General features: G+C 60.2%; 110 protein-coding genes, 1 tRNA gene, 1 other RNA gene and 1 pseudogene (2 of these 113 cut by a window edge). 78 read left to right on the top strand and 35 right to left on the bottom strand.

Annotated features, from left to right (window positions below; all coding sequences use genetic code 11):
* The 3 genes from H043_RS0112830 to H043_RS0112820 form a co-directional block, all read left to right on the top strand.
* Positions 1–1,883, top strand: partial view of a LuxR C-terminal-related transcriptional regulator gene (locus H043_RS0112830; protein ID WP_027612197.1) — the 3' portion only. 850 nt of this gene lie to the left of the window's left edge; 1,883 of the gene's 2,733 nt are visible here — the last part of the coding sequence; its start codon lies beyond the left edge, outside the window; it ends in the stop codon at positions 1,881–1,883.
* Positions 1,884–1,946: 63 nt separating this feature from the next.
* Positions 1,947–2,591 carry an MBL fold metallo-hydrolase gene (locus tag H043_RS0112825; RefSeq protein ID WP_027612196.1) on the top strand — a complete coding sequence of 215 codons (645 nt, stop codon included), beginning with the start codon at positions 1,947–1,949 and terminating at the stop codon, positions 2,589–2,591.
* Between the two features lie 117 nt (positions 2,592–2,708).
* Positions 2,709–3,443 (top strand): OmpA family protein, encoded by a 735-nt coding sequence (locus tag H043_RS0112820; RefSeq protein WP_007961595.1) that lies wholly within the window; start codon positions 2,709–2,711, stop codon positions 3,441–3,443.
* A gap of 253 nt (positions 3,444–3,696) precedes the next feature.
* Here the strand turns inward: H043_RS0112820 and H043_RS0112815 are convergent, their stop codons facing one another.
* The gene (locus tag H043_RS0112815; RefSeq protein ID WP_027612195.1) at positions 3,697–4,131 is read right to left on the bottom strand and encodes a YhcB family protein; all 435 of its coding nucleotides are present in this window, start codon (positions 4,129–4,131) and stop codon (positions 3,697–3,699) included.
* A gap of 144 nt (positions 4,132–4,275) precedes the next feature.
* On the opposite strand from H043_RS0112815, the gene H043_RS0112810 reads away from it, so the two are divergent.
* The 3 genes from H043_RS0112810 to zapE all read left to right on the top strand — a co-directional run bounded on the left by H043_RS0112810 (position 4,276) and on the right by zapE (position 7,470).
* Entirely contained in the window at positions 4,276–4,905 is a 630-nt protein-coding gene (locus H043_RS0112810; protein ID WP_049827879.1) for an alpha/beta hydrolase, read from the top strand.
* 24 nt (positions 4,906–4,929) lie between these two features.
* On the top strand, positions 4,930–6,285 hold the full coding sequence (locus H043_RS0112805) for a tryptophan--tRNA ligase (protein WP_027612193.1): 1,356 nt from the start codon (positions 4,930–4,932) through the stop codon (positions 6,283–6,285).
* Between the two features lie 90 nt (positions 6,286–6,375).
* Positions 6,376–7,470, top strand: coding sequence for a cell division protein ZapE (gene zapE / locus H043_RS0112800; RefSeq protein ID WP_027612192.1), 1,095 nt, complete (start codon positions 6,376–6,378; stop codon positions 7,468–7,470).
* Positions 7,471–7,649: 179 nt separating this feature from the next.
* Here the strand turns inward: zapE and H043_RS0112795 are convergent, their stop codons facing one another.
* The gene (locus tag H043_RS0112795; protein ID WP_171061848.1) at positions 7,650–8,546 is read right to left on the bottom strand and encodes a GlxA family transcriptional regulator; all 897 of its coding nucleotides are present in this window, start codon (positions 8,544–8,546) and stop codon (positions 7,650–7,652) included.
* Between the two features lie 250 nt (positions 8,547–8,796).
* Between H043_RS0112795 and H043_RS0112790 the strand changes: the two genes are divergently transcribed.
* On the top strand, positions 8,797–9,933 hold the full coding sequence (locus H043_RS0112790; RefSeq protein ID WP_007961611.1) for an acyl-CoA dehydrogenase family protein: 1,137 nt from the start codon (positions 8,797–8,799) through the stop codon (positions 9,931–9,933).
* A gap of 100 nt (positions 9,934–10,033) precedes the next feature.
* Here the strand turns inward: H043_RS0112790 and H043_RS0112785 are convergent, their stop codons facing one another.
* Positions 10,034–11,074, bottom strand: coding sequence for an NADP(H)-dependent aldo-keto reductase (locus H043_RS0112785; RefSeq protein WP_027612191.1), 1,041 nt, complete (start codon positions 11,072–11,074; stop codon positions 10,034–10,036).
* 244 nt (positions 11,075–11,318) lie between these two features.
* Here H043_RS0112785 and rplM point away from each other — a divergent pair, with 244 nt between their 5' ends.
* The 7 genes from rplM (at position 11,319) to H043_RS0112750 (ending at position 16,205) form a co-directional block, all read left to right on the top strand.
* The gene (gene rplM / locus H043_RS0112780; protein WP_003228062.1) at positions 11,319–11,747 is read left to right on the top strand and encodes a 50S ribosomal protein L13; all 429 of its coding nucleotides are present in this window, start codon (positions 11,319–11,321) and stop codon (positions 11,745–11,747) included.
* Between the two features lie 14 nt (positions 11,748–11,761).
* A complete protein-coding gene (gene rpsI, locus H043_RS0112775) occupies positions 11,762–12,154 on the top strand; it encodes a 30S ribosomal protein S9 (protein WP_007961615.1) in 393 nt (130 codons plus the stop codon).
* Positions 12,155–12,424: 270 nt separating this feature from the next.
* Entirely contained in the window at positions 12,425–13,018 is a 594-nt protein-coding gene (gene petA, locus H043_RS0112770; protein ID WP_003228055.1) for a ubiquinol-cytochrome c reductase iron-sulfur subunit, read from the top strand.
* Positions 13,018–14,229 carry a cytochrome bc complex cytochrome b subunit gene (locus tag H043_RS0112765; RefSeq protein WP_027612190.1) on the top strand — a complete coding sequence of 404 codons (1,212 nt, stop codon included), beginning with the start codon at positions 13,018–13,020 and terminating at the stop codon, positions 14,227–14,229. Before petA ends, H043_RS0112765 begins: the two co-directional genes overlap by 1 nt.
* Entirely contained in the window at positions 14,229–15,011 is a 783-nt protein-coding gene (locus H043_RS0112760) for a cytochrome c1 (RefSeq protein ID WP_007917027.1), read from the top strand. The genes H043_RS0112765 and H043_RS0112760 overlap by 1 nt, the downstream gene beginning before the upstream one ends.
* Positions 15,012–15,157: 146 nt before the next feature.
* The gene (locus H043_RS0112755) at positions 15,158–15,775 is read left to right on the top strand and encodes a glutathione S-transferase N-terminal domain-containing protein (RefSeq protein WP_007961620.1); all 618 of its coding nucleotides are present in this window, start codon (positions 15,158–15,160) and stop codon (positions 15,773–15,775) included.
* 16 nt (positions 15,776–15,791) lie between these two features.
* On the top strand, positions 15,792–16,205 hold the full coding sequence (locus H043_RS0112750; RefSeq protein WP_027612189.1) for a ClpXP protease specificity-enhancing factor: 414 nt from the start codon (positions 15,792–15,794) through the stop codon (positions 16,203–16,205).
* A gap of 51 nt (positions 16,206–16,256) precedes the next feature.
* Here the strand turns inward: H043_RS0112750 and H043_RS0112745 are convergent, their stop codons facing one another.
* From H043_RS0112745 to H043_RS0112730, 4 genes are all read right to left on the bottom strand, one after another.
* Positions 16,257–16,835, bottom strand: coding sequence for a BON domain-containing protein (locus tag H043_RS0112745; protein ID WP_007961621.1), 579 nt, complete (start codon positions 16,833–16,835; stop codon positions 16,257–16,259).
* A complete protein-coding gene (locus H043_RS0112740; RefSeq protein WP_007961622.1) occupies positions 16,832–17,425 on the bottom strand; it encodes a phosphoheptose isomerase in 594 nt (197 codons plus the stop codon). The genes H043_RS0112745 and H043_RS0112740 overlap by 4 nt, the downstream gene beginning before the upstream one ends.
* A gap of 104 nt (positions 17,426–17,529) precedes the next feature.
* A complete protein-coding gene (locus tag H043_RS0112735; protein WP_027612188.1) occupies positions 17,530–17,892 on the bottom strand; it encodes a YraN family protein in 363 nt (120 codons plus the stop codon).
* Complete coding sequence (locus tag H043_RS0112730) at positions 17,892–19,703, bottom strand: penicillin-binding protein activator (protein ID WP_027612187.1); 1,812 nt, start codon at positions 19,701–19,703, stop codon at positions 17,892–17,894. The genes H043_RS0112735 and H043_RS0112730 overlap by 1 nt, the downstream gene beginning before the upstream one ends.
* Before the next feature lie 177 nt (positions 19,704–19,880).
* Here H043_RS0112730 and rsmI point away from each other — a divergent pair, with 177 nt between their 5' ends.
* The 18 genes from rsmI (at position 19,881) to lpxC (ending at position 39,433) form a co-directional block, all read left to right on the top strand.
* Positions 19,881–20,786, top strand: coding sequence for a 16S rRNA (cytidine(1402)-2'-O)-methyltransferase (rsmI, locus tag H043_RS0112725; RefSeq protein ID WP_081730231.1), 906 nt, complete (start codon positions 19,881–19,883; stop codon positions 20,784–20,786).
* Positions 20,787–20,859: 73 nt separating this feature from the next.
* Positions 20,860–21,213: RNase P RNA component class A (rnpB, locus tag H043_RS29115), an RNA gene on the top strand.
* Positions 21,214–21,614: 401 nt separating this feature from the next.
* On the top strand, positions 21,615–22,070 hold the full coding sequence (mraZ, locus tag H043_RS0112720) for a division/cell wall cluster transcriptional repressor MraZ (protein WP_003228026.1): 456 nt from the start codon (positions 21,615–21,617) through the stop codon (positions 22,068–22,070).
* 2 nt (positions 22,071–22,072) lie between these two features.
* Positions 22,073–23,014: a 16S rRNA (cytosine(1402)-N(4))-methyltransferase RsmH gene (gene rsmH, locus H043_RS0112715; RefSeq protein ID WP_097086287.1), complete on the top strand. Its 942-nt coding sequence runs from the start codon at positions 22,073–22,075 to the stop codon at positions 23,012–23,014.
* Positions 23,011–23,304, top strand: coding sequence for a cell division protein FtsL (gene ftsL, locus H043_RS0112710; protein WP_007961627.1), 294 nt, complete (start codon positions 23,011–23,013; stop codon positions 23,302–23,304). The genes rsmH and ftsL overlap by 4 nt, the downstream gene beginning before the upstream one ends.
* Positions 23,304–25,043 (top strand): penicillin-binding protein 2, encoded by a 1,740-nt coding sequence (locus tag H043_RS0112705; protein WP_177325626.1) that lies wholly within the window; start codon positions 23,304–23,306, stop codon positions 25,041–25,043. Before ftsL ends, H043_RS0112705 begins: the two co-directional genes overlap by 1 nt.
* Complete coding sequence (locus H043_RS0112700) at positions 25,043–26,506, top strand: UDP-N-acetylmuramoyl-L-alanyl-D-glutamate--2,6-diaminopimelate ligase (protein WP_027612183.1); 1,464 nt, start codon at positions 25,043–25,045, stop codon at positions 26,504–26,506. The genes H043_RS0112705 and H043_RS0112700 overlap by 1 nt, the downstream gene beginning before the upstream one ends.
* Positions 26,499–27,866, top strand: a complete 1,368-nt coding sequence (gene murF / locus H043_RS0112695; RefSeq protein ID WP_027612182.1) for a UDP-N-acetylmuramoyl-tripeptide--D-alanyl-D-alanine ligase — start codon at positions 26,499–26,501, stop codon at positions 27,864–27,866. The genes H043_RS0112700 and murF overlap by 8 nt, the downstream gene beginning before the upstream one ends.
* Complete coding sequence (gene mraY, locus H043_RS0112690; RefSeq protein ID WP_025109289.1) at positions 27,866–28,948, top strand: phospho-N-acetylmuramoyl-pentapeptide-transferase; 1,083 nt, start codon at positions 27,866–27,868, stop codon at positions 28,946–28,948. Before murF ends, mraY begins: the two co-directional genes overlap by 1 nt.
* Before the next feature lie 5 nt (positions 28,949–28,953).
* Entirely contained in the window at positions 28,954–30,300 is a 1,347-nt protein-coding gene (gene murD / locus H043_RS0112685; RefSeq protein ID WP_007961632.1) for a UDP-N-acetylmuramoyl-L-alanine--D-glutamate ligase, read from the top strand.
* Complete coding sequence (gene ftsW, locus H043_RS0112680; RefSeq protein WP_027612181.1) at positions 30,297–31,514, top strand: putative lipid II flippase FtsW; 1,218 nt, start codon at positions 30,297–30,299, stop codon at positions 31,512–31,514. Before murD ends, ftsW begins: the two co-directional genes overlap by 4 nt.
* Entirely contained in the window at positions 31,504–32,574 is a 1,071-nt protein-coding gene (murG, locus tag H043_RS0112675; protein ID WP_027612180.1) for an undecaprenyldiphospho-muramoylpentapeptide beta-N-acetylglucosaminyltransferase, read from the top strand. Before ftsW ends, murG begins: the two co-directional genes overlap by 11 nt.
* Positions 32,567–34,027, top strand: a complete 1,461-nt coding sequence (gene murC / locus H043_RS0112670; RefSeq protein ID WP_007961634.1) for a UDP-N-acetylmuramate--L-alanine ligase — start codon at positions 32,567–32,569, stop codon at positions 34,025–34,027. The genes murG and murC overlap by 8 nt, the downstream gene beginning before the upstream one ends.
* Positions 34,024–34,998, top strand: coding sequence for a D-alanine--D-alanine ligase (locus tag H043_RS0112665; protein WP_027612179.1), 975 nt, complete (start codon positions 34,024–34,026; stop codon positions 34,996–34,998). The genes murC and H043_RS0112665 overlap by 4 nt, the downstream gene beginning before the upstream one ends.
* 4 nt (positions 34,999–35,002) lie before the next feature.
* The gene (locus H043_RS0112660; RefSeq protein WP_007961636.1) at positions 35,003–35,869 is read left to right on the top strand and encodes a cell division protein FtsQ/DivIB; all 867 of its coding nucleotides are present in this window, start codon (positions 35,003–35,005) and stop codon (positions 35,867–35,869) included.
* 15 nt (positions 35,870–35,884) lie between these two features.
* Complete coding sequence (gene ftsA, locus H043_RS0112655; RefSeq protein WP_003228014.1) at positions 35,885–37,144, top strand: cell division protein FtsA; 1,260 nt, start codon at positions 35,885–35,887, stop codon at positions 37,142–37,144.
* Positions 37,145–37,212: 68 nt separating this feature from the next.
* On the top strand, positions 37,213–38,409 hold the full coding sequence (gene ftsZ / locus H043_RS0112650) for a cell division protein FtsZ (RefSeq protein ID WP_007961637.1): 1,197 nt from the start codon (positions 37,213–37,215) through the stop codon (positions 38,407–38,409).
* A gap of 112 nt (positions 38,410–38,521) precedes the next feature.
* Positions 38,522–39,433, top strand: a complete 912-nt coding sequence (lpxC, locus tag H043_RS0112645) for a UDP-3-O-acyl-N-acetylglucosamine deacetylase (RefSeq protein WP_007961638.1) — start codon at positions 38,522–38,524, stop codon at positions 39,431–39,433.
* A gap of 176 nt (positions 39,434–39,609) precedes the next feature.
* On the opposite strand, the gene H043_RS0112640 is transcribed toward lpxC, so the two are convergent.
* The 7 genes from H043_RS0112640 to H043_RS0112610 all read right to left on the bottom strand — a co-directional run bounded on the left by H043_RS0112640 (position 39,610) and on the right by H043_RS0112610 (position 49,649).
* The gene (locus H043_RS0112640; RefSeq protein WP_027612178.1) at positions 39,610–41,118 is read right to left on the bottom strand and encodes a sensor domain-containing diguanylate cyclase; all 1,509 of its coding nucleotides are present in this window, start codon (positions 41,116–41,118) and stop codon (positions 39,610–39,612) included.
* 210 nt (positions 41,119–41,328) lie between these two features.
* Entirely contained in the window at positions 41,329–42,645 is a 1,317-nt protein-coding gene (locus H043_RS0112635; protein ID WP_027612177.1) for an OprD family porin, read from the bottom strand.
* A gap of 197 nt (positions 42,646–42,842) precedes the next feature.
* The gene (locus tag H043_RS0112630; protein ID WP_027612176.1) at positions 42,843–43,064 is read right to left on the bottom strand and encodes a hypothetical protein; all 222 of its coding nucleotides are present in this window, start codon (positions 43,062–43,064) and stop codon (positions 42,843–42,845) included.
* A 288-nt stretch (positions 43,065–43,352) separates the two neighbouring features.
* Positions 43,353–44,717: a heavy metal sensor histidine kinase gene (locus tag H043_RS0112625; RefSeq protein WP_027612175.1), complete on the bottom strand. Its 1,365-nt coding sequence runs from the start codon at positions 44,715–44,717 to the stop codon at positions 43,353–43,355.
* Positions 44,707–45,384, bottom strand: a complete 678-nt coding sequence (locus tag H043_RS0112620) for a heavy metal response regulator transcription factor (RefSeq protein WP_007916978.1) — start codon at positions 45,382–45,384, stop codon at positions 44,707–44,709. The genes H043_RS0112625 and H043_RS0112620 overlap by 11 nt, the downstream gene beginning before the upstream one ends.
* 9 nt (positions 45,385–45,393) lie before the next feature.
* Positions 45,394–48,495 (bottom strand): multidrug efflux RND transporter permease subunit, encoded by a 3,102-nt coding sequence (locus tag H043_RS0112615; protein WP_027612174.1) that lies wholly within the window; start codon positions 48,493–48,495, stop codon positions 45,394–45,396.
* The gene (locus tag H043_RS0112610) at positions 48,492–49,649 is read right to left on the bottom strand and encodes an efflux RND transporter periplasmic adaptor subunit (RefSeq protein ID WP_027612173.1); all 1,158 of its coding nucleotides are present in this window, start codon (positions 49,647–49,649) and stop codon (positions 48,492–48,494) included. The genes H043_RS0112615 and H043_RS0112610 overlap by 4 nt, the downstream gene beginning before the upstream one ends.
* Before the next feature lie 971 nt (positions 49,650–50,620).
* Here H043_RS0112610 and H043_RS0112605 point away from each other — a divergent pair.
* The 3 genes from H043_RS0112605 (at position 50,621) to H043_RS0112595 (ending at position 53,266) form a co-directional block, all read left to right on the top strand.
* Positions 50,621–50,983 carry a DUF6124 family protein gene (locus H043_RS0112605; protein ID WP_027612172.1) on the top strand — a complete coding sequence of 121 codons (363 nt, stop codon included), beginning with the start codon at positions 50,621–50,623 and terminating at the stop codon, positions 50,981–50,983.
* Positions 50,984–51,290: 307 nt separating this feature from the next.
* Positions 51,291–51,530 (top strand): hypothetical protein, encoded by a 240-nt coding sequence (locus H043_RS0112600; RefSeq protein WP_027612171.1) that lies wholly within the window; start codon positions 51,291–51,293, stop codon positions 51,528–51,530.
* 149 nt (positions 51,531–51,679) lie between these two features.
* Positions 51,680–53,266, top strand: coding sequence for a PAS domain-containing methyl-accepting chemotaxis protein (locus H043_RS0112595; protein ID WP_027612170.1), 1,587 nt, complete (start codon positions 51,680–51,682; stop codon positions 53,264–53,266).
* A 114-nt stretch (positions 53,267–53,380) separates the two neighbouring features.
* Here H043_RS0112595 and H043_RS0112590 read toward each other — a convergent pair whose 3' ends face one another.
* From H043_RS0112590 to norR, 5 genes are all read right to left on the bottom strand, one after another.
* Positions 53,381–54,130, bottom strand: coding sequence for a YkgJ family cysteine cluster protein (locus H043_RS0112590; RefSeq protein ID WP_027612169.1), 750 nt, complete (start codon positions 54,128–54,130; stop codon positions 53,381–53,383).
* Positions 54,131–54,216: 86 nt separating this feature from the next.
* On the bottom strand, positions 54,217–54,540 hold the full coding sequence (locus tag H043_RS0112585; protein ID WP_027612168.1) for a hypothetical protein: 324 nt from the start codon (positions 54,538–54,540) through the stop codon (positions 54,217–54,219).
* 148 nt (positions 54,541–54,688) lie between these two features.
* Positions 54,689–55,147, bottom strand: a complete 459-nt coding sequence (locus tag H043_RS0112580) for a GNAT family N-acetyltransferase (protein ID WP_027612167.1) — start codon at positions 55,145–55,147, stop codon at positions 54,689–54,691.
* Positions 55,148–55,174: 27 nt separating this feature from the next.
* The gene (locus H043_RS0112575; RefSeq protein WP_027612166.1) at positions 55,175–56,077 is read right to left on the bottom strand and encodes a chemotaxis protein CheV; all 903 of its coding nucleotides are present in this window, start codon (positions 56,075–56,077) and stop codon (positions 55,175–55,177) included.
* 243 nt (positions 56,078–56,320) lie between these two features.
* Positions 56,321–57,874 (bottom strand): nitric oxide reductase transcriptional regulator NorR, encoded by a 1,554-nt coding sequence (gene norR, locus H043_RS0112570; protein WP_027612165.1) that lies wholly within the window; start codon positions 57,872–57,874, stop codon positions 56,321–56,323.
* A 162-nt stretch (positions 57,875–58,036) separates the two neighbouring features.
* On the opposite strand from norR, the gene hmpA reads away from it, so the two are divergent.
* From hmpA to H043_RS0112520, 9 genes are all read left to right on the top strand, one after another.
* On the top strand, positions 58,037–59,218 hold the full coding sequence (gene hmpA / locus H043_RS0112565) for an NO-inducible flavohemoprotein (protein WP_027612164.1): 1,182 nt from the start codon (positions 58,037–58,039) through the stop codon (positions 59,216–59,218).
* Between the two features lie 218 nt (positions 59,219–59,436).
* On the top strand, positions 59,437–59,997 hold the full coding sequence (locus H043_RS0112560) for an ester cyclase (RefSeq protein ID WP_027612163.1): 561 nt from the start codon (positions 59,437–59,439) through the stop codon (positions 59,995–59,997).
* A gap of 25 nt (positions 59,998–60,022) precedes the next feature.
* Positions 60,023–60,532, top strand: coding sequence for a disulfide bond formation protein B (locus H043_RS0112555; RefSeq protein ID WP_025109264.1), 510 nt, complete (start codon positions 60,023–60,025; stop codon positions 60,530–60,532).
* 825 nt (positions 60,533–61,357) lie between these two features.
* Complete coding sequence (gene cyoA, locus H043_RS0112545; RefSeq protein WP_027612162.1) at positions 61,358–62,299, top strand: ubiquinol oxidase subunit II; 942 nt, start codon at positions 61,358–61,360, stop codon at positions 62,297–62,299.
* A 3-nt stretch (positions 62,300–62,302) separates the two neighbouring features.
* Positions 62,303–64,330: a cytochrome o ubiquinol oxidase subunit I gene (gene cyoB / locus H043_RS0112540; RefSeq protein ID WP_007968380.1), complete on the top strand. Its 2,028-nt coding sequence runs from the start codon at positions 62,303–62,305 to the stop codon at positions 64,328–64,330.
* A gap of 3 nt (positions 64,331–64,333) precedes the next feature.
* Entirely contained in the window at positions 64,334–64,957 is a 624-nt protein-coding gene (gene cyoC / locus H043_RS0112535; RefSeq protein ID WP_003227982.1) for a cytochrome o ubiquinol oxidase subunit III, read from the top strand.
* Positions 64,957–65,292 carry a cytochrome o ubiquinol oxidase subunit IV gene (gene cyoD / locus H043_RS0112530; RefSeq protein WP_003227981.1) on the top strand — a complete coding sequence of 112 codons (336 nt, stop codon included), beginning with the start codon at positions 64,957–64,959 and terminating at the stop codon, positions 65,290–65,292. The genes cyoC and cyoD overlap by 1 nt, the downstream gene beginning before the upstream one ends.
* A 10-nt stretch (positions 65,293–65,302) precedes the next feature.
* Entirely contained in the window at positions 65,303–66,190 is an 888-nt protein-coding gene (gene cyoE, locus H043_RS0112525) for a heme o synthase (RefSeq protein WP_003227980.1), read from the top strand.
* 311 nt (positions 66,191–66,501) lie between these two features.
* Entirely contained in the window at positions 66,502–66,993 is a 492-nt protein-coding gene (locus H043_RS0112520; RefSeq protein WP_027612161.1) for a RidA family protein, read from the top strand.
* 67 nt (positions 66,994–67,060) lie between these two features.
* On the opposite strand, the gene H043_RS0112515 is transcribed toward H043_RS0112520, so the two are convergent.
* The 3 genes from H043_RS0112515 to H043_RS0112505 all read right to left on the bottom strand — a co-directional run bounded on the left by H043_RS0112515 (position 67,061) and on the right by H043_RS0112505 (position 70,109).
* A complete protein-coding gene (locus H043_RS0112515; protein ID WP_027612160.1) occupies positions 67,061–67,762 on the bottom strand; it encodes a hypothetical protein in 702 nt (233 codons plus the stop codon).
* A gap of 119 nt (positions 67,763–67,881) precedes the next feature.
* On the bottom strand, positions 67,882–69,402 hold the full coding sequence (locus H043_RS0112510; RefSeq protein ID WP_027612159.1) for a HAMP domain-containing sensor histidine kinase: 1,521 nt from the start codon (positions 69,400–69,402) through the stop codon (positions 67,882–67,884).
* A complete protein-coding gene (locus tag H043_RS0112505; RefSeq protein ID WP_027612158.1) occupies positions 69,399–70,109 on the bottom strand; it encodes a response regulator transcription factor in 711 nt (236 codons plus the stop codon). Before H043_RS0112505 ends, H043_RS0112510 begins: the two co-directional genes overlap by 4 nt.
* A gap of 151 nt (positions 70,110–70,260) precedes the next feature.
* Between H043_RS0112505 and msrB the strand changes: the two genes are divergently transcribed.
* Genes msrB through msrA form a run of 3 tightly spaced genes read left to right on the top strand, consistent with a single transcriptional unit; the run spans position 70,261 to position 73,318 of the window.
* Entirely contained in the window at positions 70,261–70,779 is a 519-nt protein-coding gene (msrB, locus tag H043_RS0112500) for a peptide-methionine (R)-S-oxide reductase MsrB (RefSeq protein ID WP_027612157.1), read from the top strand.
* Between the two features lie 43 nt (positions 70,780–70,822).
* Positions 70,823–72,598 (top strand): cytochrome c biogenesis protein DipZ, encoded by a 1,776-nt coding sequence (locus H043_RS0112495; RefSeq protein ID WP_027612156.1) that lies wholly within the window; start codon positions 70,823–70,825, stop codon positions 72,596–72,598.
* Between the two features lie 15 nt (positions 72,599–72,613).
* A complete protein-coding gene (gene msrA / locus H043_RS0112490) occupies positions 72,614–73,318 on the top strand; it encodes a peptide-methionine (S)-S-oxide reductase MsrA (RefSeq protein WP_027612155.1) in 705 nt (234 codons plus the stop codon).
* Between the two features lie 10 nt (positions 73,319–73,328).
* Here the strand turns inward: msrA and H043_RS29110 are convergent.
* Positions 73,329–73,732, bottom strand: a pseudogene (locus tag H043_RS29110) (GNAT family N-acetyltransferase).
* A 53-nt stretch (positions 73,733–73,785) separates the two neighbouring features.
* Positions 73,786–74,691 (bottom strand): LysR family transcriptional regulator, encoded by a 906-nt coding sequence (locus H043_RS0112480; RefSeq protein WP_027612153.1) that lies wholly within the window; start codon positions 74,689–74,691, stop codon positions 73,786–73,788.
* Positions 74,692–74,793: 102 nt separating this feature from the next.
* Here H043_RS0112480 and H043_RS0112475 point away from each other — a divergent pair, with 102 nt between their 5' ends.
* On the top strand, positions 74,794–75,966 hold the full coding sequence (locus H043_RS0112475) for an aspartate aminotransferase family protein (RefSeq protein WP_027612152.1): 1,173 nt from the start codon (positions 74,794–74,796) through the stop codon (positions 75,964–75,966).
* Between the two features lie 237 nt (positions 75,967–76,203).
* Here H043_RS0112475 and H043_RS0112470 read toward each other — a convergent pair whose 3' ends face one another.
* From H043_RS0112470 to H043_RS0112455, 4 genes are all read right to left on the bottom strand, one after another.
* Entirely contained in the window at positions 76,204–76,587 is a 384-nt protein-coding gene (locus H043_RS0112470) for a hypothetical protein (RefSeq protein ID WP_027612151.1), read from the bottom strand.
* A 32-nt stretch (positions 76,588–76,619) separates the two neighbouring features.
* Positions 76,620–78,539 (bottom strand): alkaline phosphatase D family protein, encoded by a 1,920-nt coding sequence (locus tag H043_RS0112465; RefSeq protein WP_027612150.1) that lies wholly within the window; start codon positions 78,537–78,539, stop codon positions 76,620–76,622.
* 72 nt (positions 78,540–78,611) lie between these two features.
* Positions 78,612–79,343 (bottom strand): hypothetical protein, encoded by a 732-nt coding sequence (locus H043_RS0112460; RefSeq protein WP_027612149.1) that lies wholly within the window; start codon positions 79,341–79,343, stop codon positions 78,612–78,614.
* Positions 79,344–79,453: 110 nt separating this feature from the next.
* The gene (locus tag H043_RS0112455) at positions 79,454–79,828 is read right to left on the bottom strand and encodes a hypothetical protein (protein ID WP_049827877.1); all 375 of its coding nucleotides are present in this window, start codon (positions 79,826–79,828) and stop codon (positions 79,454–79,456) included.
* A 119-nt stretch (positions 79,829–79,947) separates the two neighbouring features.
* Here H043_RS0112455 and H043_RS0112450 point away from each other — a divergent pair, with 119 nt between their 5' ends.
* A complete protein-coding gene (locus H043_RS0112450) occupies positions 79,948–80,697 on the top strand; it encodes a hypothetical protein (RefSeq protein ID WP_027612147.1) in 750 nt (249 codons plus the stop codon).
* Between the two features lie 25 nt (positions 80,698–80,722).
* Here H043_RS0112450 and H043_RS0112445 read toward each other — a convergent pair whose 3' ends face one another.
* Entirely contained in the window at positions 80,723–81,052 is a 330-nt protein-coding gene (locus H043_RS0112445) for a hypothetical protein (protein WP_027612146.1), read from the bottom strand.
* A gap of 264 nt (positions 81,053–81,316) precedes the next feature.
* Here H043_RS0112445 and H043_RS0112440 point away from each other — a divergent pair, with 264 nt between their 5' ends.
* Both H043_RS0112440 and H043_RS0112435 read left to right on the top strand, forming a co-directional pair.
* Complete coding sequence (locus H043_RS0112440) at positions 81,317–81,577, top strand: DUF6429 family protein (RefSeq protein ID WP_027612145.1); 261 nt, start codon at positions 81,317–81,319, stop codon at positions 81,575–81,577.
* Between the two features lie 67 nt (positions 81,578–81,644).
* Positions 81,645–82,001 (top strand): hypothetical protein, encoded by a 357-nt coding sequence (locus H043_RS0112435; RefSeq protein WP_027612144.1) that lies wholly within the window; start codon positions 81,645–81,647, stop codon positions 81,999–82,001.
* 166 nt (positions 82,002–82,167) lie between these two features.
* On the opposite strand, the gene H043_RS0112430 is transcribed toward H043_RS0112435, so the two are convergent.
* Positions 82,168–82,252: transfer RNA gene (locus H043_RS0112430), tRNA-Leu, on the bottom strand.
* 108 nt (positions 82,253–82,360) lie between these two features.
* Here H043_RS0112430 and queA point away from each other — a divergent pair.
* The 6 genes from queA to H043_RS0112400 all read left to right on the top strand — a co-directional run bounded on the left by queA (position 82,361) and on the right by H043_RS0112400 (position 88,464).
* The gene (gene queA, locus H043_RS0112425; protein ID WP_027612143.1) at positions 82,361–83,425 is read left to right on the top strand and encodes a tRNA preQ1(34) S-adenosylmethionine ribosyltransferase-isomerase QueA; all 1,065 of its coding nucleotides are present in this window, start codon (positions 82,361–82,363) and stop codon (positions 83,423–83,425) included.
* Between the two features lie 14 nt (positions 83,426–83,439).
* Entirely contained in the window at positions 83,440–84,555 is a 1,116-nt protein-coding gene (gene tgt / locus H043_RS0112420) for a tRNA guanosine(34) transglycosylase Tgt (RefSeq protein ID WP_177325625.1), read from the top strand.
* Between the two features lie 43 nt (positions 84,556–84,598).
* Positions 84,599–84,937 (top strand): preprotein translocase subunit YajC, encoded by a 339-nt coding sequence (yajC, locus tag H043_RS0112415; RefSeq protein WP_003227923.1) that lies wholly within the window; start codon positions 84,599–84,601, stop codon positions 84,935–84,937.
* 64 nt (positions 84,938–85,001) lie between these two features.
* Positions 85,002–86,870, top strand: a complete 1,869-nt coding sequence (secD, locus tag H043_RS0112410; RefSeq protein WP_027612141.1) for a protein translocase subunit SecD — start codon at positions 85,002–85,004, stop codon at positions 86,868–86,870.
* Positions 86,871–86,879: 9 nt separating this feature from the next.
* A complete protein-coding gene (gene secF, locus H043_RS0112405; protein WP_027612140.1) occupies positions 86,880–87,794 on the top strand; it encodes a protein translocase subunit SecF in 915 nt (304 codons plus the stop codon).
* A gap of 121 nt (positions 87,795–87,915) precedes the next feature.
* Positions 87,916–88,464: a glycine zipper 2TM domain-containing protein gene (locus H043_RS0112400; protein WP_027612139.1), complete on the top strand. Its 549-nt coding sequence runs from the start codon at positions 87,916–87,918 to the stop codon at positions 88,462–88,464.
* A gap of 248 nt (positions 88,465–88,712) precedes the next feature.
* Here the strand turns inward: H043_RS0112400 and suhB are convergent, their stop codons facing one another.
* On the bottom strand, positions 88,713–89,531 hold the full coding sequence (suhB, locus tag H043_RS0112395; RefSeq protein ID WP_003227916.1) for an inositol-phosphate phosphatase: 819 nt from the start codon (positions 89,529–89,531) through the stop codon (positions 88,713–88,715).
* A gap of 145 nt (positions 89,532–89,676) precedes the next feature.
* On the opposite strand from suhB, the gene trmJ reads away from it, so the two are divergent.
* From trmJ to H043_RS0112290, 21 genes are all read left to right on the top strand, one after another.
* Positions 89,677–90,447 carry a tRNA (cytosine(32)/uridine(32)-2'-O)-methyltransferase TrmJ gene (gene trmJ / locus H043_RS0112390; RefSeq protein WP_027612138.1) on the top strand — a complete coding sequence of 257 codons (771 nt, stop codon included), beginning with the start codon at positions 89,677–89,679 and terminating at the stop codon, positions 90,445–90,447.
* 3 nt (positions 90,448–90,450) lie between these two features.
* Positions 90,451–91,227 (top strand): serine O-acetyltransferase, encoded by a 777-nt coding sequence (gene cysE / locus H043_RS0112385; RefSeq protein WP_003227913.1) that lies wholly within the window; start codon positions 90,451–90,453, stop codon positions 91,225–91,227.
* Between the two features lie 239 nt (positions 91,228–91,466).
* A complete protein-coding gene (gene iscR / locus H043_RS0112380) occupies positions 91,467–91,958 on the top strand; it encodes a Fe-S cluster assembly transcriptional regulator IscR (RefSeq protein WP_027612137.1) in 492 nt (163 codons plus the stop codon).
* A 50-nt stretch (positions 91,959–92,008) separates the two neighbouring features.
* Complete coding sequence (locus H043_RS0112375; RefSeq protein ID WP_027612136.1) at positions 92,009–93,223, top strand: IscS subfamily cysteine desulfurase; 1,215 nt, start codon at positions 92,009–92,011, stop codon at positions 93,221–93,223.
* Positions 93,224–93,306: 83 nt separating this feature from the next.
* The gene (gene iscU, locus H043_RS0112370; RefSeq protein WP_003227907.1) at positions 93,307–93,693 is read left to right on the top strand and encodes a Fe-S cluster assembly scaffold IscU; all 387 of its coding nucleotides are present in this window, start codon (positions 93,307–93,309) and stop codon (positions 93,691–93,693) included.
* A 28-nt stretch (positions 93,694–93,721) separates the two neighbouring features.
* Positions 93,722–94,045 carry an iron-sulfur cluster assembly protein IscA gene (gene iscA, locus H043_RS0112365; RefSeq protein WP_003227904.1) on the top strand — a complete coding sequence of 108 codons (324 nt, stop codon included), beginning with the start codon at positions 93,722–93,724 and terminating at the stop codon, positions 94,043–94,045.
* A gap of 8 nt (positions 94,046–94,053) precedes the next feature.
* Positions 94,054–94,575 (top strand): co-chaperone HscB, encoded by a 522-nt coding sequence (gene hscB, locus H043_RS0112360; protein ID WP_008084660.1) that lies wholly within the window; start codon positions 94,054–94,056, stop codon positions 94,573–94,575.
* A 51-nt stretch (positions 94,576–94,626) separates the two neighbouring features.
* On the top strand, positions 94,627–96,492 hold the full coding sequence (gene hscA / locus H043_RS0112355; protein ID WP_003227899.1) for a Fe-S protein assembly chaperone HscA: 1,866 nt from the start codon (positions 94,627–94,629) through the stop codon (positions 96,490–96,492).
* Entirely contained in the window at positions 96,492–96,833 is a 342-nt protein-coding gene (gene fdx / locus H043_RS0112350) for an ISC system 2Fe-2S type ferredoxin (protein ID WP_003227897.1), read from the top strand. The genes hscA and fdx overlap by 1 nt, the downstream gene beginning before the upstream one ends.
* 14 nt (positions 96,834–96,847) lie before the next feature.
* Positions 96,848–97,048: a Fe-S cluster assembly protein IscX gene (iscX, locus tag H043_RS0112345; protein WP_003227895.1), complete on the top strand. Its 201-nt coding sequence runs from the start codon at positions 96,848–96,850 to the stop codon at positions 97,046–97,048.
* 87 nt (positions 97,049–97,135) lie between these two features.
* Entirely contained in the window at positions 97,136–97,561 is a 426-nt protein-coding gene (ndk, locus tag H043_RS0112340; protein ID WP_007964426.1) for a nucleoside-diphosphate kinase, read from the top strand.
* Between the two features lie 28 nt (positions 97,562–97,589).
* The gene (rlmN, locus tag H043_RS0112335) at positions 97,590–98,738 is read left to right on the top strand and encodes a 23S rRNA (adenine(2503)-C(2))-methyltransferase RlmN (protein WP_003227893.1); all 1,149 of its coding nucleotides are present in this window, start codon (positions 97,590–97,592) and stop codon (positions 98,736–98,738) included.
* A 12-nt stretch (positions 98,739–98,750) separates the two neighbouring features.
* Entirely contained in the window at positions 98,751–99,509 is a 759-nt protein-coding gene (gene pilW / locus H043_RS0112330; protein ID WP_007964430.1) for a type IV pilus biogenesis/stability protein PilW, read from the top strand.
* Positions 99,509–100,546, top strand: coding sequence for a RodZ family helix-turn-helix domain-containing protein (locus H043_RS0112325; protein ID WP_027612135.1), 1,038 nt, complete (start codon positions 99,509–99,511; stop codon positions 100,544–100,546). Before pilW ends, H043_RS0112325 begins: the two co-directional genes overlap by 1 nt.
* Before the next feature lie 3 nt (positions 100,547–100,549).
* Complete coding sequence (gene ispG, locus H043_RS0112320) at positions 100,550–101,659, top strand: flavodoxin-dependent (E)-4-hydroxy-3-methylbut-2-enyl-diphosphate synthase (RefSeq protein ID WP_007964434.1); 1,110 nt, start codon at positions 100,550–100,552, stop codon at positions 101,657–101,659.
* A 36-nt stretch (positions 101,660–101,695) separates the two neighbouring features.
* A complete protein-coding gene (hisS, locus tag H043_RS0112315; RefSeq protein WP_027612134.1) occupies positions 101,696–102,985 on the top strand; it encodes a histidine--tRNA ligase in 1,290 nt (429 codons plus the stop codon).
* A gap of 41 nt (positions 102,986–103,026) precedes the next feature.
* Positions 103,027–103,668 (top strand): tetratricopeptide repeat protein, encoded by a 642-nt coding sequence (locus H043_RS0112310; RefSeq protein ID WP_007964436.1) that lies wholly within the window; start codon positions 103,027–103,029, stop codon positions 103,666–103,668.
* Complete coding sequence (gene bamB / locus H043_RS0112305; protein WP_027612133.1) at positions 103,661–104,812, top strand: outer membrane protein assembly factor BamB; 1,152 nt, start codon at positions 103,661–103,663, stop codon at positions 104,810–104,812. Before H043_RS0112310 ends, bamB begins: the two co-directional genes overlap by 8 nt.
* A 212-nt stretch (positions 104,813–105,024) precedes the next feature.
* On the top strand, positions 105,025–106,497 hold the full coding sequence (der, locus tag H043_RS0112300) for a ribosome biogenesis GTPase Der (protein ID WP_027612132.1): 1,473 nt from the start codon (positions 105,025–105,027) through the stop codon (positions 106,495–106,497).
* A 230-nt stretch (positions 106,498–106,727) separates the two neighbouring features.
* On the top strand, positions 106,728–107,876 hold the full coding sequence (locus H043_RS0112295) for a pyridoxal phosphate-dependent aminotransferase (protein WP_027612131.1): 1,149 nt from the start codon (positions 106,728–106,730) through the stop codon (positions 107,874–107,876).
* Positions 107,864–108,655, top strand: coding sequence for an amidohydrolase (locus tag H043_RS0112290; RefSeq protein ID WP_027612130.1), 792 nt, complete (start codon positions 107,864–107,866; stop codon positions 108,653–108,655). Before H043_RS0112295 ends, H043_RS0112290 begins: the two co-directional genes overlap by 13 nt.
* A 177-nt stretch (positions 108,656–108,832) precedes the next feature.
* Here the strand turns inward: H043_RS0112290 and leuA are convergent, their stop codons facing one another.
* From leuA to H043_RS0112270, 4 genes are all read right to left on the bottom strand, one after another.
* On the bottom strand, positions 108,833–110,512 hold the full coding sequence (leuA, locus tag H043_RS0112285; protein WP_027612129.1) for a 2-isopropylmalate synthase: 1,680 nt from the start codon (positions 110,510–110,512) through the stop codon (positions 108,833–108,835).
* Between the two features lie 464 nt (positions 110,513–110,976).
* On the bottom strand, positions 110,977–111,801 hold the full coding sequence (locus H043_RS0112280; protein WP_027612128.1) for a peptidoglycan DD-metalloendopeptidase family protein: 825 nt from the start codon (positions 111,799–111,801) through the stop codon (positions 110,977–110,979).
* A gap of 3 nt (positions 111,802–111,804) precedes the next feature.
* The gene (gene xseA, locus H043_RS0112275; RefSeq protein ID WP_027612127.1) at positions 111,805–113,184 is read right to left on the bottom strand and encodes an exodeoxyribonuclease VII large subunit; all 1,380 of its coding nucleotides are present in this window, start codon (positions 113,182–113,184) and stop codon (positions 111,805–111,807) included.
* Positions 113,185–113,283: 99 nt separating this feature from the next.
* Positions 113,284–114,161 carry the 3' portion of a LysR family transcriptional regulator gene (locus tag H043_RS0112270; RefSeq protein ID WP_027612126.1) on the bottom strand. The gene runs 52 nt beyond the window's last position, so only the last 878 of its 930 coding nucleotides appear in the window; its start codon lies off the right edge, out of view; its stop codon occupies positions 113,284–113,286.

Below are 114,161 nucleotides of genomic sequence, written 5' to 3'. Positions count from 1 at the left end.
TGCCGGCCGAGGTGCAGGCGTTTCTCTACGACACCGCCCCTCAAGAGCGCTTTTGCAGCGAGCTGTGCGACGCGGTGCGCGAAGCCCACGACAGCGCCGAAATCCTGCGGTTTCTGTTGGCGCATCAGGTATTTCTGGTGCCGCTGGACGAACACGGTCACTGGTATCGCTATCACCATTTGTTTTCCGATCTGCTGCGCAGCCGTCCCGTGACCCAGACGCTGGTGCCGGCGGCGACCCTGCACCTGCGCGCCTGTCGCTGGTTCAATGCTCAAGGGCTGCTCGACGAAGCGGTGGAGCAGGCCTTGCGCGCCGGCCATCTGGATGTCGCAGCGAATCTGGTGCAGAACCTGTCCGAGGAACAACTGCTCGCCGAGCAGAACGTGGGCATGCTGCTGCGCTGGAAAATGGACTTGCCCGACAGCCTGCTGATCAGCACGCCACGCTTGATCGTGCTCTATAGCTGGGCGCTCGGGCTGGCCTGTCAGCTGGATGCCGCTGAAGAGCTGGCCAGTCATTTAAGTCGTTTCCTGCCTGCGCCTTCGGCTTCGGCGCAGAAGTCGATGCTCGCGCAATGGCTGGCGCTCAGCGGCATCATCGCCCGCGGGCGAGGGCATCGTGAGCTGACCCAGCGCTATTGCAGCGAAGCGCTGGAAAGCCTGCCGGTGAAACGTTACGGGCAACGCCTGATGTGCCTGTCGACCTTGTCCAATCTGGCGATTGCCGACGGTGACCTGTGGCGTGCGCGGGGCTTGAATCGAGAATCCCTCGAGCTGGCGCAGCGGGTCGGCAATCCGTTGTTCGAAGCCTTGGCGCATTACGACCGGGCGCGGGTCCTGCAATCGCGCGGGGAAATTCTGCGCGCCCTGGATGAGGTGCATCAGGGTCTTGATCGTCTGCGCGGGTTGTCGGCGCAACGTCTGTACGCGGTGCGTGCACGGCTGACGCTGTATGAAGGTTTTCTGCTGTCGATGCGCTTGCAACCGCAGCAGGCCCGGGCCCGATTGCTGAGCGGTCTGGCCGAAGCGCGGGCCTGCCGGGATATCAGCGTATTGATCGGTCACTGCGTGATCGCCCGTCTCGACGGCAGCGTCGGCGAGTTCGCCAAGGCCTTCGCCGAACTCGCTGAAGCCGAGCGTCTGATGCATATCTGGGATGTGCCGCCGATCTACTATCTGGCGATGATCACCCTGGTCAAATGCGAACTGTGGTTGGCGCAAGGCCGCACTGATCTGGCCGAAGCCTGGCTGGCGCGACTGGGCCAGACCTACACCGGCGAACGTGCAGCCGCACCACCGGAATTTCATCCACAGCTGCCGCTGCATGTGGAATTGCAACAAGCGTTGCTCGACGTGATCAAGGGCCAGCCGATGCTCGCCGAAGGGCGGTTGAATGTGTTGCTGGAAAACGGTCAGCAAACCGGGCGCCAGTTACTGTGTGTGATGGCGCTGGCGCAGAAAGTGAATTTGCTGCTGAGCAGTGGTCGCGAATCCGAGGCACGCAAAGCATTGAACCAGGCGCTGGAAGCGGCGGCGGGCGGCGTGATACAGCCATTTGACGCCTTGATCAAAGCGCATCCGGACTGGCTGCGCAGCCAGCTGCAAAACTCGCCAGCACTGGCAGGACAGCAGTTGCTGACGCATTTTCCGCTGGTGGTTGCCCGTCCTGTCATTGAATCTGGATCTGCCGAACAACTCAGCAGTCGCGAGCTGGCGGTGCTGCGTTTGATTGCCCAGGGCTGTTCCAATCAGGAAATCAGCGAGCAACTGTTCATCTCGCTGCATACGGTGAAAACCCATGCCAGCCATATCAACAGCAAGTTGGGGGTTGAGCGGCGTACCCAGGCGGTGGCCCGCGCCAAGGCGCTGGGGTTAATGATCTAGTCCCGCTAAAATCTTCGGCATCAGCGGTTTTCGCCGCCGTCGAATATTGATCAGGATTGCCCCATGACTGTTCCAGCGCCTGCGCTCATCCGCGAAACCTTCCCCGTCGGCCCGCTGCAGTGCAACTGCACGATCATCGGCGACCCGATCACTAAAAAAGCCATCGTCGTCGATCCGGGCGGCAACCCCGATCTGATCATGGCGCGCCTCGATGCCCATGGTCTGAAAGTGGTCAGTATCATCCACACCCACGCGCATCTCGATCATTTCCTCGCCTCCGGGCAGATGAAAGAAAAGACTGGCGCGACCCTGCACCTGCACAAGGAAGACCAGTTCCTGTGGGACAACCTCGAAATGCAATGCCAGATGTTCGGTGTGCCCTACACGCCGGTGCCGTCGCCGGATCGCTGGTTGAGCGACGATGAAGAACTGGCCTGCGGCTGCGGCGTGGCGCTGCATACGCCGGGACATACGCCCGGTTCCATGAGCTTTTGGTTTTCCGAGGCTAAGCTGTTGATTGCCGGCGACACGCTGTTTCGTCGCGGAGTAGGGCGCACGGATTTGTGGGGCGGCGATCAGGCGACCATCGTGCGATCGATCAAGCAGCGGCTGTACACCCTCGACGAAGACGCAATCGTGGTTGCCGGGCATGGTCCGGACACGCGTCTCGGGGATGAAATGCGGGAAAACCCGTTCGTGCGCGCCTAAACATTTTGTCATGAGTGTGCGGCGGAATTTTTCGGCATTGTCATGATCCAACGCCCGCACAGGTCTATTGCCTAGGGCCGCTGCCACACAGAATGCGAAAAAAACCAGGAGCTCTTCATGTTCACCACGCCTCGTTTGATTATTGTTGCTACCGCTGTGGCCATGTTGGCCGGCTGCGCCTCGCCCAACCCGTATGACAATCAGGGGCAGGCCGACGGTGGCTCGCAAGGCATGAGCAAAACCGCCAAGTACGGCGGTCTCGGTGCGCTGGCCGGCGCCTTGGCAGGTGCCGCCATCGACCACAACAACCGTGGCAAGGGTGCCTTGATCGGCGCGGCGGTCGTTGGTGCCTCGGCGGCCGGTTACGGTTACTACGCCGACCAGCAAGAGAAAAAGCTGCGCGCCAGCATGGCCAACACCGGGGTTGAAGTGCAGCGCCAGGGCGACCAGATCAAACTGATCATGCCAGGCAACATTACCTTCGCCACCGACTCGGCGAACATCGCGCCAAGCTTCTATCAGCCGCTGAACAATCTGGCGAACTCGCTGAAAGAGTTCAACCAGAACCAGATCGAAATCGTCGGCTACACCGACAGCACCGGCAGCCGCCAGCACAACATGGACCTGTCTCAGCGTCGTGCGCAGAGCGTGGCCACCTACCTGACCTCGCAAGGTGTCAGCGGTGCCAACCTCTCGGCCCGTGGCGCCGGCCCGGATAACCCGATTGCCAGCAACGGTGACGTCAATGGCCGCGCGCAGAACCGCCGCGTCGAGGTCAACCTGAAAGCGATTCCGGGTCAGCAGTATGGTGGTCAGCAGCAACAGCCGGGGACGGTTCAGCAGTATCCGTAAGTGAATGCTTGAGTGAAGAAATGCCCGGTCTTGTGACCGGGCATTTTTTTGGGTTGCCCGTGCTGGCCCTTTCGCGAGCAAGCCCGCTCCCACAGGGATGGGTGTTGTTCACAGAATCTGCGTTCACCACATGACCCTGTGGGAGCGGGCTTGCTCGCGAAGGGGCCGGACCAACACCCTCAAATCATCAGATACAAAAAAGCCCCCGGACAACCGAATTGTCCGGGGGCTTTTTGCTTGCAGCGAAGACTGATTACTTCTTCAAGCCATAATGCTCATCGAGCATGCCAGGCGAGTTTGGGGCTTTCGGTGCGTAGTCGCGTGGCGGCTCCTGATCGCGCGGCGGCGTCAGGCGTTCGCGCGGTGCCTGCGCGGCATCGGCGTGCAAAGCGGCGATCAGGCGTTGACGGGTCTGCTCGTCCAGGGCCAGGCGGTTGGCACCCTCGGCGAGATGATCCTGCACTTCCTGATAGCTCTGGGTCAGCTTCTTGACCAGCGTCGCGGTGCTGTTGAAGTGAGTGACCACCTCGTTTTGATAGCTGTCGAAACGCTCCTGGATATCATCCAGTTGACGCTGCGTGCGGCTCGGCGCGGCATTCGGTGCGACGCGAGCGATCAGGAATCCAATGGCGACACCCACAACCAGGGCAAGAGTCGGTAACAACCAAACTAAGAGCGAGTGTTCCACGAGTCCTTCCTCTATAAACGGCTTTGCTTTACGTTAACGGCTCGAACCTGCGCTGTATACCGCGATTCACTCGCAATAGATTGGCACAGACAATTTGCTAGACGAGTCGACCCGATTCGAGGTCACGGAGTTCCTTCCTTGCTGATGCGTGAAACCCCTGTAGTGATTGCCGGCCCCGTCGGCCAAATCGAAGCGCTGTACCTCGATAACGAGCAGCCAATCGGCATCGCGCTGATCTGCCATCCAAACCCGGTGCAGGGCGGCACCATGCTCAACAAGGTCGTCTCGACCCTGCAGCGCACTGCGCGCGACGCAGGTTTGATCACCTTGCGCTTCAACTATCGCGGCGTCGGTGCCAGCGAAGGCTCCCACGACATGGGCAGCGGTGAAGTCGACGACGCTCAGGCTGCCGCAGCATGGCTACTGGAAAAGCATCCGGAGCTGCCGCTGACCCTGTTCGGTTTCTCCTTCGGCGGATTTGTTGCAGCAAGTCTCGGCGGTCGTCTCGAAGCCCAAGGCGTGCAGCTCAAGCAGTTGTTTATGGTCGCGCCGGCAGTTATGCGCCTGGGCGATCAGGATCAACTGCCACAGCACGGCGAGCTGACCGTGATCCAGCCGGAAACCGACGAAGTGATCGATCCGCAGTTGGTCTACGACTGGTCGGAAAAACTCCAGCGCCCCCATGAGCTGCTGAAAGTGGCAGAATGCGGACACTTTTTTCATGGCAAGCTGACCGATCTCAAGGATCTGATCCTGCCGCGTCTCTCGAATTGATTGCAGTCTGACAAGCGATTACCCATGACGAACCGTACCCGTATCCTCACCGGCATCACCACCACCGGCACGCCGCACCTGGGCAACTACGCCGGCGCCATCCGCCCGGCGATCCTCGCCAGCCGCGACAGCAATGCCGATTCGTTCTACTTCCTGGCCGACTACCACGCCCTGATCAAATGCGATGACCCGCTGCGCATCCAGCGCTCGCGTCTGGAAATCGCCGCGACCTGGCTGGCCGGTGGCCTGGATGTCGACCGTGTGACCTTCTATCGCCAGTCCGACATCCCGGAAATCCCCGAGCTGACCTGGCTGCTGACCTGCGTCGCCGCCAAAGGCTTGCTCAACCGGGCGCACGCCTACAAGGCCTCGGTGGACAAGAACGTCGAAACCGGCGAGGACCCGGATTCTGGGATCACCATGGGCCTCTACAGCTACCCGGTGCTGATGGCGGCGGACATTCTGATGTTCAACGCGCACAAGGTGCCGGTCGGTCGCGACCAGATCCAGCACGTGGAAATGGCCCGCGACATCGGCCAGCGCTTCAACCACCTGTTCGGCCAGGGCAAGGAGTTCTTCACCATGCCCGAAGCGCTGATCGAGGAAAGCGTGGCGACCTTGCCCGGCCTCGACGGGCGCAAGATGTCGAAGAGTTACGACAACACCATCCCGCTGTTCTCCAGCGCCAAAGAGATGAAGGACGCGATCTCGCGGATCGTCACCGACTCCAAAGCGCCGGGCGAAGCCAAAGATCCGGACAACTCGCACCTGTTCACTCTGTTTCAGGCGTTCGCCACACCGGCGCAGGCGGACGAATTCCGCAGCGAACTGCTCGGCGGTCTGGGTTGGGGCGAGGCGAAGAATCGTCTGTTCCAGTTGCTCGACAATGAACTGGGCGAGTCCCGCGAGCGCTATCACCAGTTGATCGAGCGCCCGGCGGATCTGGAAGACATCCTGCAACACGGCGCGAAAAAGGCTCGTGCGGTGGCGACGCCGTTCCTCAACGAACTGCGTGAAGCGGTCGGCCTGCGTTCGTTCGTCAATCAGGTGCAAGTCGCGGCGACCACCAAAAAGAAAGCCGTGAAAGCTGCACGTTTCGTCAGCTTCCGTGAAGACGACGGCAGCTTCCGCTTCCGTCTGCTGGCGGCTGATGGCGAGCAACTATTGCTGTCGCGCAACTTCGCCGACGGCAAAACTGCAGGCCAAGTGACCAAACAACTGCAAGCCGGTCAGGCGCTGGACATTCGCAATCAAGACCTGAGCTTCAGCGTGTGGCTGGAAGGCGAGTGCGTTGGCGACAGCCCGGCGTTCGCCGATACTGCTGCGCGAGACGCGGCCATCGAGGCTCTGCGCGTTGCGCTGACCCCGGTTCAGGACTAATCCGCGGCGCGGCCCGACCAAGGGCTGATTGCCATTCCTACGGGCCGTCGCTACAGTGACGGCCCGTTTTTGTTGCCTTGCTAACGAATTATGACGCCCCTAGAACGATACCAAGCTGATCTGAAACGCCCGGACTTCTTCCATGACGCCGCGCAGGAAACTGCCGTGCGTCATCTGCAGCGCCTGTACGACGATCTGATCGCGGCCGAGCAGAATAAGCCGGGTTTGCTGGGCAAGCTGTTTGGCAAGAAGGATCAGACGCCGGTCAAGGGCCTGTACTTCTGGGGCGGTGTGGGTCGCGGCAAGACTTATCTGGTCGACACCTTTTTTGAAGCGCTGCCGTTCAAGGAAAAGACCCGCACCCACTTCCACCGCTTCATGAAGCGTGTGCACGAAGAGATGAAAACCCTCGGCGGCGAGAAAAACCCGCTGACCATCATCGCCAAGCGCTTTGCGGCCGAGTCGCGAGTGATCTGCTTCGATGAATTCTTCGTTTCGGACATCACCGACGCGATGATCCTCGGCACGCTGATGGAAGAGCTGTTCAAGAACGGCGTGACCCTGGTCGCGACCTCGAACATCGTTCCGGACGGCCTGTACAAGGACGGTCTGCAGCGCGCGCGCTTCCTGCCGGCCATCGCGCTGATCAAGCAGAACACCGAAATCGTCAACGTCGACAGCGGTGTCGACTACCGTCTGCGCCACCTCGAACAAGCGGAGCTGTTCCACTATCCGCTGGACGAAGCCGCCCATGAAAGCCTGCGCAAGAGCTTCAAGGCCCTGACGCCGGAATGCACGGCAGCGGTGGAAAACGATGTGCTGATCATCGAGAACCGCGAAATCCGCGCCCTGCGCACCTGCGACGACGTGGCCTGGTTCGACTTCCGCGAACTGTGCGACGGCCCGCGCAGCCAGAACGATTACATCGAACTGGGCAAGATCTTCCACGCCGTGCTGCTCAGCGGCGTCGAGCAGATGAGCGTCACCACCGACGACATCGCCCGGCGTTTCATCAACATGGTCGACGAGTTCTACGACCGTAACGTCAAGCTGATCATTTCTGCCGAAGTCGAGTTGAAAGAGCTGTACACCGGCGGACGCCTGACGTTCGAATTCCAGCGTACGCTCAGCCGTCTGCTGGAGATGCAATCGCACGAATTCCTGTCGCGGGCGCACAAGCCTTAAACAGATTCGGCAAAGAAAAAGGGCCTGCAATTGCAGGCCCTTTTTTGTGCGCTGAATTTCCCCTGTGGGAGCGAGCCTGCTCGCGAAAGCGGTGTGTCAGCCAACAATTTTGTTGAATGTGGAAACCGAATTCGCGAGCAGGCTCGCTCCCACAGGGGCATTACGCTGTTGTGGGAGAGCTACGCAGCCTGCTGAAACTGCTGCCGATACTGGTTCGGCGACAGCTCGGTGTGCTGGCGGAACAGCCGCGCAAAGAAGCTCGCATCGTCGTAGCCGACCTCATAACTGATGGTCTTGATGCTCTTGCGACTGCCGGACAGCAAGCCCTTGGCGGTCTCTATACGCAACCGTTGCAGGTAGTGCAGCGGCTTGTCGCCAGTGGCAGTCTGAAAGCGGCGCATGAAATTACGGATGCTCATGCCGTGCTCGCGGGCCACGTCTTCGAAGCGGAACTTGTCGGCGAAATGCTCTTCAAGCCAGTGCTGGATCTGCAGGATGATCACGTCCTGGTGGAGCTTCTGCCCGCCGAACCCGATGCGTCCCGGCGAATAGCTGCGCTGCACTTCATACAAAATGTCGCGGGCCACGGCTTGCGCCACGTTGGCGCCGCAGAAGCGTTCGATCAGGTAGATATAGAGATCGCAGGCCGAAGTGGTGCCGCCGGCGCAATACAGGTTGTCGGCGTCCGTCAGGTGCTTGTCCTGATTGAGGTACACCTTGGGGAAGCGCTCGGCGAAGGCATTAAAGAAACGCCAGTAGGTGGTCGCTTCCTTGCCGTTGAGCAATCCGGCTTCGGCCAGCCAGAACACCCCGGTGGCTTCGCCGCAGAGCACGGCGCCGCGGGCATGCTGTTCGCGCAGCCACGGCAGAATCTGTGGGTAACGACCACAAAGCGTTTCGAAGTCGTCCCAGAACGCCGGGAGGATGATGACGTCGGCGTTTTCCAGGCCGCCGTCCACCGGCATCATCACGTCACTGAAGCTGTTCACCGGTTTGCCGTCGGGGCTGACCAGGCGGGTTTCAAACGCCGGTGTCAGGCCGTGGCCCAATTGTTTGCCGTAACGCAGGCTGGCCAGATGGAAGAAATCCTTGGCCTGCATGAGAGTGGATGCGAAAACCCGGTCGATTGCCAGGATGCTGACGCGCCGCAAGGGCGTGGAGACTTGCTTGGACATAATTCAACTTTTGTTTTGTTTTTATAAGGGAAAGTGGTCACCAGACGGCTGGATCGTCTTATTTTTTGTCGGATGTGTCCAGTGTCCTGTGTCGGAGGTGAGGCTTAGTCTCTGAAGGTCATATTCCTCCAACAAGAATGAAAGGTGCCGCATGATCCCCAGAACCTTGTTCAGCTCCGAGCACGAATTGTTCCGCGACAGCGTACGAACCTTCCTCGAAAAAGAGGCTGTGCCGTTCCATGCGCAATGGGAGAAACAAGGCCACATCGACCGCAAACTGTGGAACAAAGCCGGGGAGGCGGGGATGCTCTGCTCACACCTGCCGGAAGAATACGGCGGCCTGGGCGCGGATTTTCTGTACAGCGCGGTGGTGATCGAAGAGGTCGGTCGCTTGGGTCTGACCGGTATCGGCTTTTCGCTGCATTCGGACATCGTCGCACCGTACATCCTGCATTACGGCAGCGAAGCGCTGAAGCAAAAATACCTGCCGAAACTGGTCTCGGGCGAGATGGTCAGTGCGATTGCCATGACCGAGCCGGGTGCCGGTTCCGACCTGCAAGGGGTCAAGACCACGGCGGTGCTGGATGGCGACGAGTACGTGATCAACGGCTCCAAGACTTTCATCACCAACGGCTTCCTCGCTGATTTGGTGATCGTCGTCGCCAAGACTGATCCGAAGGCCGGCGCCAAGGGCACCAGCCTGTTTGTGGTGGAAGCGAATACGCCGGGCTTCGAGAAGGGCAAACGCCTGGAGAAGGTCGGAATGAAGGCTCAGGACACGTCGGAATTGTTCTTCCAGGACGTGCGTGTTCCCAAGGAAAACCTGTTGGGTCAGGCCGGGGCAGGGTTTGCCTACCTGATGCAGGAATTGCCGCAGGAACGTCTCACGGTGGCGATCGGTGGTTTGGCCTCAGCCGAAGCTGCGCTGAAGTGGACGCTGGATTACACCCGTGATCGCAAAGCGTTCGGCAAGGCGATTGCCGACTTCCAGAACACCCGCTTCAAACTGGCGGAAATGGCTACCGAGATTCAGATCGGCCGAGTATTTGTCGACAAGTGCCTGGAGCTGCATCTGCAGGGCAAGCTCGACGTTCCGACAGCGGCGATGGCCAAATACTGGGGCACCGACCTGCAATGCAAGGTGCTCGACGAGTGCGTGCAGTTGCATGGCGGCTACGGCTTCATGTGGGAATACCCGGTGGCCCGGGCGTGGGCAGATGCGCGCGTGCAGCGCATCTATGCCGGCACCAATGAAATCATGAAGGAGATCATTGCGCGCTCGCTTTGATCTTCGCTGCATTGACGGGCCTCTTTGCGAGCAGGCTCGCTCCCACAGGGATCACCGTACCTGTGGGAGCGAGCCTGCTCGTGAAGCTTTTAGCGGTCGATCAAGGCGCCGGGTTCGGGTGATCCTTGTGAATCGCCTCGATTCCCGCCAGCACTTCATCGGAAAGTTTCAGATCAAAACTGGCAATGTTGCTGTCCAGTTGCTCAAGTGTCGTCGCGCCAATGATGTTGCTGGTGACGAACGGTTGCTGGGTGACGAACGCCAGCGCCATTTGCGCCGGATCCAGACCGTGTTCACGGGCCAATGCCACATAGCGGCTGCAGGCAGCTTCCGATTGCGCGTTGAAATAGCGGCTGAAGCGGCTGTAGAGGCTCAGGCGGCCTTTCGGTGGGCGCGCGCCACCTTCGTACTTGCCTGACAGGAAGCCGAACGCCAGCGGCGAGTAGGCGAGCAGGCCGCATTGTTCGCGGATGGCGATTTCCGCCAGGCCGATTTCGAAGCTGCGGTTGAGCAGGTTATACGGGTTCTGGATCGACACCGCACGCGGCCAGCCACGGGCTTCGGCCAAGGCTAGGAAACGCATGGTGCCCCACGGCGTCTCGTTGGACAGACCGATGTGGCGGATCTTGCCGGCCTTGACCTGCTCGTCGAGGGCTTCGAGGGTGTCTTCGAGCGGCGTCAGGTTGGCCTCGATCTTGTGCTTGTAGCCCAGCTGTCCGAAAAAGTTGGTGCTGCGCTCTGGCCAGTGCAATTGATAAAGGTCGATGTAATCGGTCTGCAGGCGCTCGAGGCTGGCATCCACCGCGGCGGTGATGTGCTGGCGATTGTGGCGCAGGTTCTTGTCGCGGATGTAGTCGATGGTGTTGCCGGGGCCGGCGATCTTGCTGGCTAGGATCCAGTCGGCGCGGTCGCCGCGACGCTTGAAGTAATTGCCGATGTAGCGCTCGGTGGTGGCGTAGGTGTCGGCTTTCGGCGGCACCGGGTACATCTCGGCGGTGTCGATGAAATTGATCCCGGCTTCCTTGGCCCGTTCGATCTGGGCGAAGGCTTCAGTTTCAGTGTTTTGCTCGCCCCAGGTCATGGTGCCGAGGCAGATTGCACTCACGTTCAGGTCGGTACGGCCTAGCTGGCGATAGTCCATCGGGTGCTCCTTGGGCAAAACAATCATAAAAGCAGGTTGAAAATTTTTTCGCAATCTGCATAATTGCCGACCTCTTTCTGCAGTGGAAGTGATGCGCCGCCGCCGAAGAATCTTGCCGTTGAACGGACGCGCCGACCCGAGCCCCCGAAAGCGTCTGTATCCGGCTGCCTTTGACTTGTCAAAGTACGCACTATTCAGTAAGATCCGCCGTCTTATTTACAGGCGGCCCCTGAGGCTATAAAGAATGAAAACTTTTACTGCTAAACCGGAAACAGTAAAGCGCGACTGGTTTGTCGTCGACGCTGCTGGTCAGACCCTGGGTCGTCTGGCCACCGAAATCGCGAGCCGTCTGCGTGGCAAGCACAAGCCTGAGTACACTCCTCACGTTGACACCGGCGACTACATCGTCGTAATCAACGCCGAGCAGATCCGTGTAACCGGCGCTAAAACCACTGACAAAATGTACTACTCCCACTCCGGTTTCCCGGGCGGCATCAAGTCGATCAACTTTGAAAAGCTGATCGCCAAAGCCCCTGAGCGCGTGATCGAGACCGCGGTTAAAGGCATGCTGCCTAAGAACCCGCTGGGTCGTGACATGTACCGTAAGCTGAAAGTCTATGCGGGCGCTGCACACCCTCATACTGCTCAGCAGCCCCAAGAACTGAAGATTTAACGGAATAGTTCATTATGTCGGCGACTCAAAATTACGGCACTGGCCGTCGCAAGACCGCAACCGCACGCGTTTTCCTGCGTCCGGGTACTGGTAACATCTCCATCAACAACCGCTCCCTGGACTCGTTCTTCGGCCGCGAAACTGCCCGCATGGTAGTTCGTCAGCCGCTGGAACTGACCGAGACTGTCGAGAAGTTCGACATCTACGTCACTGTCATCGGTGGTGGTGTAAGTGGTCAGGCTGGCGCAATCCGCCACGGCATCACTCGCGCTCTGATGGACTATGACGAAACCCTGCGTAGCGCTCTGCGCAAAGCAGGCTTCGTTACTCGCGACGCCCGTGAAGTTGAACGTAAGAAAGTTGGTCTGCGTAAAGCGCGTAAGCGCCCGCAGTACTCGAAGCGTTAATTCGTTTCCACGTTCAAAAAAGAACGCCCGATTCCTCACGGAACCGGGCGTTTTTTTATGCCTGCGATTTATCAAAAGAATTGCGCTGTGACAACTTGCCACATTCGTAGACCCCCTATACTGCAAGGCTTGAGGGTGTGAGCTCCGGGTAATTCCCTTGTCAGAATTGGGGCTTTTCATTACCATCTCGGCAAAATTTTTATAAGTAACATTGATTTATTTAGTAGATGCCTGATTTAACAGGCCACAAAGCTGATGGGAGAGGACTGAATGAGCAATGACGGCGTGAATGCAGGCCGGCGTCGCTTCTTGGTAGCAGCCACATCCGTGGTGGGTGCTGCAGGAGCGGTGGGGGCTGCGGTCCCGTTCGTGGGGTCATGGTTTCCCAGTGCCAAGGCGAAAGCCGCCGGTGCACCGGTGAAAGTGAATGTCAGCAAGATCGAGCCAGGACAGCAGATGATTGCCGAGTGGCGCGGCCAGCCGGTGTTCATTGTCCGCCGTACTGCGGAAATCCTGGGGAATCTCAAGAAGATCGAGGGCCAGCTCTCCGATCCGACTTCCAAAAACTCCACGCAACCCACCTATGTCGACCCTGAAGTGCGTTCGATCAAGCCGGAAATTCTTCTGCTGATCGGGATCTGCACGCACCTGGGTTGCTCACCAACCTTCCGTCCCGAAGTGGCGCCTGCAGATCTGGGTAAAGACTGGGTCGGTGGCTATTTCTGCCCTTGCCATGGCTCCCACTACGATCTGGCTGGCCGCGTCTACAAGTCGCAACCCGCGCCTTTGAACCTGCCAGTTCCCCCGCATTCCTATGAGACCGATGACCTGATTGTCATTGGCGTCGATACGGAGAAAGCGTGATGAGCAAGTTCATGGATTGGGTTGATGCGCGCTTCCCTGCGACCAAAATGTGGGAAGACCATCTCAGCAAGTATTACGCACCAAAAAACTTCAACTTCTTCTATTTCTTCGGCTCGCTGGCGCTGCTGGTGCTGGTCAATCAGATCGTCACCGGTGTCTGGCTGACGATGAGCTACACGCCGTCGGCAGAAGAGGCGTTCGCTTCCGTCGAATACATCATGCGCGATGTCGAGTACGGCTCGATCCTGCGTCTGCTGCACTCCACCGGCGCCTCGGCGTTCTTCATCGTGGTCTATCTGCACATGTTCCGTGGCCTGCTCTACGGTTCGTACCAGAAACCACGTGAACTGGTCTGGGTATTCGGCATGCTGATCTACCTGGCGCTGATGGCCGAGGCCTTCATGGGTTATCTGCTGCCTTGGGGTCAGATGTCCTACTGGGGTGCCCAGGTGATCATCTCGCTGTTCGGTGCGATTCCGGTGATCGGTAACGACCTGACCCAGTGGATTCGGGGTGACTACCTGATCTCCGGGATTACCCTGAACCGCTTCTTCGCCCTGCACGTCGTGGCGCTGCCGATCGTGATCCTTGGTCTGGTGGTGCTGCACATTCTGGCGCTGCACGAAGTCGGCTCGAACAACCCTGATGGCGTCGACATCAAGAAGCACAAAGACGAAAACGGTGTCCCACTGGATGGCATTGCCTTCCATCCGTACTACACCGTGAAAGACATCGTCGGCGTAGTGGTGTTCCTGTTCATCTTCTGCTTTATCGTGTTCTTCTTCCCGGAAATGGGCGGCTACTTCCTCGAAAAACCAAACTTCGAGCAAGCCAACCCGTTCAAGACGCCTGAGCACATTGCCCCGGTCTGGTACTTCACGCCGTTCTACGCGATCTTGCGTGCGATCCCGGACAAACTCATGGGCGTGATCGCCATGGGCGCCTCGATTGCCATGTTGTTCGTGCTGCCGTGGCTGGATCGCAGCCCGGTCAAATCGATGCGCTACAAGGGCTGGATGAGCAAAGCATGGCTGGTGGTGTTCTGCATTTCCTTCGTGATCCTCGGCATTCTGGGCGTACTCGCTCCGACGCCGGAGCGCACGCTGGTGTCGCAGATCTGCACCTTCCTGTACTTCGCCTACTTCATTCTGATGCCGTTCTACACCAGGCTCGAGAAGACCAAACCGGTTCCGGAAAGGGTGACTGGCTGATGAAAAAGTTATTTTTTGCTCTGATTTTTGCTGCTCTGCCCGTGCTGTCTTTCGCCGCCGAACACGGTGGTCCGGAGCTGGAAAAAGTCGACATCGATGTATCCGACAAGGCTGCCCTGCAAGATGGCGCGCGAACCTTCGCCAACTATTGCATGGGTTGCCACAGTGCCAAGTTCCAGCGTTACGAGCGGGTGGCCGATGACCTCGGCATTCCCCACGAAATGATGCTCGAGAAGCTGGTGTTCACTGGCGCCAAGATCGGCGACCACATGAACATCGGCATGCAGCCGGCGGACGCCAAGACCTGGTTCGGTGCTGCGCCGCCGGACCTGACTTTGGTGGCTCGCGTGCGTGGCACTGACTGGCTCTACGGTTACCTGCGCTCGTTCTACGAAGATCCGGCACGTCCTTGGGGCGTGAACAACAAGGTCTTCCCGAACGTCGGCATGCCTAACGTGCTGGTCGGCCTGCAAGGTCGCCAGGTGGTTGGCTGCAAGCAAGTGCAGATCGTCGAGGACGGCAAGAAGCAATACGATCCGCTGACCGGTACGCCGCTGACCCATGAAGCGTGCGATCAGTTGACCATCGTGCCGAAATCCGGTGCTCTGAACGAAGAGCAGTTCGATGAGAAGGTCAAGAATCTGGTAACCTTCCTGGCTTACTCGGCTAACCCGGTTAAGCTGCAACATCAGCGCATCGGTACTTACGTCTTGCTGTACCTGGCGTTCTTCTTTGTGTTCGCCTACCTGCTCAAGCGTGAATACTGGAAAGACGTGCACTGATACGCTTCAAGCATTGCTGTTAATCGCGCGCGCCCAAGGGTTCCTCCGATAACGCAAGGTCTGGTTCGCCAGACATTGCGGGAGGCGCCCTCTGGGCGCGCGCGTTTTTCCGGTTCCGATAATTTCAACAAGCGAGGAGGATCGCCATGGGCGTGACCAATCGGTTGGCCTGTTACTCCGACCCCGCCGACCACTATTCCCACCGAGTGCGCATCGTGCTTGCAGAGAAGGGTGTCAGCGCCGAAATCATTTACGTGGAAGCTGGTCGCCAGCCGCCTAAACTGATTGAGGTGAACCCTTACGGCAGTCTCCCGACGCTGGTCGATCGCGACCTGGCGTTGTGGGAGTCGACCGTGGTGATGGAATATCTGGATGAGCGTTACCCGCATCCGCCACTGATGCCGGTTTATCCGGTGGCGCGTGCCAACAGTCGTCTGCTGATTCACCGTATTCAGCGCGACTGGTGTGGTCTGGTGGATCTGATTCTTGATCCCAAGTCCAAGGAGGCCGCGCGTGTCGTGGCGCGTAAGGAATTGCGTGAAAGCCTGACGGGCGTGTCGCCGCTGTTTGCCGACAAGCCGTTTTTCCTCAGTGAGGAACAAAGTCTGGTGGATTGCTGCCTATTGCCAATACTCTGGCGTTTGCCGATTCTGGGTATTGAACTGCCGCGGCCGGCCAAGCCGCTGCTTGATTATATGGAGCGCCAGTTTGCGCGTGAGGCTTTCCAGGCGAGTCTGTCTGGCGTCGAACGCGATATGCGCTAAGGCTTAAGGAGCCGCTATGAACTCCAGTCGACCTTATCTGGTCCGCGCGCTCTACGAGTGGATTGTGGATAACGATTGCACCCCGCACATGCTGGTCAATTCCGAATACCCGGCAGTGCAGGTGCCGCAGGGCTTCGCCAGTGACGGGCAAATTGTCCTGAACATTTCGCCCAGCGCCGTGCGGCACTTGCACATGGACAACGACGTGGTGACCTTCGAGGGTCGCTTCGGTGGCGTTCCGCACAGTCTGTATGTGCCAATCAGCGCGATTCTGGGCATCTACGCCCGGGAGAACGGGCAGGGCATGGTGTTCGATCTCGAGTCGCCGATGGATGACGAAGACGATATCGAGCCGGATGACGACTTGCCGCCACCGGGCAGCGAGCCGCCGCGACCAAGCGGCCGGCCAAGCTTGAAAGTGGTGAAGTAATAAAAAAGGCGATCCGGATGGATCGCCTTTTTTGTATCTGCTCGTCGCGTATCAGTCGATGTATTCGAACAGCTTCACGATTTTCTGCACACCGGAAACGCTCTGCACCAGGTTGGTCGCCTGTTGGGCTTCCTGCTTGGTCAGCAGGCCCAGCAGATAGACGATACCGTTCTCGGTCACGACCTTGATGCGCGAGCCGGGAATGCTGGCATCGGTCAGCATCTGGGTCTTGATCTTGGTGGTCAGCCAGGCGTCGTTCTGGCGGGCGAGGAAGCTCGACGGCGCAATCACTTGCAGCTCGTTGTGCACCTTCTTCACGCGCTGGACGTTGGCGGCGGCCTGTTCAGCCTTGGCCTTGAGGTCTTCGCGCGGCGTCTGGCCGGCGAGCAGCACCACGCCGTTGAAGCTGGTGACGACGATATGCGAGTCCTTGTCCAGGCCTGGGTCGGCCTTGGCCACGTTGACGCCGACTTTGGTCTCGATCAGCGAGTCGTCGATTTTGCTGCCGAAGGTTCGGGTGCCGCGGTCGTCTTCAATCGGCGCTTCACGGCTGGCATTCACCACCGAGGTGCAGCCGCTGATGCCGAGGCACAGGGTCAAGGCCAGAAGGCCAAGGCGATTAGGGGTCATTCTTCACTCCCGAACAGTTGGCTGTCGATCAGATCGCAGAGGCAATGGATCGCCAGCAGATGGACTTCCTGAATACGTGCAGTGACATGGGCCGGCACGCGAATCTCGACATCTTCAGGCAGCAGCAGCGAAGCCATGCCGCCGCCATCGCGGCCAGTCAATGCTACGACAATCATTTCACGATCATGTGCGGCCTGGATCGCTTGAATAATGTTGGCCGAGTTACCGCTGGTCGAAATCGCCAGCAATACGTCGCCTGGTTGACCCAGTGCGCGGATCTGCTTGGAGAACACTTCGTTGTAGCTGTAGTCGTTGGCGATCGAGGTGATCGTCGAGCTGTCGGTGGTCAGGGCGATGGCTGGCAGGCTCGGGCGTTCGCGCTCGAAGCGGTTGAGCAGCTCCGAGGAGAAGTGCTGGGCGTCGCCGGCAGAGCCACCGTTGCCGCACGAAAGCATTTTGCCTTCGTTGAGCAGGGCGTTGACCATGATCTGGCTGGCTTGCTCGATGTGCGGTGCAAGTACGTCCATCGCCTGTTGCTTGGTGTCGATACTGGCCTGGAAAAGCTGGCGAATTCGGGATTGCATGTCCATCTGTGTGACCTTAAGTAGCGCGGCTGTTCGGCACGTGAATGTGCAGCCCGCAAAGCAAAGAGCAAAAATTGTCGGTGAAAGTGTCCGGGGTGGTGTGCAGAGAATCAACCATCGAACGCATTCTGCAACCAGTTCAACTGATCCGGGTGCCTGTCGATGGCCACCACGTCGAAGCGGCAAGGGGAATCGGCCCAGCGTGACTCACGCTGAAGAAAATACTGTGCGGCGAAAATCAGTTTCTGCCGTTTGCGCTCATCGATGCTAGCGAGCGCGCCACCCCATTGAGTGTTTTTTCTGTAGCGGACTTCGACGAATACTACTGTATCGCCATCAAGCATGACCAGATCAAGCTCGCCCCGTTTGCATGACCAGTTCTGCGCCAGCAGGCGCAGACCGTGGTGTTGCAGATGCTCGAGCGCCTGGCGTTCGGCATCCTTGCCGCTTTGCAGGTGGGAGCCGTCGGGCATCAGCGCGGGGTGTCCGGCAGGCGTTGAACCTGACCGTTGACGAACTGCGCCCATGGCAACTGACGCACCACGCGTTGGGTCTGGGTCATGCCCAGGCTGCCCGACTGACCTTCGATGCGGCTGTCCGGCAGCGCCTTCAACTGACCCAGGCGCGGTGCCAGACGGTAGGCATCGACGCCCATGGCGTACAGGCGGCCGAGGCTGCCGGCCGCTTGTGGCCATTGCGCGGTGACTTGCTGGCGTAGCGGGTCATTGGCTTCCAGCAACCACGGGGTTTCGCAGAAGCGCACACCGTTCATGTCGTTGTACTGGTTCACATCGCCGCTGGCGCTGTAGACGTGGGACGTTGCGTACACCGGAACATCGCCCGCGTACTGGAAGTTCAGGGTCGGCTTGATCTGCTGCGCCTGTTGCGGGGTGGCTGCGAGGAAGATGAACTCGATGTCCTGACGACGCGACGGCTGCGCGGCTACGTTGGTGCCAGCGGCGTTCTGCAGGCTCTTGGCGCGGGCTTCGCTCTGACGCAGCTGGAACATGTCGGCGATCTGCTGGGCCAGTTGCACCGGCTGATCGACACGTTCGGTGGCGACGATGCTGCCGCCATTGGCCTGCCAGTCCTGGCTGAACGCACGCAGTACGCGGTCGCCCCATTCGCCTTTCGGCACCATGATCGCCGCGCGATGCAGGCCGTCGGCGCGGGCACGACGCGAAACTTCGCGGGCTTCGTCTTCAGCCGCCAGGCCGAATTGGAACAGTTGCGCCGGACCTTGATCACCTTCGCTGTAGTTCAATGCGAGGGTGGTGATCGGCAGTTGCGGACGGGTGCTCAGTTGTTTGACCAGCGGTTTTTCCAGCGGGCCGACCACGAGTTGCACGCCGTCAGCCTGAGCCTTGCGGTAGAACTCGTCCATCGAAGTCAGCTTGGAGCTGTCGTAGAACTCGATGGCGGGCGGCTTCTGGCCGGCCTGTTGCGCTTGATAGTGCGCCGCCATGAAACCTTCACGCAGGGCCTTGCCGACCGAGGCCAGTGGGCCGTCTTGCGGCAGCAGCAGGGCGATCTTGCTCAGGGGCTGGCTGGCCAGTTCCTTGAGTTTGGTCAGTGGCAGCGGCAGGTTGATTGCCGCCGGGTGTTTCGGGTTTTGTGCGCGCCAGGCATCGATCGCCGCTTGCTGCTGTTCCAGAGTGCCGGCGGTTTTCACGGCCAGGGCCAGACCCATCCAGCCGCCGAGATCGTCGGCGGTGTTGGGTTGCAGCTGATCGGTCGGCAGCGAGGCGATCAGGATCCAGATCGCTTCGTGGTTCTTGCTCGCGGCTTCGCCTTTGAGCATTGGCGCGATGAAGATGCGCTCGCGAGCGGCCGCCAGGGTCTGGCCGTCGGCTTCCAGTGCACGGGCATGCACGGTGCCGGTGCGCACTTGCTGATCTTCCGGCATTTCGCTCAGGTGCTGCAGGCTTGGATGGCTCAGGGCTGTCAGCGCAGCTTTCGGCTGATTGCGGGTCATCGCCAGTTCAGCGGACAGGGTGCTGGCGAAGATCTGCTGGCCTGGCTTCAACTGCTCCATCGGCACTTGTTGCAGGATCTGCGCGGACTGGCCGGCGTTGCCCTGGCGATATGCCAGGTCTGCCGCGCTCAAGCGCAACAGCGCGGCTTTTTCCGGCGTCTTGGCCTGGGTAGCCTGTTCGAGCAGTTGCTCGATGCTGGCATCCGGAGTCCGTGGAAGTTCGCCAAGGCTGGAGGAAGGGGAGCTGGCGCAGGCCGCCAGCAAGGCAGCGAGGCAGAGGGCAGTGAACAGCCGCAGGCAAGCGATCATGTAAGTGTTCCTGATACTCGATCAAATTAGCGTGGAATTGTACCCAAGCACTGGCCGGGGCGCGATGTTACTGGCGTGAATCAATCAATTTAGCTGGAGTAAATGTTGCAGCGGCGCACAACTGCGTGCAAAACCGCGCTTGGCTCATACGGTTCGCAAGCCTCGTGACGCGCTACAATGCCGGCTTTTACCGAACACGAGGTGTGCGCTTTGACTGCTCCAGGTCCTTTGAATTCCGCTGCTGGCTCGCTTTATGTGGTGGCGACGCCCATCGGCAACCTGGACGACATCAGCGCCCGGGCTCTGAAAATCCTTCGCGAAGTGGCGTTGATCGCCGCCGAAGACACACGGCACTCGGCGCGGTTGATGCAGCACTTCGGCATTGCCACGCCGTTGGCCGCCTGCCACGAACACAACGAACGTGATGAAGGTAGCCGCTTTATTACCCGTTTGCTGGCGGGCGATAACGTCGCGCTGATTTCCGATGCCGGGACGCCACTGATTTCCGATCCGGGTTACCATCTGGTGCGTCAGGCGCGGGCGGCGGGGATCAATGTGGTGCCGGTGCCGGGTGCCTGTGCTTTGATCGCGGCGCTGTCGGCGGCGGGCCTGCCCTCCGACCGGTTCATCTTCGAAGGCTTCCTGCCGGCCAAGTCGGTAGGGCGCAAGGCGCGCCTGGAAGCGGTAAAGGAAGAGTCGCGCACGCTGATTTTCTACGAGGCCCCGCATCGTATTCTCGAATGCCTGCAGGACATGGAAGCGGTGTTCGGTGGCGAGCGTCAGGCGTTGCTGGCCCGGGAAATCACCAAAACCTTCGAGACCCTCAAAGGCTTGCCGCTGGCTGAGTTGCGTGCATTTGTCGAGTCCGACAGCAATCAGCAGCGCGGCGAGTGCGTGGTGCTGGTGGCGGGCTGGTCTGCACCGGAGTCTGAAGATGCGGTCAGCGGCGAGGCGATGCGCGTGCTCAATCTGCTGCTCGAAGAGATGCCGCTCAAGCGCGCTGCCGCCCTGGCCGCGCAAATCACTGGCGAGCGCAAAAACGTCCTGTATCAGGTCGCACTGGAGCAGCAGAAGGGCGGGTAACCCGTCGCGCAGACGGGTTTCACGGCTATTAGCGCTTGTTCTTCGGGCGCTCTGCCGTTAACCTGCGCGGCGGAGAGTCGATCGGACAGTCGCTGCCCTCTATGAAAATTAGGGGGGGGAGGAAAGTCCGGGCTCCATAGGGCGAAGTGCCAGGTAATGCCTGGGAGGCGTGAGCCTACGGAAAGTGCCACAGAAAATAACCGCCTAAGCGCTTCGGCGCCGGTAAGGGTGAAAAGGTGCGGTAAGAGCGCACCGCACGTCTGGCAACAGTTCGTGGCTAGGTAAACCCCACTTGGAGCAAGACCAAATAGGGTCCCAAGGCGTGGCCCGCGCTGGGACCGGGTAGGTTGCTAAAGATGTCCAGTGATGGCCATCGTAGACGAATGACTGTTCAAGACAGAACCCGGCTTACAGATCGACTCTCCACCTTTTTCTTTCCCTGCTTGAATCAATGGCATCAGGGCTGGTTATTATCGGCAGGCCTGCGCTAAAGTCCGGCAGCGGCAAATGCAGTAATAGCCATTTCCCACCTTGCTTCAATCAACAGCAGAAGCGCTTTTGTAATACCGAAAAAATCTTACTCTTAACAAATTACTTTAACTTCCGAGCGCAGCTTTCAGTGCTGCATCAAGTTATTGGTCAAAAGTGTCCGCCAAATTGTCGTTACCCCTCCTTTTAAGCTCCTAAATCTCCGTTCTGTAAGGGTTTTCCTTTGATCCGCGCCTTGACGGTGTGGTGGGCGCATTCCTATAGTGTGCGCAAGTGGCGGAAAGTGGCATGAAGTGGGTTTTTTGAGCTCAAAACGATAAAAATTGGAGAAACGCTGACGTGTTTCGCGGAGCTAACGCTATCAGTCTCGATGCAAAGGGCCGTCTCGCCATGCCGAGCCGGTACCGTGACGAGCTCGTTTCGCGTAGTTCCGGCCAATTGATCGTGACCATTGATGCCGTTGATCCGTGCCTGTGTGTCTACCCGCTCGACGAGTGGGAAATCATTGAAACCAAGTTGCGCGCGCTCCCTTCGCTTCGCGAAGAGAACCGTCGCCTGCAGCGTTTATTGATTGGTAATGCCGTCGACCTCGAACTCGACGGCAGTGGTCGTTTTCTGGTTCCACCGCGTCTGCGCGAATACGCCAAGCTTGATAAGAAAGCGATGCTGGTGGGCCAACTGAACAAGTTCCAATTGTGGGACGAGGATGCATGGAACGCGGTGTCTGCCGCTGACCTTGCTGCTATTCAACAACCGGGCGCCATGCCTGACGAACTGCGTGATTTGATCCTGTGACTATTGATAGCGGCTTTAACCACATCACCGTACTGCTTGACGAAGCCGTCGAGGCTCTCGCCGTACGTCCTGATGGCTGCTATCTGGACGGTACGTTCGGGCGCGGCGGGCACAGTCGGCTGATCCTCAGCCAGCTCGGGACGGACGGTCGACTCATCGGGTTCGACAAAGATCCACAAGCGATTGCCACCGGGCAAACGCTAGCGGCCGAAGACGGCCGCTTTGTCGTTGTGCAGCGCAGCTTTGCCGAGCTGGGTTCGGTGGTTGCCGAGCGAGGTCTGAGCGGCAAGGTCAGCGGTATCCTGCTCGATCTCGGCGTGTCTTCGCCGCAGCTCGACGACGCCGAACGCGGCTTCAGTTTCCTTAACGACGGCCCGCTGGACATGCGCATGGATCCGTCCCGTGGCATCAGCGCCGCCGAGTTCGTCAACACCGCGCCGGTAGAAGAAATCGCCCGGGTGTTCAAGGAATACGGCGAAGAACGTTTCTCCGGGCGCATGGCCCGTGCCGTGGCCGAGCGCCGCGACATCAAGCCGTTCGAGCGCACCGCTGATCTGGCCGAAGTCTTGAAAGTCGCCAACCCGGCGTGGGAGAAGGGCAAGAACCCGGCGACCCGTGCATTCCAGGGTTTGCGCATTCACGTCAACAACGAACTGGGCGATCTGGAAGCCGGCCTCGAAGCCGCCCTGGATGCTCTGGAAATCGGTGGCCGTCTGGTGGTCATCAGCTTCCACTCGCTGGAAGACCGCATCGTCAAACTGTTCATGCGCAAGCTGGTAAAAGGCGAAGCCGACAACCTGCCGCGCAACCTGCCCGTGCGCCACGTGGCGTTCGAACCGAAAATCAAAATCCACGGCAAAGCGCAGACGGCCTCCGACGCCGAACTCAAAGCCAACCCACGTTCCCGTAGCGCTGTCATGCGTGTCGCGGAGAAGTTGCGGTGAGCAAGCTTTTCGCCAAGCCCCTGCCGGGCGGCAGCTTTATCATGCTGCTGCTGTTTATCGGCGTGCTCGTGTCGGCCATCGGCGTGTCTTACAGCGCGCACTGGAACCGGCAGTTGCTCAACAATCTTTATAACGAACTCAGCGTGCGCGACAAGGCGCAGGCCGAGTGGGGGCGCCTGATTCTCGAGCAAAGCACCTGGACTGCGCACAGCCGCATCGAAGTGCTGGCCACTGAACAACTGAAAATGCACATCCCTGGCGCGGCTGACGTGAAGATGGTGGCGCCATGATGAAACTCGAAGGGGCACTCTTTCCGTGGCGCTTCCGCCTGATGGTGGCACTGCTGGGCGTGATGGTTGCGGCGATCTGCTGGCGCATCATCGACCTGCAAGTGGTTGACCGTGACTTCCTCAAAGGTCAGGGCGACGCACGCAGTCTGCGTCATATTCCGATTCCTGCTCACCGTGGTCTGATCACCGACCGCAATGGCGAACCTCTGGCCGTGAGTACCCCGGTGACTACGCTGTGGGCCAACGCCAAGGAAATGCAGACCGCCAAAGAGAAGTGGCCGGCGCTGGCCGCTGCGCTGGGGCAGGATCCGAAAGCCCTGACCGAGCGTCTCGAAGCCCAGGCCAACAAAGAATTCATTTATCTGGTGCGCGGGCTGACCCCCGAGCAGGGCCAGGCTGTGCTCGACTTGAAAGTGCCGGGCGTTTACGGCATCGAAGAATTCCGCCGCTTCTATCCGGCCGGTGAAGTCACCGCGCACATGGTCGGCTTTACCGACATTGACGATCACGGGCGTGAAGGCGTCGAGCTGGCCTACGACGAGTGGCTGGCCGGTGTCCCGGGCAAGCGGCAGGTCATCAAGGATCGGCGCGGTCGGCTGATCAAGGATGTCCAGGTCACCAAGAACGCCAAGGCCGGCAAGCCCTTGGCGTTGTCGATTGACCTGCGTCTGCAATACCTGGCCAACCGCGAGCTGCGCAACGCGATCATCGAGAACGGCGCCAAGGCCGGCAGCCTGGTGATCATGGACGTGAAGACCGGCGAGATTCTCGCCATGGTCAACCAGCCGACCTACAACCCGAACAACCGGCGCAACCTGCAGCCGGCGATGATGCGTAACCGCGCGATGATCGACGTGTTCGAACCGGGTTCGACCATGAAAGCGATCTCGATGAGTGCCGCGATCGAAACCGGCCGCTGGAAACCGAGCGACACCGTCGAGGTGTACCCGGGCTCCCTGCAGATCGGCAAATACACCATCAAGGACGTGTCGAAGACCGAAGGTCCGGTACTCGACCTGACCGGCATCCTGATCAATTCCAGTAACGTTGGCATGAGTAAGGTTGCGTTCGATATTGGTGGCGAAACCATTTTCCGCCTCGCACAGAAAGTCGGCCTCGGCCAGGACACCGGCCTCGGCTTCCCGGGCGAGCGCGTCGGCAACCTGCCGAATTACCGTGAATGGCGCAAGGCCGAAACTGCGACGCTGTCTTACGGCTACGGTATTTCCGTGACGGCGATCCAGCTGGTGCACGCGTTCTCGGCGCTGGCCAACAACGGTCGTCTGGCACCGCTGACCCTGATCAAAACCGACAAGCCGCCGCAGACCACCCAGGTACTGCCGGAAGCGGTCGCGAAAACCATGCAAGGCATGCTGCAACAAGTGATCGAAGCACCGCGCGGCGTGTTCCGTGCGCAGGTGCCGGCGTATCACGTGGCCGGCAAGTCGGGTACTGCACGTAAAACGTCGGTGGGCACCAAGGGCTACGCCGAAAACTCGTACCGTTCGCTGTTCGCCGGTTTCGGCCCGATGAGCGATCCGCGTTACGCCATCGTGGTGGTGATCGATGAACCGTCCAAGGCCGGTTACTTCGGTGGTCTGGTGTCGGCGCCGGTGTTCAGTCGTGTGATGTCCGGCACCCTGCGTCTGATGAACGTGACCCCGGACAACCTGCCGACCACTCAACAGGCCAACGCTACCCCGGTCGTTCCGCTGAAAGCCAATGGAGGGCGCGGCTGATGTCTCTGAGTCTGAACAAGATATTCCCCCACGCCGGCCACGATCTGCTGATCCGTGAGTTGGCGCTGGACAGCCGCAACGTACGCGCGGGTGACCTGTTCCTCGCCGTGCCGGGCGGCAAGTTCGATGGCCGTGCGCACATCGCCGATGCCTTGCAGCGCGGCGCGGCGGCGGTTGCCTATGAAGTGGAAGGCGCCACCGTGCTGCCGATCACCGAAGTGCCGTTGATTCCGGTCAAAGGCTTGGCGGCGCAGCTGTCCGACATCGCCGGGCGCTTTTATGGCGAACCGAGCCATCACCTGAACCTGATCGGCGTCACCGGCACCAACGGCAAGACCAGCGTGACCCAACTGGTCGCGCAGGCACTGGATCTGCTCGGTCAGCACTGCGGCATCGTCGGTACGCTGGGCTCCGGCTTCTATGGCGCGCTGGAAAGCGGCCTGCACACCACGCCGAATCCGATCGCCGTGCAAGCAACCTTGGGCGACCTGAAAAAGGCCGGGGCCAAAGCCGTGGCCATGGAAGTCTCGTCACACGGTCTGGACCAGGGCCGCGTTACCGCATTGGCGTTCGACGTCGCGGTAATGACCAACCTGTCCCGCGATCACCTGGATTACCACGGCACCATGGAGGCGTATGCCGAGGCCAAGGCCAAGCTGTTCGCCTGGAATGACCTGAAGTGCCGCGTGGTCAACCTCGACGACGATTTCGGTCGGCAACTGGCCGCCGAAAAACGCGATTCGCGCCTGATCACCTACAGCCTGCTCGACAGCAGCGCCTACCTGTTCTGCCGTGAAGCGCAGTTCGATGACCACGGCGTACGCGCCACGCTGGTCACGCCGCAGGGCGAACATCATCTGCGCAGCACGCTGCTCGGTCGATTCAACCTGAGCAACGTACTGGCGGCGGTCGGCGCCTTGCTCGGTCTGGATTATGCTCTCGACGAAATTCTCAAGGTGCTGCCGAAACTCGAAGGCCCGGCCGGACGCATGCAGCGTCTGGGTGGCGGCACTCAGCCGCTGGTGGTGGTCGATTACGCCCACACCCCGGATGCCCTGGAAAAAGTTCTGACTGCATTGCGCCCACACGTCAAAGGCCAGTTGCTGTGCCTGTTCGGCTGTGGCGGTGATCGTGATCGTGGCAAGCGTCCGCTGATGGCCGAAGTGGTCGAGCGTCTGGCTGATCGCGTACTGGTCACCGATGACAACCCGCGCACGGAAGACCCGGCGCAGATTTTTGACGACATCCGCGCCGGTTTCAGCGCTGTGGATAACGTCACCTTCGTCGCCGGCCGTGGTCAGGCGATTGCGCAACTGATCGCTGGCGCTTCGGCGGATGACGTGATCGTGCTGGCCGGTAAAGGTCACGAGGACTATCAGGAAATCAACGGCGAGCGGCACGCTTTCTCCGATCTGGTCGAGGCCGATCATGCCCTCACCGCGTGGGAGGTGGCCCATGCTTAAGGCCCTGACATTGAGCGAACTGACCAACGTGCTCGACGCCCGTCTGATCAGCAGCGACGCCAGTTTTGATGGCGTCAGCATCGACAGCCGTGCGATCACCGCTGGCCAACTGTTTATTGCCCTGACCGGTCCGCGCTTCGATGGTCACGACTATCTGAACGACGTCGCTGGCAAGGGCGCGGTGGCGGCACTGGTCGAGCGCGAAGTCGTCGACAGCACCTTGCCGCAACTGCTGGTCAAGGACACCCGCCAGGCCCTCGGCCAGTTGGGTGCGTTGAACCGTGCCGCATTCACCCAGCCAGTCGCGGCCATCACTGGCTCCAGCGGCAAGACCACGGTCAAGGAAATGCTCGCGAGCATATTGCGTACCCGCGGTCCGGTGCTGGCGACGCGCGGCAATCTGAACAATGATCTGGGCGCACCGCTGACCCTGCTCGAACTGGCCCCGGAACACACCGCCGCCGTAATCGAACTGGGCGCTTCGCGTCTGGGCGAAATCGCCTACACCGTCGGGCTGACCAAGCCACACGTGGCGATCCTCAACAACGCTGGCACCGCCCACGTTGGCGAGTTCGGCGGGCCGGAAAAAATCGTCGAAGCCAAAGGCGAGATCATCGACGGGCTGGCGGCGGATGGCGTCGCTGTGCTCAACCTCGATGACAAGGCCTTTGGTATCTGGAAGCTCCGCGCCGGCGCACGCAAAGTGCTGACCTTCTCCCTGAGCAATTCTCAGGCAGATTTCCACGCCAGCGACCTGAGCACCGATGCCCGGGGTTGCCCGGCCTTCAACCTGCATACACCTGAAGGTGTGGAGCACGTTCAACTGAACCTGCTCGGCACCCATAACGTCGCCAACGCCATGGCTGCCGCCGCTGCCGCTCACGCCTTGGGCGTGTCGCTGTTCGGCATTGCCACCGGGCTTGGCGCAGTACAACCGGTCAAGGGTCGCACCGTCGCGCAACTGGCGAAGAACGGCATGCGCGTGATCGATGACACTTACAACGCAAACCCCACCTCCATGTGCGCGGCCGTTGATATACTCGCCGGCTTTTCCGGCCGCACCGTCCTGGTGCTCGGAGATATCGGCGAGTTGGGCGACTGGGCGGAGCAGGGGCACCGCGACGTGGGCGAATACGCCCGGGGCAAGGTTTCCGCGCTTTACGCGGTCGGGCCGAACATGGTCCACGCCGTGAACGCATTCGGTAAAGAGGCGCATCACTTCGGCACGCAAGCCGAACTGATCCACGCCCTCGACGCCGAGCAGGACACAAACACCACCATTTTGATCAAGGGTTCGCGCAGTGCAGCGATGGAAAACATCGTTGCGGCTCTGTGCGGGTCCAGTCTGGAGAAACATTAATGCTGCTGCTGCTAGCGGAGTATCTGCAACAGTTCTACAAAGGCTTCGCGGTCTTCCAGTACCTGACCCTGCGCGGGATCCTCGGTGTGCTGACCGCGCTGGTTTTGTCGCTGTGCTATGGCCCGTGGATGATCCGCACCCTGCAGAACCGTCAGATCGGCCAGTCCGTTCGTAATGACGGCCCGCAATCGCACCTGTCCAAGTCGGGTACGCCAACCATGGGCGGCGCGTTGATTCTGTCTTCCATCGGTGTCAGCACCCTGTTGTGGGCTGACCTGAGCAACCGCTACGTGTGGGTCGTGCTGCTGGTGACTCTGCTGTTCGGCGCCATCGGCTGGGTCGACGATTACCGCAAAGTGATCGAGAAGAACTCCCGTGGCTTGCCAAGCCGCTGGAAATATTTCTGGCAGTCGGTCTTTGGCCTGGGCGCAGCGATCTTCCTTTATATGACCGCCACCACGCCGGTGGAGACCACGCTGATCCTGCCGATGCTCAAGGACTACAGCATTCCGCTGGGCGCCGGGTTCATCGTGCTGACCTACTTCGTGATCGTCGGCTCAAGCAACGCGGTCAACCTGACCGACGGTCTCGACGGTCTGGCGATCATGCCAACCGTGATGGTCGGCGGCGGTCTGGGGATCTTCTGCTACCTGTCGGGTAACGTGAAATTCGCTGAATACCTGCTGATCCCTTACGTGCCGGGTGCGGGCGAACTGATCGTGTTCTGCGGCGCACTGATCGGTGCCGGCCTCGGATTCCTCTGGTTCAACACCTATCCGGCGCAAGTGTTCATGGGCGACGTCGGTGCTCTGGCACTGGGCGCGGCACTGGGCACCATCGCAGTGATCGTCCGTCAGGAAATCGTCCTGTTCATCATGGGCGGCGTGTTCGTGATGGAAACCCTGTCGGTGGTTATCCAGGTTGCCTCTTTCAAGCTGACCGGGCGCCGTGTGTTCCGCATGGCACCGATTCACCACCACTTTGAACTCAAGGGCTGGCCCGAGCCACGCGTGATCGTCCGTTTCTGGATCATCACCGTGATTCTCGTGCTGATCGGCCTTGCCACCCTGAAGCTGAGGTAGAACGAGTGTCTCTGATCGCTTCTGACCACTTCCGCATCGTTGTCGGCCTCGGCAAGAGCGGCATGTCCCTGGTTCGCTTCCTGGCGAACCGGGGCGTGTCGTTTGCCGTCGCCGATACGCGGGACAATCCACCGGAACTGGCCACGCTCAAGCGTGACTATCCGCACGTGGAAGTGCGTTGTGGCGAGCTGGACGTCGAATTCCTGTGCCGTGCCGACGAGCTCTACGTGAGCCCTGGCCTGGCGCTGGCGACCCCGGCCCTGCAAGCCGCTGCCGCCCGTGGCGTGAAAATGGCCGGCGACATCGAGCTGTTCGCGCGTAACGCGCGGGCGCCGATCGTGGCCATCACCGGTTCCAACGCGAAAAGCACCGTCACCACTTTGGTCGGCGAGATGGCGGCTGCGGCCGGCAAACGCGTCGCGGTGGGCGGCAACCTCGGTACGCCAGCACTGGAACTGCTCAGCGATGACGTCGAGCTGTACGTGATGGAGCTGTCGAGCTTCCAGCTGGAAACCACCGACCAGCTCAACGCTGAAGTGGCCACCGTGCTGAACATTAGCGAAGACCATATGGACCGCTACAGCGGCCTGCCGGCGTACCACCTCGCCAAGCACCGGATCTTCCGTGGCGCGAAGCAGTTCGTGGTCAATCGTCAGGATGCACTCAGTCGTCCGCTGATCGGCGAAGGCCAGCCTTGCTGGACCTTCGGCCTGAACAAACCGGATTTCAAGGCCTTCGGCCTGCGCGAAGAAGACGGCGAGAAATACCTGGCCTTCGAATTCCAGAACCTGATGCCAGTGCGCGAACTGAAAGTGCGCGGCGCGCATAACCAGGCGAACGCCCTCGCGGCGCTGGCGCTCGGCCATGCGGTCGGCTTGCCGTTCGACGCCATGCTTGATGCCCTGCGTAACTTCACCGGCCTCGAACACCGCTGCCAGTGGCTGCGTGATCTCGACGGCGTCGGTTACTACAACGATTCCAAAGCCACTAACGTCGGCGCCGCACTGGCCGCCATCGAAGGCCTGGGTGCGGATATCGACGGCAAGGTCGTGCTGATCGCCGGTGGCGACGGCAAAGGCGCCGAGTTCAACGACCTGCGCGATCCGGTGGCGGCCAACTGCCGCGCCGTGATCCTGATGGGCCGCGACTCGGACAAGATCGGCGAGGCCATCGGTGACGCCGTGCCACTGATTCGCGCGACCTCGCTGGTCGACGCCGTTGCGCAGTGCCGCGCGGTCGCCCAGCCGGGTGACGTGGTGCTGCTGTCGCCGGCCTGCGCCAGTTTCGACATGTTCAAGAATTACGAAGACCGTGGTCACCAGTTCGTCCGCGCCGTGGAGGATCTGGCATGAGCCCGCGCAATATCATCAAGCCGTACCCGTCGCCGATCATCACCGGGCGTGGCATCGACCTCGACTTCCCGATGCTCGCCGGTTGCCTGGCGCTGCTGGGCCTGGGCCTGATCATGATCGCCTCCGCTTCCACCGAAGTGGCGGCGGCGCAGTCGGGCAGCGCGCTGTATTACATGATTCGCCACCTGATCTACGTGGCACTGGGCCTGGGTGCCTGCATCATCACCATGATGATTCCGATTGCCACCTGGCAGCGTCTGGGCTGGATGATGCTGATCGGCGCATTCGGTCTGCTGGTGATGGTGATCGTCCCGGGGATCGGCCGTGAAGTGAACGGGTCGATGCGCTGGATCGGTTTCAGCTTCTTCAACGTGCAACCGTCGGAGATCGCCAAGGTCTTCGTGGTGATCTACCTCGCCGGGTATCTGGTACGCCGGCAGAAAGAAGTGCGCGAGAGCTGGATGGGCTTTTTCAAGCCGTTCATCGTGCTGCTGCCCATGGCGGGTCTGTTGCTGATGGAGCCGGACTTCGGTGCCACCGTGGTAATGATGGGGGCTGCGGCGGCGATGCTGTTCCTCGGCGGGGTCGGGCTGTTCCGCTTCTCGCTGATGGTGGTACTGGCAGTCGGGGCCGTGGTCTTGCTGATTCAGATGCAGCCCTACCGGATGGCGCGTCTGACTAACTTCGCCGACCCGTGGGCCGACCAGTTCGGCGCCGGTTATCAGTTGTCGCAGGCGTTGATCGCCTTCGGTCGCGGTGAGTGGCTGGGCGTTGGCCTGGGCAACAGCGTGCAGAAACAGTTCTACCTGCCTGAAGCGCATACCGACTTCGTGTTCTCCGTACTTGCCGAAGAGCTGGGTGCGGTGGGTTCGCTGTGCACCGTGGCGCTGTTCGTCTTCGTGTGTATTCGCGGCATGTACATCGGTCTGTGGGCCGAAAAAGCCAAGCAGTTCTTCGCCGCGTATGTGGCTTACGGTCTGTCGTTCCTGTGGATCGGTCAGTTCCTGATCAACATCGGCGTGAACGTCGGCCTGCTGCCGACGAAAGGCCTGACCCTGCCGTTCCTCAGTTATGGCGGCAGTTCCCTGGTGATCTGCTGCGCCTGCCTTGGCTTGTTGCTGAGGATCGAGTGGGAGAGTCGAACCCACCTGGGCAGTGAAGAGATGGAGTTCCATGAGAGCGACTTCGCCGAGGAGCCGAACCATGGGCGCTAACGTATTGATCATGGCCGGCGGCACCGGCGGCCACGTGTTCCCGGCGCTGTCCTGTGCCCGCGAATTCCAGGCGCGCGGCTACACCGTGCATTGGCTCGGCACGCCACGCGGGATCGAAAACGAACTGGTGCCGGCTGCAGGTCTTGAACTGCATCGCATCAATGCCACCGGGTTGCGTGGCAAGGGCAAGCTGTCGCTGCTCAAGGCACCGTTCATGTTGCTCAAGTCGGTGTGGCAGGCGCGGGCGGTGATTCGCAAGCTGCGTCCAGTCTGCGTGGTCGGCTTCGGTGGTTATGTGACCGGGCCTGGCGGTATTGCCGCGAAACTGGCCGGTGTGCCGGTGATCGTTCACGAGCAGAACGCCGTGGCCGGCACCGCCAATCGGTTGCTGGTGCCGTTCGCCGCCCGGGTGTGTGAAGCATTCCCCGACACCTTTACTCTGTCGGACACCCGCCGTACCACCGGAAACCCGGTGCGCAGCGAGCTGTTCCTCGAAACATCGCGACCAGCCCTGGCGGGTCGCAAAGCGCGTTTGCTGATCCTCGGCGGAAGCCTGGGCGCAGAACCGTTGAACAAGTTGCTGCCTGAAGCCCTGGCGCAAGTCCCTGCCGATTTGCGTCCGGAAGTGTTTCATCAGGCCGGCAAAAACCACGATGAAGTGACTGCAGAGCGCTACCGCGCCGCCGGCGTGGATGCGCAGGTGCAGCCGTTCATCAAAGACATGGCCCAGGCCTATGGCTGGGCTGACCTGGTGGTGTGCCGCGCTGGCGCGCTGACCATCAGTGAGCTGGCTGCCGTTGGTCTGCCCTCGATGCTGGTGCCTTTGCCCCACGCGATCGACGATCACCAGACCCGCAACGCCGATTATTTGGCCCGTGAAGGCGCTGCCTTCGTGATGCCGCAAAGAACGACTGGTGCCGCGGACCTTGCCGCGCGCCTGACAGAGGTCTTGATGCAACCGCAACGACTCGAAGAAATGGCCCAAGCGGCCCGCCGTCTGGCCAAACCCGATGCCACCCGTAGCGTGGTCGATACCTGCCTGGAGGTGGCTCATGGTTGAGAATCAGAAAGCCATGCCACAACCGGAAATGCGCCGCATCCGTCGCATCCACTTCGTCGGTATCGGCGGCGTGGGCATGTGCGGCATCGCTGAAGTGTTGCTGAACCTGGGCTATGAAGTGTCCGGTTCCGACCTGAAGGCTTCGCCGGTGACCGAGCGTCTGGAATCGTTCGGGGCGCACATCTATATCGGCCACCGCGCCGAGAACGCTGCGACCGCCGACGTGCTGGTGGTTTCCAGCGCTGTGAACACCTCCAACCCGGAAGTGGCGACCGCCCTTGAGCGTCGTATCCCGGTGGTACCGCGTGCCGAGATGCTCGCCGAGCTGATGCGCTATCGCCACGGCATCGCCGTCGCCGGCACCCACGGCAAAACCACCACCACCAGCCTGATCGCTTCGGTGTTCGCCGCTGGTGGTCTGGACCCGACCTTCGTCATCGGTGGCCGTCTGAATGCGGCGGGCACCAATGCCCAGCTCGGCACCAGCCGCTACCTGATCGCCGAAGCCGACGAAAGCGACGCGAGTTTCCTGCACCTGCAACCGCTGGTGGCCGTGGTCACCAACATCGACGCCGACCACATGGCGACCTACGACGGTGACTTCAACAAGCTGAAGAAAACCTTCGTCGAGTTCCTGCACAACCTGCCGTTCTACGGTTTGGCGGTGATGTGCCTGGACGATCCGGTGGTGCGTGAAATCCTGCCATTGGTCAAGCGTCCGACCGTGACCTACGGCTTCAGCGAAGACGCCGACGTGCGTGCCATCAATGTGCGTCAGCAGGGCATGCAGACCTTCTTCACCGTGCTGCGCCCGGATCGCGAGCCGCTCGATGTGTCGGTGAACATGCCGGGCAACCACAACGTGCTCAACTCGCTGGCGACCATCTGCATCGCCACCGACGAAGGCGTCAGCGACGAAGCCATCGTCCAGGGCCTGTCCGGATTCCAGGGCGTTGGCCGACGCTTCCAGGTCTACGGCGAACTGCCGGTGGACGGCGGCAACGTGATGCTGGTCGACGACTACGGTCACCATCCGACCGAAGTCGCGGCCGTGATCAAAGCCGTGCGTGGTGGCTGGCCGGAGCGCCGTCTGGTGATGGTCTACCAGCCGCATCGTTACAGCCGCACCCGCGACCTGTACGACGATTTCGTCAATGTACTGGCCGATGCCAACGTGCTGTTGCTGATGGAAGTCTATCCGGCCGGCGAAGAGCCGATCCCGGGCGCGGACAGCCGCAAGCTGTGCAACAGCATCCGTCAGCGCGGTCAGCTCGACCCGATCTACATCGAGCGCGGTGTCGACCTCGCGCCGCTGGTCAAACCGCTGCTGCGTGCCGGCGACATCCTGCTGTGCCAAGGCGCCGGGGATATCGGCGGTCTCGCGCCGAAGCTGTTGAAAAGTGAATTGTTCGCCGGCGCCGTGGCGGCGTCGGTCGAGGGGAAGTTGAAATGACTGCTGCCTACGCCAACCTGTTCTCCACCATCGCGCCGAAAGACTTCGGGCGTGTCGCCGTGCTGTTCGGTGGCATGAGTGCCGAGCGTGAGGTTTCGCTGAAATCCGGTAACGCTGTGCTCGACGCGCTGCAAAGCGCGGGCGTGGACGCGTTCGGGATCGACGTCGGCGAGGATTTTCTGCAGCGTCTGCTGAATGAAAAGATCGACCGCGCGTTCATCATTCTCCACGGTCGTGGCGGTGAAGACGGCTCGATGCAGGGCCTGCTCGAATGCGCCGGTATTCCTTACACCGGCAGCGGCATCCTCGCTTCGGCACTGGCGATGGACAAGCTGCGCACCAAGCAGGTCTGGCACAGCCTCGGGATTCCGACGCCGCGTCACGCCGTGCTGTGCAGCGAAGCCGATTGTATTTCCGCGGCGACGGAACTGGGCTTCCCTTTGATCGTCAAACCGGCGCATGAAGGTTCAAGTATCGGGATGGCCAAAGTGAGTTCTGCGTCCGAGTTGATCGACGCATGGAAAGCGGCCAGTACCTACGATTCGCAAGTCTTGGTTGAGCAATGGATTCAAGGTCCGGAGTTCACCATCGCCACCCTGCGTGACCAGGTGTTGCCTCCTATCGCCCTGGGTACACCGCACACGTTCTACGACTACGACGCCAAGTACATCGCCAACGATACCCAGTACCGCATTCCGTGCGGGCTGGATGCCGCCAAGGAGCAAGAACTCATGGATCTCACGGCCAAGGCCTGTGAGGCGCTGGGTATTGCCGGTTGGGGCAGGGCGGACGTGATGCAGGACGCCGACGGACAGTTCTGGTTCCTGGAAGTGAACACCGCACCGGGCATGACCGATCACAGTCTGGTGCCGATGGCGGCCCGTGCTGCCGGTCTGGACTTCCAGCAACTGGTTCTGGCCATTCTGGCCGCCAGTGTTGAAGGCTCCGGTAACACAGAGGCGCGAGGTTAAGACCATGCAAGGCGCTCATCTCAGACATCAGCCACCCGCACCCGGCCGCAAGCCGGTGCCGCGGGGTGCCAGCCGAATGGTGGCCAAAGAGCCGATGTCCGCGCGCCTGCCGAAAGCCAATTTCGGCTTTCTGAAAAGCCTGTTCTGGCCGGTGCTGCTGGTGGCGCTCGGGTTCGGTACCTACGAAGGCGCACAGCGTTTGCTGCCGTACGCCGATCGGCCGATCACCAAGATCGCCGTGCAGGGCGACCTGAGCTACATCAGTCAGCAAGCGGTGCAGCAGCGAATCGCCCCGTACGTGGCGTCGAGCTTCTTCACCATTGATCTGGCCAGCATGCGGACCGAGCTTGAGCAGATGCCATGGATCGCCCACGCCGAAGTACGCCGGGTGTGGCCGGATCAGGTGGTGATCCGCCTCGAAGAGCAACTGCCGGTGGCCCGTTGGGGCGACGAGTCGCTGCTCAACAACCAGGGTCAGGCCTTCACGCCAAAGGAGTTGGCGAACTACGAACACCTGCCACAGCTGTTCGGCCCACAACGGGCCCAGCAGCAAGTGATGCAGCAGTATCAGGTGCTGAGCCAGATGCTCCGGCCGCTGGGCTTCTCGATCGCGCGTCTGGAACTGCGTGAACGTGGCAGCTGGTTCCTGACCACCGGTGCCGGCAGCTCCGGCCCCGGCATCGAGTTGCTGCTGGGACGCGGCAACCTGGTGGAAAAGATGCGCCGCTTCATTGCCATCTATGACAAGACGCTTAAAGACCAGATTACGAACATTGCGCGCATCGATCTGCGCTACGCCAACGGCCTCGCTGTTGGCTGGCGGGAACCAGTAGCGCCGACGACAGCCCAACCCGCTGTCGCAAAGAATTAAGAAGAGGCAGGACCCATGGCAAACGTGCAAAGCGGCAAAATGATCGTCGGTCTGGATATCGGCACCTCCAAGGTGGTGGCGCTGGTAGGCGAGGTTGCGGACGACGGCACGCTGGAAATCGTCGGTATCGGTACTCACCCGTCCCGCGGCCTGAAGAAGGGCGTGGTGGTGAACATCGAGTCCACCGTGCAATCGATCCAGCGCGCGATCGAAGAAGCCCAACTGATGGCGGGCTGCCGCATTCACTCGGCTTTCGTCGGCGTGGCCGGCAATCACATCCGCAGCCTGAACTCCCACGGCATCGTGGCGATTCGTGATCGCGAAGTGAGCTCGGCTGACCTGGAGCGCGTACTCGACGCCGCCCAGGCCGTGGCGATCCCGGCTGACCAGCGCGTGCTGCACACCCTGCCGCAGGATTACGTGATCGATAACCAGGAAGGCGTCCGCGAGCCTCTGGGCATGTCCGGCGTCCGTCTGGAAGCCAAGGTTCACGTGGTCACCTGCGCCGTCAATGCTGCCCAGAACATTGAAAAATGCGTGCGTCGCTGCGGTCTGGAAATCGACGACATCATTCTCGAGCAACTGGCCTCGGCCTACTCGGTACTGACCGACGACGAAAAAGAGCTGGGCGTGTGCTTGGTCGACATCGGCGGCGGCACCACCGACATCGCGATCTTCACCGAAGGCGCGATCCGCCACACCGCGGTGATCCCGATTGCCGGTGATCAGGTGACCAACGACATCGCCATGGCGTTGCGCACCCCGACCCAGTACGCCGAAGAGATCAAGATCCGCTACGCCTGCGCCCTGGCCAAACTGGCCGGTGCCGGCGAAACCATCAAGGTGCCGAGCGTTGGCGACCGTCCACCGCGGGAACTGTCGCGTCAGGCCCTGGCCGAAGTGGTCGAGCCGCGTTACGACGAACTGTTCACCCTGATCCAGGCCGAGCTGCGTCGCAGCGGCTACGAAGACCTGATCCCGGCGGGCATCGTCCTGACCGGCGGTACGTCGAAGATGGAAGGTGCCACCGAACTGGCCGAAGAAATCTTCCACATGCCGGTGCGCCTGGGCGTGCCGCATGGCGTGAAGGGCCTGGATGACGTGGTGCGCAATCCGATTTATTCCACTGGCGTGGGCTTGTTGATGTACGGCCTGCAGAAGCAGTCCGACGGGATCTCGTTCTCGGGCATCGGCAGCCGCGACAGCTACAGCAACGATGAGCCACAGGCGCCGTTGCTGGACCGATTGAAGAAGTGGGTTCAAGGCAACTTCTAAAGCTTTACCGCAACACCGTTACAAAAATGCAGTAGGCGAAAAAACTAGAGAATGTAAGGAGAGGGAAAATGTTCGAACTCGTAGACAACATCCCCGCAAGCCCGGTAATCAAAGTTATCGGTGTTGGCGGTGGCGGCGGCAACGCTGTCAACCACATGGTCAAGAGCAACATCGAAGGCGTCGAATTCATCTGCGCCAACACTGATGCTCAAGCGCTGAAAAACATCGGCGCGCGTACCATCCTGCAACTGGGCACCGGCGTGACCAAAGGTCTGGGCGCTGGCGCCAACCCTGAAGTAGGTCGTCAGGCCGCTCTCGAAGACCGTGAGCGCATTGCCGAAGTCCTGCAGGGCACCAACATGGTGTTCATCACCACTGGCATGGGCGGCGGTACCGGTACCGGTGCTGCGCCGATCATCGCCGAAGTGGCCAAGGAAATGGGCATCCTGACCGTTGCGGTCGTGACCCGTCCGTTCCCGTTCGAAGGCCGCAAGCGTATGCAGATCGCCGACGAAGGCATCCGCATGCTCTCCGAAAGCGTCGACTCGTTGATCACCATCCCTAACGAGAAGCTGCTGACCATCCTCGGTAAAGACGCAAGCCTCTTGTCGGCTTTCGCCAAGGCTGACGACGTACTGGCCGGTGCCGTTCGCGGTATCTCCGACATCATCAAGCGTCCGGGCATGATCAACGTCGACTTCGCCGACGTGCGTACCGTGATGAGCGAAATGGGCATGGCGATGATGGGCACTGGCTGCGCCAGCGGTCCGAACCGTGCACGTGAAGCGACCGAAGCGGCCATCCGCAACCCGCTGCTGGAAGACGTGAACCTGCAAGGTGCACGCGGCATCCTGGTGAACATCACCGCCGGTCCTGACCTGTCCCTGGGCGAGTACTCCGACGTGGGTAGCATCATCGAAGCCTTCGCTTCCGAGCACGCAATGGTCAAGGTCGGTACCGTTATCGATCCGGACATGCGCGACGAACTGCACGTCACCGTGGTTGCCACCGGTCTGGGCGCGAAAATCGAGAAGCCTGTGAAGGTCATCGACAACACCGTTCACACCTCCATGGCTGCCGCTCAGGTTCAACAACCGGCTCCTGCGCGTCAGGAAGCTCCGGCGGTGAACTACCGTGACCTGGACCGTCCGACCGTCATGCGCAACCAGGCTCAGGCCGGTGCTGCGACTGCCGCGAAGATGAACCCGCAGGACGATCTGGATTACCTGGACATCCCGGCATTCCTGCGTCGTCAGGCCGATTGATGGAATGTATCAGGGCTATGACGGTGATTGGTGTTCAGCAAAGGCTCGGTCTGCTATTATCGCCAGCCTTTGTTGATACCAGTTCGCAATTTGCGCTGAAGCGGCCCAAGCCATGATTAAACAACGCACACTGAAAAATATTATCCGTGCCACAGGTGTAGGCCTGCATTCCGGGGAGAAGGTCTACCTGACCCTCAAGCCTGCGCCTGTCGACACTGGCATTGTGTTTTGTCGCGCTGACCTCGACCCTGTGGTGCAGATCCCTGCCCGCGCGGAAAACGTCGGTGAAACCACTATGTCGACGACGCTGATCAACGGCGACGTCAAAGTGGACACGGTAGAGCACTTGCTCTCGGCCATGGCTGGCCTGGGCATCGATAACGCCTACGTCGAGCTCTCCGCGTCCGAAGTCCCGATCATGGATGGCAGCGCTGGACCGTTCGTATTCCTGATTCAATCGGCTGGCCTGGAAGAGCAGGACGCCGCCAAGAAATTCATCCGCATCCTGCGTGAAGTGACAGTGGAAGATGGCGACAAGCGCGCCACTTTCGTCCCTTTCGAAGGGTTCAAGGTGAGCTTCGAGATCGACTTCGATCACCCGGTTTTCCGGGACCGCACCCAAAGTGCAAGCGTGGATTTTTCCAGCACTTCGTTCGTAAAAGAAGTCAGCCGCGCCCGTACTTTCGGTTTCATGAGTGACATCGAGTACCTGCGCAAGCACAACCTCGCACTCGGCGGCAGCGTTGAAAACGCGATCGTGGTTGATTCCGATGGTGTACTGAACGAAGACGGCCTTCGCTACGAAGACGAATTCGTGAAGCACAAGATCCTCGATGCGATTGGCGACCTGTACCTGCTGGGTAACAGCCTGATTGGTGAGTTCAAAGGCTTCAAGTCCGGTCATGCACTGAACAACCAGCTGCTGCGCAAGTTGATTGAGCAGACAGATGCGTGGGAAGTCGTGACGTTCGAAGACGCCAGCACCGCACCAATCTCTTACATGCGCCCGGTTGCGGCGGTGTAAGTAAAAAACCTCTCTAGTTTTTTGAAGGCCATCCTCGGATGGCCTTTTTTTATGCCTTGAATTTGATGTTGCCTGTTCAGGCCTCTTCGCGAGCAAGCCCGCTCCCACATTTTGGAATGCATTCCCCTGTGGGAGCGGGCTTGCTCGCGAAGAGGCCAGTTCAATCGCCGCAAAAATCAGCCAGCCACTACTATCCGGTTACGCCCACCTTCCTTGGCCTGATACAGCGCCTTGTCCGCTGCAAACAACAACTGCTCCAGCGTCATCTCGCTCGCCGCCGTCCACGTCGCGATGCCAATACTCACCGTCATCGGCCGTTCGGCCCCGTCGACCCTCGGCATCTGCTCGACCGCCTGGCGGATATGTTCGGCAATCTGTCGCGCGCCGCTGCTGTCGGTTTCGGCGAGTATCACCGAGAACTCTTCGCCACCGTAACGGGCGACCAGATCCCCTGGTCGTCGCACGTTCGCGGTGATTACCCTGGCCAGTTCGCGCAGCGCCTGATCACCGGCCTGGTGCCCATGCCGGTCGTTGAAGGCCTTGAAGTGGTCGGCATCGATCATCATCACCGACAGCGGCTTGCCCGAACGCTGGGCGCGGAACCATTCGTGGCGCAGCGCCTGATCGAGCATCCGCCGGTTGGCCACGCCGGTCAGCGCATCAGTGGCGGCCAGTTGTGCCAGTTCGCGTTCGGCGCGCTGGCGCAGGCGCAGCTCACGGGCAAGTAGCCAGGTCAGCCACAGCAGCCCGGCGCACAGCACGCCGGTGGCGCCGCTGATCAACAGCGCCGTGCGGCGCCAAGTGCCGAACACCTCATCACTGGACAGCGCGACCATAACGGTCAACGGCAGATTGCCGACCCGCGAGTAGGTGTAGAGCCGTTGCTGATGATCCATGCTCGAAGTGCTGGTGAAACTGCCACTGCCGTCCTTGTCGCCTAGAATCCGCACCACGTTGGGCCGGTTGCCGAAACTCTTGCCGATGGAGTCGCTTTGCAGATAAGGCTTCTGCGCCAGCAGCACGCCGTCGCTGTTGATGATGTTCAGCGTGCTGTCCTTGCCGATGTCGAGGCTGTTGAACAGTTGATCGAAGTAGTCGAGTTTCATCGACGCCACCGCCACGCCGGCGAATTCTCCAGTGTCCGAAGAAATCCGCCGACTGAAGCTGATTCGCCACTGATTGGCTTCGTCGCAATCGCAGCGGGTTTTGAATGGGCGGCTGATGAACATGCCCATGTCACGGTTGAAGGCATGGGCGAGAAAGTAATCGCGGTCGGCGAAGTTGCCCGGTTTGGGTTCGACGCGTGATGAGTCGGCGACCACATCGCCGTGCTTGTCGAGCAGGAGGATGTCGCCCTTGAAGCGTGCGGTGGTCGAGCGGTCGAACAGTGCCAGATGGCGGATCTGCGGGGTGACATCGCGCAAGTCGTCGCGCTGGGCGGCGGCGATCAGGCCTTGCAGGGTCAGGTCGTACAGCTCGACCGTGCGCAGGACGTCGGCGTCGATCAACTGGGCGATGGTGGTGGCGCTGCGGGTGGCCGATTCCTGAGCGTTGGCGTGCTCACGAATCAGCAGAAAAGTGACGATGCACAGAATCGCGATCACGGTCAGCGAACTGCCGCAGATCAGCAGCAATTCGGGGCGTCCGGTCTTGCCCGCCAGAGGTGGGGTACGGCTCGCGATCATGATGGGGGCTGTCGGTTGGGGTAAGACTTATAAGAGTAGTTGCACAAACACTGCTGCTGAAGCCAGAAACCATTCCCAATGTGGGAGCGAGCCTGCTCGCGAAAGCGCTGTGTCATTCAACCTGGATGTCGAATGGTAGACCGCTTTCGCGAGCAGGCTCGCTCCCACAGAGTGCATCACTGAATTTAAGACGGTGTTATGGCGCCGATCTTAGAAGACGTTGATCGGGTAGTCGACAATCACACGGTATTCATCGGTATCCGTATCAATCGCGCCGTAACCGTTGCCACCCCGGTTGGTCGCCCATTGCAGGCGGACCGCGAGGTCTTTTGCCTGACCGCTCTGCACCACGTATTTCAAATCGAGGTCGCGTTCCCAGTGCTTGGCGTTACGACCATCAGCGCTGTACCACGAGGCGTAGCCCTTGCTGCCCGGATCGACCTTGGTAAAGTCCACGGTGCCGCGCGAATAGGAAACTGCCGAAGTCAGGCCCGGCACACCGAGTCCGGCGAAGTCGTAGGCGTACTTGAGCTTCCACGAGCGTTCGTTCGGGCCGTTGAAGTCCGAGTACTGCTGCGAGTTGTCGAGGTAAACGCTGTCGCCCTGGCTGATGTAGTCGAACGGCGTGTTGCCGTTCACGCGCTGGTACGCAGCGGTGACGCTGTGGTTGCCGATGCCGACGGTCAAATGCAGGCTGTAGGTGTTGTTGTCGATGTTACCCAGCAGCGCGTCGCCGGTGTCCTGCGTGTGATAGAAGTGCAGGCCCGGGTTGAGGCTGACCAGATCGTTCAACTGCCAGGTGTAATCCAGGTCGTAGTAGTACTGGTTCCAGATGTCCTTCAGCTCGGCGGCGTACAGATTGCTGGTCAGGCCTTCGACGCCGCTCCAGGACACGCCGGCCCAGTTCAGGTGACGGCTTTCGTCGCCCTCGGCGAGTTTGCCGTAGGACGTGCCGATGCGCTGGCGACCGCTCTGATTGTACGGCTTGGTAAAACTGGCCTGGCCACCTTCGAACATCCAGCCGTCGAAGCTGTGGTTGGTCAGGCTCACGCCACGAAAGGTCTGCGGCAGCATGCGCGAATCACCGCCGGCAATCACCGGGTTGGTGAGGAACAGGTCACCGGCCTTCAGCTCGGTATCGAACGCGCGCATCTTCAACGTGCCGCCCGCAGTCGAGAACGAGCCCGGCGCTTTGCCGTTGCCATCGCTGATCGGCAGGATGCTCGAACCATCGGTACCGCCACCGCCGTCGAGCTTCAGCCCGAGCATGGCGTGGGCATCGATGCCGAAGCCGACCGTGCCTTCGGTGTAACCCGACTGGAAAATCCCGAGAAAACCCTGGCCCCACTCGATGTTGTCGTCCGTCTGCTGCAGACGGTTGCGATTCATGTAGTAGTTGCGGGCGTTGAGGTTGAGGCTCGAGCCTTCGATGAAGCCTTGTTTGGCGGCTTCGTCGGCATGAGCGGCGGGGGCAATCGTTGCGGCAATTGCAATGAACAGCGGGGTGAAGCGGACTGGGTAACGCACTTGCGATGGAGCTCCTTGGGTCAACTGACACTTCAATGTCTTGAGGTGCGGGATGTTTCTTGTTTTTTACAGACGAACCAAACGGCTTTCAGACCACAACGAAAAAAGGCCGCTGAAAGGCAGCGGCCTGCAAGGACGACGGTTGAACGGGAAGAGCCAAACAACCGCGTCGAGGGAAATGTTTCGCGGTGCGCGACTCAGCTGTCTTTCTCGGCCGCTTGAGCCTGGGAAGTGGCGGCTTGAGGGGCTTGCGAGGCGTCCTGCGACTTGGCCATCACTTCTGCCTGAGATTGTTCGAAGGCGTGAGCGCGAGCGGCATTCTGCGCTACGAACGCTTGCGATTCTTCAGCCATCGCCATCGGCGACAGGATCAATGAGGACAAAACGAAAGCGCTGGCAATACCCATACTGTTGGACATCTTGAAAACCTTCTTGCTTGGCAAGTGCTGTTTGGTGCGGGCAAAGATAAGGTTGCCGGGCGCCGAGAAACAGCGTGATTTTCATAAATGACTGTTACAGCACAAGCAAAGATCAACCGCGGGTTGACTCCATTCCCTGTGGCGAGGGGATTCATCCCCGATGGGCTGCGAAGCAGCCCTCAATCCTTTGTACTGGTTGTGTCAGGAAGATCGCGATTGCTGATTTTGGGGTCGCTTCGCAACCCATCGGGGATGAATCCCCTCGCCACAGGGGACTTTAATCAGCGATTAAACGGGGAGGTGGATGCCGAAGGTATTCATCCCCCGATCACTGCGCACAAACACATCGCCACCGTGCATCAGTGCAATCGCCTTGACGATCGCCAGCCCCAGCCCATGGTTGTTGCCGCTGTTGCTGCGCGAGGCATCGACCCGGTAGAAGCGCTCGAACAAGCGCGGCAAGTGCTCGCTGGCAATCGGCGATCCGGGGTTGGCCACGCCGATGCTGACCTGATGCTCTTCAACTTCGATGCACACCTCGATCACCTTGCCCGGCTCGGTGTGCTGCACGGCGTTGCTCAGCAGATTGATCAGTGCCCGGCGCAGATGCGCGATCTCGATCCGCACCTGCGCATCGCCACTGACGTGCACCTGCACTTGCGCATCTTCGAGGATGAAATCCAGGTACTCCAGCGTGGTCGCGACTTCATCGGCCAAAGAAGTCTCGGTCAGTTTGGTGGCCTTGCTGCCCTGGTCGGCGCTGGCCAGAAACAGCATGTCGTTGATGATCGAACGCAGGCGTTCCAGCTCTTCGAGGTTCGATTGCAGCACTTCGAAGTAATGCTCGGCGGAGCGCCCGCGGGTCAGCGCGACCTGGGTCTGGCCGATCAGGTTGGTCAGTGGCGAGCGCAGTTCATGGGCGACGTCGGCGTTGAACGATTCCAGGCGCGAATAGGCCTGTTCGACCCGCTCCAGGGTTGAGTTGAACGAGTCGACAAACTGCTCCAGCTCCGGTGGCAACGGTGACATGCGCAGGCGTCCGGCCCGTAGTGGCGGTGCCAGGCGCTGGGCTTCGTGAGACAGTTTGATCAGCGGCTTGAGACCGATCCGCGCCACCCAGTAACCCAGCGCCGAGGCCAGCAGCACGCCGACAATGGCCAGGCTGACCAAGGCGATCAGCAGGTTGTGCTGAGTCTCGTGGAAAGTCTCGGTATCGATGCCGATCATGAAGCGCAGCGGCGGGCGTTGATCCTTGGCCGGCAGTTCGGTGAGCAGCACTTTCAGCGGATAAGGATGCTCGGGCAACTGCAGGTCATGCATGCCCGTCGGGCCTTTGGCGAAGGCGCGGATTTGCGCGTCCGGCGCGCCGTACTCGTAACCGGGATCGCCGCTGACTACCCAGAAACGAATGCGCTTGTCTTCCTCGCCGAGCAGCTTGAGCTTGGCGTTGATCTTCACCCAATGCTCAGGCGTGCCATAACGATTGAGCGCCGACTCCAGTACGCTGTAACGCGCATCCAGCTCGGCTTCCGGCAGCAGACCCAGGCCTTTGTCGACCTGCTGATACAGCGCGCCGCCGATCAACAGAAACACCAGCAGCGCCACCAGCGTAAACATCCCGCTCAAACGCAGGGCGATGGAATTACTGGACACCACGGCTCTCCAGCACATAACCCATGCCACGAATGGTGTGCAGCAATTTCTCGTCGAACGGCCCGTCGAGCTTGGCGCGCAGACGCTTGATTGCGACTTCGACGACATTCGCGTCGCTGTCGAAATTGATGTCCCAGACCATCTCGGCAATCGCGGTTTTCGAGAGGATTTCACCTTGCCGGCGCGCCAGAACACTGAGCAGCGAGAACTCTTTCGCGGTCAGATCCAGCCGGGTGCCGGCGCGGGTGGCCTTGCGGCTGATCAGATCGATCCACAGGTCGGCGATGCTCACTTGCACCGGTTCATGGCCACCGCTGCGCCGGGTCAGCGCCTGCAGGCGGGCCACCAGTTCCAGAAAGGAAAACGGTTTGCCGAGGTAATCGTCGGCGCCGTCACGCAGGCCCTTGATGCGGTCTTCGACGCGCTCGCGGGCGGTGAGCATGATCACCGGGGTCTGCTTGCGTGCACGCAATGCGCGCAGCACGCCGAAGCCATCCAGGCCCGGCAGCATGACGTCGAGGACGATTACCGCGTAGTCGCTTTCCAGCGCCAGGTGCAGGCCTTCGACGCCGTCGCGGGCCAGATCCACGGTGTAACCCTGTTCCGTCAGACCGCGGTGCAGATAGTCCGCGGTTTTTTCCTCGTCTTCGATAATCAGAACGCGCATGACCCTGCCTCAGTCTGTGGTCGCCAGTGCCGTCGTGGGCATTGGTTTGGGCCTGTGGAAAAGCCGCTCAAGCCACAAGTATATGACCGGCGTGGTAAACAGCGTCAGCATCTGGCTGACCAGCAAGCCGCCCACCACCGCGATCCCCAGCGGCTGGCGCAGTTCCGCGCCGGTGCCGTAACCGAGCATCAGCGGCAACGCGCCGAGCAGGGCGGCGAGGGTGGTCATGATGATCGGCCGGAACCGCGTCAGGCACGCTTCGAAAATCGCATCCTGCGGCGCCAGTCCGCGATTGCGCTGGGCTTCCAGGGCAAAGTCGATCATCAGGATGCCGTTTTTCTTGACGATACCGATCAGCAACACCAGCCCGATCAACGCCATGATCGAAAAATCCTGACCGCAGATCCACAGCATGATCACCGCCCCGAGACCGGCCGCCGGCAGCGTCGAGATGATTGTCAGCGGATGTACGAAGCTCTCATAGAGCACGCCGAGAATGATGTACACCGCCACCAGCGCCGCGAGAATCAGCCACGGCTGACTGGCCAGCGAACTCTGGAAAGCCTGCGCCGCGCCCTGGAAATTGCCGCTGATCGCGGTCGGCATGCCGATCTCGGCCTTGGCCTGATTGAGCAGGATCACCGCGTCGCCCAACGCCACGCCGGGCGCCAGGTTGAACGACAGGTTGGCGGCGGGGAACATGCCGTCATGGGCAATCGACAGCGGGCCGATGGTCGGCGCATCGAATTTGGCCAGCGCCGACAGCGGCACCATCTCGCCACTCAGCGGCGAGCGCAGATAGAAATAGTTGAGGCTTTCGGCTTTGCCGCGTTGCTTGGTATCCAGCTCCAGAATCACGTTGTACTGGTTGACCTGGGTCTGGAACTCGTTGATCTGGCGTTGGCCGAACGCATCGTACAGCGCCTCGTCGACATCGCTCGCGGTGAGGCCGAAACGCGCGGCGGCACTGCGGTCGATGCTGATGTGAGTGATGCTGCCGCCCAGTTGCAGGTCGTTGGAAATGTCGCGGAACGCCGGGTTGCTGCGCAGTTTTTCCGTCAGACGCTGGGTCCAGGTGGCGAGGGTCGCGCCGTCGTTGCTCTTGAGCACGTATTGGTACTGCGCGCGACTCGGGCCGGAGCTGAGGTTGATGTCCTGGCCGGCGCGCAGATACAGGACGATGCCCGGGACTTTCATCAGTTGCGGACGAATGCGGTCGATGAACTGGCTGGCCGAGACGTCGCGGTCGCCGCGTTTTTTCAGGGCAATCCAGAAGCGGCCGTTGGCGATGGTCTGGTTGCTGCCGGACACACCGACCGAGTGCGAGAACGCCTGAACGGCCGGATCGGCGGCGACGATTTCGGCCATGGCCAGGTGTTTTTTCACCATGTCGCCGTAGGAAATATCCGCAGCGGCTTCGGTGGTGCCGAGGACAAACCCGGTGTCCTGCACCGGGAAGAAACCCTTGGGGATAAAGATGTAACCGGCGATGGCCAAAGCGAGGGACAAACCGAACACGCCGATCATCAGTTTCTGGTGGGCGAGGGCGCGGCGCAGACCTTTTTCGTACCAGCCGAGCAGGCGTTCGCTGAAGCCCGGTTTGTCGTGGGCGTGATGCACCGGTTTGCGCATGAACAGCGCTGCCAGCGTCGGCGCAAGGGTCAGCGACACCACTACCGAAATCAAAATGGTCGAGGTCGCCGTCAGGGCGAATTCCTTGAACAGCCGCCCGACCACGCCGCCCATGAACAGCAGCGGAATGAACGCCGCCACCAGTGAGAAACTGATCGAAACCACGGTGAAGCCGATCTCGCCGGCACCTTTGATCGCCGCCTCGCGCATGCTGTCGCCGGCCTCCAGATGCCGGTGGATGTTCTCCACCACCACAATCGCATCGTCCACGACAAACCCGACCGCGACGACGATCGCCACCAGCGTCAGGTTGTTCAGGCTGAATCCCAGCAGGTACATCAGGGCGAAACTGGCGGTCAGCGATACACCGAGCACCGCCGACACAATCATCGTCGCCGACAACTGCCGCAGGAACAGCGCCATCACCGCCACCACCAGCAGGATCGCGATCAACAGGGTGATCTCGACTTCATGCAGCGAGGCGCGGATGGTCTGGGTGCGGTCGATCAGGGTTTTCACCTGCACCGAGGCCGGGAGCATGGCTTCGAGGCCGGGCAGGGCGGCTTGAATGCGGTCGACGGTTTCGACGATGTTCGCGCCGGGCTGGCGCGAGATCACCAGGTTCACCCCGGGTTGATCACCAGCCCAGGCTTGCACGTAGGCATCTTCCGAACCGTTGACGACTTTGGCGACATCCCGCAGGTGAACCGGGGCGCCGTCCTTGTAGGAAACGATGAGTTGGCTGTAGTCCTCGGGTTTGAATAACTGGTCGTTGGTCGACAGTGTCGAGATGCTCGATTCGCCGTACAACGCACCTTTGGCGAGGTTGAGGCTGGTCTGCTGGATCGCCAGACGAATGTCGGCCAGGGTCAGGCCGATCGCCGCCAGTTTGTCGGCCGAGGCTTGCACGCGGATCGCCGGACGTTGCTGACCGGTGATGTTGATCTGGCCTACGCCGTCGATCTGACTGATCTGACGCGAGAGCAGGGTTTCCACCAGGTCGCTGAGTTCGGTGCCGGGCATTTGCGTCGAGCTGACGCTTAAGATCAGCACCGGGCTGTCGGCCGGGTTGACCTTCTTCCAGGTCGGCAGGGTCGGCATGTCCTTAGGCAGCTTGCCGGCGGCGGTATTGATCGCGGCCTGGACTTCCTGAGCGGCGGTATCGATGCTCTTGTCGAGGGTGAATTGCAGGGTCAGCAGGCTGGAGCCGAGCGCACTGCTGGAGGTCATCTGGGTCATGCCGGGGATGGCGCTGAATTGCACCTCCAACGGCGTGGCCACGGACGAAGCCATGGTGTCGGGGCTGGCGCCGGGCAACTGCGCCGAGACCTGAATTGTCGGAAATTCCGCTTCCGGCAGTGGGGCAATCGGCAGGCGCGGGAAGGCAATCACGCCGACCAGCACCAAAGCGATGGTCAACAGAATCGTCGCGACCGGGTGATCGATGCACCAGGTGGAGACGCCTTTGTGCGCCTTCATGGTTTCGGCTCCGCTTGCACCACCTGTGGCGGTTCACTCATGACCTGCACGGTCGAGCCGGGTTTGAGCCGCGACTGGCCGTCGGTCACCAGCACGTCACCGGTTTTCACGCCTTTGATGATGTCCTGCCCGCTGCCCTGATAGACCATCTGCACTTGTACGGCTTCGACTTTGTCGCCATTCACGCGGTAAACGAAGTGTTGGTCGAGACCGCGCTGTACGACGGTAGGCGGCACCACCAGCGCATTCTTATCCAGTGCCGTCTGAATTTTTACCGTCACCAGCAGGCCCGGCCAGAGCTTCTGGCTGGCGTTGTCGAATTCGGCCTTGGCGCGGATGGTGCCGGTGTTGGCGTTGATCTGGTTGTCGATCAGGGTCAGGTGACCTTCGCCGAGCAGGTTGCCGGTTTCGCCGTCGGTGTCGGCACCGATGTAGGCCTTGACCTGTGCGTGCTGCGGATCGTTGATCAGGCCCTGCAGGGTCGGCAGCATTTGCTGCGGCAGCGAGAATTCCACGGCGATCGGGTCGATCTGGGTCACGGTGAACAGGCCGGCGGTGTCGGTCATGCGCAGGAAGTTGCCTTCATCGACTGTACGAATACCGACGCGGCCGGTGACCGGGGAGCGGATCTGCGTGTAAGAAAGTTGTACCTGCGCCGCGTCGATCGAGGCCTGGTTGCCTTGGGCGGTGGCTTTGAGTTGGTTGACCAGTGCTTGTTGCTGGTCGTAGGTCTGTTTCGAGATTCCGTCGTCGACGGTGAGCAGTTTGTAGCGTTTGAGGTTGACCAGGGCGACCTGCAATTGCGCCTGGCTTTCGCCCAGTTGCGCGCGGGCCTGGTCGAGGCTGGCGCGGATCGAGCGGTCGTCGATGGTGGCGAGCAGGTCGCCGGCTTTGACGAGTTGGCCTTCCTTGACGAGGATTTTGGTGAGGATGCCGTCTATTTGTGGGCGTACTACGACGCTGTGTAATGAGAGTACGGAGCCGATGCCGGTGGTGTAGCGGGGGACGTCTTTTTCGCTGACGGTGACGACGCGGACCGGGATGGCGGTTGGGGTGGCCAGTTTGGTCGGGGCGGGTTTCAGTGCCCACCATGTGCCTGCGGCGGCCAGGGCGATCACTAGGGCTAGCAGGGCTTGGTTTTTTTTGATTCGCATGCGGGGTGGGCGCCGGACGGAGTTTGGGCAGGGTTGTTGTCTTTATAAACCTGTCTGCAGGTCAGTAGGGTGACGGCTGGCTGTCAGCGCTGTCAGTTTCGCCGGGGTGTATATCCGTTTCTGCGGGTGTGGCTGATTACGGGGCTACTTTTTCCAGACGCCGAAAAAGTAACCAAAAAGGCTTGCTCCTGCGTTCGGCCCGCTCGCTGGGGCTCGGGGTTCCTTCGCTGCGGGATTGATCCGGGGGCAGCGCCTCCGGTTTGCTTCGCTGCACCTCCTCTCGCTGTGTTTGGCTGCGCCAAACGGTCGCTGCGCTCCCACCCCCGGATCAATCCCTCCACTCAGCCTTCCGACGTCGCCCGTGGATCAAGATCAAGATCAAGAGCGGCAGCCGAGCTTGCGCTCATCCTGGAGTGGGGCGGCATGCGCCGCGTGCGGGTTGTACTTATCTTCCCTGTAGGAGCTGCCGGAGGCTGCGATCTTTTGATCTTGCTTTTGCTTTTGCTTTTGCTCTTTTGTGGGAGCTGGCTTGCCAGCGATGACGGCCTGACAGCCGACCAATCTCCGGTAGGTGTACTCGGTTCAACGGTGGGAGCGGGCTTGCTCGCGAAGAGGTCTGTCCAGTCAGCCGATTACGTTGAGCTGTTTAATTCTGTGCCAAACAACCAGAACCTTCCCACAAGGTTTTCAGGTTGTCCGTCGGACGCACGATCTCTAGGCTTTGGATGTCACCGCAAATCGGTGATCGGGTGTGAGAACCCGCTAAGAGGTTTTAATCAAGCGCCAGCCGCACCATAATCGCCGCCAGCTTATTTGCTGCCGACGATCTTCTATGGCGGCTGTGTGCGGGCGGACTTCGGTTCGGCCGGGTTGATCTCTTACCGGTTTCTCACTCCGCACATAGCTGCCACCTCTTCGTCGCGTGAGAAACGACAGAGATGGCTTTAATCAGATGATTAGAGATCAATTCAATGTCGAAACCCGTACCCGATCCTCCCGAAGAAACCACAACCCCGCTCGCCGAAGCCATCCGCGCAGAAGACCTCGCCCAAAACCGCGAAGCCATCAAACGCGCGCTCGACTTTTACCTCAGTCCGCAACCCGTCCAGCCGCGACAGCCAAGCACCATGTTTCTGGTCAACCCAGGCATCGACACCGAAACCCTGCTCGCCCACGCTTACGAATCGTTGGCCTCTGCCAGTGCCATGGCCAGTAACTTCGCCAATGAACTCGGCGGCCCGCAACGCAGCACGGCGCTGGCGATCCAGCAGATCGTCATGCTCGCCGAACTGGCGGTGAACCGGGCGCTGGATAGGGTTGATCCACGCACTTGATCCGTCCGAGCACCGCGTCATCGTTCATCGCGAGCAGGCCCACTCCTACAGGTTAAAAGACAGTCCACCTGTGGGAGCGAGCCTGCTCGCGAAGACGTCTGTGCGGGCGACGCACCTCTGCCGGCTATTGTTGTTAACCGGTCCCAAAAAGGGACCGATCATTCCCGATTCGGGAAACATTGCACCTACCTCTAAACCGTTCGGCGTGCGCTGCAAATCTTCAGGTGCTGTCGCAAGGCGCGCAGGTATACTGCGCGCCTTCGCGGCTCACTGTTCGGGCCGGACTTTTTTGCTTTGCGGAGCTTTTATGACTTCCCCGACCCAACCGCCGGTTGACGACGCCGTGAGCGATGTCCCGGCCGAGCTGACTGACACCAGCGAAACCAAACCCGAGATTCCGGCTTTCAAGTTCCCGTTCAAACCGGGTGAACTGGCGGCGGCCAAGGGTTCGAATCAGCCGTGGTACAAGAACGGCGCCAAGAACGGCCACACCAAGACCCCGGGCATGGCGCCGCCGGGCACCCGTCGCTCGATGGGCAAGCGCTGAGTTTCATCCCGCCTTCAGCCATCGACTGCGATTTTCGGTCGCAGTGATGGCTAAGTGCTCAGATCCTGAGCCAGATCAATATTTGACCAATTGGTGCGCTTAGAGTCAGCAGCCCTGCCGACTCTTCCCATAAAACGAGCGCGCTTTCCATGAAGATCAATCTCCCGGTAACCGGCCGTAACGTCGATGTGGCGCCGGACGCGAACATTCTCTCGACCACTGATCTGACCAGCGCGATCACTTACGCCAACGACGATTTCATCAGGATCAGCGGCTACAGTCGCGACGAATTGCTCGGCAAGCCACACAACCTGTTGCGCCATCCGGACATGCCGGCGCTGGCGTTTGCGCATATGTGGCAGACGCTGAAGGGCGGGCGCTCGTGGATGGGGCTGGTGAAGAATCGTTGCAAGAATGGCGATCATTATTGGGTCAGCGCGTATGTCACGCCGGTTACGCAGAGCGGCGTGGCGGTGGAGTATCAGTCGGTACGCACCCGGCCGGATGCACGGCAGGTGGCGGCGGCGGAGCGGGTGTACGCGCAGTTGCGTGGAGAGTTGAAGGGACGGCGGCCGCTGCCCACTTTAGGTCTGCGTGGCAGGATCACGGTGTTGGCCAGTGCGTTGCTGGGGCTGGTGTTGGGGATCGAGGCCTGGTTGCGTCCGGAGTCGGCATGGATCGATGGGCTGGCATTTGTGGTCGGCAGCAGTCTCTGCGCGTTGGGCGTGCGCTGGATCTTGCGGCCGCTGGAACGCCTGACCGAGCGCGCGCGGCAGGTCGCGGACAATCCGTTGAGTCAGAGCATCTATACCGGGCGCCGCGATGAGTTCGGCCAGATCGAGTTTGCCCTGCAAATGCTCGAAGCCCAGGTCGGCGCGGTGGTCGGGCGTATCGGTGATGCGTCGCAGCAGTTGGCCGGGCATGCGGCGCAACTGGTCGATCATCTGCAAAGCAGTCACAACAGTTCGCTGGCGCAGCAGGCGGAGACCGATCAGGTGGCGGCGGCGATTCATCAGATGGCCGCCAGCGTCGCGCAGGTTGCCAGCCATGCGCAGCAGGCGTCAGTGGCGGCGGACATGGCCGGCACGGAAACCCGCGAAGGGCATTTGCTGGTCGGCGAGAGTCGCAGTGCGGTGTTGCGTCTGGCCGAGGAGTTGCGGCGGGCGACCGAGGTGATTCATCAGCTCGAAGGCCACAGCAGCGAGATTTCCGGAGTACTGGAGGTGATCCGCAGCATCGCCGAGCAGACCAATCTGCTGGCGCTCAACGCGGCGATCGAAGCGGCGCGCGCTGGTGATGCCGGGCGCGGTTTTGCAGTGGTGGCGGATGAGGTGCGCGGGTTGGCGCAACGCACGCAGCAATCGACCAACGAGATTCAGCGGATGATCAGCAGCCTGCAAAATGGCGCGCGCGATGCAGTGCTGGTGATGCAGCAGAGCAGCGAGCATGTGGATAACAGCGTCGAACAGGCACAGCGCGCGGCGCGGGCGCTGGACGGGATCAGTGAGCGGGTCGAGCAGATCACCGAGATGAGCCTGCAGATTGCCGCGGCGGTGGAGCAGCAGAGTGCGGTGAGCGAGGACATTAATCGCAACATCGTCAGCATTCGCACGGCGTCGGAATTGACGGTGGATGAGGGGCGGCAGAGTCAGCGCAATTCTGAAGATGTGGCGGGGCTGGCGGGGGATTTGCGGTTGCTGGCGCGGGAGTTCTGGGGGCGGCGGGTTAGGGATTGAGGTTGCCTGGGCCGGCCTCTTCGCGAGCAGGCTCGCTCCCACATTTGAAATGCGATCCATTGTGGGAGCGAGCCTGCTCGCGAAGGGGCCATTCGCCCCGACAAAAATTCCGGATCAAGCCGCCCGCAGCGAAATAAACGCATACGTCTGCGCCGGCTCCGTCACCACCTGCGCCCCGGCCGCCACCAATTGCCCGGCAACGTCGTCCCCGGACAGATGAAACAGCCATTCACTGGATTCCGTATTCAGCGGCTGTGCTGAAACCTGATCGATCACAGCCGCAAAAGCGTCCATCTGCGGCAAATACGCGGTAAACCCATCGCCCTTGAGCGCCGTGGTGCGAATCCCCAGCGCCGCGCAGATCGCATCCTTGATCCGGATGTCATCGCGATCGGCCTGACGCGAACGCTGGATCAACGCCAGCAGCTCCTGGTCGACCAGCTCCCCGCCGGCAATCAGCAGCGGCCCCTGCTGCCACGACTCTGGCGGGCAATCCTTGGCGGCTGGGTTGAGCGGGATGTGCGGATTGATTTCTGCCGGATAAATCCTGCACACCAACGGCCGGCGTTCGTAAATCCGGCATAGGTTGTCTTCGTCAAGATTCCGGCAGCGGCCGACGTTGTAGGCGGCGAAGGTGATGGCCACGTGTGCCTCGGTCGTGCCGCTGCGTACCACCAGCGAACGCCGTTCGGCGTGTTCACGCTGCTGCGCCGGCAGGCCCAGGCCGTTGCCGAGAAAGGCCTCCACCAGCACGATCACCTGACCGCCATCCGCCGCCCACATGCGGGCTTCGGCGAGGGTCAGGGGCACATGGTGGTCGGTGCAGCATTTGCCGCAACCGACGCAGGAAAATGTCGTATTCATTGCACGATCAATCTTCAATCAGAGTGTGATACGGCGACGTAAAGTCGCCAGGCTGAGGCTGATCGAAGCAAGTTGTGCGCCAGCCCTCAGGGCTTGGTGGTCGGGCGGATCGAGTCCCATTCGGTGACGAACGCGGTTTTCGACTTTTTGCTGTACAGGCACAGCTCAGTGCCTTGCTGGCCTTTCATGTGTTTTTGCGGGTATTGGCCTTGCAGCAGCACGGCGGTGTAGCCGACGCGGTCATCGAATTGCGCGGGTGTGCCGACGGGTTTGGCGTCTTTCAGGCCGCTGGCCTTGGTGCAGTTGGCGAGCACGGTTTTGTCGTAAGCGGCCCAGGCGTCGGGGCTGGAGGCGTGGGCCTGTGAGGCTAGGGCGGTGAGGCAGAGCAGGCTCAGGGAGAGGGTTTTCATCGTGGGCGTCCTTGGTCGTGGGTGGCCAAGGTTGGAGTCTGCCCGGGAAGGGAAGTTGCCTGTGCTGGCCTCTTCGCGAGCAAGCCCGCTCCCACAATTTGGAATGCGTTCCCCCTGTGGGAGCGGGCTTGCTCGCGAAGACGGTCGATCAGTCCGGTACAAGTTCTCGGCGAACCACCATCATCCCGGCACTTTCATACAACCGCTGCGCCCGCAGATTGTCTTCCAGCACCTTCAGATCGACAAACCCTTCACGGCGTTGCTGAAACACCTTGAATGCATTCAACAGCAACGCCCGACCCAAACCTCGGCCCTGAGCGCGCGGATGCACCACCAGATTCTTGATGTACGAACTGGTCCAGCATTGCGCCACGCCGATCACGCCTTCGGCATCGCTGGCAATGAAACACAGCGCCGGGTCGTATTCGGGATCGCTCTCGAAGCGCAGCTGCCATTCCTCCAGTGCCGGCACCCGACCGCCGCCCTCACGGTAGCCGAGTTGCATCAGCTGATGCACCGCCGCCGCCAGTTCCGGGCGATAAGTGCTCAGCTCAATGCCTTCCGGCCAGTGGATCGGCGGCACGCCTTGGCGAAGGTTGCGCCGCATCAGAAAGCAGTATGTCTGGCCCAAGACTCAGTGACCGTTGGCGGCGACGTGTTTGGCCGCTTCGATCAGGCGCTGGGTCAGTTCCGGCGAGGAGAACTTGGTCAGCACCGCGTTGGCCCCGGCCAGACGCGCTTTCTCGCTGTTCATCGCGCTGTCGAGCGAGGTGTGCAGCAGCACGTAGAGGTGGGCGAAGTCCGGCGTCTCGCGCAGGGTGCGGGTGAAGGCATAGCCGTCCATTTCGGACATTTCGATGTCGGAGACGATCAGGTTGATCTGCTGCGCGGTGCCTTGCAGATCCAGCAGGCAGTCGATGGCTTCCTTGGCACTGCGCGCGGTGTGACATTGCAGGCCTAGGTTGCGCAGGGTGTGCACCGATTGCTGCAACGCCACCTGGCTGTCGTCGACCACCAGAATCCGTGCGTTACCAAGGACTTCGGCGTCTTCCATGCTCAGGTCGGTCGGGGCCATTTCGATCTGCGCCGGGGCGATGCTGTGGATGACTTTCTCGATGTCGAGCACTTGTACCAGTGTGCCGTCGACTGAGGTCACGCCAGTGATGTAGGCGCGCGAGCCGCCGGAGCCGAACGGCGGCGGCTTGATGTCGGTGGTCAGGCAATGGACGATTTTGCTCACCGCCTGCACATGCAGACCCTGCTTGGAACGGCTGACGTCGGTGACGATCAGGCAGCCGCCGTTCGGGTCTTCCAGTGGTCGCTCGCCGATGGCACGGCTGAGGTCGATCACCGACAGCGACGCGCCGCGCAGGGTGGCGATGCCTTTGATGTGCGGATGCGACTCGGGCATTTTGGTCAGTGGCGGACAGGGGATGATTTCACTGACTTTCAGCAGGTTGATCGCCATCAGCTTGCCGCTGCGCAAGGTAAACAGCAGAAGCGAAAGTGAATCTGCGCGGGCTTTGTTGGAAGACATAAAAACCTTCTGTGGAAAAAGGTGATGGGCGAGGGTGCAAATCGCCAGAAACTATTGATGCCGGGTTATCGGCGTTAATGGGGTGGGCTTTAGGTCGGTTATCGGGTAGGGCAAGAATCACCTGTGGCGAGGGGATTTATCCCCGATGGACTGCCCGGCAGTCCCATTTCCTGGTGCCGCTGCGCAGCACATCGGGGATAAATCCCCTCGCCACAAGGAATTCACTCAAACTGGATGAAGTGATTATTTCATGCCTAATCGCTTGGCCATCCGCCCAAGATTCGCCCGGTCCAGCCCCAACTCCCGCGCCGCACTCGCCCAGTTATCCTGGTTACGCTCAAGCGCAGCACTGATCAACTGCCGCTGATATTGCTCGGTGGCGCTGCGCAGATCGCCGTTGATCAACGGCATCGCGGGCACCTCGGCAGCCGGCTCAATTGAGTTATCCACAACCTCCCGCGGCAGATCCAGATCCGCCGCACTCAAACTGAGGATCTTCGGCCTTACCTTGCAATTGCCCAGCGCCTTCAGTGCGCTGCGGCCGATCAAATGTTCCAGCTCGCGCACGTTGCCCGGCCAAGTGTAGGCGAGCAACGCGTCCTGGGCATCGCTACTCAAACGCAGGCTGTTGAGGCCCATGCGCGAGCGGTTCTGTTCCAGAAAGAAGCCGCTGAGCAGCAACACATCGCGGCCGCGATCGCGCAGCGCCGGGACCCGCAGCGGGTACACGCTCAGGCGGTGATAGAAGTCGGCGCGGTAGCGGCCGCTGCGCACTTCTTCAGCCAGATCGCGGTTGGTCGCGGCGATCAGGCGCACATCGACCTGATGTTCCTTGTCCGAGCCAAGCCGCTGCAACTGGCCGCTTTGCAGCACGCGCAGCAACTTGGCCTGTACGGTCAGCGACAGTTCGCCGACTTCATCGAGAAACAGCGTGCCGCCATTGGCCAGTTCGAACTTGCCGCGGCGGTCGCTGGTGGCGCCGGTAAAGGCGCCGCGCACGTGGCCGAACAGTTCGCTTTCTACCAACGTATCGGGCAGAGCGGCGCAGTTGAGGCTGATGATCGGTTTGTCGGCGCGCGGCGAGGCGGCGTGGATCGCTTGCGCCACCAGCTCCTTGCCGACCCCGGTTTCGCCGGTGATCAGCACGGTCAGGTCGCTGCCGCCGACCAGATTGATTTCCTCCACCAGCCGTTTGTGCGCCTTGCTCTGGCCGATCATTTCACGCTGCTGCTGACCGCTGGCTTGGCGGTAGACCTCGGCGCGTTGGTGTTCGTCTTCGGCACGCAGCGCCAGGCGTTCGATACGTTCGGCGGCGTTGACCGTGGCCGAGGCGAGACTGGCGAACGCTTGCAAGGCGTCGAGTTCGATCGGCTCGAAACGCTCCGGATCGAGCGCATCAAGGGTGATCAGGCCCCAGAGTTTTTCATCGACGAACAGTGGGCAACCGAGGCAGTCATGCACTTCGAGATGTTCGCCCAGACCATCGACCAAGCCGTCGTAAGGATCGGGCAAGTCGCTGTCGGCGGCGAACCGCGTTGGCCCGGCGCCGTCCAGCAGGATCTCGAAACGGGGATGTTCGCTGACCTTGAAGCGCCGGCCGAGGGTGTCGGTGCTCAAACCATCCACCGCCAGCGGCACCAGCCATTCGCCGTCCAGGCGCAGCAACGCGGCGGCATCGCACGGCAGCAGGGCGCGCATGGCTTCGAGCAGGCGCCGATAGCGCTCGCCCTCGGGCAGTTCGCGGGACAGGTCGGAGACCAGTGGCAGTAGAGCGGTGAGCAGGGATTTGGCGGTCATGGTGTTGTAGTCAAAGAGACTCGATGTAGTCGCGATGACTATAAAACGCTTTGAGTCTAAATGACTACGTAAAAAATAAACAATTGATTTATAACGATAATTTATCTGGCACGAAAACTGATAAGCCTAAGGTAATTCTCAAAAAGCTCAGGAGTCATTCTTATGCTTAGCGTCCAGGATCGTGCCATCGTCAAATCCACTGTGCCTCTGTTGGAAAGCGGCGGAGAAGCGCTGATCACCCACTTCTACCGCATGATGCTCTCCGAATACCCTGAGGTGCGCCCACTGTTCAACCAGGCGCATCAGGCCAGTGGCGATCAGCCGCGCGCGTTGGCCAATGGTGTGTTGATGTACGCCCGGCACATCGATCAGCTCGACCAGTTGGGCGATCTGGTGGCAAAGATCATCAACAAGCACGTCGCCCTGCAAATCCTCCCGGAGCACTACCCGATTGTCGGCACCTGCCTGCTGCGGGCCATTTCCGAAGTGCTCGGCGATGAGATCGCCACGCCGGAAGTGATGAGCGCGTGGGGCGCGGCGTACGGGCAATTGGCCGAGATTCTGATCGGCGCTGAAGCCGCGATCTACGACCAGAAAGAACAGGCAGTCGGCGGGTGGCGTGGCGCGCGGGAGTTCATCGTGGTGAACAAGGTCGAGGAGAGCGAGGAAATCATTTCGTTCTACTTCGAGCCGGCGGACAAAGGCCCGATCCTGGCCGCAGAGCCGGGTCAGTACATTGGCATGAAGCTGATCCTCGACGGCGAAGAAATCCGCCGTAATTACTCGCTGTCGGCACTGGCCAATAAAGGTCAGTACCGCATCAGCGTCAAGCGCGAACCGGGCGGTCGTGCGTCCAACCACTTGCATGACCAATTGCACGTCGGCGCGAGCATTCAGCTGTTCCCGCCATCGGGCGAGTTCACCCTGACTGCCAGCGACAAACCGCTGGTGCTGATCAGTGGCGGCGTCGGCATCACTCCGACCCTGGCGATGCTCGAAGCAGCGCTGCAAACCGAGCGCCCGGTGCACTTTATCCACTGCGCGCGCAACGGCAGCGTGCATGCGTTCCGTGACTGGATCGATGGGTTGGCGGCGCGTCATCCGCAGCTCAAGCGCTTCTATTGCTACGCCGAAGACGACGGCGTGAGCCCGGCGGCGGACAAGGTCGGGATCCTCAGTCAGGAGCAGTTGGGCGAGTGGCTGCCTACACAACGTGACGTCGACGCTTACTTCTTGGGGCCGAAGGGCTTCATGGGCGCGATCAAGCGGCATTTGAAGGCGCTGGGTGTGCCGGAGCAGCAGAGCCGTTATGAGTTCTTCGGGCCGGCGGCGGCTTTGGAGTGATCTGAAACCGGGTTGTCTTCATTCGCGAGCAGGCTCGCTCCCACAGGATTTGTGTTCAACGTAGATCCAATGTGGGAGCGAGCCTGCTCGCGAAGGCCGTTACGCGGTCTCGATTCTTAAATTCTGTTTAAAGGTTAATCGTTTCTTAACCGGTTTATCGTTTATTCCCCGATGCTGATGATAGGCGCTCGTTCGTTTAACTGATCAGGATCGCCCCCATGTCGCACATCATCTTCTCTTCTCGTTTGAGCCTGGCAACACTTGGCCTGTCGGCTGTTTTATTCGCCAGTCCATTTGCTGCGGCCGAATCGGCGTTGATCGCACCGCAGAGTCTGATCGTCGATCAGAGCCTGCCCAAGGCGCAGCGCGATGCAATGGAACTGGCGGCGCGGCGTTACGGCAGTTTCTGGAACAGTGGGGAAGAGGCCCTGGCCACGGCAGCCTTGTCGCCGCAGTTTGTCGACAAGACCCCGCCCGAAGGTCGGGTGCAGGGGCCGACCGGGCCGTTGCTGGCATCGAAGTTCTTTCGTACAGCGGTGCCGGACCTGAGCTGCGAGATCGAGCAAATGATCATTGCCGGTGACCGCGTGGTGGTGCACCTGCACTTTCGTGGACACTTCAGTGGGGCGTTCAAGGCTCTCAAAGGACAGGGCCAGCGTGTAGACTTCCGGGCAACCGATATCTATCAGATCGACAACGGTCGCATCGCGGCCAATTGGCATATCGAAGACAAAATCAGTCTGATGGCGCAACTGCAAGCGCAGCCGCCAGCCAGCTGAACCATGGACATATAAGGGAAACGCGATGAGCGAGGAAACGATTCGACTGGGACGTGAGCGGCGCTTTCTGGTGCTGCTGGGCATCATCTGTCTGGCACTGATCGGCGGCGCGCTTTACATGCAGATCGTGCTGGGCGAGGCACCATGCCCGCTGTGCATCCTGCAGCGTTATGCATTGCTGCTGATTGCGCTGTTCGCGTTTATCGGCGCGGCCATGCGCACCCGCCGCAGCATCACGGTGTTCGAAGTGCTGGTGGTGATCTGCGCGATCGCCGGCGCCGGTGTTGCCGGGCATCACGTGTACACCCAGTTCTATCCGGCGGTGAGCTGCGGCATCGATGTGTTGCAGCCGATTGTCGACGACCTGCCGCTGGCGAAGATCTTCCCGCTGGGCTTCCAGGTCGATGGTTTCTGCTCGACGCCGTACCCGCCGATCCTCGGTCTGTCGCTGGCGCAATGGGCGCTGGTGGCGTTCGTGCTGGTGGTGATTCTGGTGCCGCTGCTGACCTCGCGTAACCGAAAAGCACTGCGCTGAATCAACTCTTCGGCAGATTGGCCGATACAGAAAACGCCCCGATTTGCGTATCAGCCGATCGGGGCGTTTTGCATTTCAGAGTGTTTGTGAAATCACCGTGACGAACGGCAATGGAGAGTGCGGCAGGTGTGCGACATGTTGTCACACGCGCCCTGTCGCGGGGCCTTTCGGCGACCCGGATTGGCGTAATGTTACAAAAAAGGATTGGTCTGTTTCGGCATTTTTCTGGTTTTGCACGCAGGTGCCAGATCAGGCAGTTTTAACAGGCTCTGGCAGATGGCCAGAGGCCTTTGAATATCGGGCTTTGCGCCGATTCGCTGCCGGGAAAATCCCTTCGGAGCTGTCTGAACTGAGGTGTATAGGCCTACATTTTTTGGTGTTTTTGTTGAGAATCGATTTCGATAACATGCGGAACTTTTGCAAAAACGGTGATGGATTGTTGCTCTGAGCGATAAAAATTATTTCGGGATAAGACATGGTGTATAGGGCGCTACCTATCTACAATCGCCCGCACTGAATTCCCGGCACTGTTCAGCCTTTATTAAGGAACTGGACAGGAAGTCGGGTGTCGAGCGGGCCGAAAGGCTTTTGCGACACCCAGGTGTCGGTGCCTTCCAACTTTCCGCACCAAATGGAATTGGTCTGTAACAAGGCCTTTGACCACGAATTCGAATAAGAACTGACCGCTGTCCATGGTTTTGTCGAGCGTCTGACGCGCGACGGGCGGCCCTTATTCAATCCAAAGAAAATGCCAACCCTTGGCAGGGTGAAGTGTTGGCGATCAAAACCCAACTGCATTGCGCAAGCTGCTTTAGAGGTCGTGAGATGAGTAAAAACAGGTACCCCAGATTACTAGGCCTAGTGCCGCTGCTCGGCACGTTGTTGCTGGGAGGCTGCAACATGACCCTGCTCAATCCAACGGGCCAGGTCGGCCTGGAACAGCGCAACCTGATCATCACCGCCACGCTGCTGATGCTGTTGGTCGTTGTGCCGGTTATCGTCATGACCTTCCTGTTCGCCTGGAAGTACCGCGCGTCCAACAAGGATGCCGTCTACACCCCGAAATGGTCGCACTCGACCAAAATCGAAGTGGCGGTCTGGACCATCCCGGTTCTGATCATCATCGCCCTGGGTTACATCACCTACATTTCGACCCACAAACTGGACCCGTACCGTCCGATTGAATCCGACGTCAAGCCGGTGACCATCGAAGTCGTTGCGCTGGACTGGAAGTGGCTGTTCATCTACCCGGAACAAGGCATTGCCACGGTCAACAAGATCGTGTTCCCGGCGCACACTCCGGTCAACTTCCGGATCACCTCCGACGCCGTGATGAACTCGTTCTTCATCCCGGGCCTGGGCGGCCAGATCTACGCGATGGCGGGCATGACCACCAAGCTGCACCTGATCGCTGACCGCAACGCTGAAATGGACGGTATCTCCGCCAACTACAGCGGCGCTGGTTTCACCGGTATGAAATTCAAAGCGATCGCAACTTCTCAGGAAGATTTCGACGCCTGGGTAAGTGAAGTCAAAAAGGCACCTAAACAGCTTGAACAAGCTGAATACGCAGCCCTTGCCAAGCCAAGCCAGAACAATCCAGTCGAGCTCTACTCCTCGGTCACGCCGAACCTGTTCCAGACCATCGTCGACAAGTACGAAGGCATGAAACCGGGCAAGCCGCTGAAGCACGAGAAGAAAGAGAAAGAAGTGGCGGCAACGGACATGGACTCGAATTCGCATTCAGCTGCCGGGGCAGAGGAGTAAACGATGTTTGGTAAATTAAGTTGGGAAGCGATCCCTTTCCACGAGCCGATCGTGATGGTCACCATCTCGATGATCGCGCTCGGTGGTCTGGCGTTGTTCGCTGCAATCACCTACTTCAAGAAGTGGACCTACTTGTGGACCGAGTGGCTGACGTCGGTCGACCACAAGAAAATCGGTGTGATGTACATCATCGTTGCCATGGTCATGCTGCTGCGTGGCTTTGCCGACGCCATCATGATGCGTACCCAGTTGGCCATGGCCACCGAGGGTTCGCCTGGCTACCTGCCGCCTGAACACTATGACCAGATCTTCACCGCTCACGGTGTGATCATGATCATCTTCATGGCGATGCCATTCTTCACCGGCCTGATGAACCTTGCAGTGCCGCTGCAGATCGGCGCGCGTGACGTTGCCTTCCCGTTCCTGAACTCCCTGAGCTTCTGGCTGCTGGTGTCCGGCGTTGTGCTGATCAACCTGTCGCTGGGTGTCGGCGAATTCGCCAAGACTGGTTGGGTTGCCTATCCGCCGCTGTCGGGTCTGCAGTACAGCCCTGGCGTGGGTATGGACTACTACATCTGGGCGCTACAGCTATCCGGGTTAGGGACGACGCTGACGGGGGTCAACTTCCTCGCCACCGTGCTGAAAATGCGTACCCCTGGCATGAAACTGATGGACATGCCGATCTTCACCTGGACCTGCACCTGGGCTAACGTCCTGATCGTGGCTTCGTTCCCGATCCTGACCGCTACCCTGGCACTGCTGACCCTCGACCGTTACATGGATTTCCACATTTTCACCAATGAACTTGGTGGCAATCCAATGATGTACGTCAACCTGTTCTGGGCCTGGGGCCACCCTGAGGTTTACATCCTGATCCTGCCGGCATTCGGCATCTTCTCGGAAGTGATCTCGGCGTTCACCGGCAAGAAACTGTTCGGCCACCACTCGATGATCTACGCTTCGGGCGCGATCTCGGTACTGGGCTTCATGGTTTGGCTGCACCACTTCTTCACCATGGGTTCGGGTGCCAGCGTCAACGCCTTCTTCGGTCTGGCGACGATGCTGATTTCCATCCCGACGGGTGTGAAACTGTTCAACTGGCTGTTCACCATCTACCAGGGCCGTCTGCGCTTCACCAGCCAGGTGCTGTGGACCCTGGGCTTCATGGTGACCTTCGCCATCGGCGGCATGACCGGCGTACTGCTGGCCATCCCGGGTGCTGACTTCGTTCTGCACAACAGCCTGTTCGTGATCGCGCACTTCCACAACGTGATCATCGGCGGCGCGGTATTCGGCTACATCGCAGGTTTCGGCTTCTACTTCCCGAAAGCGTTCGGCTTCAAGCTGCACGAAGGCTGGGGTAAAGCAGCGTTCTGGTTCTGGATCTCGGGCTTCTTCGTCGCGTTCATGCCGCTCTATGCACTGGGCTTCATGGGCATGACCCGTCGTCTGAACGCCACCACCAACCCTGAGTGGGTACCGTACCTGTACGTTGCCATGTTCGGTGCGGTGATGATCGCTGTCGGTATCGCCTGCCAACTGATCCAGCTGTACGTCAGTGTGCGTGACCGCAACAAGCCAGAGAACATGTGCGAACACGGTGACCCGTGGAATGCCCACACTCTGGAATGGTCGACCTCGTCGCCACCTCCGTTCTACAACTTCGCTGTGCTGCCTAAGGCTGACTGCATCGACCCGTTCACCGAAGCCAAGGAAAACGGTACTGCGTACCAGGCTCCGGCCAAGTACGAGCCGATCCACATGCCGAACAACACCGCCACTGGCGTGGTGATGGGCGCACTGCTGACCGTCTTCGGTTTCGCGATGATCTGGCACATCTGGTGGTTGGCGATCGCCAGCCTGGCCGGCACTGTCATCTACTTCGTGATCCACGCCGCACGTGACGACCAGGGCTACATGGTTCCGGTTGAAACGATCGAGCGCATCGAAGCCGAGCAGCACAAGCGTCTGGTCGCGGCAGGGAAAATCCCGGCCAATGCCACCCGTGTAACCTCGTTGGAACAGGCTTAAACCATGTCGAACTTAGTGACCAATGTTGGACACGCCCATGGTGACCATGGGCACGATGACCATCACCACGACTCGGGCGAGATGACCGTATACGGTTTCTGGCTCTACCTGATGACCGACTGCATTCTGTTTGCGTCGATCTTCGCGGTGTACGCAGTACTGGTAAACAACGTCGCCGGTGGCCCGTCGGGCCACGACATTTTCGAACTGCCATACGTGCTGGGCGAAACCGCTCTGCTGTTGTTCAGTTCGATCACCTACGGCTTCGCCATGCTGGCGTTGTACAAAGGCAAGAAGCAGCAGGTTCTGGGCTGGTTGTTCATGACCTTCCTGCTCGGCGCAGGCTTCATCGCCATGGAGATCAACGAGTTCCACCTGCTGATCTCCGAGGGCTTCGGTCCTAGCCGTTCGGGCTTCCTGTCGGCGTTCTTCACCCTGGTCGGTACCCACGGTCTGCACGTGTCCGCGGGTCTGATCTGGATGGGCATCATGATGTACCAGGTCAACAAGCACGGCCTGACGGCGACCAACAAGACCCGTCTGAGCTGCCTGAGCCTGTTCTGGCACTTCCTGGACGTGGTGTGGATCTGCGTATTCACCGTTGTTTACCTGATGGGGACTCTGTAATGGCTAATGCACACTCCCATGACAGCCATGATGCTGGCCACGGCAGCGTAAAGTCGTACGCCATCGGCTTCATCCTGTCGGTGATCCTGACTGCCATCCCGTTCGGCCTGGTGATGTTCCCGACCTTGCCGAAGTCGACCACGCTGGCAATCGTTCTGTTGTTCGCAGTAATCCAGGTGATTGTTCACCTGTACTACTTCCTGCACCTGGACCGTTCGATTGCACAACGTAACAACGTGATCGCGTTTGTCTTTACGGCCATCGTGATCCTGCTGCTGGTTGGCCTGTCGCTGTGGATCATGTTCAGCATCCACACGTACATGATGGCGAAGTGAGGTAGACCCGATGTCGCTCAAGCACTTTATCCAAATCACCAAACCGGGGATCATTTTCGGTAACGTGCTTTCTGTGGCAGGCGGGTTCTTCCTGGCCTCGAAAGGGCATGTAGATCTGGCGGTGTTCCTGGCCGCCATGATCGGCACTTCCCTGGTTGTGGCCTCCGGTTGCGTGTTCAACAACTGCATCGACCGCGACATCGACCTGAAGATGGAACGCACCAAGAACCGGGTGCTGGTGCAGGGCTTGATCTCCCTGAAACTGGCCCTGGTCTACGCGACCATCCTGGGTGTTCTCGGCGTTGCCTTGTTGTACAAGGTGGCCAACCCGTTGGCCGCCCTGTTCGCGGTAATCGGCTTCATCATCTACGTCGGCTTCTACAGCCTGTACCTCAAGCGCAAGTCGGTGCACGGCACGCTGGTGGGCAGTCTGTCGGGCGCCATGCCGCCGGTGATCGGTTACGTTGCCGTAACCAACAGCTTCGACATGGCCGCACTGACCCTGCTGGTGATGTTCAGCCTGTGGCAGATGCCGCATTCCTACGCCATCGCGATCTTCCGTTTCAACGACTACCTGGCCGCATCGATTCCGGTGTTGCCCGTCAAGCGCGGAATCGAAGTGGCCAAGAAGCACATCCTGCTCTACATCCTGGCGTTCCTCGTGGCGACCTTGATGCTGACCTTCAGCGGTTACGCCGGCATGAGCTACCTCGCGGTCGCCGCGGCCATGGGCATGTACTGGTTGTACATGGCCTGGACCGGCTACAAGGCGGTGGATGACACGGTCTGGGCACGCAAGCTGTTCGTGTTCTCGATCTTCACCATCACCGCCCTGAGCGTCATGATGTCCCTGGACTTCAAGGTGCCCGCCGAGCTGCTGCTGACGTACGCGCCGTAAGGCTGGATGGCTTCACGAAAAACCCCGCACATTGAGAGATGTGCGGGGTTTTTTGTTGGGTAAATTATGCTGAATCGAGGTGACACCATCGCGAGCAGGCTCGCTCCCACAGGGGATTTGTGAACGACGCCAATCAAATGTGGGAGCGAGCCTGCTCGCGATGGCGTGCGCCACCGATTTCGAAGGTTGCGCAGTACTGGCAAACCACCTAGATTTGGATCCAGTCTTCAGTGATAGCGCCATGCCACTTCCTCGGCGCTCAACTGTTCCACTCCGCGATTCTTCATGCACTGATCAAAAGGCTGGGCGAAATGACTGAGAGGATGACCTGCGACGAACGTTTCATTGCCCTGGCACACGAGCTGAACTACGACATCTATGGCGAGAATACCGCCGGCGGCAATTATGCGCCGCTGATCCGTCATCGCGATGAGTTGTACATCAGCGGCATGGTGCCGCGGGTCAATGGCAGGATTCTGTATCCCGGTCGCGTGGGGTTGGAGTTGACCCTCAAGGACGCCCAGGCCGCCGCGAGCATCAGTGCCATGCGCTGCCTGGCGCTGATTGTCGATGCGGTGGGTTCGCTGGACAAGATTCGGGCGTTGTTGCGGGTCACGGTGTATGTGAAGTCGACCCCGGACTTCGTAGACCTGAGCGAAGTGGCCAACGGTGCATCGGATGTATTCAGCCATGTGCTCGGCGATGCCGGCCGGCACACTCGCACTACGGTCGGTGTCTATCAGTTGCCAAAGAACGCCGCGGTTGAAGTCGACATGATCGCGGCGGTGCAGCCGGAAGTCTGACCGTTATGCCGCCCAACAAAAAGCCCCGCCTGAATCTCAGAGCGGGGCTTTTTTGTCGGTGCCGGGATTACTGCGCGGCGATGCTGTAACCATCGAACGCGGTTTGCTGTTGCAGGGCGGTGATAATGTTCTTGCGGTTGATCGCGTGTTCGGTGCCGGCGTTGTCGATGAAGGTCTCGCCCTCCAACTCGGCTTCTTCGCCTTCACCGATGAAGGTGAAACCGAGGAACTCCAGCGCTTCACGGTCAACGTTCAGACGCGAACGCGGCGTGCGCAGCGGCAGGGTCACGCTGCTGCCGTCCTTGCTGATGGTGAAGATTTCCAGTTCTTTCTTCTTGGCAGCCTTGCCCTTGCCGCCACTCGGATTGCTGATCGCCTGGTGGGTCTGATTCAGCACTTTGAGCGCGAGGCCGTAGACGATTTCCTGGAACGCCGGATCGTCCTTGAAGCAGGACAGGATGCGGCCGATCGAGAACTTGCTGCTCAGGTCTTCGAGGGCGGCGAGGTCGGCGGCCTCGGCGTCTTTCAGCGCCTTGAGCTGGCCCATCAGCTCGTAGGCCTTGTCGTCATCGAAGCTGTCGTGCGCCTGACGGATCGCGGCGCGCAGCTCGCGGATCTGGTCACTTTCGCGGGTCGACTGGAAAGCATCCAGCACCATCTCGCTGATGATTTTGGCTTGTGGAAGGTGTTGTGAAAGATTGATGGAGTTTTCGTATTCCGCTTTGGACGATTCGGTGACTACGGATTCAGCGGTGTTGAAATCGGACATTGAAATTTCACTACTTTTTTAACTTGAGTGGAAACGAGAAAGCGCGAGGTCTTTTTCAGGCCGGTTAATTTAGGGGAGCGGGGCGGCGTTGTCACGGAACAACAGTCCGGTGGTGCGGATTATTTGTCTGGCGTGTTCAGGTTCATCGAGCGCACCATCCACTGTTCAGCGGTTTGCTGATCGGTCGGCAGCGTGAAGCGGAAAGTCGCCCCGCGCCCGGCGACATCGATCAACTGAATGTCACGCCCGTGCAGTTGCAGGATGCGGTGGACGATCCGCAGGCCCAGTCCACCGTCACGCCGCGCGCCGCCAATATTGAAAGGACGCAGGAACAGACCTTCGCGCAGATCCGGAGCGATGCCGGGGCCGGTGTCGCTGACCGTGACTTCGACCAAGGCGCCCAGGGGTTTCAAATCCAGCTCGATTTCACCGCCCGCAGGCGTGTGGCGCAAGGCGTTATCCACCAGGTTGGTCAGCACCCGTTCGATCAACCCAAGGTCGGCGCACACCGTCGGCAGGTTCGGACCGAAGCTGGCCTTGAGTTCGACGTGGCGTGCTTCGGCGGCCAGTTCGAATTTCTGGAAGATGTCCTGCAGCAGATCGATCAGCGAGAAGCGCTCCAGTACCGGCTGCACGAAACCGTGCTCCAGACGTACCAGCTCCAGCAGCGATTGCGCCAACCCGCCGACCTTGCGGCTCTGATCCAGCGCGATGCCCAGATACCGGCGGCGTTCTTCGGCGGTGAGTGTGGCGTCCTTGAGCGTCAGGGTTTCCAGATAGCCGTGCAACGAGGCCAGCGGTGTGCGCAGGTCGTGAGAAATGTTCGCCACCAGTTCGCGGCGCTCCTGATCCTGGCGGGTCAACGAGCGCCACTGTTCACCCAGTCGGTTTTGCATCTGCCGGAAGGCGCCATCGAGTACGGCGATTTCATCCGGGTCAGCGCTTTTATCCACAGCCACTGAAGGTGCAGGCAGAGGTTGCGGCGCGCCATCAATGTCGAACCGGCTGACGGTTTCGGTCAATCGGCGCAGTGGCCGGGTGATCAGGTTGAACGCCGTGAGACCCGCGATCAGGCACAACAGCGCCACCAGCCCGATCGACAGCAACGCCGTATTGAGTGCAGCACTGGTCGCGCCCCGTTCAGCGAAGCGATCGTGTTCTTCACTGAGCAACACCACGTACAGATAACCGGCGGGCTTGCCGTTGACCCGTAACGGCGCGGCACTGAAGACCTTGCGCCCGTCGGCACTGCGCGGGTCATCGCCGAGAATAGGCAACGGCTGGTCATCGAGCAGCCGGCGGATCGGCGCCAGATCGACCGTCTCCCGGCGCAGATGTCCTTCCGGCGCCGCATTGCCGACAATCCGCCCCTCGATGTCGAGCAGGTACACCTCGACACTCGGGTTGACCAGCATCAGCTTGCTGAACAGTTCGCGCACGGCGCCGGGCATCAGGCCATGGCTGTCCATCAGCACCGTGTCATGGGCGATGTGCTGTGCCAGTTCCCGCGACAGGCCTTGCACCACTTCCAGTTCATGCATCTTGCTGGAGCGCACCTGCAGCCATGCCGAGGTGCCGCAGCACACCAGCAGCAAAACGGCGAACACCAGCGACAGGCGCTGCGACAGGTTCAGTCTCATGGTTGTTCCGTGCCGAATTTATAGCCGCGACCCCACACAGTGAGGATGCGTGTCGGTTGCGCCGGATCGCTTTCGATTTTCGCCCGCAGGCGATTGATGTGCGTGTTCACCGTGTGTTCATAACCCTCGTGGCTGTAGCCCCACACCGCGTTCAGCAGGTCCATGCGTGAGAACACCTTGCCCGGCTGTCGGGCGAAGAAATACAGCAAGTCGAACTCTCGCGGAGTGAGGTCCAGACGCGCACCGTTGAGGGCGACGTCGCGGGTGATCGGGTCGATGCTCAAACCATCGAGACTGAGGCTGCCGGCGTCCATTTTCAGGTTGCGCGCCATGGCGTCGACCCGGCGCAGCAAGGCTTTGACCCGAGCCACCAGTTCCAGCATTGAAAACGGTTTGGCAAGGTAATCGTCGGCACCCAGCTCCAGACCCAGAATGCGGTGCAATTCGCTGGAGCGGGCGCTGGTGATGATGATCGGCGTATAGCGCGCCATCGCCCGGGCGCGGCGGCAGATTTCCAGGCCGTCGACCCCCGGCAACATCAGGTCGAGGATCAGTGCATCCCATTGTCCCTGTTGCAACAGGCGCATGCCTTCGTCGCCGTCTGCACAGTGCACGACGTCGTAATGCTCATCGCGCAGGTGCAGGCAAATCAAATCGGCGATGTGTTGGTCATCCTCGACCACGAGGATGCGTCTGGTTAATTCCATCAAGCTCAATCCTTCGGCGCAGTGAGCGCATTGTGCGGGTTTTCCTCGGGGCGAGTTATCACGAATTCGTTAACTTCCCGTGAGGATTTGGCGATCAACCCAAGCCTAGGCTGTGTTCCATGACAGGCACCTGGAATTTTTGGAGACGGCCATGTTTTCACGGCGACAGATTCTCGTAGCGAGCGGCGGGCTGGGGGTTGCAGCTCTGGTGGCGGGTGTATTGCCAAAATTTTCCTCGGGCGCCGCACTGATCGAGCAAGCCCATGCCGATGAGGTTTTCGAGGTGAGCCACAGCGACAGTGAATGGCACTCGCTGCTCTCGGACGAGCAGTACGCCATCCTGCGCGAAGAAGGCACCGAACGGGCCTATACCAGCCCGCTCAACGACGAGCATCGCAACGGCACATTTGCCTGCGCGGGTTGTGATCTGGCGCTGTTTTCATCGGCGACCAAGTTCGACAGCCGCACGGGCTGGCCGAGTTTCTGGGCACCGTTGGAACATGCGGTGGCCACGCGTCAGGACCGATCGTTCGGCATGTCACGCAATGAAGTGCACTGCCGACGCTGCGGCGGGCACTTGGGACATGTGTTCGACGACGGCCCGAAACCCACCGGCCTGCGCTATTGCATGAATGGCTTGGCGATGACGTTCAAACCCGTGGCGGCATGAGCCATGGCCATTTTTCGATGTTCACTTTCTACAGGACGACACCATGTGGCTCTTGGTTCTCGCTTATCTGGGCGGTGTGCTGACGATCGTCAGTCCGTGCATCCTGCCTGTTCTGCCTTTTGTCTTCGCTCGCACCGGGCAGCCGTTTATCAAGAGTGGCTTGCCGCTCTTGGCCGGGATGGCGCTGACTTTCGCCCTCGTCGCCACACTGGCGGCGGTGGGCGGCGGTTGGGTGGTGCAAGTCAATCAGTACGGGCGCTGGCTCGCGTTGCTGTTCGTTGCACTGTTCGGGCTGACGCTGCTGCTGCCGGGCCTCGCCGAGCGCCTGACGCGACCGCTGGTCTCGGCCGGCAGTCGGTTGTCCGAAGCCGCGGGCCAGGACAATCGTCCGCGTCCCGGCGCCTCGTTTCTGATTGGCGTCGCCACGGGTCTGCTCTGGGCACCGTGCGCCGGGCCCATCCTCGGTTTGATTCTGACCGGAGCCGCGCTGCAAGGGGCAAGCATCGCCACCACGCTGTTGTTGCTCGCCTACGCGGCGGGCGCCGCGACTTCACTGGCGGCGGCGCTGCTGCTGGGCAGTAAGGTCTTTGCGTTGATGAAACGCTCGATCGGTACGGGGGAGTGGATCCGGCGCGGGTTGGGGGCGGCGATGCTGGCGGGTGTCGCAGCGATTGCGCTGGGCCTCGACACCGGGCTGTTGGCGCGGCTGTCGACGGCTTCCACGGGCGGGATTGAACAGGCGCTGGTCGGCAAGCTGTCCAGCAAATCGCCGACGGGCAACGGAACCATGATGGCGCAGATTCCTGCTGCCGGCGGGGCGATGAAAGTTGCCGACAAGGCACCTGGAACACTACCGGTTGAAGGCCAGTTGCCGCCGCTCAATGGCGCCGTGCAATGGCTCAATTCGCCACCGCTGGACGCCCAGGCATTGAAGGGCAAAGTGGTGCTGGTGGATTTCTGGACCTACTCCTGCATCAACTGCCTGCGCACCTTGCCATACGTCAAAGCCTGGGCGGAAAAGTACCGCGATCAAGGCCTGGTAGTGATTGGCGTGCACGCCCCGGAATTCGCTTTCGAGCGCGATGTCGGCAATGTCACTAAAGCCATGAAGGAGCTGGGTATCAACTATCCGGTCGCCATCGATAACGGCTACAAAATCTGGCGTGCTTTCAACAACGAATACTGGCCGGCGCATTATTTTGCCGATGCTCAAGGACGGATTCGTTACCACCATTTTGGCGAAGGGGATTACGCCGAGTCGGAACGGGTCATACAGCAGTTGCTGCGTGAGGCCGGGGCGAAAACCGTCGCCGACGGCTTGATCAACGCCGATGCCCAAGGCGTGCAACAGGCGCCGGACATGAATCAGGTGCTGTCACCGGAAACCTACGTCGGCTACCAGCGTGCGGAACATTTCGTACCGGAAACCGGGCTGGTGCCTGACAAGGTCGCGACCTATAACCCACCCGCCAACCTGACCCTGAATGACTGGAGCCTTGGCGGCCAGTGGGCCGTCGGTGCCGAGCAGGCCACCGCCAGCGCGCCGGCCAGTCGCATCGTCTACCGCTTCCACGCCCGCGATCTGCATCTGGTGCTGGGCCCGGGTGCGGATGGCAAACCGGTGCGTTTCAACGTGTCGATTGACGGGCAGGCGCCGGGTGACGCCCACGGTGTCGATGTCGCCGCGGATGGCAGCGGCCGCGTGACCGAGCAGCGCCTGTATCAACTGGTACGGCAAACCGACGAGGTGAAGGACCGGACCTTCACCATCGAATTTCTTGACCCGGGCGTATCGGCTTACGCCTTCACCTTCGGCTGATCGGGAGTGCGCAACATGAAAGCTCAAAACAACTGGCGACGTGCATTGCTCGGCGTCGCCATGGCAGGTGTGATCGGTCAGTGCTCGGCGTTCTCTTTCGGTGCAGAGGACGCGGTGGTCATCCCGCCGCCAGTCCTCGACGAAACCACTCAGGCGCACAGTGAAACCGCGGTGTTCGCCGGTGGTTGTTTCTGGGGCGTGCAAGGGGTTTTCCAACACGTCAAAGGTGTGCAGAAAGCCGTTTCCGGTTATGCCGGCGGTGCGGCGAACACGGCGGAATATGAGCGGGTCAGCGAGGGCGACACCGGTCATGCCGAGTCAGTACAAGTCACCTTCGATCCGACGCAAGTCAGCTACGGCAGCCTGCTGCAGATCTACTTTTCGGTGGCCCACAACCCGACCGAACTCAACCGCCAAGGGCCGGACAGCGGCACGCAATATCGCTCGGCGCTGTTCCCGGTCAATGCCGATCAACAACGTGTGGCCCAGGCCTACATCGCCCAACTCGACGCGGCGCATGCCTACAACAAACCGATCGTCACCCAACTGGAAACCTACAACGGCTTTTACCCGGCGGAGGACTATCACCAGGATTTCCTCACCGAACACCCGAGCTATCCGTACATCGTGATCAACGACATGCCCAAGGTGGCGCAGTTGAAGCAGTTGTTTGCGCAGCGTTATCAGGAGAAACCGGTGTTGGTGAAAAGCGGGAGTTGAATCTCACGTGTTACTTGAGCCTTGGGCGCTCCATGGCAATCACCGATGTTTCAAACCCCAAACTGGCAAAAAACGCCTCCGCACCTTCGCGCCCGGCGCGCAGGACCCAAGTGATCTCGGGGTTGTCCCCATGACATGCTCGACCAGTGCGCGCCCGACGCCGGCGCGCCGATGCTGGCCATCAACCACGACCATCGACAGATAACCGTTGGACAAACCATCGGTGATGCCTCGGGCGAAACCGATGATCTGCTCGCCGCTCAGCGCGACGGCAGTGCGTTGCGAGTTTTCGATGAGTTGGGCGAAGTAGTCGCTGGAGCCTGTTCGGTGTCCCCAGCCATGTTGGTTGAGAAACATCCGCACCGGCTCCACTTCTTCGGGCAACAGATCGCGTACGGTAAGGTCGTTTCTCATCGATAACAGCATCCTTGTCGGCAATCACCGGAGCGTAGTCGATAGCAATTGAGTCAGGATCTGCCCCAGGTTTTCATCGCGAACTCGACGAAGCGCCGCAGCTTCGGCAAACGATAACGATCCGGGGCATACAACAGATGCAAAGGGCGGCTCGGTGGCTGGTAATCGGGGATCACCGTCACCAGTTTGCCGTCGCGCAGATCCTGTTCCACCAGCGCATCCGGCAACATCACGATGCCCATGCCGGTGCGCGCTGCCTGATGCAGGCCGGCCGAGGTGTTCATCAGCATCGGGCCGCTGACGTCGACCAGAATCTCGCCGTCCGGGCCGCTGAGGCGCCAGCGTTTTTCCACTGATTGCCAGTCATCGCCGGCAGGGTAGGCGAAGGACAGGCAGTCGTGTTGTTGCAGGTCTTGCGGGGTGATCGGCATGCCGCGTCGGGCGACGTAAGCCGGCGAGGCGCACACGGTCAGGGTGTAATCGATCAGCGGTCGGGCGATCAGGTTCGACTGCTCGAAATGCCCCAGTCGAAACGCTACGTCGAGGCCGCTTTCCAGCAGATCCGGGCGGCGGTTGGTCAGCACCACGTCCATCTTCACCTGCGGGTATTGCAGGGAGAATTCGCTGAGCGCCGGGGCCAGGCGTTCGACGCCAAAAGTCAGCGGCGCGGTGATGCGTAGCAGACCACGTGGTTCATCAAGGGCCTGTTCGGCGAGGCGTTCGGAGTCGGCCACCAAGCCCAAAACATCCAGACAGCGCTGGTAGTAAACGCTACCGAACTCGGTCAGTCGCTGCCGGCGGGTGGTGCGCTGCAGCAACTGCACGCCGAGCCTTTGCTCCAGTGCGCGGAGGTGATTTCCGACCATGGTCGTGGACATTTCGCACTGCAACGCAGCTGCCGTCATGCTCCCGGCTTCCACGACCTTCACGTAGACGCTCATTGCCTGCAACAGGTCCATTATCAAGCCCTGCTTTTAAATGATTGAAGTTTTGCCGAGTTTATCCAGTTCTGGTGGCTAACCATACTGCAAACACACCGACCTTCACTGGAGTTTGAAGTCATGACCGCCGCCCTGATGAACACCTACCAATCGCTGGCTCTGAGTTTCACCAGAGGTCTGGGCACTCGCCTGTGGGATCAGGCCGGTCGTGAATACCTGGATGCTGTCGCCGGGGTTGCGGTGACCAATGTCGGGCACTCGCACCCACGGATCGTCGCGGCCATCAGTGAGCAGGCCGGAATGCTGCTGCACACCTCCAATCTGTACAGCATCGACTGGCAGCAGCAACTGGCCAAACGGCTGACTGAGCTGTCGGGCATGGATCGCGCGTTCTTCAATAACTCGGGTGCTGAGGCTAACGAAACCGCACTGAAACTTGCGCGCTTGTACGGCTGGAGCAAAGGTATCGGACAGCCGCTGGTGGTAGTCATGGCCAACGCATTTCATGGCCGCACGCTCGGCACGTTGTCGGCGAGTGATGGCCCAGCGGTGCGGCTGGGCTTCAATGATCTGCCGGGGGATTTCGTCAAAGTGCCTTTCGGTGATCTGGCGGCGCTGGATCAACTGCAGCAAAAGCATGGCGAGCGCATCGTGGCGATTCTGGTCGAGCCGATCCAGGGCGAAAGCGGCGTGCAACTGGCGCCGCCCGGCTACCTCAAAGCTCTGCGGGAAGTGTGCAATCGGCGCGCCTGGCTGCTGATGCTCGACGAAATCCAGACCGGCATCGGCCGCACCGGTCAGTGGTTTGCGTTCCAGCATGAAGGTATCGTGCCGGACGTCATGACCCTGGCCAAAGGCCTCGGCAACGGTGTGCCGATCGGCGCCTGCCTGGCACGGGGCAGAGCGGCGGACCTGTTCACTCCCGGCAGCCATGGCAGCACCTTCGGCGGCAACCCGCTGGCCTGCCGGGTCGGTTGCACGGTGCTGGATATCATCGAAGAACAGGGCTTGCTGGAAAATGTCCGGGTGCAGGGTGAGCGCCTGTTGACCCGCCTGCGCGCCGAACTGGCAGACAACCCCAATGTGTTGGCGATTCGCGGGCAGGGCTTGATGATCGGCATCGAGTTGAAACAGCCGATTCGCGATCTGACGCTGATTGCGGCGCGGGATCATGGATTGCTGATCAACGTGACGCGTGGCAAGACGATACGGCTGTTGCCGCCGCTGACGATTGATGAGCGGGAGGTGGGGATGATTGTCAGAGGTGTGGGGCTGGCGGTCTCAACTGACTGAGAGGCACGAAATTGAACGAAGAGGCGTCCGTATTTGCACGAATTCCATTGTGCATTTCTGCGATAGATCTCAGCAGCCTTCTAGCATTGGCCGGGGAGCTTAAAAGGTAAGTCGTTGTATCGATTTCTAAAGGGTCTGGCTTTCTTTTTCGCATGGCTCTGCTTCCTGTGTAAGGGAGGCAGAGTATGAACCAGCGATTCCAGAGATGTTTCCTTAAAAACTGTAATCCCCTTCCGACTACTTTAACGTCTTAAATCCGCTGTATCTGTCAGGAAGTTCGGCGCCTGTTAGCAGGCAGTCGAAAACAATCTCTGGATCTACCTGGCACCAATATACAAATCTCAACTCTTCCAAATTGACCAGTGTCGACTGGGCGTCGACCAGAAAACGCGGCTCCCGCCATTGTTGGGCAACTACAGCTAGGGCCTGAGGGCCGCGTACGATCCAGGTCGCACATCCACCAGCAATGCTTGGCAGATAACCATTGTGGAGTAGTAGGCGCAGGGCATCCTCCAGGGTTTCACTCACTTGCAGGTTGATCCAGCGCGCATGGGGAGCCTCGCAATCATCGCCGGCATGTACGCTGTCGCGGGTGATAAGTAATCGCGAAGGTATCGTCATTGCAATCTCACTATGGGCAAAAGGAAACCATATCAATCAGGATAATCCCCCAACTCCGGCGCCAGCATCCGCGTCTTCACCGCCCCGTTCGAATTGTGCTGAATGATCTCGCTCGGCTGTCCCTGCGCATTGAAAAACACCTGGCCGATCCCGGCTGAATTCCACAGCCGTTCACCCGCTTCGGCATGTTCCGGGGTATAGGGCATGATGCGCATGCGTCGGCGTTTGGTGAACCAGTTCAACGGCGAGCGCGGCGAGTAGAGCCAGCGGTTGAGGCGGTCAAACCATTCCAGCAGGGTTTTCGGGAACTCGTTCTTGATCCCGCTGCTGGTGATCTGCCAGATCCGTGGCCCGGCCTTGCGGTGTCGGATAAGCACTTCGTAGACGAAGGAATAATGCACATCGCCGGACAGCACCACGTAGTTTCCGGGTGTGCGGGTGTGTCGGAAAATGTTCAGGATCACCTGCGCGGCGCCGCGATGAGCCATCCAGTTTTCCGCGTCGACCAGCAGCGGATAACCGCACCAGCTGAAAACCTTCTGCACGGTTTCAATCAGCTTCACGCCGAAGATCGGCGCGGGGGAAACGATGATTGCTGACGGATGATCGAGCAATTCCTGCTGCAGTTCGCTCAGGGCTTCCCAGTCCAGCAAACCGGAGGGTTGCTTGAGTGCCATCTCGCTGCGCCAGCGGCGGGTGCGGGTGTCGAGCACCACCAGCGCCGGGCTGGTTGGCAGCACGAAATGCCAGTGCTGAAAGCGCAGCAAATCATCGATCAGCGCGTCCTGCACCGGGCTGTCGAGATATTGATCGTCACCACTGGCGCTCAGGCGTCTGGTGTTCTCCAGCACATCCTTGAACGCATCCGGATTGTTGCCCCAGCCCTGACACAACATGTACGCGATCAAGGCGTTGCCGATGATGCGTTTGGAGAACGGATGGCCGTAGGCGGTTTCCTCCCATTGCGCGGAAAGATTCCAGTCATCGGTGATGTCGTGGTCATCGAAAATCATCAGGCTCGGCAGGTGCGCCAGCGCCCGGGCAACGTTGGCCAACCCGGCCTTGAAACCATCGATTCGGGTCTGCTCCAGGGTGTAGCGCTTCAAGCGTTCAGGCGTCAGGGACGGAACAGCAGGATTGATCAGCGTCCAGGCAACCGGCGACCACACCAGCAAGTACATCGCCATCACTTCGGCGAACGTGACCAGATGATTGTCGGCGCTGCTGCTGGTGAAAATCGGCTTGCGCGCACCGCCGAAAAATCGCTCGCGCAAGGTCTCGTTGCTCTCCAGCGCCGGTAACAGATCCGCGCGGTGGTAGTAGCTGGCCGGGTGTTCGTAGAGTTTGGCGCTGTCGCTGACTACGGCACCGTCGAGGTATTCGTCGAACAGACCGAGGCGCTCGATCAACGCATGAATCGCCCGCAGCATCGGGCCGGCAACATCGTCGGCGTAAACCTGGTCGCCGCTCATCATCAGCAGCGCTGGGCGTTGTTGCGGATCGGTTTCGCCGGACAGCAGTTGATCGACGCACAGCAGACCGTCTGCCGCCGGATGATGTGGTTTGCGGCAGGAGCCATGCAGCAACTGATCAATCCGTGAGCGCACGACGAGGTTTGGACAGCGGGCATTGCCGTACAGCAGGTGCGGCGCCCATTCGGCGATGGGCGTCTGGCCGTCGATCAGCAGGTCATAGTCGATGCGCGTGTCACAGGGCAGGGCGCTGTCGAGCACAACGTCAATCAAATGAACGAACGCATGACGGCCTACAGGAATGACCGTGCACTTCCCGGCATCGAGAGGGATGTCTCCTACGCCTTGCAGGCGCAACGTCAGCGACAGTTGACGCGTACCGACCAGCCACAGCACCACGCGCGTGGTTTCCAGCCGGCGCAGCAGTGGGCCGGCCAAGACGGGAGGCAGCGGATTCAGGTCAGCAGATATCGGGGACATTCGGGGGCAAAGCTCAAGGCGCACAGGCTGGCGATGATAGCGCAGCCGGCGCCTTGAACCCTTAAACGAGGCTTAAGAACCGACCTTCTGCAATTTCAGATTCAGCAGTCGCCATTCGGCGGACGCGGGTTGCTCCTGCACCGAACAGTCGAAGCGATAAGTGACGTCATCACCGTTCATGTTGCGCGCGGTGACCTTGTTGCTGAGGGTGTAGACCTGATCTTTGAAGCGCTTGGTGACAATGGCAGAACTGTCGGCGAAGCGCTCCGACGCGGGGAAGCGCAGTGTGCTGGTGACCACCGTGCCGCAAATGACATACGCGAGCATCGATTTATCGCTGTCTGCATTTTGCCCAAGCTTGTCGCGCAGCGCGGTGAGCGCTTTACGGCCCTGCGCGTCGCTCTGATCCAGGACGGTTTTTTCCGATATCGATTTCGGCGCCCGGCTGGCGTAATTCGGCAGCAGTGCGGAATCCGGCGGAGAAGGTTGATTATCCGGCTCGATCGCGGCAAAGCCCGGCGCGTTTTCCAGCACCGCGGACGTTGAATCCGACTCGGCTTCGGGCAACAGACTGGTGGTGACATCGTTCTGTGCGATCACGTCTTCGACTGGCGCCTTTTCGGCTTTATGCGCCGACGGGAACAACGACAGGAAGATCGACAGCACCACCATGCCGACGATAAAACCACCCGCCGCGCCAACGATGTTGCCGTAAAACAGATTCCAGCTGCCGCGGTTTTTCACCACCCAGCGCCACATCAAACCCCAGGCGGCGATAAATGCCAGAAAACTCAGAAACTCCATTCGATCCTTTCCTTAACCCTTCAATAGCCTGCAAAACAGCACCCACTGGCGGTGAGTGCTGAAGATGGACGGCAAGATATCAAAATAGAGGTCTGACGCCACGAAGACATTCACATGCCGAGATTGGGCGGATTGATCTGAACAAAAAACATGATCGCCGTTATGCCGGCCACAACGCCGCAAAGGCCGGCCAGTAGCTGACGCGCGACAGGGTGTTCGACCTGCGAGCGACGTGCCACCAGCATCCATACGCCGGTCAGCGCCGCGGCAGTCGCCAGCATTTCCAGAAGCGATCCCATGACCCCCGGGACCGGTGGCCGGCTAGAGCCGAACAGACCGACACAAAGCTGCGAAACCACCAGGCCGACAATCATGCCGCTGGCCGCACCCAACACATTGGCAAGTAGCAGATTCCACGCACCACGCTGCCTGACGACCCAGACCCACATGCCTATCCAGGCGATAAAGAAAAACACAACATCCATCGTATCCATCCTTCGAAACCCGTCACGGTACAAACGCTCGGCACCTTGCCGACAGTGGACGGCACGATAGCAAAATAGTAGCGTCGCGCCACTTTCTTGATTCCTGTAATGGACTACTCATGCCAAAAGCCGCTTCTGTTCTGCGCTTGCTCTGTGCAATCACGTGCGCCGCTGTCATTACCCCGGCATTCGCCGAGTGGAAGGAGCCCCCGGAAAGCAGCTGGCAGTATTACCTCGCCAACTGCCAGCGAATGCAGGAGAAAATCGCCGACGTCCAGAGCGGTCGCGCACCCAGCGCCTATGAGGTGATCGGCGATCTGGAGAACAGCCTGCGGAGCATGAACCAGCGCCGCTCGAACCTGACGCCGCAATACCTCGGCTCCCGCGAATTCGCGCAATGCGAAAACGTCGCCGCCCAGGCCGAAGCAACCACTGCGCAAGGCAATGCCGAGTTCGCCGCCAGAATGAACCAGGCCGCCGAGCAAGGCCGCATCGCCCACCAGAACTCCCCCGAGTACAAACGCGCCCGTTCACTCGGCTACAGCGACGTCGGCGAGATCTCCTTCCTCAAACTGCACGAAGACATGGACGGCGAAGCCCGCCTGAAAACCATGCTCATCACCGTCGACGAAATCTGCGGCCAACACTTCCGCGCCACGCAATATGTAAAGCCGTACGTCATCTACACCGTGCGCCCGTCGGATGGCGGCTGTGGCGAGGAAAAACGCGTGGCGATCGTCGGTGGCCGGTCGGTGGAGAAGGGCGATTACATCGATGAGCGGGGCGAGTTTCAGTATGTGGGCTGGAAGAAGATTGTGGGGGCGGATGGGTTTCCCACGGATATTCGGGTGTTGAAGGCTCGACGCTGAAAGACTGTACGGACGGCGCGATGGATCAGAGGATGTCTTTCAGATAACCCTTGAGCGCGAGGAGCGGCTGATCAAGCTGCTCCAGCGACTGCGCCTGACTGAAATCGGCTGACAGCTTGTGCAGCTCCCGCCCCAGCGGTTTCTCGACGCCGCCCAACGCATCCATCGCCAAGCCCAGGCACTCGTTCATCTTGAACTGGATGGTCTCGACATCACCCCGGCGCACCAGCAGTTCGAAAACGTCTTTCTGATAGTCACCCATAACCATGTCATCCCGCAGAATCGGGCTCAGGCCTTCCTCCTCGTAAGCGAGTTTGAGAGAGAACAGGGCGACGGTTTCCAGTGACTTTTCCATGGTTGGCCTTGGAGGTCCTTAAGCATGAGTCTTGAAAGTCGGAACGACCAACGAAAGCCGCTACGGGCGGCAGACCGCGTGCGGGCGGGCGTGATTATACTGAGCGGACGCATCAGGTGCAGTCCTTAGGCAAAACAGGTTGCACGGACAGCGCCGAGACATTCAATGACCTAAGCAACAGAACGAGTTTCTCAGGATGGCCAGCGAGTATGAGCTGCCAGACAAACTCAACGATAGTTCAGGCACATGAGCGGAGCGACGATCATGGAATACGACGAAAAGTTGATTGAAGAGGCTGTGCTTGCCCTGTTGGCCGCTTTCAGTTCCGACGACGGCAATGCATGGAAAGGCTTCGATTTTGAAGTCATGAACCGATTGCATGAGCAGGGTCTCATCAGTAATCCGGTAAACAGGAACAAATCGATCTGGTTGACGGAGGAGGGCCAGGAACGAGGTCGTCAGATAGCTGAGCGTTTGTTTGGGGGAGTTGTTCAAGCCCCGCGTGCGCCTGATCCAGATATCTGAGTTCCTGTATCGGCTCGTCGTTTGAACTGCGCCGCGCCAGTGGAACGCAAATGGAGGGGTTTTCCCGTTGGAGCATTTTCTGAATGAACCACAACTGACAAACGTTAGAGCTGCACTGTCCGAACCGTTCAACCATTTTCCCACTGATTACGATTACATCGCATGCCAGCTAAAAGGCGTCGATCCAGCGGTGCTCTACGAGATTTTTTATTCAGAAGTAGCGCCGGTGTGCTTCATGAACATTGCAGCGGTTTTGCCGACTGTCTGGACAGGTTTTGACCCTGATTGGCTCAGGGGCGAGATAGAGGAAAGGCTTGTGGCGCGGCAGCGTAATTGGTTTCGCAGGTTGTTCGACAAGTTGCTGATTCGTTGGTTGAAATACAACTACGACCATATGTGGCAAGAAATCGCCAGCAGGCTTTGAGCTTGTGGCGAGCGTCTGAAGTTCTTCGCTTTTAGCGATAAATACTTCGCCAAGTTTATCGCGCAACCGGTCTCATCGCTGGTGAGCAGGTGGCCATTAAGTGAAGAGGAGGCTCTTTCCGACAGACGAAAAAAAAGGCCTTGCTAAGCAAGACCTTTCTTAATTTTGGTGCCCCGAGGGAGACTCGAACTCCCACTCCTTTCGAAAACGGATTTTGAATCCGCCGCGTCTACCAATTCCGCCATCAGGGCTCAATGGCGGCGAAGTATAGAGAGGTGATTACCGTTGGTCAATCACGTTTCATGGTCAATTTTTGATAATTCCGCTAGACTTTCCGGCCCTGCTAGACGAACCCCATCATGCGCGTTGCTGACTTTACCTTCGAGCTTCCTGATTCGCTGATCGCCCGCCACCCGTTGGCCGAGCGTCGCGGTAGTCGCCTGCTGACCCTTGATGGGCCGAGCGGCGCCCTTGCACACCGTCAATTCACTGATTTGCTTGAGCATTTGCGCCCAGGCGATTTGATGGTATTCAACAATACCCGGGTGATTCCGGCGCGGTTGTTCGGGCAGAAAGCCTCGGGCGGCAAGCTGGAAATCCTCATCGAACGCGTGCTCGATACGCATCGCGTGCTGGCCCATGTGCGCTCCAGCAAGTCGCCGAAGCCGGGTTCGAAGATCCTTATCGATGGCGGTGGTGAAGCCGAGATGCTCGCGCGTCACGATGCGCTGTTCGAGCTGGGCTTTGCTGAAGAAGTGCTGCCGCTGCTCGATCGCGTCGGGCACATGCCGTTGCCTCCTTATATAGACCGCCCGGATGAAGGCTCGGATCGCGAGCGCTATCAGACCGTGTACGCCCAGCGCCTGGGGGCGGTGGCGGCGCCGACGGCGGGGCTGCATTTCGATCAGCCGCTGATGGAGGCGATTGCCGCCAAGGGCGTCGAGACCGCGTTCGTCACGCTGCACGTTGGTGCGGGGACGTTCCAGCCGGTGCGCGTCGACAAGATCGAAGATCACCACATGCACAGCGAGTGGCTGGAAGTCGGCCAGGACGTGGTCGACGCCGTTACCGCGTGCCGTGAGCGTGGCGGGCGGGTGATTGCCGTGGGTACCACCAGCGTGCGTTCGCTGGAAAGTGCCGCGCGCGATGGCGTGCTCAAGCCGTTCAGTGGCGACACCGACATCTTTATCTATCCGGGCCGGCCGTTCCATGTGGTCGACGCCCTGGTCACCAACTTCCATTTGCCGGAATCCACGCTGTTGATGCTGGTTTCGGCTTTCGCCGGTTATCCCGAAACCATGGCCGCTTATAAAGCCGCCGTCGACAACGGCTACCGCTTTTTCAGCTACGGTGATGCGATGTTCATCACCCGTAATCCCGCCCCGACTGCCCCTGAACACACAGGCCCAGAGGAAACAGAATGAGTCGCGAATGTCGCATGTCCTTTGAACTGCTTGCCACCGATGGCAAGGCTCGTCGTGGTCGGCTGACCTTCCCGCGTGGCACCGTCGAGACCCCAGCGTTCATGCCGGTGGGCACCTATGGCACGGTCAAGGGCATGTTGCCGCGTGACATCGTTGCCACTGGCGCGGAAATCATTCTGGGCAACACCTTTCACCTGTGGCTGCGCCCGGGCACCGAGGTGATCAAGGAACACGGCGACCTGCACGATTTCATGCAGTGGAAAGGCCCGATCCTCACCGACTCCGGTGGTTTCCAGGTGTTCAGCCTGGGCGCGATGCGCAAGATCAAGGAGGAGGGCGTGACCTTCGCCTCCCCGGTCGACGGCTCGAAAGTGTTCATGGGCCCGGAAGAATCGATGCAGGTGCAACGCGATCTGGGTTCCGACATCGTGATGATCTTCGACGAATGCACGCCGTACCCGGCTGACGAAGACGTCGCCCGCGTATCCATGGAGCTGTCGCTGCGTTGGGCCCAGCGCTCGAAAAACGCGCATGGCGACAACACGGCGGCGCTGTTCGGTATCGTTCAGGGCGGCATGCACCAGGATCTGCGCATGCGCTCGCTGGAAGGCCTCGACAAGATCGGCTTCGATGGCCTGGCCATTGGCGGTCTGTCGGTGGGCGAGCCGAAGCACGAGATGATCAAGGTGCTGGATTATCTGCCGGGCATGATGCCGGCTGACAAACCTCGTTACCTTATGGGCGTTGGCAAACCGGAAGATCTGGTTGAGGGTGTGCGCCGCGGTGTGGACATGTTCGATTGCGTGATGCCAACCCGTAATGCCCGCAATGGGCATCTGTTCATTGATACAGGCGTGCTGAAGATCCGTAACGCGTTCCATCGCCATGATGATTCGCCGCTGGATCCGACCTGCGATTGCTATACCTGCCAGAACTTCTCCCGCGCTTATCTGCATCACCTGGACAAGTGCGGCGAAATGCTCGGCAGCATACTCAATACCATCCATAACTTGCGCCATTATCAGGTGCTGATGGCTGGTTTGCGCGAGGCTATTCAACAGGGTACATTGGCCGCCTTTGTCGATGCCTTCTACGCCAAACGCGGGCTCCCCGTTCCGCCTTTGGACTGAGTTTTCTGACCCCAAGATTCAACATTTGCAACTGGAGTGCTAAATGAGCTTTTTTATCTCTAACGCCATGGCTGACGCAGCTGCACCGGCTGCTGCAGGCCCAATGGGCGGCGGCTTCGAGTGGATTTTCCTGGTCGGTTTCCTGGTCATCTTCTACCTGATGATCTGGCGTCCACAGGCCAAGCGCGCCAAAGAGCAGAAGAACCTGCTGAGCAGCCTTGCGAAGGGTGACGAAGTGGTCACCACCGGCGGCATCGCCGGCAAGATCACCAAAGTGGCCGATGACTTCGTGGTTCTGGAAGTTTCCGACACCGTGGAAATGAAGTTCCAGAAGGGCGCCATCGCCGCCACGCTGCCAAAAGGCACGCTGAAAGCGATCTAAGGTTCCAACTTCTACTCAATCGACGGGGCGCGCAAGGCGCCCCGCGTTCATAACGGGCGGCGTGATGCTGAACAAATATCCTCTGTGGAAATACATTCTGATCCTGGCGGTGCTGGCGGTCGGTCTGATTTATTCCGCTCCCAATCTATACCCTGATGACCCGGCCATTCAGATCAGCGGCGCCAGCACGGCACTGCAGGTCAATCAGGCCGATCTGGATCGCGTCAGCACCGCGCTGCGTGAGTCCGGGATCAACGTCAAGGCAGCTTCGCTGGCCGCCAACGGCAAGGGCGGTCTGATCCGTCTGACCAAGGCTGAAGACCAGCTGCCGGCCAAGGACGTTGTGCGCAAGGCATTGGGTGATGACTACGTCGTCGCACTGAACCTGGCACAGACCACCCCGCAATGGCTGCGCAATCTGGGCGCGCACCCGATGAAGCTGGGTCTGGACTTGTCCGGTGGTGTGCACTTCCTGCTGGAAGTGGACATGGACAAAGCCCTCGACGCCCGCCTGAAAGTCTACGAAGGCGACGTCAAGAGCCTGCTGCGCAAAGAGAAGCTGCGCTATCGCAGCCTGCCACAACTGGGCGGCGCCATTCAGTTGGGCTTCAGCGATGCTGACTCCCGCGAACAGGCCCGTGCGCTGATCCGCAAGAACTTCAACGATTTCGACATTGTTCCGGCCGATCTCAACGGTCAACCGGTGCTGCGTCTGGCGATGACCCCGGCCAAGCTGGCGGAAATCCGTGAATACTCCATCAAGCAGAACCTGACCACGGTACGTAACCGCGTCAACGAGCTGGGTGTTGCCGAACCGATCGTTCAGCGTCAGGGCGCCAACCGCATTGTGGTTGAGCTGCCGGGCGTGCAGGACACTGCCGAAGCCAAGCGTATTCTCGGCAAGACGGCCAACCTTGAGTTCCGTCTGGCTGCAGAGCCGGGTGCTTCGAAAGCCACTTCCGAAACTTTCGAGTTCCGTGAAGGCAAGCGTCCTCCTGCGCAGATCGAGCGTGGCCTGATCATCACCGGTGACCAGGTGACTGACGCCAAGGCCGGTTTCGGCGAGCACGGCACGCCTGAAGTGAACATCCGTCTGGACGGTCACGGTGGCGAGCTGATGAGCCGCGCGACCCGTTCGAACGTAGGCCGCAGCATGGCGGTGATCTTCATCGAGCAGCGTCCGGTGACCACCTACGTCAAGCAGGTTGTCGACGGCGTCGAGAAAGATGTGCCGGTTCAGACCTTCAAGGAAGAGAAGAAGATCATCAGCCTGGCGACCATTCAGTCGCCGCTGGGCGCGCAGTTCCGCATCACCGGCCTGAACGGCCAGGGTGAATCGTCCGAGCTGGCGCTGCTGCTGCGTGCCGGTGGTCTGGCCGCGCCGATGTACTTCGCGGAAGAGCGCACAATCGGTCCGAGCCTGGGTGCTGACAACATCACCAAAGGTATCGATGCATCGCTGTGGGGCATGCTGTTCGTCTCGCTGTTCATCATCGCCATCTACCGCTTCTTCGGTGTGATCGCCACGGTCGCGCTGGCGGTGAACATGGTGCTGCTGCTGGCGCTGATGTCGCTGCTGGGTGCAACGCTGACCCTGCCGGGTATCGCCGGTATCGTCTTGACCATGGGTATGGCGGTCGACGCCAACGTGCTGATCTTCTCGCGGATCCGTGAAGAGATCGCCGCCGGCATGACCGTGCAGCGTGCAATCAACGAAGGCTTCGGCCGGGCATTCACCGCGATTCTCGACGCCAACCTGACCACTCTGCTGGTCGGCGGCATCCTCTTCGCCATGGGCACCGGCCCGGTGAAGGGCTTCGCAGTAACCATGTCCCTCGGGATCTTTACCTCGATGTTCACGGCCATCATGGTGACCCGCGCAATGGTCAACCTGATCTTCGGCGGACGTGACTTCAAGAAGTTGTGGATTTAAGGGGCTGCCATGTTACGTACAATCAACTTCATGGGCGTTCGCAACTTTGCGTTCGGCGTCACTGTGTTTCTCACCGTTCTGGCCTTGTTCAGCGTTTTCCACAAGGGCATGAACTGGGGTCTGGACTTCACCGGCGGTACGCTCATCGAGCTGACCTACGAGCGTCCGGCTGACGTCACCAAAGTGCGCGAGCAACTGGCGAATTCCGGTTACCACGAAGCCATCGTGCAGAACTTCGGTGCGACCACCGACCTGCTGGTGCGCATGCCGGGTGAAGATCCGCAGCTGGGCCATCAGGTAGCAGACGCGCTGCAGAAAGTCGGCGGCGACAACCCGGCGACGGTCAAGCGCGTCGAGTTCGTCGGCCCGCAGGTCGGTGAAGAGCTGCGCGACCAGGGCGGCCTCGGCATGCTCCTGGCGCTCGGCGGCATCCTGATTTACCTGGCTTTCCGCTTTCAGTGGAAATTCGCGGTCGGCGCCATCGTTTCGCTGATTCACGACGTGATCGTGACTGTCGGTATTCTGTCGTTCTTTCAGATCACCTTCGACCTGACGGTGCTGGCGGCGGTACTGGCGATCATCGGTTACTCGCTGAACGACACCATCGTCGTGTTCGACCGGGTTCGTGAAAACTTCCGTGTGCTGCGCAAGGCTTCGTTGATCGAGAACATCAACATCTCGACCACCCAGACCTTGCTGCGGACCATGGCAACGTCGATCTCCACCTTGCTGGCGATCGCTGCGCTGCTGTTCTTCGGTGGCGACAACCTGTTCGGCTTCTCCATCGCCCTGTTCATCGGCGTTCTGGCGGGTACCTACTCGTCGATCTACATCGCGAACGTGGTGCTGATCTGGCTGAACCTGAGCACCGAGGATCTGATTCCTCCGGCCAACACCGAGAAGGAAGTCGACGACCGTCCATAACGGCCATCGCTTCACCGGTTGTCAGCCCGAAAAAGGCGCGAGTTGAACTCGCGCCTTTTTTTATGCTCCAAGGCTGGGAGAAGCGCGGGCGCGTCCCGCATGTGATGGTCAGGAGGTTCATGTGAACAAGTCGTTGCTGGTTGGTGCGGTATTGGGTGCTGTCGGTGTGACTGCCGGGGGTGCTGTTGCCACCTACAGCCTGGTTAAAAGCGGCCCTGAGTATGCGCAAGTGCTGGCCGTAGAACCGGTCAAAACACAGATCAAGACTCCACGTGAAGTGTGCAAGGATGTTGCTGTAACCCGCCAGGCGCCGGTCAAGGATCAACACCAGATCCTCGGTACCGCGATTGGTGCGGTAGCGGGTGGTTTGCTGGGTAACCAGATCGGCGGCGGTACCGGCAAGAAGATTGCCACGGTCGCTGGCGCGGTCGGTGGCGGTTATGCCGGTAACAAGGTGCAGGAAGGCATGCAGAACCGCGATACCTACACCACCACCCAGACTCGCTGTAACACCGTGAATGACATCAGCGACAAGGTTGTCGGTTACGACGTGCGTTATTCGCTCGATGGCAAGGAAGGCAAAGTGCGGATGGATCGCGATCCGGGCAACCAGATTCCGGTCGACAAGGAAGGCAAGTTGATTCTGTCGCAGAATCAGCCGGCTCAGTAAGGACCGACTGTTTAACAAGAAGCACCCTGCGGGGTGCTTTTTTGTGCCCGGAATTTCTGGCTAAACCCGGATTTCTTGTGGGAGCGAGTCTGCTCGCGAATGCATTCTGACAGTCAATATTGATGTCGGCTGGCATACCGCATTCGCGAGCAGGCTCGCTCCCACATGAAGGTTTTGGTGATCTGAAGATCGAATTCCAGGCATAAAAAAAGCACCCCAAAGGGTGCTTTTTGCTTTTCGCAGGAAGCTTAGCGCTTCAGCGAAGCCGGCAGGTGCGGCTGGATCGCCGTCAGTACTGCCTTGAAGCATTTGGTATTGCCGGCAACGATGTGGCCTTTTTCAAGGAAATCGTGACCGCCGGTGAAGTCGCTCACCAGGCCGCCAGCTTCTTGAATCAGCAGGGCGCCTGCAGCCATGTCCCACTCGGACAGACCCGATTCCCAGAACGCGTCGAAACGACCGGCAGCCACGTAGGCCAGGTCCAGGCTGGCGGAGCCGGCGCGGCGGATGCCGGCAGTCTGGCCAACCAGGGCGCGGAACATGCCCAGGTAGTTGTCGAGGTTGTCCATCTGGTCGTCACGGAACGGGAAGCCAGTGCCCAGCAGAGCGCCGTCGAGGCTGGTGCGACCGCTGACGCGCAGACGACGACCGTTCAGTTGAGCGCCGCGACCACGGCTGGCGGTGAATTCTTCCTGGCGAACCGGATCCAGAACCACTGCGTGCTCCAGGCGACCACGGTATTTGCAGGCAATGCTGACAGCAAAGTGAGGAATGCCACGCAGGAAGTTGGTGGTGCCGTCCAGTGGATCGATGATCCACAGGTACTCTTCGCCTTCGATGCCGTTACCGACGTGCATGCCGGTCTCTTCACCCTGGATCGAGTGATTCGGGTAAGCCTTGCGCAGAGCATCGATGATTTTCTGTTCGGCGGCGCGATCGACCTCGGATACATAATCCTTGGCGTCTTTTTCGTCGACCTTGATGGTATCCAGGCGCTCGATGGAGCGGAAGATCAGTTCACTGGCGCTGCGGGCGGCGCGCAGCGCGATATTCAGCATGGGCTGCATGGATGTGTCACCTAAGGTTGTTAAAGAAAGCCGCGCATTCTATCAGAACTTTTCTTCAGGTGAAGGTCGCTGTTCGCTTTCATAGCTTAACGGTAGGCTGTTCTGTAAGATTTGCACCCCTTTCCTGTGTCCGAGAGCGCCTCCCTTGCTGCAGAACATTCGTGTCGTCCTGGTCAATACCAGCCACCCCGGCAACATCGGCGGGGCCGCGCGCGCCATGAAAAACATGGGTCTGTCGCGGCTGGTGCTGGTCGAACCGCGCCTGTTTCCGCATCACGAAGCCGATGCGCGTGCTTCCGGTGCCGGTGACATCCTTGAAAACGCGCAAGTCGTCGCCACTCTGGAAGACGCCCTGGTCGGCTGCAATCTGGTGCTCGGCACCAGCGCCCGTGACCGGCGCATTCCCTGGCCGCTGCTCGATCCCCGCGAATGCGGGAGCAAAGTGGTCGAGGAAGCGGGGCAGGGCGCACAAATCGCGTTGGTGTTCGGTCGTGAAGACTCCGGCCTGACCAACGAGGAGCTGCAGCGATGTCACTTTCACGTGCACATCCCCTCCGATCCTGAGTTCAGCTCGTTGAACCTCGGGGCGGCGGTGCAGGTGTTGAGCTACGAAGTGCGCATGGCCTGGCTGGCCGCTCAAGGGCAGCCGACCAAGATCGAGAAAGAAGAAGTGGCCTCGGTGAAAAGCGCCGAGCTCGCGACCATGGATGAGCTGGAGCGCTTTTACGAGCATCTGGAGCAGACGCTGGTTGCCATCGAATTCCTCGATCCGGAAAAGCCACGGCACTTGATGGCGCGCCTGCGCCGATTGTACGGACGCAGCTCGGTCAGCCGGGCGGAAATGAATATTTTGCGTGGCATCCTCACGGAAACCCAAAAAGCGGCCCGTGGTGAGCTTCTTAAGCGGAAGGACTGAATGATGTTTGAGCGTTTGCGTGAAGATATCCAGAGCGTATTCCATCGAGACCCGGCGGCGCGTAACGCTTTTGAAGTCCTGACCTGCTACCCCGGTATGCACGCGATCTGGATTCATCGGTTGGCCGGGATGCTGTGGCGCAACGAGCTGAAATGGCTGGCGCGGCTGGTGTCGAACTTCGGTCGCTGGTTGACCGGGATCGAAATTCATCCGGGTGCCAAAGTTGGTCGGCGCTTTTTCATTGACCACGGCATGGGCATCGTCATTGGTGAAACCGCCGAGATCGGCGATGACGTGACCATTTATCAGGGCGTAACCCTCGGCGGCACCAGTTGGAACAAGGGCAAGCGCCACCCGACGCTGGGTGATGGGGTTGTCGTGGGTGCTGGTGCCAAAGTGCTCGGTCCATTCACGGTGGGGGCTGGCGCGAAAGTCGGCTCCAATGCAGTGGTCACCAAGGAAGTGCCGCCGGGCGCCACAGTGGTGGGGATTCCGGGGCGGATCATCGTCAAAACCGATGAAGAGCAGGACGCCAAGCGCAAAGCGATGGCTGAGAAGATCGGCTTCGATGCTTATGGTGTCAGCGAAGACATGCCCGATCCGGTGGCCCGAGCCATCGGTCAGTTGCTCGATCACCTGCAAGCGGTGGATGGACGGCTGGAAGGGATGTGCGGCGCGCTGAAGGATCTGGGCAGTAATTACTGTGCGAAAGATCTGCCTGAGCTGCGCGAAGAAGACTTCGCCTGCGTGAAGGGCAAGGATCAGAGCCAGGCCAGCTAAACCGGGGTGCTGCGTTTCGCGAGCAGGCTCGCTCCCACTGGTGAATGCTTTCCAATGTGGGAGCGAGCCTGCTCGCGAAGAGCGATCTCGCGGTTGCGCTGGCTGTACGCCGCCAGCCTTTGCTATGATGCGCGCGCTCTTTTGCGGGTAAACCCGACTAAAGCACTAGGTCTTATAGTTGACTTAAATGCTCGGGAATTGCATACTCCCGCCCATTCCGAACTCCGTGGTAATTGTCCATGCGACTGACTACAAAAGGCCGATACGCCGTGACCGCCATGCTTGACCTGGCGTTGCACGCGCAGCACGGGCCGGTGTCCCTGGCCGATATCTCCGAGCGCCAAGGCATCTCCCTGTCCTATCTCGAACAGCTTTTCGCCAAGCTGCGCCGCAGTAACCTGGTTTCCAGTGTTCGCGGTCCAGGCGGTGGCTACCAGCTGTCACGCGACATGCAGGGCATCCAGGTGGCTCAGGTGATCGATGCGGTCAACGAATCGGTCGATGCTACAAAGTGCCAAGGCCAGGGCGATTGCCACTCCGGCGACACCTGCCTGACTCATCACCTGTGGTGCGACCTGAGCCTGCAGATTCACGAATTTCTCAGCGGTATCAGCTTGGCCGACCTCGTAACTCGCCGTGAGGTGCAGGAAGTGGCCCAGCGTCAGGATCAGCGTCGTTGCAATGGCAAGGCGCCGCGCCTGAACAAGATTGAAGCGTCCGCCGTCGAATGACAGCCAAAGAGCTAGCGGCACGCCAGCCAGCCTGATTTAGGAGATAGTCCATGAAATTGCCGATTTACCTTGATTACTCTGCGACCACCCCGGTCGATCCGCGCGTTGCGCAAAAGATGAGTGAATGCCTGCTGGTCGACGGAAACTTCGGTAACCCGGCGTCCCGTTCCCACGTGTTCGGCTGGAAAGCTGAAGAGTCCGTCGAAAACGCCCGTCGTCAGGTGGCCGACCTGGTCAACGCCGATCCGCGTGAAATCGTCTGGACATCCGGCGCCACCGAATCCGACAACCTGGCGATCAAAGGTGCGGCGCATTTCTATGGCTCCAAGGGCAAGCACCTGATCACCAGCAAGATCGAACACAAGGCTGTCCTCGATACCATGCGCCAACTGGAGCGTGAAGGCTTCGAGGTCACCTACCTCGAGCCGACCGAAGACGGTCTGATCACTCCGGCGATGATCGAAGCGGCACTGCGCGAAGACACTATCCTGGTGTCGGTGATGCACGTGAACAACGAAATCGGCACCATCAACGACATCGCTGCCATCGGCGAACTGACCCGCTCCAGGGGCGTTCTGCTGCATGTTGACGCGGCTCAGTCCACCGGCAAGGTCGACATCGACCTGCAGAAGCTGAAAGTCGACATGATGTCGTTCTCCGCCCACAAAACCTACGGCCCTAAAGGCATCGGCGCGCTGTACGTCAGCCGCAAGCCGCGTGTGCGCATCGAAGCGACCATGCACGGCGGCGGTCACGAACGCGGCATGCGCTCCGGCACCCTGGCGACCCACCAGATCGTCGGCATGGGCGAAGCGTTCCGTGTAGCCAAGGAAGACATGGCTGCCGAAAACGTGCGCATCAAAGCCCTGAGCGACCGCTTCTACAAGCAGGTCGAGCATCTGGAAGAGCTGTACGTCAACGGCAGCCTGACCGCCCGCGTTCCGCACAACCTGAACCTGAGCTTCAACTACGTTGAAGGCGAGTCGCTGATCATGGCGCTCAAGGATCTGGCGGTATCGTCCGGTTCGGCCTGCACCTCGGCGTCCCTGGAGCCTTCGTACGTGCTGCGTGCCCTCGGCCGCAACGACGAACTGGCACACAGCTCGATCCGTTTCACCTTCGGCCGTTTCACCACCGAAGAAGAAATCGACTACGCCGCGCAGAAAGTCTGCGAGGCCGTTACCAAGCTGCGCGCTCTGTCGCCGCTGTGGGACATGTACAAAGACGGTGTCGACATTTCGAAAATCGAGTGGGCGGCACACTGATTTCAAGTCGCCGCGAACCGGCCCTGCGACCCCAGGTTGCAGGGCTTAAAGAGCGACTCTCTGATGAGTGAGGATTAAGCACCATGGCTTACAGCGAAAAGGTCATCGACCACTACGAAAACCCGCGCAACGTCGGCAAGATGAACGCGGAAGACCCGGATGTCGGCACCGGTATGGTCGGCGCTCCGGCGTGCGGCGACGTGATGCGTCTGCAGATCAAGGTCAACGATCAAGGCGTTATCGAAGACGCCAAGTTCAAGACCTATGGCTGCGGTTCGGCAATCGCTTCCAGCTCCCTGGCCACCGAGTGGATGAAGGGCAAGACGCTGGACGAAGCCGAGACCATCAAGAACACTCAGCTGGCCGAAGAACTGGCTCTGCCGCCAGTGAAAATCCACTGCTCGGTACTCGCTGAAGACGCTATCAAAGCGGCTGTTCGCGACTACAAGCAGAAGAAAGGCTTGATCTAAGCATTGCGCGACGAGTAAGGAGTCAACGATGGCTATCAGCATGACAGAAGCGGCTGCTCGACACGTGCGACGCTCCCTCGACGGGCGCGGCAAAGGTGAAGGGATTCGTCTGGGTGTTCGCACCACGGGCTGTTCCGGCCTTGCCTACGTGCTGGAGTTTGTCGACGAGGTGGTTGCCGAGGATCAGGTGTTCGAAAGTCACGGCGAGAAAGTGATCATCGACCCGAAAAGCCTGGCTTACCTGGACGGCACCGAGCTCGATTTCGTCAAGGAAGGGTTGAACGAAGGCTTCAAGTTCAACAACCCCAACGTACGCGGTGAATGTGGCTGCGGCGAAAGCTTCAACATCTGAGGCTTGTCGTGGGTATTCCTTGTCATTTCGCTTTATTCGAGCTGCAACCGAGCTTTCGCCTGGATCTCGAGCAGTTGGCCACGCGCTACCGTGAGTTGGCGCGTGGCGTTCATCCTGACCGCTTTGCCGACGCATCCGAGCGCGAGCAGCGGTCGGCGCTCGAGCAGTCTGCGCGGCTCAATGACGCATACCAGACGCTCAAGAGTCCGGCCCAGCGTGCACGCTACCTGCTGACCATCAGCGGGCATGAAGTGCCGATGGAAGTCACGGTCCATGATCCCGAGTTTCTTCTGCAGCAGATGCAATGGCGCGAAGAACTCGAAGACCTTCAGGACAGTGCCGACCTTGACGGTGTCGCGGTATTCAAGCGGCGCCTGAAAGTGGCTCAGGAAGAACTCAACGAAAGCTTCGCAGCCTGTTGGGATGATGCGGCGCAACGCGAGCAGGCCGAACGCCTGATGCGGCGCATGCAGTTCCTCGACAAGCTCACCTACGAAGTGCGCCAGTTAGAAGAGCGCCTCGACGATTAACCCAGTGCCGCTCCGGTCGCACGCCTGATATACAGATAAGTCCTGATCACGATGGCCCTACTGCAGATCGCCGAACCCGGCCAAAGTCCTCAACCGCACCAGCGTCGCCTGGCTGTGGGGATCGACTTGGGCACTACCAATTCGCTGGTCGCTGCGTTGCGCAGTGGTCTTTCCGAGCCACTGGCCGACGCTGACGGGCAGGTCATCCTGCCGTCCGCCGTGCGTTACCACGCCGACCGCGTCGAGGTTGGCGAGTCGGCCAAACTGGCCGCGTCCTCCGATCCCTTGAATACTGTGCTGTCGGTCAAGCGCCTGATGGGGCGTGGTTTGTCCGACGTCAAGCAATTGGGCGAGCAACTGCCATACCGCTTTGTCGGCGGCGAATCGCACATGCCGTTCATCGACACCGTACAAGGTCCGAAAAGCCCGGTCGAAGTCTCTGCCGATATCCTCAAGGTTTTGCGTCAGCGTGCTGAAGCGACCCTGGGTGGCGAGCTGGTCGGTGCGGTGATCACCGTTCCGGCGTATTTCGACGATGCGCAGCGCCAAGCCACCAAGGATGCGGCGAAACTCGCCGGTCTGAATGTGCTGCGTCTGCTCAACGAGCCGACCGCTGCCGCCGTGGCGTATGGCCTGGATCAACACGCCGAAGGTCTGGTCGCAATCTATGACCTGGGCGGCGGAACCTTCGATATTTCGATTCTGCGTCTGACTGGCGGTGTTTTCGAAGTGCTGGCCACCGGCGGCGACAGCGCGCTGGGCGGCGATGACTTCGATCACGCGATTGCCGGCTGGATTATCGAGAGCGCCGGCCTGTCTGCCGATCTCGACCCGGGCGCACAACGCAATCTGCTGCAAACCGCCTGTGCGGCCAAAGAAGCCCTGACCGATGCGGCCAGCGTTGAAGTCGCCTACGGTGACTGGAAAGCGCAGCTGACCCGCGAAGCCTTCGATGCGCTGATCGAGCCGATGGTTGCTCGCAGCCTGAAAGCCTGCCGCCGCGCCGTGCGTGATTCCGGTATCGAACTGGAAGACGTGCATGCCGTGGTCATGGTCGGTGGTTCGACCCGTGTGCCGCGCGTTCGTGAAGCCGTCGCCGAAGCCTTCGGTCGTCAGCCGCTGACCGAAATCGACCCGGATCAAGTGGTGGCCATCGGGGCCGCGATCCAGGCGGATACGCTGGCTGGCAACAAGCGTGATGGCGGCGAACTGCTGCTGCTCGACGTGATTCCACTGTCCCTTGGGCTGGAAACCATGGGCGGGCTGATGGAGAAGGTGATTCCGCGCAACACCACCATCCCGGTCGCCCGTGCGCAGGACTTCACTACTTATAAAGACGGCCAGTCGGCCATGGCGATCCATGTGCTGCAGGGTGAGCGCGAGCTGATCAGCGATTGCCGCTCCCTGGCGCGCTTCGAACTGCGCGGCATTCCGGCGATGGTGGCCGGTGCGGCGAAGATTCGCGTGACCTTCCAGGTCGATGCCGACGGCCTGCTCAGCGTGTCTGCCCGCGAACTGGGTTCGGGCGTCGAGGCGAGCATTCAGGTCAAACCGTCCTACGGTCTGACCGACGGTGAAATCGCCAAGATGCTCAAGGACTCGTTCCAGCACGCCAATGACGACAAGGTCGCCCGCGTCCTGCGTGAGCAGCAAGTTGATGCCCAGCGCCTGATCGAAGCGGTGCAGGGCGCTCTGGAGGCTGATGGCGAGCGTTTGCTCGACGCCGAAGAGCGCATGGTCATCGAGCTGCAGATGCAGGAACTGGCCGAACTGATGAAAGGCACCGATGGTTACGCCATCGAGCAGCAGACCAAGCGTCTGTCGCAAGTGACCGATGCTTTTGCTGCCCGCCGCATGGATCTGACGGTGAAAGCCGCTCTGTCGGGGCGCAATCTGAATGAAATCGAGGATATCTGATGCCGCAGGTCATTTTTCTGCCCCACGAGAAGTTCTGCCCTGAAGGCATGGTGGTCGAGGCCGAACCCGGCACTTCGATTCTCGATCTGGCTCACGAACACCACATCGAGATGGAAAGCGCCTGCGGCGGCGTCTGCGCCTGCACCACTTGCCACTGCATCATCCGCGAGGGTTTCGACTCGCTGGAAGAGGCGGACGAGCTGGAAGAAGACTTCCTCGATCGCGCCTGGGGTCTGGAGGCGCAATCGCGTCTGGCCTGTCAGGCTATCGTTGGTGAAGAAGACATCACCGTCGAGATTCCGAAATATTCGCTTAACCATGCGGCCGAAGCGCCGCACTGACTGGTAAGACTGTCATGAGCTACGGTTGGAATGATGTTCAACGTATTGCAGAAGAGCTGGCCGAGACCCATGAGGGGCTCGATCCGTACTCTGTAGGTTTCGTCCGTCTGCAGCATATGATCGAGGAGCTGCCTGACTTCGATAAGACCTCTGGCCGCGTTGGCGAGAAGGTGTTGGAAAGGGTTCAGGAGCTTTGGGCCGCAGAATTGGACTGATCGTCTCGCAGGTTAGGCAATACCCAAGAACCCGCGTATAATTCGCGGGTTTAATTTTTCGCAAATTACTGTTTCTGGAGTTACACCATGGCTGTTCAACGTACTTTCTCCATCATCAAGCCTGACGCTGTTGCAAAAAACGTCATCGGCGAGATCACCACTCGTTTCGAAAAAGCAGGCCTGCGCGTTGTAGCTTCGAAACTGAAGCAACTGTCCAAAGCCGAAGCTGAAGGCTTCTACGCTGAGCACAAAGAGCGCGGTTTCTTCGGCGACCTGGTTGCTTTCATGATCTCCGGTCCTGTTGTTGTTCAGGTTCTGGAAGGCGAAAACGCTATCGCTCTGAACCGTGAGCTGATGGGCGCTACCAACCCTAAAGAAGCTGCTGCTGGCACCATCCGTGCTGACTTCGCCGAGTCGATCGACGCCAACGCCGTTCACGGTTCGGACTCCGAAGCCGCTGCTGCTCGCGAAATCTCGTACTTCTTCGCAGCTACTGAAGTAACCACTCGCTAAGCATTGCTTAAAGAGTGAAGGTGAATCCATGACTACATCGACTGTTAAAACAAACCTGCTGGGTCTGACCCAGCCGGAAATGGAAAAATTCTTCGACTCAATCGGGGAGAAGCGTTTCCGTGCCGGTCAGGTAATGAAATGGATTCACCATTTTGGCGTCGATGATTTCGACGCCATGACGAACGTCAGCAAGGCCTTGCGCGACAAGCTCAAGGCTATTGCTGAGGTCCGTGGTCCCGAAGTGGTCAGCGAGGACATTTCCAGCGACGGCACCCGCAAGTGGGTGGTGCGCGTGGCGTCCGGCAGCTGTGTCGAGACCGTGTACATTCCCCAGGGCAAACGCGGCACGCTGTGCGTTTCGTCCCAGGCAGGCTGTGCCCTGGACTGCAGTTTCTGCTCCACCGGCAAGCAAGGCTTCAACAGCAACCTCACCGCCGCCGAAGTCATCGGTCAGGTGTGGATTGCCAACAAATCCTTCGGCAGTGTTCCCGCCACCATCGACCGCGCCATCACCAACGTGGTGATGATGGGCATGGGCGAACCGCTGCTGAACTTCGACAACGTCGTGGCCGCCATGCATCTGATGATGGATGACCTGGGCTACGGGATCTCCAAGCGCCGCGTGACCCTGTCCACTTCGGGCGTGGTGCCGATGATCGATGAGCTGGCCAAGCACATCGACGTCTCCCTGGCGTTGTCCCTGCACGCACCGAATGACGCATTGCGTAACCAATTGGTGCCGATCAACAAGAAATATCCGCTTAAGATGCTGCTCGAGTCGTGCCAGCGCTACATGTCCGCCCTGGGCGAGAAACGTGTGCTGACCATCGAGTACACCTTGCTCAAGGACGTCAACGACAAGCTTGAGCACGCCGTGGAAATGATCGAGCTGCTCAAAGACATTCCGTGCAAGATCAACCTGATTCCGTTCAACCCGTTCCCGCATTCCGGGTACGAGCGGCCGAGCAACAACGCCATTCGTCGGTTCCAGGATCAGTTGCATCAGGCCGGCTTTAACGTCACTGTCCGCACCACCCGTGGTGAAGACATCGACGCTGCATGTGGTCAATTGGTAGGGCAGGTGCTGGATCGCACCCGTCGCAGTGAACGTTACATCGCCGTGCGCGAGTTGAGCGCCGACAGCGATCTGGCACAGAACGCCGCGAACACTAACTAAGAGAGGATCTCTATGTCCCTGCGCTTTGCGCTGCTGTTGCTGATGGCCAGCCTGTGTGCTGGTTGTGTCCTGTCGGGTGACTACAACCCGATGAAGACCAGCAAGGGCCGCGACGAAGCGCGTGCCGCCTACGTGCAGCTGGGACTGGGATACTTGCAGCAAGGGATGACCGAGCGCGCCAAGGTGCCGCTGAAGAAGGCGCTGGAGCTGGACGGCTCCGATCCTGATGCCAACGCTGCCCTCGGCCTGGTGTTCCAGGCCGAAATGGAGCCGAAGCTGGCCGACGAACATTTCCGCAAAGCCCTGTCCTCGCGTCCCACCGATGCACGAATCCTCAATAACTACGGCAGTTTTCTCTACGAAGAACAGCGTTACAAGGAAGCCTACGAGCGTTTTGAGCAGGCAGCCGCCGATACCCTGTATCCTGAGCGTTCGCGAGTCTTCGAGAACCTCGGCATGACCGCCTCGAAACTCGGTCAGCGGGATCTGGCACAGCAGCAACTGGAAAAAGCCCTGCGGCTGAACCGTCAACAACCGCGCGCTTTGCTGGAAATGGCTGAGTTGTCCTTCGAAGACAGGCATTATGTGCCCGCGCGTGACTATTACGACCGTTTCAGCCTGCTAACCGAGCAAAATGCACGTAGTCTATTGCTCGGCGTTCGGCTGGCAAAAGTGTTTGAAGATCGCGACAAGGCCGCCAGTTATGGCCTGCAATTAAAACGACTCTATCCCGGTACGCCGGAATATCAGCAATACCTGTCGGAGCAATGATGAAAGCGGCGCATCCCGAAGTTGTAGCAGCGACTCGCGTTAATCCCGGTGAGACTTTGCGCCAGGCCCGCGAAAGCAATGGCTGGTCGCTGGCCGAAGTGGCCCTCAAGCTCAACCTCACCGTGACTTCCCTGAGCAATCTTGAAGCTGGCGCTTTCGACAAGCTGCCAGGGCATACCTTCGCTCGCGGTTACATTCGCGCTTACGCCAAGTTGCTTGGCATGGACCAGACCGTTCTGGTTCAGCAATTCGACCAGTCCACCGGTACCGACTCCCAAGGCAGCAATGTGCATGCGCTGGGTCGTATCGAAGAGCCGGTGCGGGTTTCACACACTATTTTGCGTATTGTCAGCCTGCTGTTGCTGGTCGCGGTCATCGGCGGCGGTTTCGTCTGGTGGCAGGATCAGACCTCGCAGCGCAGCAAGGACGTGACCAGCCTGGCCCCGGAGCACGTTGAAGTCGAAGGCGCCGACGGCACCACACAGATTCACCCGATCGACGAGCCGGAAGACCAGGCCGTGGCCGAAGGTCAGGCCGAGGGCGCGACAGCTCTGGCACTGCCGCAATCGGAAACCACCGCTGAATCGACCGGTGCCGAGCCGGTTGCTCCGGCCACCGCACCCGCCGCCCCGGCTGCGACCACGCCGGCGGCACCGGTTCATACACCGGCCCCGGCTGTGGCGGCTCCGGCGACTCCGGCACCGAATGCCCCGGCCACACCAGCGCCGACGGTCACCGCACCAGTGGTCGCGGCTACCCCTGCGCCGACCGCAGAAGCAGCTGTCCCAGCGGCTGGCGACGGCCAGGTGCAACTGCAGTTCACCGCCGATTGCTGGGCACAGGTCACCGATGGTCGCGGCAAAGTGCTGTTCAGCGGTCTGAAACATAAAGGCGAAAGCGTTTCGGTTTCCGGCAAACCGCCACTGGCGGTGCGCCTGGGTGTGGCTCGCGCCGCACAGGTCAGCTACAACGGCCAACCGGTCGATATCGCTCCGTTCACCAGTGGCGAGACTGCTCGCCTGAAGTTGGGTCAATAAGTCATGCACGGCGAATCTCCAATCAAACGTCGCGTTTCGCGCAAGATCTGGGTCGGTAACGTACCTGTTGGCGGCGATGCGCCCATCGCTGTGCAGAGCATGACCAACAGCGACACCAATGATGTGGCTGCCACCGTCGCCCAGATCAATCGTCTGGAAGCCGCCGGCGTCGACATCGTCCGTGTTTCGGTACCGGACATGGACGCCGCCGAGGCGTTCGGCAGGATCAAGCAACTGGTCAAGGTGCCGCTGGTTGCCGACATCCACTTCGACTACAAGATCGCTCTGCGCGTCGCCGAACTGGGTGTGGACTGTCTGCGCATCAACCCGGGCAACATCGGTCGTGAAGACCGGGTGCGTGCCGTGGTCGATGCCGCCCGTGATCGCGGGATTCCGATTCGTATCGGCGTCAACGCCGGCTCGCTGGAAAAAGACCTGCAGAAGAAATACGGCGAACCGACCCCGGCTGCACTGGTCGAGTCCGCGCTGCGTCACGTCGAGCACCTCGAGCGCCTGAATTTCCAGGACTTCAAGGTCAGCGTGAAAGCCTCCGACGTGTTCATGGCCGTTGAAGCCTACCGTCTGCTGGCGAAAGAAATCGTCCAGCCGCTGCACCTGGGCATCACCGAAGCCGGTGGTTTGCGTTCGGGCACAGTGAAATCCGCCGTGGGCCTAGGTATGCTGCTCGCCGAGGGGATTGGCGATACTATCCGCATCTCGCTGGCGGCCGATCCGGTCGAGGAAGTGAAGGTCGGTTACGACATTCTCAAGTCTTTGCATCTGCGTTCCCGTGGCATCAACTTCATCGCCTGCCCGAGCTGCTCGCGGCAGAACTTCGATGTGGTCAAGACCATGAACGAGCTGGAAGGGCGCCTTGAAGACCTGCTGGTGCCGCTGGATGTCGCGGTGATCGGTTGCGTGGTCAACGGCCCCGGCGAAGCCAAGGAAGCCCATATCGGCTTGACCGGCGGCACGCCAAACCTGATTTACATCGACGGCAAGCCGTCGCAGAAACTGACGAATGACAATCTGGTGGACGAGCTGGAAAAGCTGATCCGCGAGAAAGCGGCCGAGAAGGTCGAAGCTGACGCAGCGGTCATCGCGCGCGGCTGAGCCTGACTGAAAGCCGAATGAATTTAAGGATTTAAAGTGAGCAAGTCTCTGCAAGCCATTCGTGGCATGAACGACATCCTGCCCGAACAGACCCCGCTGTGGCGTTATTTCGAGGGCACTGTCGCGCGTCTGCTGGATAACTACGGTTACAAGCAGATCCGCATGCCAATCGTCGAATTCACCGAGCTGTTCAAACGCTCGATCGGTGAAGTGACCGACATCGTCGAAAAAGAGATGTACACCTTCGAAGACCGCAACGGCGACTCCCTGACCCTGCGTCCGGAAGGCACCGCGGCGTGCGTGCGTGCAGTGCTCGAGCACGGCATCACCGGCGGTGGCCAGGTGCAGAAACTCTGGTACATCGGCCCGATGTTCCGCCACGAGCGTCCGCAGAAAGGCCGTTATCGCCAGTTCCACCAGATCGGTCTGGAGGTGTTCAACCTCGACGGTCCGGACATCGACGCCGAACTGATCATCATGACCTGGCGCCTGTGGGGCGAGCTGGGTATCCGTGATGCGGTCAAGCTCGAACTCAACAGCCTGGGCACCAGCGAGTCCCGTGGTCGCTATCGTGAAGCGCTGGTCGAGTACCTCTCGGCGCACCACGACAAGCTCGACGAAGACAGCCAGCGTCGCCTGAAAACCAACCCGCTGCGCGTGCTCGACACCAAAAATGCCGACACTCAAGCCGTACTGGTCGATGCGCCGAAGATGGCCGACTACCTGGACGACGAATCCCGTGCGCACTTCGAAGGTCTGAAGGCGCGTCTGGACGCGGTTGGCATCCCGTACGTGCTCAACCCGAAACTGGTGCGCGGCCTCGATTACTACAGCAAAACCGTATTCGAATGGGTCACCGACAAGCTCGGCGCCCAGGGCACTGTCTGCGCGGGCGGTCGTTACGACGGTCTGGTCGAGCAGATGGGCGGCAAGCCGACTACAGGCGTGGGTTTCGCCATGGGCATCGAGCGTCTGGTGTTGATGCTCGAAACCCTGGAGCAGATCCCGGAAGAAATCTCCCGTCAGGTCGACGTTTACCTCTGCGCCTTTGGCGAGGAGGCCGAACTGGCCGGTCTGGCCTTGGCCGAGCGTGTGCGTGACCAGCTTCCAAACCTGCGTCTGCAAGTCAATGCCGGCGCCGGCAGCTTCAAAAGCCAGTTCAAGAAAGCCGACAAGAGCGGTGCGCTGTACGCACTGATCCTGGGTGACGACGAAATGGCCCAGCAAGTGGTAGGTTTCAAACCCCTGCGTGGCCAGGGCGAACAACAAAGCATTGCCTGGGATGCGCTTGCCGCTCACCTGGCCACCTGCGTCGTGCAGGGTTGAAGCTGTCTAAACAGCCGATTTAGCGATTAAGGAGTATTGGGGTGTCGAGTACCGAAGACGAACAGTTGGCGGATTTGAAGGACTGGTGGACACGCAACGGCAAACCTCTGGTCACCGGCGGCCTGTTGGCGCTGGTCATCGTGTTCGGCTGGCAGGCTTTTCACAAGTATCAGAGCAACCAGTCGCAAGGCGCCTCGGTGCTCTATCAGCAACTGCTGGAAACCACGCTGACCCCGGACGGCAAGCCTGACGCTGCCCGCGTTGCGGATCTGGCCGGCAAGCTCAACAGCGAATTCGGCGGCACCGCGTACGCGCAGTACGGCAGCCTGTTCGTGGCCAAAGTAGCGGTCGACAGCGGTAAGCTGGACGACGCTGCGACTGAACTCAAAGCCATCGTTGCCAAACCGGCCAACCCGGCGCTGGGCGAAATCGCCCGTCAGCGTCTGGCGCAGGTGCTGGGTGCGCAGAACAAGGCCGATGAAGCCCTGAAGCTGCTCGACGGCGATGCCGACAAGGCGTTCCTGGCCACTCGCGAAGAACTCAAGGGTGATCTGCTGGTTCAGCTGGGTCGTACCGACGAGGCGAACACTGCGTATCAAAAAGCCAAGGCGGCACTGTCGGATGAAGCGGCAGTCGGTGGCCTTCAAATCAAGCTCGACGACCTGGCCAAAGGGGATGCGTGACGTGATCCGTTGGAAGCATGCAGCATTGCTGGCTCTGGCCATTCTGGCCGCGGGTTGCAGCAGCAACAGCAAAAAAGAACTGCCACCGGCCGAGCTGACCGACTTCAAAGAAGAAGTGGTTCTGCAAAAGCAGTGGAGCCGTTCGATCGGTGACGGTCAGGGCGAAACCTACAACATGCTGGTGCCGGCGATCGATGGTGACACCATCTACGCGGCCGATGTGACCGGCGTGCTGATGGCCATGGATCGCAGCAATGGCGACGTGAAGTGGAAAAAGGATCTTGAACTGCCTGTCTCCGGCGCCGTTGGCGTAGGTTACGGCCTGGTCACGATCGGTACCCTTAAGGGTGAAATCGTTGCCCTCGACGCCATCAACGGCGAAGAGAAGTGGCGCGCCCGGGTTTCCAGCGAAGTCCTCGCGCCACCGGCCAACAACGGTGACGTCGTAGTGGTACAGACTCAGGACGATCGTCTGATCGGTCTGGACGCGGCTACCGGCGACCGTCGCTGGACCTACGACAGCACCCCTGCGGTACTGACCCTGCGCGGCACCAGCGCCCCCGTGGTGACCAACCGCCTCGCGGTGGCTGGCCTGTCGACCGGTAAAGTGGTCGCCCTGGACATTTCCAACGGCGTGCCGGTCTGGGAACAACGGGTCGCGATTCCAACCGGTCGTTCGGAACTGGAGCGCGTGGTCGACATCGACGGCGGTCTGCTGCTGTCCGGCGAAACGTTGTACGTTGCCAGCTACCAGGGTCGCGTTGCGGCACTCGACCTGCAAAGCGGTCGCCAATTGTGGCAGCGCGATGCATCGAGCTATGCCGGTGTCGCTCAAGGTTTCGGAAACGTCTACGTGAGCCTGTCTTCGGGCACCGTTGAAGGCGTTGACGAGCGTTCGACCACTGCACTGTGGAGCAACGACTCGCTGGCTCGCCGCCAACTGTCGGCTCCGGAAGTGTTCTCCAGCTACGTAGCCGTCGGTGACCTGGAAGGTTACCTGCACCTGTTGAGCCAGGTGGACGGTCGTTTTGTGGGTCGTGAGCGTATCGACAGTGACGGCCTGCGTGCCCGTCCGCTGGTGGTGGGCAACACGATCTATGTGTATGGCAACAGCGGCAAACTGGAAGCCCTGACCATCAAGTAACAACTATGCTTGGGGTTAACGCCCCAGGCAGCTTCATTTGTGGGAGCGGGCTTGCTCGCGAAGGGCTTCAACGAAGACACGTACAGCCTGAATAAACGCGGTGCTGCTACGGTTTTTCGCGAGCAAGCCCGCTCCCACAGTGTTGCCCCGAGCACCAGCCGCTGCCTCGCAGCGGCTTTTGTATTTTCTGAAATAACGAAGTGGAGAGCCGCATGGTTCCCGTAATCGCCCTGGTGGGCCGACCGAACGTCGGCAAATCCACCTTGTTCAACCGCCTGACCAGGACTCGCGACGCCATCGTCGGCGACTTGTCCGGTCTGACCCGTGATCGCCAGTACGGTGAGGCCAAGTGGCAAGGGCGTTCCTACATTCTGATCGACACCGGCGGTATCTCCGGTGACGAACACGGTATGGACGAAAAAATGGCCGAGCAGTCGCTGCTGGCCATTGAAGAAGCGGATGTTGTGCTGTTCCTGGTAGATGCCAAGGCCGGTTTCACCGCCGCCGACCAGATGATCGCCGAACACTTGCGCAAGCGTAACAAGCGTTCCCACGTGGTTGCCAACAAGGTCGACAACATCGACCCGGAAATGGCCCGCGCTGAATTTGCCCCGCTGGGCATGGGCCACGCGATCCCGATCGCCGGTGCTCACGGCCGTGGTATCACTCAACTGCTGGAAGCGGCACTGAGCGATTTCCCGCGTGATGATGACGAACCGGCGGAAGGCGAAGAGGAAGAGATCGTTGCCGAAGGCGAGGAAGCCAAGCGCATTCCTGGCCCGAGCGAAAAAGACGGGATCAAGATCGCCATCATCGGCCGTCCGAACGTCGGCAAGTCGACCCTGGTCAACCGCATGCTCGGTGAAGACCGGGTAATCGTCTACGACCAGCCCGGCACCACCCGCGACAGTATCTACATCCCGTTCGAGCGTAACGACGAGAAGTACACGCTGATCGACACCGCCGGTGTGCGCAAGCGCGGCAAGATCCACGAAGAAGTCGAAAAATTCTCCGTGGTCAAAACCCTGCAGGCGATCAAAGACGCCAACGTGGTGATCTTCGTGATGGACGCCCGCGAAGGCGTGGTCGATCACGACCTCAACCTGCTGGGCTTTGCCCTCGAAGCCGGTCGTGCGCTGGTGATCGCAATCAACAAATGGGACGGCATGACCCCGAGCGAGCGTGACTTCGTCAAGGTCGAGCTGCAACGTCGGCTGTTCTTCGTCGACTTCGCCGACATTCACTTCATCTCGGCGCTGCACGGCACTGGCGTGGGCAACCTCTACGCCTCGGTGCAGAACTCGTTCAAGTCTGCGGTTACCCGCTGGCCGACCAGCCGCCTGACGCAGATTCTCGAAGACGCGGTCAGCGAGCACCAGCCGCCGATGGTCAACAGCCGCCGGATCAAGCTGCGTTACGCTCACCTGGGTGGTGCGAACCCGCCGATCATCGTGATCCACGGTAACCAGATCGAGAAAGTGCCGAAGTCGTATGTGCGCTATCTGGAGAACACTTACCGCCGTGTGCTGAAGCTGGTCGGTACGCCGATCCGCATCGAGTTCAAAGGTGGCGAGAACCCGTACGAAGGCAACAAGAACACGCTGACCGACCGCCAGGTCAACAAGAAGCGTCGCTTGATGTCGCACAACAAGAAAGCCAGCAAGAAACGCCGCGACAAGAAGTGATCAGGTTGTAGGAATGCTCAACCGCTTCTGTAGGAGCTGGCGAAGCCTGCGATCTTTTGACTTTGCTTTGAAAGCAAGATCAAAAGATCGCAGCCTGCGGCAGCTCCTACAGGGTTCGGCGATAAAGAGGGTGCTCAGTTGGGCGCCCTTTTTTTATGGGCGCCGGATGGGCTATTCTCGGGCTCTCCCGCGCCGCCGTCAGAGCCGGGTGTAGAGCAGGGAACCCCTCGATGATCACCAGTAAGCTGCCGAATGTCGGCATCACTATTTTCACGCAGATGTCTCAGCTCGCGGCGCAGACCGGAGCGATCAACCTGTCCCAGGGTTTTCCTGACTTCGACGGCCCGCAGTCCCTGCGTGACGCGGTCGGTCGGCATATCGCCAGCGGCCACAATCAATACTCACCGATGACCGGCCTGCCGGCGCTGCGCGAGCAAATCGCGGCGAAAATCGCGCGCAGCTATGGCGTGAAAGTCGATGCCGACAGCGAAGTGACCGTAACGCCGGGCGCGACCCAGGCGATCTTCTGTGCGATTCAGGCGGTTATCCACAGCGGTGACGAAGTCATCGTGTTCGACCCGTGCTACGACAGCTATGAACCGGCGACGCAGTTGGCGGGCGGCCGCTGCGTGCATGTGCAACTGAACCCGCACGATTTCTCCATCGATTTCGACAAGCTCGCCGCGGCCCTCAGCCCGCGCACGAAAATGATCGTCATCAACACACCGCACAACCCGAGCGGTGCACTGATCAGCCGTGCCGAACTGGATCAACTGGCGGAGTTGATCCGTGGTCGCGACATCTATCTGATCAGCGACGAGGTGTACGAACACTTGGTGTTCGACGGCGTGCCGCATGTCAGTGTGTTGGCTCACGAAGAGCTGTATCAGCGCGCCTTCGTGGTCAGCTCGTTCGGCAAGACCTACCACGTCACCGGCTGGAAAACCGGTTACGTGGTTGCACCGCCGGCGCTGACCGCCGAGCTGCGCAAAGTGCACCAGTACGTCAGTTTCTGCGGTGTCACGCCGCTGCAATATGCCCTGGCCGATTACATGGCCGAGCACCCGGAACACGTCGAAGAGCTTCCGGGTTTCTATCAGGCCAAGCGCGACCTGTTCTGCGATTTGCTGGCGCCGTCGCGCTTTACCTTCACCCGCGTCACCGGCACGTATTTCCAGTTGGTCGACTACTCGCAGATCCGCCCTGACTTGAACGACGTCGACATGGCGATCTGGATGACTCGCGAACACGGCGTGGCGAGCATTCCGGTGTCGGTGTTCTACCAGAATCCACCCGAAGGCCAGCGCCTGGTGCGCCTGTGCTTCGCCAAACGCGAGGAGACGCTGCGCGAAGCAGCGGCAAAACTATGCGTGATCTGAGTGCATTGCCCGATCTCAATCTGGCGCTGATCCAGACCAGCCTGGCCTGGCATGATCGTCAGGCCAACCTCGAGCACTTCGAGGTGCTGCTGGAGCAGGCCCGAAGCGCCGACCTGATCATCCTGCCGGAGATGTTCACCACTGGCTTCTCCATGGAGTCGGAAACCCTCGCCGAAGCCGAGCATGGCCCGACCAGCAAGTGGATGAAGGCGCAGGCCGTGAAACTGAATGCGGTGATCACCGGCAGCGTGATCATTCAGGCGGCGGACGGCAGCCATCGCAATCGCCTGCTGTGGGCACGCCCGGACGGCGAAGTCTGGCATTACGACAAGCGCCACCTGTTCCGCATGGCCGGTGAGCACAACCACTACACCCCCGGCGAGCGCCAGGTGCAGTTCGAACTCAAGGGCTGGCGTATCCGCCCGCTGATCTGCTACGACCTGCGTTTCCCGGTGTGGAGTCGCGATGCGCAGGACACCGATCTGCTGCTATACACCGCCAACTGGCCGGGTGCACGGCGTCTGCACTGGAACCGCTTGTTGCCGGCGCGGGCGATTGAAAACCTGTGCTACGTGGCGGCAGTGAACCGGATCGGCACCGACGGCAAGGGCTTCGCCTATACCGGCGACAGTCAGGTGCTGGATTTCCAGGGCGAGACGTTGCTGGCGGCGGGGGAGGCCGACGGCGTGTTCAAGGTTGTGCTGGAGGCCGCGCCACTGGCGGCGTATCGGGAGCGCTTTCCGGCCAATCTGGATGCAGATACCTTCGAGTTCACCTGATACTCGCAGCGCCTGTCAGGACGCCTTCGCGAGCAGGCTCGCTCCCACAGGGAAATGCATTCCAAATGTGGGAGCGAGCCTGCTCGCGAAGGGGCCATAAAAGTCAGTAAAAAAGCATCAGGCAAAAAAAAGGCCCCGGAACTTACATTTCGGGGCCTTTTGCATGTCAGCGAAGGCTTAAGCCGCTTTCGCCTCAGGCTGGCTCAACGAGCGGTTCAGCGCACTGAACAGCGCCTTGAAGCTGGCGGTGGTGATGTTTTCATCGATACCCACGCCGTGCACCGCACGTTCGCCATTCACGCGCAGCTCGATGTACGCGGCGGCCTTGGCGTTGGTGCCCGCGCCGATCGCGTGTTCGTTGTAGTCCATGATCTCCACCGGAATCGGCAGGCCGGCCACCAGTGCTTCCAGCGCACCGTTGCCCTTGCCGCGCCAGTGCAGGTTGGTTTCGCCCTGACCCTTGCTTGCCACTTCCACTTCGACGGCGCTGTTACCGTTTTCTTCCTGCAGGCGATGGCTGACCAGCGCGTACGGGGTGTTGGCTTGCAGGTATTCGCTGATCAACAACGAGTGGATCTGCTTGGCGGTCATTTCCAGGCCGAGGCGATCGGTTTCACGCTGCACCACCTGGCTGAACTCGATCTGCATGCGACGCGGCAGGCTGATGCCGTATTCCTGCTCCAGCAAGTAGGCGATACCGCCCTTGCCCGACTGGCTGTTCACACGAATCACCGCCTCGTAGCTGCGGCCAATGTCGGCCGGGTCGATCGGCAAGTACGGGACTTCCCACAGGGTGTCCGGTTTCTGCTGGGCGAAGCCCTTGCGGATCGCGTCCTGGTGCGAGCCGGAGAATGCGGTGTGGACCAGGTCGCCGACGTACGGGTGACGCGGGTGCACCTGAATCTGGTTGCACTCTTCTACGACTTTGCGCACGCCGTCGATGTCGGAGAAGTCCAGCTCAGGGTCGACGCCCTGGGTGTACATGTTCAGTGCCACAGTGACGAGGTCAACGTTACCGGTACGCTCGCCGTTGCCGAACAGGCAGCCTTCGACGCGATCCGCGCCGGCCATCAGGCCCAGCTCGGTAGCGGCGACGCCGGTGCCACGGTCGTTGTGGGTGTGCAGGCTGATGATCACGCTGTCACGACGGTTGATGTTGCGGCCGAACCATTCGATCTGGTCGGCGTAGACGTTCGGCGTTGCGCATTCAACGGTGGCCGGCAGGTTGAGGATCATCTTGTGCTCAGGCGTCGGGTTCCAGACCTCAATCACTGCGTCACAGACTTCCTTGGCGAACTCCAGCTCGGTGGCGCTGAAGGTTTCCGGGGAGTATTCGAAAGTCCACTCGGTGTCCGGCTGCATCGCCGCGTATTTGACGAACAGCTTGGCGGCGTTGACCGCGATGGCCTTGATGCCGTCCTTGTCCTGGTTGAAGACGATGCGACGGAAGGAAGGCGAGGTGGCGTTGTACAGGTGAACGATGGCTTTCTTCGCCCCGCGCAGGGATTCGAAGGTGCGCTCGATCAAGTCTTCACGGCCCTGGGTCAGCACCTGAATGGTGGTGTCGTCCGGGATGTGACCTTCTTCGATCAGGGTACGCACGAAGTCGAAGTCGGTTTGCGAAGCGGCCGGGAACGAGGCTTCGATTTCCTTCACACCCACCTGAACGAGGGTTTTCCAGAAGCGCAGCTTCTTCACCGCGTCCATCGGCTCGATCAGCGACTGGTTGCCGTCACGCAGGTCGGAGCTGCACCAGATCGGCGCGGCGTCGATGGTTTTCGACGGCCAGGTGCGATCCGGCAGATTGATGACGGGGAACGCGCGGTATTTCGAAGACGGGTCTTTGAGCATGCTCATCGGGAAATTCCTTATTGTCTGGGCCGAAAAGAGGCGGCCTGCCGGTGGAACGAATGTTCGGGAAAACGCTTGGGACGAGGCGCAGCGATTCAGCCCGGCAGTCGTGCGCTGACGAGGCACAAACTACGGTGCTGGCGAAGCTGAATAAGGGTGTGAGAGGTTTTCATGCCTTCAACCCTAACCGCGAGGGGAGAGGATGGCAAGCAGTCGAAAAAAATTGAGAGGAATACTCGAAAAGCGCGGATTTGCGCGATTTTATTGTGCTTCAGGCGGATGATCTTATTGATGTTTGCGCGGGGTTGGATTGGGGCGCAATTGAAACTGGTGGGGTGTGAGCAGTATTTGCGGTGTGGGATGGGCCGCCTTCGCGAGCAAGCCCGCTCCCACAGTTGATCGTGTTCACAACACAAATCCAGTGTGGGAGGGGGCTTGCTCCCGAAGGGGCCGGTAGCCTCAATCAGGAATTACGGTTGGAACGCACCAATGAAAATCGCCGGATCCACCCGCGCATCGTTCAGGCTGATGTTCCAGTGCATGTGCGGCCCGGTCGCCCGGCCAGTCGAGCCGACCTTGCCAACCACCGCGCCACGGGCCAGTTGATCGCCGACCTTCACGTCGATTTTCGACATGTGGCAGAACATGCTGATAAAGCCCTGGCCGTGATCGACAAACACCGTGTTGCCATTGAAGAAATAGTTGCCGGTCAGAATCACTTTGCCCGCTGCCGGGGTTTTGATCGGCGTGCCGGCCGGCACCGCAAAGTCGAGGCCGGCATGGGGGTTGCGCTCTTCGCCATTGAAGAAACGGCGCACACCGAACTTGCTCGACAGCGGCCCGTTGACCGGTTTGTCCAGCAGCAGGTTGCTCGGGGTATTCGGACTGAAGCTGCGGTAGGCCTTGATCTGCTCGGCCAGTTCACCCTCGATGCGCTTGAGGTTGGCCGGGTTCGGATTGACCTGCTGAGTGTTCTTCAGGGTGATGTGCTGTTCCGGGTATTTCTTGTTGCCGACGGTGAACGGCAGATTGCGTCCGCCGCTGCTGATCTGCTGGCTGCCGGGTTTGACCGTCAGCGGCACACCGACAATCGCCAACCAGTTGTTCTGTTCTTTCACCACCAGCACCGGTTTGCCCTGATAGGTGGCTTTTGGTGCCTGCGCGGCGCTGCCCAGATCGACCACCGCGACGCCGCCCGGCACCGGTTTGTTCAGCAAGCGGGTGATGTAGCTGTCGGCGTGGGCGTTGAAGGAGGTCAGGCACAGCAACAATAACGGAGCAAAAAAACGCGGCATGGATCAGTCCAGTAAAGAAAGGGTAACAGGCGTCAGGTGGTTGTCCTCGACGCGCACTTGCAGTTCGCCTTCGCCCAGCTTGGCTTTCAGGCGTTGGCCGGTGTGGGTCTGCGCGGCGTTGCGAATGGCGTGCCCGCGCTCATCGAGCAGAATGCTGTAGCCACGGCCGAGGGTCGCCAGCGGACTGACCACATGCAGCGTCTGCATCTGGCTGTGCAGTTGCAGGCGACGGCTTTTCAGGCCTTCGCGCATGGCTCGCGGCAGGCGTTCGGCGAGGCTGTCGAGGCGCTGGCGCAGCATCGCCAGTTGGCGTCCCGGGTGTTGCCCGGCGAGGCGGGTTTCCAGACGGATCAGGCGCTCGCGGCGGGTATTCAGTTGGCGTTCGAAAGCCCGGCGCATACGCATGTCCAGGTCATCCAGGCGTTGTGCTTGCTGACGCAGGCGTTCGCCGGGGTGGCGCAGGCGGCGGGCCATGCCTTCCAGGCGCAGACGATCGCGCATTAGCCGGTCGCGCATGCGCATCACCAGACGCCGGTGCAGGCTTTCGACCTGACGGATCAGGTGACTCGAATCCGGGGCCAGCAGCTCCGCCGCAGCGGAGGGCGTTGGGGCGCGCACGTCAGCCACGAAGTCACTGATCGACACGTCGGTTTCATGCCCGACGGCGCTGACAATCGGCGTCACGCAGGCATCGACCGCGCGGGCCACGGCTTCTTCGTTGAAGCACCAGAGGTCTTCCAGCGAACCACCGCCACGGGCGAGGATCAGCGCGTCGAAACCACGGGCGTCGGCCAGTTTCAGGGCGCGGACGATTTGCGCGGTGGCTTCACGGCCCTGCACGGCAGTCGGGATCAGCGTCAGTTGCACCTGCGGCGCCCGGCGGCGGAACACGCTGATGATGTCGCGAATCACCGCGCCGGTCGGTGAACTGATGATGCCGATGCGTTGCGGATGCGCCGGCAACGGCACTTTGCGTTCGGCACTGAACAGACCTTCGGCGCTGAGCTTTTCCTTCAGTGCATCGAAGGCCAGGCGCAGCGCGCCGTCACCGGCCGGCTCCACGGTATCGAGAATCAGCTGATAGTCGCCACGGCCTTCGAACAGCGAGACCTTGCCGCGCACCTTCACGGCCAGACCGTCCTTCAGCGCCTGACGCACCCGCGCCGCATTATTGCGGAACAGCGCGCAACGCACCTGCGCCCCGCTGTCCTTGAGGGTGAAATACACGTGGCCGGACGCCGGGCGGGCGAGGTTGGAGATTTCGCCTTCGACCCAGATGTTGCTGAACACGTCTTCGAGCAACACCCGCGCGCGGCCGTTGAGCTGGCTGACGGTCAGGACTTCACGGTCCAGGCCAAGTCTTGCAAAGGGATCTTTAATCATGGGGCGCAGTTTAAAGGCATTCGCCTACCGATCACCATGACCCAGCACAAAACCCCTTGTGGGAGCGGGCTTGCTCGCGAAAGCGGTGTGGCAGGCAAATCAAGTTTCGACTGACACGCCGCTTTCGCGAGCAAGCCCGCTCCCACAGGGTTTTGTGAACATATTGATGAAGTGTTGCACCAGTGACGTGGGGGGTTGCCGATAGGCGAGGGCGACGGTGCTTTGGCAATCGGGATCACTCAGCGGTAAGAATCGTACGCCGCCGGGGGCGATGTCCTGCATTGATTCGGGCAGCAGGGCGATGCCGAATCCAGCCTTGACCAGCTGCAACTGCGTGGTCTTGCGCGACATCACCCGCGCCGCTTTGGGAAAAAAGCCCTGACGCATACACAGGTCGGTACACAAATAGCTGAGCCCGCCACGCTGCGGATGCGGGATCGAGATAAACGGCTCGTCCTTCAGTTGCGCCAATTCGACAGCGGCTGAATCGGCCAGGCGATGATCGTTCGGCACCGCCAGAAGCAAGCGTTCGGTGAACAATGGCACCACCTGAATACCTTCACGCTGACGCAACACCGGCAGGCGCAACAGACCAATGTCCAGGCGTCCTTCCGCGAGTTCCTCAAGCTGCGCCTCGGAGGACAACTTGCCGATGTCCAGCGACACGCCCTGCTGCTGATTCAGATAAGTGCTGATCCGACGTAATAAATGCCCGTTGATCGACACGGTGCTGGAATGACTCAGACGCAGCGTGCCCAGTTGTCCGTTACCAACTTCGGTCGCCATCGCGCTGGCCTTGCTTAGCTCGTTGAGCAGGTTTCTGGCCCGGGGCAGAAATGCCTCACCCGCCGCCGTGAGCCGGGGCTGGCGTGCGGTGCGTTCGAACAGCGGGGTTTGCAGGCGGGTTTCCATGTCCTTGATCTGCCGGCTCAGCGCTGATTGCGCGATGAACAGGCGTTCAGCCGCGGCGCTGAAAC

Origin of the sequence: Pseudomonas sp. URIL14HWK12:I6, from assembly GCF_000514195.1 — a bacterium.
GTDB classification, from domain to species: domain Bacteria; phylum Pseudomonadota; class Gammaproteobacteria; order Pseudomonadales; family Pseudomonadaceae; genus Aquipseudomonas; species Aquipseudomonas putida_A.
The sequence above is the reverse complement of the archived record's forward strand: the minus strand, read 5'-3'. Positions and strand labels throughout refer to the sequence as shown.

Bases quoted from the DNA above. Each gene is read 5' to 3' on its own strand.
- yajC (WP_003227923.1), top strand. From the start codon at position 84,599: ATGAGCTTTTTTATCTCTAACGCCATGGCTGACGCAGCTGCACCGGCT.
- ispG (WP_007964434.1), top strand. From the start codon at position 100,550: ATGCACGGCGAATCTCCAATCAAACGTCGCGTTTCGCGCAAGATCTGG.
- zapE (WP_027612192.1), top strand. From the start codon at position 6,376: ATGACGCCCCTAGAACGATACCAAGCTGATCTGAAACGCCCGGACTTC.
- tgt (WP_177325625.1), top strand. From the start codon at position 83,440: ATGTCCTTTGAACTGCTTGCCACCGATGGCAAGGCTCGTCGTGGTCGG.
- murC (WP_007961634.1), top strand. From the start codon at position 32,567: ATGGTTGAGAATCAGAAAGCCATGCCACAACCGGAAATGCGCCGCATC.
- hscA (WP_003227899.1), top strand. From the start codon at position 94,627: ATGGCCCTACTGCAGATCGCCGAACCCGGCCAAAGTCCTCAACCGCAC.
- cyoC (WP_003227982.1), top strand. From the start codon at position 64,334: ATGTCGAACTTAGTGACCAATGTTGGACACGCCCATGGTGACCATGGG.
- der (WP_027612132.1), top strand. From the start codon at position 105,025: ATGGTTCCCGTAATCGCCCTGGTGGGCCGACCGAACGTCGGCAAATCC.
- H043_RS0112520 (WP_027612161.1), top strand. From the start codon at position 66,502: ATGACTGAGAGGATGACCTGCGACGAACGTTTCATTGCCCTGGCACAC.
- H043_RS0112810 (WP_049827879.1), top strand. From the start codon at position 4,276: ATGCGTGAAACCCCTGTAGTGATTGCCGGCCCCGTCGGCCAAATCGAA.
- H043_RS0112375 (WP_027612136.1), top strand. From the start codon at position 92,009: ATGAAATTGCCGATTTACCTTGATTACTCTGCGACCACCCCGGTCGAT.
- secF (WP_027612140.1), top strand. From the start codon at position 86,880: ATGTTACGTACAATCAACTTCATGGGCGTTCGCAACTTTGCGTTCGGC.
- H043_RS0112660 (WP_007961636.1), top strand. From the start codon at position 35,003: ATGCAAGGCGCTCATCTCAGACATCAGCCACCCGCACCCGGCCGCAAG.
- H043_RS0112470 (WP_027612151.1), bottom strand. From the start codon at position 76,587: ATGACGATACCTTCGCGATTACTTATCACCCGCGACAGCGTACATGCC.
- lpxC (WP_007961638.1), top strand. From the start codon at position 38,522: ATGATTAAACAACGCACACTGAAAAATATTATCCGTGCCACAGGTGTA.
- H043_RS0112440 (WP_027612145.1), top strand. From the start codon at position 81,317: ATGGAATACGACGAAAAGTTGATTGAAGAGGCTGTGCTTGCCCTGTTG.
- H043_RS0112575 (WP_027612166.1), bottom strand. From the start codon at position 56,077: ATGTCTTCCAACAAAGCCCGCGCAGATTCACTTTCGCTTCTGCTGTTT.
- H043_RS0112555 (WP_025109264.1), top strand. From the start codon at position 60,023: ATGAGCGAGGAAACGATTCGACTGGGACGTGAGCGGCGCTTTCTGGTG.
- H043_RS0112730 (WP_027612187.1), bottom strand. From the start codon at position 19,703: ATGATCGCTTGCCTGCGGCTGTTCACTGCCCTCTGCCTCGCTGCCTTG.
- H043_RS0112450 (WP_027612147.1), top strand. From the start codon at position 79,948: ATGCCAAAAGCCGCTTCTGTTCTGCGCTTGCTCTGTGCAATCACGTGC.
- H043_RS0112290 (WP_027612130.1), top strand. From the start codon at position 107,864: ATGCGTGATCTGAGTGCATTGCCCGATCTCAATCTGGCGCTGATCCAG.
- murG (WP_027612180.1), top strand. From the start codon at position 31,504: ATGGGCGCTAACGTATTGATCATGGCCGGCGGCACCGGCGGCCACGTG.
- H043_RS0112585 (WP_027612168.1), bottom strand. From the start codon at position 54,540: ATGAAAACCCTCTCCCTGAGCCTGCTCTGCCTCACCGCCCTAGCCTCA.
- H043_RS0112790 (WP_007961611.1), top strand. From the start codon at position 8,797: ATGATCCCCAGAACCTTGTTCAGCTCCGAGCACGAATTGTTCCGCGAC.
- H043_RS0112745 (WP_007961621.1), bottom strand. From the start codon at position 16,835: ATGACCCCTAATCGCCTTGGCCTTCTGGCCTTGACCCTGTGCCTCGGC.
- H043_RS0112445 (WP_027612146.1), bottom strand. From the start codon at position 81,052: ATGGAAAAGTCACTGGAAACCGTCGCCCTGTTCTCTCTCAAACTCGCT.
- H043_RS0112605 (WP_027612172.1), top strand. From the start codon at position 50,621: ATGTCGAAACCCGTACCCGATCCTCCCGAAGAAACCACAACCCCGCTC.
- ftsW (WP_027612181.1), top strand. From the start codon at position 30,297: ATGAGCCCGCGCAATATCATCAAGCCGTACCCGTCGCCGATCATCACC.
- H043_RS0112465 (WP_027612150.1), bottom strand. From the start codon at position 78,539: ATGTCCCCGATATCTGCTGACCTGAATCCGCTGCCTCCCGTCTTGGCC.
- H043_RS0112515 (WP_027612160.1), bottom strand. From the start codon at position 67,762: ATGTCCGATTTCAACACCGCTGAATCCGTAGTCACCGAATCGTCCAAA.
- mraY (WP_025109289.1), top strand. From the start codon at position 27,866: ATGCTGCTGCTGCTAGCGGAGTATCTGCAACAGTTCTACAAAGGCTTC.
- bamB (WP_027612133.1), top strand. From the start codon at position 103,661: ATGCGTGACGTGATCCGTTGGAAGCATGCAGCATTGCTGGCTCTGGCC.
- msrB (WP_027612157.1), top strand. From the start codon at position 70,261: ATGTTTTCACGGCGACAGATTCTCGTAGCGAGCGGCGGGCTGGGGGTT.
- cyoD (WP_003227981.1), top strand. From the start codon at position 64,957: ATGGCTAATGCACACTCCCATGACAGCCATGATGCTGGCCACGGCAGC.
- H043_RS0112475 (WP_027612152.1), top strand. From the start codon at position 74,794: ATGACCGCCGCCCTGATGAACACCTACCAATCGCTGGCTCTGAGTTTC.
- H043_RS0112700 (WP_027612183.1), top strand. From the start codon at position 25,043: ATGTCTCTGAGTCTGAACAAGATATTCCCCCACGCCGGCCACGATCTG.
- H043_RS0112665 (WP_027612179.1), top strand. From the start codon at position 34,024: ATGACTGCTGCCTACGCCAACCTGTTCTCCACCATCGCGCCGAAAGAC.
- H043_RS0112295 (WP_027612131.1), top strand. From the start codon at position 106,728: ATGATCACCAGTAAGCTGCCGAATGTCGGCATCACTATTTTCACGCAG.
- murF (WP_027612182.1), top strand. From the start codon at position 26,499: ATGCTTAAGGCCCTGACATTGAGCGAACTGACCAACGTGCTCGACGCC.
- rpsI (WP_007961615.1), top strand. From the start codon at position 11,762: ATGTCGGCGACTCAAAATTACGGCACTGGCCGTCGCAAGACCGCAACC.
- H043_RS0112460 (WP_027612149.1), bottom strand. From the start codon at position 79,343: ATGGAGTTTCTGAGTTTTCTGGCATTTATCGCCGCCTGGGGTTTGATG.
- cysE (WP_003227913.1), top strand. From the start codon at position 90,451: ATGTTTGAGCGTTTGCGTGAAGATATCCAGAGCGTATTCCATCGAGAC.
- H043_RS0112280 (WP_027612128.1), bottom strand. From the start codon at position 111,801: ATGCCGCGTTTTTTTGCTCCGTTATTGTTGCTGTGCCTGACCTCCTTC.
- H043_RS0112735 (WP_027612188.1), bottom strand. From the start codon at position 17,892: ATGCCCGACGGCTCCCACCTGCAAAGCGGCAAGGATGCCGAACGCCAG.
- H043_RS0112740 (WP_007961622.1), bottom strand. From the start codon at position 17,425: ATGGACATGCAATCCCGAATTCGCCAGCTTTTCCAGGCCAGTATCGAC.
- H043_RS0112505 (WP_027612158.1), bottom strand. From the start codon at position 70,109: ATGGAATTAACCAGACGCATCCTCGTGGTCGAGGATGACCAACACATC.
- xseA (WP_027612127.1), bottom strand. From the start codon at position 113,184: ATGATTAAAGATCCCTTTGCAAGACTTGGCCTGGACCGTGAAGTCCTG.
- H043_RS0112595 (WP_027612170.1), top strand. From the start codon at position 51,680: ATGAAGATCAATCTCCCGGTAACCGGCCGTAACGTCGATGTGGCGCCG.
- iscX (WP_003227895.1), top strand. From the start codon at position 96,848: ATGAGCTACGGTTGGAATGATGTTCAACGTATTGCAGAAGAGCTGGCC.
- H043_RS0112610 (WP_027612173.1), bottom strand. From the start codon at position 49,649: ATGCGAATCAAAAAAAACCAAGCCCTGCTAGCCCTAGTGATCGCCCTG.
- H043_RS0112590 (WP_027612169.1), bottom strand. From the start codon at position 54,130: ATGAATACGACATTTTCCTGCGTCGGTTGCGGCAAATGCTGCACCGAC.
- H043_RS0112760 (WP_007917027.1), top strand. From the start codon at position 14,229: ATGAAAAAGTTATTTTTTGCTCTGATTTTTGCTGCTCTGCCCGTGCTG.
- petA (WP_003228055.1), top strand. From the start codon at position 12,425: ATGAGCAATGACGGCGTGAATGCAGGCCGGCGTCGCTTCTTGGTAGCA.
- H043_RS0112805 (WP_027612193.1), top strand. From the start codon at position 4,930: ATGACGAACCGTACCCGTATCCTCACCGGCATCACCACCACCGGCACG.
- iscR (WP_027612137.1), top strand. From the start codon at position 91,467: ATGCGACTGACTACAAAAGGCCGATACGCCGTGACCGCCATGCTTGAC.
- pilW (WP_007964430.1), top strand. From the start codon at position 98,751: ATGTCCCTGCGCTTTGCGCTGCTGTTGCTGATGGCCAGCCTGTGTGCT.
- iscU (WP_003227907.1), top strand. From the start codon at position 93,307: ATGGCTTACAGCGAAAAGGTCATCGACCACTACGAAAACCCGCGCAAC.
- ftsZ (WP_007961637.1), top strand. From the start codon at position 37,213: ATGTTCGAACTCGTAGACAACATCCCCGCAAGCCCGGTAATCAAAGTT.
- H043_RS0112640 (WP_027612178.1), bottom strand. From the start codon at position 41,118: ATGATCGCGAGCCGTACCCCACCTCTGGCGGGCAAGACCGGACGCCCC.
- H043_RS0112825 (WP_027612196.1), top strand. From the start codon at position 1,947: ATGACTGTTCCAGCGCCTGCGCTCATCCGCGAAACCTTCCCCGTCGGC.
- iscA (WP_003227904.1), top strand. From the start codon at position 93,722: ATGGCTATCAGCATGACAGAAGCGGCTGCTCGACACGTGCGACGCTCC.
- H043_RS0112560 (WP_027612163.1), top strand. From the start codon at position 59,437: ATGTCGCACATCATCTTCTCTTCTCGTTTGAGCCTGGCAACACTTGGC.
- fdx (WP_003227897.1), top strand. From the start codon at position 96,492: ATGCCGCAGGTCATTTTTCTGCCCCACGAGAAGTTCTGCCCTGAAGGC.
- H043_RS0112325 (WP_027612135.1), top strand. From the start codon at position 99,509: ATGAAAGCGGCGCATCCCGAAGTTGTAGCAGCGACTCGCGTTAATCCC.
- ftsA (WP_003228014.1), top strand. From the start codon at position 35,885: ATGGCAAACGTGCAAAGCGGCAAAATGATCGTCGGTCTGGATATCGGC.
- H043_RS0112455 (WP_049827877.1), bottom strand. From the start codon at position 79,828: ATGGATGTTGTGTTTTTCTTTATCGCCTGGATAGGCATGTGGGTCTGG.
- hmpA (WP_027612164.1), top strand. From the start codon at position 58,037: ATGCTTAGCGTCCAGGATCGTGCCATCGTCAAATCCACTGTGCCTCTG.
- H043_RS0112820 (WP_007961595.1), top strand. From the start codon at position 2,709: ATGTTCACCACGCCTCGTTTGATTATTGTTGCTACCGCTGTGGCCATG.
- cyoA (WP_027612162.1), top strand. From the start codon at position 61,358: ATGAGTAAAAACAGGTACCCCAGATTACTAGGCCTAGTGCCGCTGCTC.
- secD (WP_027612141.1), top strand. From the start codon at position 85,002: ATGCTGAACAAATATCCTCTGTGGAAATACATTCTGATCCTGGCGGTG.
- H043_RS0112750 (WP_027612189.1), top strand. From the start codon at position 15,792: ATGAACTCCAGTCGACCTTATCTGGTCCGCGCGCTCTACGAGTGGATT.
- rlmN (WP_003227893.1), top strand. From the start codon at position 97,590: ATGACTACATCGACTGTTAAAACAAACCTGCTGGGTCTGACCCAGCCG.
- msrA (WP_027612155.1), top strand. From the start codon at position 72,614: ATGAAAGCTCAAAACAACTGGCGACGTGCATTGCTCGGCGTCGCCATG.
- H043_RS0112580 (WP_027612167.1), bottom strand. From the start codon at position 55,147: ATGCGGCGCAACCTTCGCCAAGGCGTGCCGCCGATCCACTGGCCGGAA.
- suhB (WP_003227916.1), bottom strand. From the start codon at position 89,531: ATGCAGCCCATGCTGAATATCGCGCTGCGCGCCGCCCGCAGCGCCAGT.
- queA (WP_027612143.1), top strand. From the start codon at position 82,361: ATGCGCGTTGCTGACTTTACCTTCGAGCTTCCTGATTCGCTGATCGCC.
- H043_RS0112705 (WP_177325626.1), top strand. From the start codon at position 23,304: ATGAAACTCGAAGGGGCACTCTTTCCGTGGCGCTTCCGCCTGATGGTG.
- leuA (WP_027612129.1), bottom strand. From the start codon at position 110,512: ATGAGCATGCTCAAAGACCCGTCTTCGAAATACCGCGCGTTCCCCGTC.
- H043_RS0112615 (WP_027612174.1), bottom strand. From the start codon at position 48,495: ATGAAGGCGCACAAAGGCGTCTCCACCTGGTGCATCGATCACCCGGTC.
- H043_RS0112510 (WP_027612159.1), bottom strand. From the start codon at position 69,402: ATGAGACTGAACCTGTCGCAGCGCCTGTCGCTGGTGTTCGCCGTTTTG.
- H043_RS0112785 (WP_027612191.1), bottom strand. From the start codon at position 11,074: ATGGACTATCGCCAGCTAGGCCGTACCGACCTGAACGTGAGTGCAATC.
- rplM (WP_003228062.1), top strand. From the start codon at position 11,319: ATGAAAACTTTTACTGCTAAACCGGAAACAGTAAAGCGCGACTGGTTT.
- cyoB (WP_007968380.1), top strand. From the start codon at position 62,303: ATGTTTGGTAAATTAAGTTGGGAAGCGATCCCTTTCCACGAGCCGATC.
- H043_RS0112480 (WP_027612153.1), bottom strand. From the start codon at position 74,691: ATGGACCTGTTGCAGGCAATGAGCGTCTACGTGAAGGTCGTGGAAGCC.
- rsmI (WP_081730231.1), top strand. From the start codon at position 19,881: ATGCCGGCTTTTACCGAACACGAGGTGTGCGCTTTGACTGCTCCAGGT.
- H043_RS0112755 (WP_007961620.1), top strand. From the start codon at position 15,158: ATGGGCGTGACCAATCGGTTGGCCTGTTACTCCGACCCCGCCGACCAC.
- H043_RS0112600 (WP_027612171.1), top strand. From the start codon at position 51,291: ATGACTTCCCCGACCCAACCGCCGGTTGACGACGCCGTGAGCGATGTC.
- H043_RS0112765 (WP_027612190.1), top strand. From the start codon at position 13,018: ATGAGCAAGTTCATGGATTGGGTTGATGCGCGCTTCCCTGCGACCAAA.
- ndk (WP_007964426.1), top strand. From the start codon at position 97,136: ATGGCTGTTCAACGTACTTTCTCCATCATCAAGCCTGACGCTGTTGCA.
- H043_RS0112495 (WP_027612156.1), top strand. From the start codon at position 70,823: ATGTGGCTCTTGGTTCTCGCTTATCTGGGCGGTGTGCTGACGATCGTC.
- norR (WP_027612165.1), bottom strand. From the start codon at position 57,874: ATGACCGCCAAATCCCTGCTCACCGCTCTACTGCCACTGGTCTCCGAC.
- cyoE (WP_003227980.1), top strand. From the start codon at position 65,303: ATGTCGCTCAAGCACTTTATCCAAATCACCAAACCGGGGATCATTTTC.
- H043_RS0112620 (WP_007916978.1), bottom strand. From the start codon at position 45,384: ATGCGCGTTCTGATTATCGAAGACGAGGAAAAAACCGCGGACTATCTG.
- H043_RS0112630 (WP_027612176.1), bottom strand. From the start codon at position 43,064: ATGTCCAACAGTATGGGTATTGCCAGCGCTTTCGTTTTGTCCTCATTG.